This is a genomic window from Paenibacillus sp. FSL W8-1187 (assembly GCF_037965485.1).
Classification (GTDB): Bacteria; Bacillota; Bacilli; order Paenibacillales; family Paenibacillaceae; genus Paenibacillus_O; species Paenibacillus_O pasadenensis.
The window spans coordinates 5505244-5620586 of the sequence record NZ_CP150181.1 but is presented as its reverse complement, the minus strand read 5'-3'; the positions used below and the strand labels follow the sequence as shown (position 1 = coordinate 5620586).

General features: G+C 57.1%; 97 protein-coding genes and 1 pseudogene (2 of these 98 only partly in view). 57 read left to right on the top strand and 41 right to left on the bottom strand.

Features of this window, described 5'->3' with window-relative positions; all coding sequences use genetic code 11:
- The 6 genes from NYE40_RS24180 to NYE40_RS24155 all read left to right on the top strand — a co-directional run.
- Window positions 1–280, top strand: partial view of a M23 family metallopeptidase gene (locus NYE40_RS24180; RefSeq protein WP_052333046.1) — the final stretch only. The gene continues 1187 nt to the left of window position 1, outside the view; only the last 280 of its 1467 coding nucleotides appear in the window; its start codon lies off the left edge, out of view; its stop codon occupies window positions 278–280.
- A gap of 185 nt (window positions 281–465) precedes the next feature.
- Entirely contained in the window at window positions 466–1218 is a 753-nt protein-coding gene (yycF, locus tag NYE40_RS24175) for a response regulator YycF (protein WP_028598030.1), read from the top strand.
- Entirely contained in the window at window positions 1215–3047 is a 1833-nt protein-coding gene (walK, locus tag NYE40_RS24170) for a cell wall metabolism sensor histidine kinase WalK (RefSeq protein WP_028598031.1), read from the top strand. Before yycF ends, walK begins: the two co-directional genes overlap by 4 nt.
- A complete protein-coding gene (yycH, locus tag NYE40_RS24165; protein WP_339279135.1) occupies window positions 3044–4576 on the top strand; it encodes a two-component system activity regulator YycH in 1533 nt (510 codons plus the stop codon). Before walK ends, yycH begins: the two co-directional genes overlap by 4 nt.
- Window positions 4563–5423 (top strand): two-component system regulatory protein YycI, encoded by an 861-nt coding sequence (yycI, locus tag NYE40_RS24160; RefSeq protein WP_339279134.1) that lies wholly within the window; start codon window positions 4563–4565, stop codon window positions 5421–5423. The genes yycH and yycI overlap by 14 nt, the downstream gene beginning before the upstream one ends.
- Window positions 5424–5649: 226 nt before the next feature.
- Complete coding sequence (locus NYE40_RS24155; protein ID WP_339279133.1) at window positions 5650–6462, top strand: MBL fold metallo-hydrolase; 813 nt, start codon at window positions 5650–5652, stop codon at window positions 6460–6462.
- On the opposite strand, the gene NYE40_RS24150 is transcribed toward NYE40_RS24155, so the two are convergent.
- On the bottom strand, window positions 6425–6676 hold the full coding sequence (locus NYE40_RS24150; RefSeq protein WP_339279132.1) for a hypothetical protein: 252 nt from the start codon (window positions 6674–6676) through the stop codon (window positions 6425–6427). The genes NYE40_RS24155 and NYE40_RS24150 overlap by 38 nt on opposite strands.
- Before the next feature lie 265 nt (window positions 6677–6941).
- Between NYE40_RS24150 and NYE40_RS24145 the strand changes: the two genes are divergently transcribed.
- The 6 genes and pseudogenes from NYE40_RS24145 to NYE40_RS24120 all read left to right on the top strand — a co-directional run bounded on the left by NYE40_RS24145 (window position 6942) and on the right by NYE40_RS24120 (window position 11784).
- Window positions 6942–8264 carry a trypsin-like peptidase domain-containing protein gene (locus tag NYE40_RS24145; RefSeq protein ID WP_028598035.1) on the top strand — a complete coding sequence of 441 codons (1323 nt, stop codon included), beginning with the start codon at window positions 6942–6944 and terminating at the stop codon, window positions 8262–8264.
- A 98-nt stretch (window positions 8265–8362) separates the two neighbouring features.
- Entirely contained in the window at window positions 8363–8530 is a 168-nt protein-coding gene (locus NYE40_RS24140; RefSeq protein ID WP_084136798.1) for a CxxH/CxxC protein, read from the top strand.
- Window positions 8531–8791: 261 nt separating this feature from the next.
- The gene (locus tag NYE40_RS24135; protein WP_339279131.1) at window positions 8792–9595 is read left to right on the top strand and encodes an alpha/beta hydrolase; all 804 of its coding nucleotides are present in this window, start codon (window positions 8792–8794) and stop codon (window positions 9593–9595) included.
- A 144-nt stretch (window positions 9596–9739) separates the two neighbouring features.
- Window positions 9740–10174: a YciI family protein gene (locus NYE40_RS24130; protein WP_339279130.1), complete on the top strand. Its 435-nt coding sequence runs from the start codon at window positions 9740–9742 to the stop codon at window positions 10172–10174.
- Window positions 10171–11414, top strand: a pseudogene (locus NYE40_RS24125) (RNA polymerase sigma factor). The gene NYE40_RS24130 and the pseudogene NYE40_RS24125 overlap by 4 nt, the downstream one beginning before the upstream one ends.
- A gap of 25 nt (window positions 11415–11439) precedes the next feature.
- Window positions 11440–11784, top strand: a complete 345-nt coding sequence (locus NYE40_RS24120; protein WP_028598039.1) for a DUF1801 domain-containing protein — start codon at window positions 11440–11442, stop codon at window positions 11782–11784.
- Window positions 11785–12017: 233 nt separating this feature from the next.
- Here the strand turns inward: NYE40_RS24120 and NYE40_RS24115 are convergent, their stop codons facing one another.
- A complete protein-coding gene (locus NYE40_RS24115; RefSeq protein ID WP_339279129.1) occupies window positions 12018–16943 on the bottom strand; it encodes a SpaA isopeptide-forming pilin-related protein in 4926 nt (1641 codons plus the stop codon).
- A 173-nt stretch (window positions 16944–17116) separates the two neighbouring features.
- On the opposite strand from NYE40_RS24115, the gene NYE40_RS24110 reads away from it, so the two are divergent.
- From NYE40_RS24110 to NYE40_RS24090, 5 genes are all read left to right on the top strand, one after another.
- The gene (locus tag NYE40_RS24110; RefSeq protein ID WP_339279128.1) at window positions 17117–18532 is read left to right on the top strand and encodes a cytochrome ubiquinol oxidase subunit I; all 1416 of its coding nucleotides are present in this window, start codon (window positions 17117–17119) and stop codon (window positions 18530–18532) included.
- Window positions 18519–19538, top strand: coding sequence for a cytochrome d ubiquinol oxidase subunit II (gene cydB / locus NYE40_RS24105; RefSeq protein WP_028598042.1), 1020 nt, complete (start codon window positions 18519–18521; stop codon window positions 19536–19538). Before NYE40_RS24110 ends, cydB begins: the two co-directional genes overlap by 14 nt.
- Before the next feature lie 34 nt (window positions 19539–19572).
- The gene (gene cydD / locus NYE40_RS24100) at window positions 19573–21357 is read left to right on the top strand and encodes a thiol reductant ABC exporter subunit CydD (RefSeq protein ID WP_339279127.1); all 1785 of its coding nucleotides are present in this window, start codon (window positions 19573–19575) and stop codon (window positions 21355–21357) included.
- Window positions 21354–23495 (top strand): ATP-binding cassette domain-containing protein, encoded by a 2142-nt coding sequence (locus tag NYE40_RS24095; RefSeq protein WP_339279126.1) that lies wholly within the window; start codon window positions 21354–21356, stop codon window positions 23493–23495. The genes cydD and NYE40_RS24095 overlap by 4 nt, the downstream gene beginning before the upstream one ends.
- A 73-nt stretch (window positions 23496–23568) precedes the next feature.
- The gene (locus NYE40_RS24090; protein ID WP_339279125.1) at window positions 23569–23799 is read left to right on the top strand and encodes a hypothetical protein; all 231 of its coding nucleotides are present in this window, start codon (window positions 23569–23571) and stop codon (window positions 23797–23799) included.
- A gap of 97 nt (window positions 23800–23896) precedes the next feature.
- On the opposite strand, the gene NYE40_RS24085 is transcribed toward NYE40_RS24090, so the two are convergent.
- Window positions 23897–24754 carry a class II fructose-bisphosphate aldolase gene (locus NYE40_RS24085; RefSeq protein ID WP_028598045.1) on the bottom strand — a complete coding sequence of 286 codons (858 nt, stop codon included), beginning with the start codon at window positions 24752–24754 and terminating at the stop codon, window positions 23897–23899.
- Between the two features lie 355 nt (window positions 24755–25109).
- Here NYE40_RS24085 and NYE40_RS24080 point away from each other — a divergent pair, with 355 nt between their 5' ends.
- Together NYE40_RS24080 and NYE40_RS24075 are read left to right on the top strand one after the other, a co-directional pair.
- Window positions 25110–26603, top strand: a complete 1494-nt coding sequence (locus tag NYE40_RS24080) for a YdiU family protein (RefSeq protein WP_028598046.1) — start codon at window positions 25110–25112, stop codon at window positions 26601–26603.
- Between the two features lie 387 nt (window positions 26604–26990).
- Window positions 26991–27899 (top strand): 3-hydroxyacyl-CoA dehydrogenase, encoded by a 909-nt coding sequence (locus tag NYE40_RS24075; protein WP_028598047.1) that lies wholly within the window; start codon window positions 26991–26993, stop codon window positions 27897–27899.
- A 362-nt stretch (window positions 27900–28261) separates the two neighbouring features.
- Here the strand turns inward: NYE40_RS24075 and NYE40_RS24070 are convergent, their stop codons facing one another.
- Complete coding sequence (locus tag NYE40_RS24070) at window positions 28262–29020, bottom strand: SDR family oxidoreductase (RefSeq protein WP_028598048.1); 759 nt, start codon at window positions 29018–29020, stop codon at window positions 28262–28264.
- Window positions 29021–29180: 160 nt separating this feature from the next.
- Here NYE40_RS24070 and NYE40_RS24065 point away from each other — a divergent pair, with 160 nt between their 5' ends.
- Entirely contained in the window at window positions 29181–29768 is a 588-nt protein-coding gene (locus tag NYE40_RS24065) for a TetR/AcrR family transcriptional regulator (RefSeq protein WP_228551773.1), read from the top strand.
- Window positions 29769–29970: 202 nt separating this feature from the next.
- Here the strand turns inward: NYE40_RS24065 and NYE40_RS24060 are convergent, their stop codons facing one another.
- Window positions 29971–30669, bottom strand: a complete 699-nt coding sequence (locus tag NYE40_RS24060; protein WP_153784589.1) for a glycosyltransferase family A protein — start codon at window positions 30667–30669, stop codon at window positions 29971–29973.
- Between the two features lie 136 nt (window positions 30670–30805).
- On the opposite strand from NYE40_RS24060, the gene NYE40_RS24055 reads away from it, so the two are divergent.
- Complete coding sequence (locus NYE40_RS24055; protein ID WP_127464567.1) at window positions 30806–31765, top strand: hypothetical protein; 960 nt, start codon at window positions 30806–30808, stop codon at window positions 31763–31765.
- Between the two features lie 73 nt (window positions 31766–31838).
- Window positions 31839–32081, top strand: a complete 243-nt coding sequence (locus NYE40_RS24050) for an NHLP leader peptide family RiPP precursor (RefSeq protein ID WP_043111058.1) — start codon at window positions 31839–31841, stop codon at window positions 32079–32081.
- On the opposite strand, the gene NYE40_RS24045 is transcribed toward NYE40_RS24050, so the two are convergent.
- Complete coding sequence (locus tag NYE40_RS24045; RefSeq protein WP_153784588.1) at window positions 32070–34031, bottom strand: sensor histidine kinase; 1962 nt, start codon at window positions 34029–34031, stop codon at window positions 32070–32072. The genes NYE40_RS24050 and NYE40_RS24045 overlap by 12 nt on opposite strands.
- Window positions 34032–34402: 371 nt before the next feature.
- Between NYE40_RS24045 and NYE40_RS24040 the strand changes: the two genes are divergently transcribed.
- Window positions 34403–35503, top strand: coding sequence for an MBL fold metallo-hydrolase (locus tag NYE40_RS24040; RefSeq protein ID WP_339279124.1), 1101 nt, complete (start codon window positions 34403–34405; stop codon window positions 35501–35503).
- A 325-nt stretch (window positions 35504–35828) separates the two neighbouring features.
- On the opposite strand, the gene NYE40_RS24035 is transcribed toward NYE40_RS24040, so the two are convergent.
- Window positions 35829–36470: an NAD(P)-dependent oxidoreductase gene (locus NYE40_RS24035; RefSeq protein WP_339279123.1), complete on the bottom strand. Its 642-nt coding sequence runs from the start codon at window positions 36468–36470 to the stop codon at window positions 35829–35831.
- Between the two features lie 142 nt (window positions 36471–36612).
- Here NYE40_RS24035 and NYE40_RS24030 point away from each other — a divergent pair, with 142 nt between their 5' ends.
- Both NYE40_RS24030 and NYE40_RS24025 read left to right on the top strand, forming a co-directional pair.
- Window positions 36613–36975 (top strand): helix-turn-helix domain-containing protein, encoded by a 363-nt coding sequence (locus NYE40_RS24030; RefSeq protein WP_339279122.1) that lies wholly within the window; start codon window positions 36613–36615, stop codon window positions 36973–36975.
- A gap of 154 nt (window positions 36976–37129) precedes the next feature.
- Window positions 37130–37438: a hypothetical protein gene (locus tag NYE40_RS24025; RefSeq protein ID WP_339279121.1), complete on the top strand. Its 309-nt coding sequence runs from the start codon at window positions 37130–37132 to the stop codon at window positions 37436–37438.
- Window positions 37439–37499: 61 nt separating this feature from the next.
- Here the strand turns inward: NYE40_RS24025 and NYE40_RS24020 are convergent, their stop codons facing one another.
- Complete coding sequence (locus NYE40_RS24020) at window positions 37500–38228, bottom strand: YheC/YheD family protein (protein WP_339279120.1); 729 nt, start codon at window positions 38226–38228, stop codon at window positions 37500–37502.
- 140 nt (window positions 38229–38368) lie between these two features.
- Between NYE40_RS24020 and NYE40_RS24015 the strand changes: the two genes are divergently transcribed.
- Window positions 38369–38953 (top strand): 23S rRNA (pseudouridine(1915)-N(3))-methyltransferase RlmH, encoded by a 585-nt coding sequence (locus NYE40_RS24015; RefSeq protein ID WP_339279119.1) that lies wholly within the window; start codon window positions 38369–38371, stop codon window positions 38951–38953.
- Window positions 38954–39089: 136 nt separating this feature from the next.
- On the opposite strand, the gene NYE40_RS24010 is transcribed toward NYE40_RS24015, so the two are convergent.
- Entirely contained in the window at window positions 39090–39737 is a 648-nt protein-coding gene (locus tag NYE40_RS24010) for a YheC/YheD family protein (protein WP_339279118.1), read from the bottom strand.
- A 147-nt stretch (window positions 39738–39884) separates the two neighbouring features.
- Here NYE40_RS24010 and rlmH point away from each other — a divergent pair, with 147 nt between their 5' ends.
- From rlmH to NYE40_RS23995, 3 genes are all read left to right on the top strand, one after another.
- Window positions 39885–40364, top strand: coding sequence for a 23S rRNA (pseudouridine(1915)-N(3))-methyltransferase RlmH (gene rlmH, locus NYE40_RS24005; protein ID WP_339279117.1), 480 nt, complete (start codon window positions 39885–39887; stop codon window positions 40362–40364).
- Window positions 40365–40631: 267 nt separating this feature from the next.
- A complete protein-coding gene (locus NYE40_RS24000) occupies window positions 40632–40979 on the top strand; it encodes a helix-turn-helix transcriptional regulator (RefSeq protein ID WP_339279116.1) in 348 nt (115 codons plus the stop codon).
- 2 nt (window positions 40980–40981) lie between these two features.
- Window positions 40982–41644: an ImmA/IrrE family metallo-endopeptidase gene (locus NYE40_RS23995; RefSeq protein ID WP_339279115.1), complete on the top strand. Its 663-nt coding sequence runs from the start codon at window positions 40982–40984 to the stop codon at window positions 41642–41644.
- A gap of 1103 nt (window positions 41645–42747) precedes the next feature.
- Here NYE40_RS23995 and NYE40_RS23990 read toward each other — a convergent pair.
- The 13 genes from NYE40_RS23990 to NYE40_RS23930 form a co-directional block, all read right to left on the bottom strand.
- Complete coding sequence (locus NYE40_RS23990) at window positions 42748–43236, bottom strand: DUF4365 domain-containing protein (protein WP_339279114.1); 489 nt, start codon at window positions 43234–43236, stop codon at window positions 42748–42750.
- A gap of 25 nt (window positions 43237–43261) precedes the next feature.
- Window positions 43262–43906, bottom strand: coding sequence for a hypothetical protein (locus tag NYE40_RS23985; RefSeq protein ID WP_339279113.1), 645 nt, complete (start codon window positions 43904–43906; stop codon window positions 43262–43264).
- Between the two features lie 511 nt (window positions 43907–44417).
- Window positions 44418–46091, bottom strand: coding sequence for a recombinase family protein (locus NYE40_RS23980; RefSeq protein WP_339279112.1), 1674 nt, complete (start codon window positions 46089–46091; stop codon window positions 44418–44420).
- 119 nt (window positions 46092–46210) lie between these two features.
- Window positions 46211–47782, bottom strand: a complete 1572-nt coding sequence (locus tag NYE40_RS23975; protein WP_339279111.1) for a recombinase family protein — start codon at window positions 47780–47782, stop codon at window positions 46211–46213.
- The gene (locus tag NYE40_RS23970) at window positions 47779–47997 is read right to left on the bottom strand and encodes a hypothetical protein (RefSeq protein ID WP_339279110.1); all 219 of its coding nucleotides are present in this window, start codon (window positions 47995–47997) and stop codon (window positions 47779–47781) included. Before NYE40_RS23970 ends, NYE40_RS23975 begins: the two co-directional genes overlap by 4 nt.
- Before the next feature lie 106 nt (window positions 47998–48103).
- Entirely contained in the window at window positions 48104–48418 is a 315-nt protein-coding gene (locus NYE40_RS23965) for a DUF960 family protein (RefSeq protein WP_339279109.1), read from the bottom strand.
- Window positions 48419–48877 carry a JAB domain-containing protein gene (locus NYE40_RS23960; RefSeq protein WP_339279108.1) on the bottom strand — a complete coding sequence of 153 codons (459 nt, stop codon included), beginning with the start codon at window positions 48875–48877 and terminating at the stop codon, window positions 48419–48421. It lies immediately after the preceding gene.
- Window positions 48870–49247 (bottom strand): hypothetical protein, encoded by a 378-nt coding sequence (locus NYE40_RS23955; RefSeq protein WP_339279107.1) that lies wholly within the window; start codon window positions 49245–49247, stop codon window positions 48870–48872. Before NYE40_RS23955 ends, NYE40_RS23960 begins: the two co-directional genes overlap by 8 nt.
- 32 nt (window positions 49248–49279) lie before the next feature.
- Window positions 49280–52420, bottom strand: a complete 3141-nt coding sequence (locus NYE40_RS23950; RefSeq protein WP_339279106.1) for a bifunctional DNA primase/polymerase — start codon at window positions 52418–52420, stop codon at window positions 49280–49282.
- Between the two features lie 145 nt (window positions 52421–52565).
- Window positions 52566–52946 carry a hypothetical protein gene (locus tag NYE40_RS23945; protein ID WP_339279105.1) on the bottom strand — a complete coding sequence of 127 codons (381 nt, stop codon included), beginning with the start codon at window positions 52944–52946 and terminating at the stop codon, window positions 52566–52568.
- A 40-nt stretch (window positions 52947–52986) separates the two neighbouring features.
- A complete protein-coding gene (locus NYE40_RS23940) occupies window positions 52987–53382 on the bottom strand; it encodes a hypothetical protein (RefSeq protein ID WP_339279104.1) in 396 nt (131 codons plus the stop codon).
- Window positions 53383–53503: 121 nt separating this feature from the next.
- Window positions 53504–54175: a hypothetical protein gene (locus tag NYE40_RS23935; RefSeq protein ID WP_339279103.1), complete on the bottom strand. Its 672-nt coding sequence runs from the start codon at window positions 54173–54175 to the stop codon at window positions 53504–53506.
- Between the two features lie 69 nt (window positions 54176–54244).
- On the bottom strand, window positions 54245–54673 hold the full coding sequence (locus tag NYE40_RS23930) for a hypothetical protein (RefSeq protein ID WP_339279102.1): 429 nt from the start codon (window positions 54671–54673) through the stop codon (window positions 54245–54247).
- Between the two features lie 154 nt (window positions 54674–54827).
- Between NYE40_RS23930 and NYE40_RS23925 the strand changes: the two genes are divergently transcribed.
- Window positions 54828–55244 (top strand): hypothetical protein, encoded by a 417-nt coding sequence (locus NYE40_RS23925; protein WP_339279101.1) that lies wholly within the window; start codon window positions 54828–54830, stop codon window positions 55242–55244.
- 25 nt (window positions 55245–55269) lie between these two features.
- Here the strand turns inward: NYE40_RS23925 and NYE40_RS23920 are convergent, their stop codons facing one another.
- The gene (locus NYE40_RS23920) at window positions 55270–55875 is read right to left on the bottom strand and encodes a hypothetical protein (RefSeq protein ID WP_339279100.1); all 606 of its coding nucleotides are present in this window, start codon (window positions 55873–55875) and stop codon (window positions 55270–55272) included.
- A gap of 48 nt (window positions 55876–55923) precedes the next feature.
- Complete coding sequence (locus NYE40_RS23915) at window positions 55924–57225, bottom strand: hypothetical protein (protein WP_339279099.1); 1302 nt, start codon at window positions 57223–57225, stop codon at window positions 55924–55926.
- 178 nt (window positions 57226–57403) lie between these two features.
- On the opposite strand from NYE40_RS23915, the gene NYE40_RS23910 reads away from it, so the two are divergent.
- Window positions 57404–57793 carry a helix-turn-helix transcriptional regulator gene (locus NYE40_RS23910; protein WP_339279098.1) on the top strand — a complete coding sequence of 130 codons (390 nt, stop codon included), beginning with the start codon at window positions 57404–57406 and terminating at the stop codon, window positions 57791–57793.
- A 37-nt stretch (window positions 57794–57830) separates the two neighbouring features.
- Here the strand turns inward: NYE40_RS23910 and NYE40_RS23905 are convergent, their stop codons facing one another.
- The 3 genes from NYE40_RS23905 to NYE40_RS23895 form a co-directional block, all read right to left on the bottom strand.
- Entirely contained in the window at window positions 57831–58391 is a 561-nt protein-coding gene (locus NYE40_RS23905; RefSeq protein ID WP_339279097.1) for a hypothetical protein, read from the bottom strand.
- A gap of 372 nt (window positions 58392–58763) precedes the next feature.
- Window positions 58764–59798, bottom strand: a complete 1035-nt coding sequence (locus tag NYE40_RS23900) for a hypothetical protein (RefSeq protein WP_339279096.1) — start codon at window positions 59796–59798, stop codon at window positions 58764–58766.
- 31 nt (window positions 59799–59829) lie between these two features.
- Window positions 59830–60252: a hypothetical protein gene (locus NYE40_RS23895; protein ID WP_339279095.1), complete on the bottom strand. Its 423-nt coding sequence runs from the start codon at window positions 60250–60252 to the stop codon at window positions 59830–59832.
- Between the two features lie 151 nt (window positions 60253–60403).
- On the opposite strand from NYE40_RS23895, the gene NYE40_RS23890 reads away from it, so the two are divergent.
- The 4 genes from NYE40_RS23890 to NYE40_RS23875 all read left to right on the top strand — a co-directional run bounded on the left by NYE40_RS23890 (window position 60404) and on the right by NYE40_RS23875 (window position 64472).
- Window positions 60404–61174 (top strand): hypothetical protein, encoded by a 771-nt coding sequence (locus tag NYE40_RS23890; RefSeq protein WP_339279094.1) that lies wholly within the window; start codon window positions 60404–60406, stop codon window positions 61172–61174.
- Complete coding sequence (locus NYE40_RS23885) at window positions 61158–62309, top strand: XRE family transcriptional regulator (RefSeq protein ID WP_339279093.1); 1152 nt, start codon at window positions 61158–61160, stop codon at window positions 62307–62309. The genes NYE40_RS23890 and NYE40_RS23885 overlap by 17 nt, the downstream gene beginning before the upstream one ends.
- A gap of 31 nt (window positions 62310–62340) precedes the next feature.
- Entirely contained in the window at window positions 62341–63243 is a 903-nt protein-coding gene (locus tag NYE40_RS23880; RefSeq protein WP_339279092.1) for a hypothetical protein, read from the top strand.
- A 608-nt stretch (window positions 63244–63851) separates the two neighbouring features.
- Window positions 63852–64472: a BglII/BstYI family type II restriction endonuclease gene (locus NYE40_RS23875; protein WP_339279091.1), complete on the top strand. Its 621-nt coding sequence runs from the start codon at window positions 63852–63854 to the stop codon at window positions 64470–64472.
- Window positions 64473–64538: 66 nt separating this feature from the next.
- Here NYE40_RS23875 and NYE40_RS23870 read toward each other — a convergent pair whose 3' ends face one another.
- Window positions 64539–65732: a DNA adenine methylase gene (locus NYE40_RS23870; protein WP_339279090.1), complete on the bottom strand. Its 1194-nt coding sequence runs from the start codon at window positions 65730–65732 to the stop codon at window positions 64539–64541.
- A gap of 136 nt (window positions 65733–65868) precedes the next feature.
- Here NYE40_RS23870 and NYE40_RS23865 point away from each other — a divergent pair, with 136 nt between their 5' ends.
- From NYE40_RS23865 to NYE40_RS23855, 3 genes are all read left to right on the top strand, one after another.
- Window positions 65869–66483 (top strand): DNA modification methylase, encoded by a 615-nt coding sequence (locus tag NYE40_RS23865; protein ID WP_339279089.1) that lies wholly within the window; start codon window positions 65869–65871, stop codon window positions 66481–66483.
- Between the two features lie 162 nt (window positions 66484–66645).
- Window positions 66646–67098 (top strand): hypothetical protein, encoded by a 453-nt coding sequence (locus tag NYE40_RS23860; protein ID WP_339279088.1) that lies wholly within the window; start codon window positions 66646–66648, stop codon window positions 67096–67098.
- A 27-nt stretch (window positions 67099–67125) separates the two neighbouring features.
- Window positions 67126–68346 (top strand): protein kinase family protein, encoded by a 1221-nt coding sequence (locus NYE40_RS23855; RefSeq protein WP_339279087.1) that lies wholly within the window; start codon window positions 67126–67128, stop codon window positions 68344–68346.
- A 43-nt stretch (window positions 68347–68389) separates the two neighbouring features.
- On the opposite strand, the gene NYE40_RS23850 is transcribed toward NYE40_RS23855, so the two are convergent.
- The 4 genes from NYE40_RS23850 to NYE40_RS23835 form a co-directional block, all read right to left on the bottom strand.
- Window positions 68390–70042: a recombinase family protein gene (locus NYE40_RS23850; RefSeq protein ID WP_339279086.1), complete on the bottom strand. Its 1653-nt coding sequence runs from the start codon at window positions 70040–70042 to the stop codon at window positions 68390–68392.
- A gap of 48 nt (window positions 70043–70090) precedes the next feature.
- Entirely contained in the window at window positions 70091–70591 is a 501-nt protein-coding gene (locus NYE40_RS23845) for a hypothetical protein (RefSeq protein WP_339279085.1), read from the bottom strand.
- A 280-nt stretch (window positions 70592–70871) separates the two neighbouring features.
- A complete protein-coding gene (locus NYE40_RS23840; protein ID WP_339279084.1) occupies window positions 70872–71246 on the bottom strand; it encodes a hypothetical protein in 375 nt (124 codons plus the stop codon).
- Between the two features lie 64 nt (window positions 71247–71310).
- Window positions 71311–71835 (bottom strand): hypothetical protein, encoded by a 525-nt coding sequence (locus NYE40_RS23835; RefSeq protein WP_339279083.1) that lies wholly within the window; start codon window positions 71833–71835, stop codon window positions 71311–71313.
- A 98-nt stretch (window positions 71836–71933) separates the two neighbouring features.
- Between NYE40_RS23835 and NYE40_RS23830 the strand changes: the two genes are divergently transcribed.
- From NYE40_RS23830 to NYE40_RS23815, 4 genes are all read left to right on the top strand, one after another.
- A complete protein-coding gene (locus NYE40_RS23830) occupies window positions 71934–72143 on the top strand; it encodes a helix-turn-helix domain-containing protein (RefSeq protein WP_339279082.1) in 210 nt (69 codons plus the stop codon).
- Window positions 72144–72637: 494 nt separating this feature from the next.
- Entirely contained in the window at window positions 72638–74284 is a 1647-nt protein-coding gene (locus NYE40_RS23825) for a DUF6119 family protein (protein ID WP_339279081.1), read from the top strand.
- Window positions 74285–74390: 106 nt separating this feature from the next.
- On the top strand, window positions 74391–75095 hold the full coding sequence (locus tag NYE40_RS23820) for a hypothetical protein (RefSeq protein ID WP_339279080.1): 705 nt from the start codon (window positions 74391–74393) through the stop codon (window positions 75093–75095).
- 285 nt (window positions 75096–75380) lie between these two features.
- The gene (locus NYE40_RS23815; protein WP_339279079.1) at window positions 75381–77120 is read left to right on the top strand and encodes an ATP-binding cassette domain-containing protein; all 1740 of its coding nucleotides are present in this window, start codon (window positions 75381–75383) and stop codon (window positions 77118–77120) included.
- A 304-nt stretch (window positions 77121–77424) separates the two neighbouring features.
- Here the strand turns inward: NYE40_RS23815 and NYE40_RS23810 are convergent, their stop codons facing one another.
- Window positions 77425–77778 carry a hypothetical protein gene (locus NYE40_RS23810; RefSeq protein WP_339279078.1) on the bottom strand — a complete coding sequence of 118 codons (354 nt, stop codon included), beginning with the start codon at window positions 77776–77778 and terminating at the stop codon, window positions 77425–77427.
- A gap of 450 nt (window positions 77779–78228) precedes the next feature.
- Here NYE40_RS23810 and NYE40_RS23805 point away from each other — a divergent pair, with 450 nt between their 5' ends.
- The gene (locus NYE40_RS23805) at window positions 78229–78924 is read left to right on the top strand and encodes a hypothetical protein (protein WP_339279077.1); all 696 of its coding nucleotides are present in this window, start codon (window positions 78229–78231) and stop codon (window positions 78922–78924) included.
- Window positions 78925–78958: 34 nt separating this feature from the next.
- Here the strand turns inward: NYE40_RS23805 and NYE40_RS23800 are convergent, their stop codons facing one another.
- A complete protein-coding gene (locus tag NYE40_RS23800; RefSeq protein WP_339279076.1) occupies window positions 78959–81004 on the bottom strand; it encodes a LuxR family transcriptional regulator in 2046 nt (681 codons plus the stop codon).
- Between the two features lie 149 nt (window positions 81005–81153).
- On the opposite strand from NYE40_RS23800, the gene NYE40_RS23795 reads away from it, so the two are divergent.
- The 5 genes from NYE40_RS23795 (at window position 81154) to NYE40_RS23775 (ending at window position 100194) form a co-directional block, all read left to right on the top strand.
- Window positions 81154–82677 (top strand): fibronectin type III domain-containing protein, encoded by a 1524-nt coding sequence (locus NYE40_RS23795; protein WP_339279075.1) that lies wholly within the window; start codon window positions 81154–81156, stop codon window positions 82675–82677.
- A 500-nt stretch (window positions 82678–83177) separates the two neighbouring features.
- A complete protein-coding gene (locus NYE40_RS23790) occupies window positions 83178–85721 on the top strand; it encodes a LuxR C-terminal-related transcriptional regulator (RefSeq protein WP_339279074.1) in 2544 nt (847 codons plus the stop codon).
- 204 nt (window positions 85722–85925) lie between these two features.
- Window positions 85926–89222 carry a cadherin-like beta sandwich domain-containing protein gene (locus NYE40_RS23785; protein WP_339279073.1) on the top strand — a complete coding sequence of 1099 codons (3297 nt, stop codon included), beginning with the start codon at window positions 85926–85928 and terminating at the stop codon, window positions 89220–89222.
- 75 nt (window positions 89223–89297) lie between these two features.
- Window positions 89298–98309, top strand: a complete 9012-nt coding sequence (locus NYE40_RS23780) for an S-layer homology domain-containing protein (RefSeq protein WP_339279072.1) — start codon at window positions 89298–89300, stop codon at window positions 98307–98309.
- Between the two features lie 310 nt (window positions 98310–98619).
- Window positions 98620–100194 carry an ABC-F family ATP-binding cassette domain-containing protein gene (locus NYE40_RS23775; protein WP_339279071.1) on the top strand — a complete coding sequence of 525 codons (1575 nt, stop codon included), beginning with the start codon at window positions 98620–98622 and terminating at the stop codon, window positions 100192–100194.
- A 282-nt stretch (window positions 100195–100476) separates the two neighbouring features.
- Here NYE40_RS23775 and NYE40_RS23770 read toward each other — a convergent pair whose 3' ends face one another.
- A complete protein-coding gene (locus NYE40_RS23770) occupies window positions 100477–101856 on the bottom strand; it encodes a PLP-dependent aminotransferase family protein (RefSeq protein WP_339279070.1) in 1380 nt (459 codons plus the stop codon).
- 111 nt (window positions 101857–101967) lie between these two features.
- Between NYE40_RS23770 and NYE40_RS23765 the strand changes: the two genes are divergently transcribed.
- The 3 genes from NYE40_RS23765 (at window position 101968) to NYE40_RS23755 (ending at window position 103584) form a co-directional block, all read left to right on the top strand.
- Window positions 101968–102399: a GNAT family N-acetyltransferase gene (locus NYE40_RS23765; RefSeq protein ID WP_339279069.1), complete on the top strand. Its 432-nt coding sequence runs from the start codon at window positions 101968–101970 to the stop codon at window positions 102397–102399.
- A gap of 145 nt (window positions 102400–102544) precedes the next feature.
- Window positions 102545–102976, top strand: a complete 432-nt coding sequence (locus NYE40_RS23760) for a VOC family protein (RefSeq protein WP_339279068.1) — start codon at window positions 102545–102547, stop codon at window positions 102974–102976.
- Window positions 102977–102993: 17 nt separating this feature from the next.
- The gene (locus tag NYE40_RS23755) at window positions 102994–103584 is read left to right on the top strand and encodes a TetR/AcrR family transcriptional regulator (RefSeq protein ID WP_028600148.1); all 591 of its coding nucleotides are present in this window, start codon (window positions 102994–102996) and stop codon (window positions 103582–103584) included.
- A gap of 11 nt (window positions 103585–103595) precedes the next feature.
- On the opposite strand, the gene NYE40_RS23750 is transcribed toward NYE40_RS23755, so the two are convergent.
- On the bottom strand, window positions 103596–104954 hold the full coding sequence (locus NYE40_RS23750) for an MATE family efflux transporter (RefSeq protein WP_028600149.1): 1359 nt from the start codon (window positions 104952–104954) through the stop codon (window positions 103596–103598).
- Between the two features lie 140 nt (window positions 104955–105094).
- Between NYE40_RS23750 and NYE40_RS23745 the strand changes: the two genes are divergently transcribed.
- The 6 genes from NYE40_RS23745 (at window position 105095) to NYE40_RS23720 (ending at window position 110312) form a co-directional block, all read left to right on the top strand.
- Complete coding sequence (locus NYE40_RS23745; RefSeq protein ID WP_339279067.1) at window positions 105095–105778, top strand: TetR family transcriptional regulator; 684 nt, start codon at window positions 105095–105097, stop codon at window positions 105776–105778.
- Window positions 105775–106764: an alpha/beta hydrolase gene (locus tag NYE40_RS23740; RefSeq protein WP_339279066.1), complete on the top strand. Its 990-nt coding sequence runs from the start codon at window positions 105775–105777 to the stop codon at window positions 106762–106764. The genes NYE40_RS23745 and NYE40_RS23740 overlap by 4 nt, the downstream gene beginning before the upstream one ends.
- An 85-nt stretch (window positions 106765–106849) precedes the next feature.
- Window positions 106850–107746: a helix-turn-helix domain-containing protein gene (locus NYE40_RS23735; protein ID WP_339279065.1), complete on the top strand. Its 897-nt coding sequence runs from the start codon at window positions 106850–106852 to the stop codon at window positions 107744–107746.
- Between the two features lie 57 nt (window positions 107747–107803).
- Window positions 107804–108160 carry a nucleotide excision repair endonuclease gene (locus NYE40_RS23730; RefSeq protein ID WP_028600151.1) on the top strand — a complete coding sequence of 119 codons (357 nt, stop codon included), beginning with the start codon at window positions 107804–107806 and terminating at the stop codon, window positions 108158–108160.
- Between the two features lie 200 nt (window positions 108161–108360).
- Window positions 108361–108693, top strand: coding sequence for a metalloregulator ArsR/SmtB family transcription factor (locus tag NYE40_RS23725; protein WP_101807486.1), 333 nt, complete (start codon window positions 108361–108363; stop codon window positions 108691–108693).
- A gap of 65 nt (window positions 108694–108758) precedes the next feature.
- Complete coding sequence (locus NYE40_RS23720) at window positions 108759–110312, top strand: MFS transporter (protein WP_101807487.1); 1554 nt, start codon at window positions 108759–108761, stop codon at window positions 110310–110312.
- An 87-nt stretch (window positions 110313–110399) separates the two neighbouring features.
- On the opposite strand, the gene NYE40_RS23715 is transcribed toward NYE40_RS23720, so the two are convergent.
- From NYE40_RS23715 to NYE40_RS23695, 5 genes are all read right to left on the bottom strand, one after another.
- Window positions 110400–111212 carry an ABC transporter ATP-binding protein gene (locus NYE40_RS23715; RefSeq protein ID WP_339279064.1) on the bottom strand — a complete coding sequence of 271 codons (813 nt, stop codon included), beginning with the start codon at window positions 111210–111212 and terminating at the stop codon, window positions 110400–110402.
- Between the two features lie 2 nt (window positions 111213–111214).
- The gene (locus NYE40_RS23710; RefSeq protein ID WP_101807489.1) at window positions 111215–112246 is read right to left on the bottom strand and encodes an iron chelate uptake ABC transporter family permease subunit; all 1032 of its coding nucleotides are present in this window, start codon (window positions 112244–112246) and stop codon (window positions 111215–111217) included.
- Window positions 112243–113286 carry an iron ABC transporter permease gene (locus NYE40_RS23705; RefSeq protein ID WP_339279063.1) on the bottom strand — a complete coding sequence of 348 codons (1044 nt, stop codon included), beginning with the start codon at window positions 113284–113286 and terminating at the stop codon, window positions 112243–112245. Before NYE40_RS23705 ends, NYE40_RS23710 begins: the two co-directional genes overlap by 4 nt.
- Window positions 113279–114361: an iron-siderophore ABC transporter substrate-binding protein gene (locus NYE40_RS23700; protein ID WP_101807491.1), complete on the bottom strand. Its 1083-nt coding sequence runs from the start codon at window positions 114359–114361 to the stop codon at window positions 113279–113281. Before NYE40_RS23700 ends, NYE40_RS23705 begins: the two co-directional genes overlap by 8 nt.
- Before the next feature lie 187 nt (window positions 114362–114548).
- Window positions 114549–115343, bottom strand: the 3' portion of a protein-coding gene (locus NYE40_RS23695; RefSeq protein WP_101807492.1) for a Tm-1-like ATP-binding domain-containing protein. 429 nt of this gene lie beyond the right edge of the window; only the last 795 of its 1224 coding nucleotides appear in the window; its start codon lies off the right edge, out of view; the stop codon is at window positions 114549–114551.

Genomic DNA, 115343 nt, shown 5'->3' with positions numbered 1-115343 from the left:
CGACCTGGTCGGCTCGAGCACGATCAAGGCGGCCGACGAGGGCGTCGTCGAATTCGCCGGCACGAAGAGCGGCTACGGCAACGTCGTCATCGTCAACCACCGCAACGGCTACAAGACGCTGTACGGCCATCTGCGAAGCATCTCGGTCGGCGTCGGCGATACGCTCGAGCGCGGCGAGAAGCTCGGCGTCATGGGCAATACGGGACGCTCGACCGGCACGCATCTGCATTTTGAGATCTACAAGAACGGCGCCCTGCAGAATCCGTTGAAATACCTGTAAGCAGCACTCCTTTTTTCTTATCGCGAGCGCGGCCTTCCGAGGCCGCGCTTTTTTGATGCTCGGGGCCTCGAAGGGCCGGACCCGAAGCGGAGCGCCTGCCGGCTGTGGTAAACTAAGGAGAAAGAAGGCGGCGCTCCGCAGGCAGGGGGCAGGGGCTGCAGCGAGGAAGGGAGCGGACGGCAACGATGCAGGGCAAAATTCTCGTGGTCGACGACGAGCGGCCGATAGCGGACATATTGAAGTTCAACCTGGAGAAGGAAGGCTATGAGGTCATCTGCGCCTTCGACGGCGGAGAAGCGGTGAGGGCGGCCTTCGAGGAGGAGCCGGACCTGATCCTGCTCGACCTCATGCTGCCGGTCAAGGACGGCATGGACGTCTGCCGCGAGGTGCGGACCCGGCTGCAGACGCCGATCATCATGCTTACGGCCAAGGACACGGAGATCGACAAGGTGCTCGGCCTGGAGCTTGGCGCCGACGATTACGTGACGAAGCCGTTCGGCACGCGGGAGCTGCTGGCGCGCGTGAAGGCGCATCTGCGCCGCACGCAGAAGACGCGCGAGGCGCTGGCCGCCGGCGCGGCGCAAGGCGCGGCCGAGGCGGAGCCGGACAAGCAGGGGCTGAAGCTGTTCAACCTGTTCATCGATACGGACATGTACGTCGTCTACAAGGACGAGCAGCCGCTCGACCTGACGCATCGCGAGTATGAGCTCGTCTACTACCTCGCCCGCCACAGCGGCAAGGTAATGACCCGCGAGCATCTGCTGCAGGCGGTATGGGGCTTCGAATACTTCGGCGACGTGCGCACGGTCGACGTGACGATCCGCCGGCTGCGGGAGAAGATCGAGGACGACCCGAGCCGACCGGAGTACATCCTGACGAGGCGCGGCCTCGGCTATCTGATGCGCAATCCGAAGCAGGGAGGACTGGGCGGCGGATGAAGGGCAGGCGCTGGTTCAGCACGATCCAAGTCAAGCTGATCGCGATCTACATGCTGCTCATCCTGATTTCGATCCAGCTGATCGCGGTCTATTTTGTCAGCACGGTCAAAAGCTCGCTCACCGACACGTTCACGAACAGCCTCAACGACCAGGCGCGCGCGCTCGCGGTGCTCGCCGCGGACAAGCTGTCCGAGGGCTCGCTCGCCGGCGGCGAAGCCGAGGAAGGCGCGATCTCGCTGTCCGACTACGTGAACAGCCTGTTCAGCCGCACCGGCGCGGAGCTGCAGGTGCTCGACTCGAGCGGGCGCGTGCTGGCGACGTCGGACGCGTACAGCGCCTACATCGGCAAGAAGAACACGTCGCTCATGGTGAGCCAGGCGCTGCAGGGCATCCCGGACAACGAGCAGGACATCCTCGACGAGGACAACGTGCGCAAGAAGATCATCACCCAGCCGATCCAATCGCCGGACAACCGCGTCATCGGAGCGGTCTACATCGTCGCCGGCATGACCGAGGTCAACGCCACGGTCGACCGGGTCAACCAGATCTTCGTCTCCGGCACGCTGATCGCGCTCGGCTTGACCGGCGTGCTCGGCATCGTGCTGGCGCATACGATCACGAGCCCGATCAAGGGGCTGACCCGTCAGGCGGAGGCGGTCGCCGAGGGACGCTTCGACCAGCAGGTGCCGGTGCTCGCGGACGACGAGATCGGACGGCTGAGCGAGGCGTTCAACGAGATGACGCAGCGGCTGCGGGAGGCGCTGTCGGTCAACGAGGAGGAGAACGAGAAGCTGCAGTCGGTCCTCTCCAACATGAGCGACGGCGTCATCGCGGCTGACGAGCGCGGCACGGTGATGGTGTCCAACCGCCGCGCGCTGGAGCTGCTCGGCGTCGACCAGTGCGAGGGCAGCCCGCTGACCGACGTGCTGGAGCTGCCGCAGGAGCGGCTCGAGGCGCTGCGCGCCTCGCGCGGCCTCGCCGCCGTGCTCGTCAAGGAGTCGCCGGACGGCGAGGAGCGCTGGGTGCTGCGCGTCACGCTCAGCCCGATCCACCGCCGCGACCGCGGCATCACCGGCACGATCGCGTTGCTGCAGGACATCACCGAGCAGGAGAAGCTGGACCAGTCGCGGCGCGAGTTCGTGGCCAACGTCTCGCATGAGCTGCGCACGCCGCTGACGACGATCCGCAGCTATGCCGAGGCGCTCGGCGACGGAGCGCTCGCGGAGCCGCAGCTGGCGGACCGCTTCGTCGGCGTCATCCGCAACGAGACCGAGCGGATGATCCGGCTCGTCACCGACCTGCTGCATCTGTCGCGGCTCGACTCCCAGCAGTCGACGCTGCGCCGCCGCGATACCGACATCGCCGAGATGCTCGACGAGGTGGCGGACCGGTTCTCGGTGCAGATGCGCAAAAAAGGCATCCGCGCCGTCGTCCAGGTCGACCGGCGCGTCGGCAAGGCCGTGCTCGACCGGGATCAGATCGATCAGGTGCTGGACAATCTGATGTCCAACGCGATCAAGTACACGCTCGAGGGCGGGCGCATCGAGCTGTCGGCCGGCCTGCAGGATAGCGGGGCGCTGGCCGTCAGCGTCAAGGACTCCGGCATCGGCATTCCGAAGCGCGACCTTGCCCGCATCTTCGACCGCTTCTATCGGGTCGACAAGGCCCGCTCGCGAGAGATGGGCGGCACCGGCCTCGGGCTTTCGATTGCCCGGGAAATGATCAAGGCGCACGGAGGCGCGATTACGCTGGAGTCCGAGCTGGATGTAGGCACGACGGTGACGTTCATCCTGCCGCAGCCGCAGCAGAAGGGGGAGCAGCCGACATGAAGGAAAGGCTCAAGACGATCGCGCTCGCAGCCCTCGTCGCCCTCAGCCTCGTGCAGAGCTACATGCTCGCCTACAGCACGCCGGGCGCGGCCGTGCGCACCGCGCAAAACTACGTCAGCACCGAGCAGATGGGGCAGGCGAGCAAGACGGAGGAGACGCTGTTCCCCGAGCAGCTCGTCCTGCACTTCGGCAACGGCAGCCACACGGTGCTCAATCCCGGCGACCTGCCGTTCTACAACCTCATCATGAGCAAGCTCAAGGGACGGGAGTTCCGCGGCTTCCAGCGGATGGCCGATACGGTCGTGCGCTGGAGCGAGATCCGCGACAACAACCTCGGCCTCGAGCTGCGGCTCGGCAGCGGCTTGCCGGTGACGCTGCTGTCGCGGATGCTGCAACTCGACAGCAGCGACGAGAGCTTCCTCGGCGATACGGTCGACCGCATCTGGATCTTCCGCAGCAGCAGCACGGAGGAGGTGCGGACCTTCTTCTTCAGCGCGGGCGGCGGCGTCGTCTACGAGGCGACTCAGGCCGACTTGACCGTGCGGGACGTCGAGGACGACGTCGGCCTCGGCGAATACTGGACGCCGTACGAGCCGGACGCCTACGGGCTGTACGTGCCCCGGCAGCCGGTGGAGGCGGCGCAAGCGCGGATCGGCTATCAGTCGTACTCGGCCGATCTGCTGCAGCGCAACCTGTTCATCGATCCCGGCACGACACGCATGATCAAGGACCGGGACGGCTCCCAGGTGTACACGGACGGCAAAAGGGCGCTCCAGGTCGAGCAGAACGGCCAATGGATCAGCTACACCGATCCGGCCGCGCCGCTGAGCGGCAGCGGGCAAGCGCGCAGCAACCCGGCCGGCAGCATGAGCAGCGCCATGCAGTTCGTGAACCAGCATGGCGGCTGGGACGGCTTGCATCAGCTCGTCTCGCTGGGCGGCGCGGACGCGGCGGCGGGCGGATCGGCGGGGCAGACGCCCCGGCCGGGCCAGGGAACGGCGGAGGAGCAGCATGCGCTGCTGTTCCGGCAGTATTTCCGCTTCGGCGAAAATCGCGTCCTGCCGGTCGTCCCTTCGGCGGACTTCCGGTTCGGCTTCATCCGGCTTACGGTGCAGCAAGGCTCCGTAACGACCTATGAGCGCTCGCTCATCACGCTCAACCCGTCGCCCGCGCAAAAGTCGGCCCGCTGGCTGCCGGGCGGGCAGCGTCTCGACCAGTCGCTCGCGGCCTATTCGAGGCGCTCCGAAATCGAGGCGCTCTATCCGGCGGTCAAGGCGGAGCAGGCCGAGGACGGCCAGCTGCGCTTCCTGCCGGTGTGGGCGGTGCGTCTGACGGACGGCACGGAGGAGGCGCTGGCCGGGCCGCTTGAGGAAGGCTTCGACGGCTCCGCCTTGCCGCGTGAGAATCTGTCGGCGCTCGGCGAAGCCACGAACGGCGGCGAAGCCGGCGCGGCGCCGACTCCATCGCCGCCGCAAGGCGACGGAGCGGCGCGCGAAGAGGAAGGAGGAGCGGCCCGTGGATTGGGGTAGAGCGAAGAGCGTATTGATCCTGGCGTTTCTGCTGCTCAACCTGCTGCTCGGCTATCAGCTGTGGGGCGATGTGCGGGAGCGCGTGCAGCCGAGAAGCAACTCGGCCGAGCTGTCGCCGGAGACGCTGGCGGCGCTGAAGGCGAAGCGCGTCGCGTTCTCCGGCGTCATCCCGAAGGAGACGCCGGAGCTGCATGACCTGACGTACCGGTACGTCGGACGGGCGGGAGCGCCGGCGTCTGACGCCGAATCGGCTGGCGCAGGGTCGAAGGCTGGCGCTGCGGAAAGCGGCGCAGGCGCGGAGCAGCCGGACGGCGGCGTCGCGGAGCCGGAAGGCATCACGCCGCTCGAGACGCCGGTGGACAGCCGCGTCGTCTTCCGGCGGGAGGAGCTGCTCAAGGCGCTGGGAGGAGTCATCCCGGAGCTGGACCGGTATGAGCTGGACACGCTGGGCCTCGACGACCGCAAGTTCGTGCTGTACCGGATGGAGGCTGGCCGGCCGATGTTCAACGTGCGGCTGGAGCTGTACTACAGCGACCAGCGCATCACCGGCTACCGCCAGGACCGGATCGAGCTGCTGCCGGCGGACGAGGGCCAGCGGCCGCAGCCGGTGCTGCCGGCTTCGCGGGCGATCCGCCCGGAGGTCGTCGAGAAGTACATGCCGGACGGAGCCGCGATCAAGGAGATCCGGCTCGGCTACAAGGAAGGCCAACGGTTCGATTCGGAGACGCAGGTGTCGACGCCGTCCTGGCGCATCCTGATGGAGGACGGCAGCTCGATCTATCTGCAGGCGTCCAGCGGGGAAGTGCTGATCGACAAGCCGGAGCCGTCGCCGGCATCGGGGGGCTAGCGGAACCGCCGGCAGGCGGAGCCTCTTTCCGATTCCAAAGGCGGTTTTGGCTGCTATCCTCAAAACAAAATGGCCGTCCCCTGGTCCGCGAGACGGACCGGTCGGGACGGCTCCTTTTTTCTAGCGAAATTTCCAGCACACTGTAGAGACGCCGGACGGACAATGGTACAATGGGACTTTAAGGGCTTGGATGGCCTTGCGGGCCATGGAAGGGAAGGCAAGGAGAATGGAATTCCGATTTACCGTGCTGGCCAGCGGCTCGACCGGCAATGCGACGGTCGTGCAGAGCGGGGACAAGACGGTGCTCGTCGATGCCGGGCACAGCCTCAAGAAGCTCGAAGAGCTGATGGGCAGCCGGGGCATCGCCGGCCATGACATCGACGCCGTGCTCATCACGCATGAGCATTCCGATCATATCAAGGGCCTCAACGCCCTCGCGCGCAAATACGAGCTGCCCGTGTACGCCAACGAGGCGACATGGGGAGCCCTGGAACGCCATGCCTCCCACGTGCCGCCCGAGCGGCGGATCGTGATGGGCACGGGCGAGGAGATTCGGTTCGGCAGCATGGCGGTCCGCTCGTACCCGATCTCGCATGACGCGGCGGAGCCGGTCGGCTATACGTTCACGGACGACGGCTACAAGCTGAGCCTCGCGACGGACCTCGGGTATGTCAGCGATCTGGTGCGGCGCAGCATCATCGACTCCGACGTGCTCGTGCTGGAGTCCAACCACGACCCCGAGATGCTGCGCATGGGCCGCTACCCTTGGAACATCAAGCGCCGCATCCTCAGCGACATCGGCCATCTGTCCAACGAGGCGGCCGGCGAGGCGCTGTGCGAGCTGATGACCGACCGCACGAGGCGGGTCTACCTCGCGCATCTGAGCCTCAACCACAATCTGATGGATCTGGCGAGGCTGACGGTGAACGGCGTGCTGGAGGACCGCGGGCACTTTTTCCGCAAGGACGAGCATCCGCTGCGGGACACGCATCCGTACGAGCCTACTCCATGGGATCTAATAAAGCGGAAAGCGCTCTGAGCGGCTCGCTGTCGCAGGCCTCGAGCTGAGCGGACTTCTGCTCAAGCTCCTCGCGGGTGAGGATGCCCTTGTCGACGAGCAGCTCCAGCATGGCGCTGAGCGCCAGCAGCGTCCGGTACTGCGTATCGCTCAGATCTCCGAGCTTGCCCATGACCGCGACCTGGTTCCAGGCGCTTGGAGCGGCGTCGGGAGTGGTAATGAGCTTTATATCCATCGGCTTTCTTCCTTTCCCGGTATCGGCTGGATGAGCGGGCAGGCAGCGCTGCATAGTGGTTTTATCGGCGTCACGCTGCAACATTTGAGCTTTCGCCTCCGTCTGGAAGGGGAGCTTAGGCTCGCCCTATCATTATTCTAGACGCATCTTCCGAAATCATTCCAAGAAGAGAAAAAACATCCTGTAGTCGAACCAGAAGCAGCCACGTATGCTTAGAAAATAGAGCAATCGAACGCGTGCGCAAACCACGGGAGGAGCGGGTATCATGGGTTTGTTCGAGGATGAGTTCTATTCGACAAAGATCTCCCGGCGCGCCAGCAAGACCAGCCGCAAGCAGATGTCCGGATTCCCCTTGCGCAGCCGCAAGGACTGGGGAGCCGGCCGGCTCGCCCTCTTGTCCGGGGCCTCGGGAGCCGCGATCGTGCTTGCGCTGGCGCTCGCCCTTGGCGGCGGCAGCCCGGAGGCCGCGGTCGAGACGGCGGGGACGCCGGCGGCGAGCGGACTCGTCGCCCCCGGTGATGCGATCCAGCAGACCGTCGCCGCCTCGTCCAAGGTGCGTCCGGCGGTCGTGAGCGTCGTCAACGAGCAGGCGGCGTTCCAGCCGCAGCCGCAGGACGGCGAGGACGCGCCGCAGGACGCCGAGCTGCACCCGGCGAGCGTCGGGAGCGGAGTCATCTTCGCCAAGAAGGACGGCAAGGCGTATCTGATCACCAACAACCATGTCATTGACGGCGCGGCCGGGCTCAAGGTCGTCCTGATCGACGGCGAGACGCGTCCGGCCAAGCTGGTCGGGGGCGACTACATCACCGATCTGGCCGTGCTGGAAATCGACGGCGAAGGCATCGAGACGATCGCCGAAATGGGCGACTCCGCCAAGCTGCAGTCCGGCGAGATGGTCATGGCGATCGGCAATCCGCTCGGCCTCGGCGACTCGCTGTCGATGGGCATCGTCAGCAAGACGAAGCAGATCATCCCGGTGTCGCTCAGCCAGGACGGCAACTACGACTGGGAGCAGGAGGTCATCCAGACCGACGCCTCGATCAACCAGGGCAACAGCGGCGGGCCGCTGATCGACATGCAGGGCCGGGTAATCGGCATCAACAGCATGAAGATCTCCGACATCGGCGTCGAAGGGGTCGGCTTCGCCATTCCGGTCAACAACGTCATGCCGATCGTCGATCAGCTGATGAAGACCGGCGCGGTTCCTCGCCCTTATCTCGGCGTGTACACGCTCGACCTGGCGTCCTATTACGCCCAGCAGGGGCTCGGCGGCGGCGTGCCGGACGCGGAGGACGGCGATGCCGCGGCGCAGACGCCGACCTCGCCCGGCGGTCCGAAGCTGCCGCCGGAGGTCACCTCGGGCGTCATCGTGCTGGAGTCGGTCGGACCGGCCAGCGAGGCCGGCCTGCAGTTCAACGACGTCATCACCAAGCTCGACGATCAGCCGATCGGCAGCACGATGGAGCTGCGCAAGTACCTGTACGGCAAAAAGCGCATCGGCGACAAGATCAAGGTGACGTTCTATCGCGACGGCAAGCCGGATGCGGTGACGTTCAAGCTACAGGACAAGAGCGAAGAGGAAGAGTAGGAGAAAGCGGGTCGCCGGCGGGATGCCGGCCCCGCTTTTGTGGTATAATGGCGGTAATCGACATCATTTCAGGAATGAGAATAGGGGTAGGTCATCGAATGTATTGCGTGTGCAAGGGACATATTGAGCTGGCATTGGACAAGTTCGTGGATGAGTACGAGGATGCGCCGGACATGGTGGATCTGAACGAGACGCACTTCGCGAATTGGGACCCGCCGGTAAAATGTGACTTGTGCGAGGAGAAGGCGGAATTCCTCATCGTATGAGCCGAGCAAACGTTTCGAGCGCAAAAGTCTTTCCCGAAAGGGAAAGGCTTTTTTTGCTTTTCCGCATGCATGCGCACGCCCGAAGGCCGGCCTGTGGACAGCTGGCGGCGTATCCACGGAGAGCTGTGGAAAAGCGCAATCGCCCCCTTGCGGAGAGCTTATCCACATGGGGATGAAAAAAATCCGGCGTGGCTGTCGATTCGTCCGCTTCCTGTTCGTTGTGTAGATAGAGGCAACCATTCCGCATGAAGGAGAATGATCATGAACATCGCCATTTCGAAGGACGGAACCCGCATCGCGTATGAAAAGACAGGAAAGGGGCCGGCTGTCGTGCTCGTGACGGGAGCGTTCAGCTACCGGAGCTTCCCGGACCAGGTCGAGCTGGCCCGCCTGCTGTCCGACCGCTATACCGTCTACTACTATGACCGCCGGGGAAGAGGAGACAGCGGGGATGCGGCCGTCTACGCCCCGCAGCGCGAGGTCGAGGATCTGGAGGCCGTGCTGGCGGCGGCCGGGGAGCCGGCCCGCGTATGGGCGCTGTCCTCGGGAGCGATGATCGCCCTGCGGGCGGCCGGAGGCGGGGCTGGCATCGCCAAGCTTGCGCTCCACGAGCCGCCCTTCATCGTCGGGGAGCAGGACCGGCGGCCGCCGGCCGACTTCGAGGAGCAGACGCGGAGGATCGCCGCCGCTGGCGAGCGGGCGGAGGCGGTGCGCTACTTCATGACCGAGGGACTGGGCGCTCCGGCGTTCGTCGTGAAGATGATGCGGATGATGCCCGGCGTATGGAAAAAGCTGCTCGCGGTCGCGCACACGCTGCCCTACGACGCGGAGCTGATGTCCGGCTATATGGACGGCAAGCCGCTCCGAGCGGCCGACTGGAGCGCCGTGACGCCGGAGACGCTCGTGCTCGCCGGCACGGAAAGCCCGGCTGGTCTTCGCCGTGGAGCGGAAGCGATCGCGGCCGCGCTTCCCTCGGCGGCGCTATGCAGCGCCAAAGGGCTCGGGCATACGAAAAAGCTCCAGCCGAAACGGATCGCGGCTGAGCTGAAAGCCTTTTTCGGCTAAATGGCCTCGAACTCTCCGCAATTGGAAGGGATAGGAAAGGGTGGGCGCGAAAAAAGAGAGGACGCGATGTCGATTCCTCCGCGCCGTGATCGACGTGTTGATAGGAAGGGAGCCGCGGCTCCCGCAACCAAAGGAGGATGAACGATGAGATTCATGATGATCGTCAAAGGAACGACCGATTCCGAAGCCGGCGTGCTGCCGGCCCCGGAGCTGATCGAGGCGATGCAGCGCTACAACGAGGAGCTGGCGCGCGCGGGCGTGCTGCTGGCGGCGGACGGCTTGCAGGCGAGCGCGAGCGGCATCCGCATCAGCTACCCGGAACCTGGAGGCAAGCCGAAGGTGGTGGACGGACCGTTCACCGAGACGAAGGAAATCATCGCCGGCTACACGCTGATCGAGGTCAAGTCGCGCGAGGAAGCGATCCAATGGGCGATGCGCATGCCGGACCCGCATGGCGGAGGACAGGGGCAGATCGAGCTGCGGCAGGTGTTCGAGCCGGAGGAGCTGACGCCGGATGCCGAGTGGCAGCAGCGGGAGCGGGAGCTGCGGCGGCAGGTGGAGGGCCAGCGCCGGGAATGAGCGAGGTTCGCCAGACGATCGAGGCGGTGTGGCGCATGGAGGCGCCCAGGCTGATCGCCGCGCTTACCCGCCTGACTCGGGATGTCGGCATCGCCGAGGATCTGGCGCAGGACGCGCTCGTCGCAGCGCTGGAAAAATGGCCGCAAACCGGCATCCCCGACAATCCGGGCGCCTGGCTCATGACAACGGCGCGGCGGCGCGGCATCGACCTCATCCGCCGCAGCCAGCTGCGGGAGCGCAAGTACGAGCAGCTGGCGGGCCATATGCCGCTCTATGCGGAGGATGAGCCGGAGCTTGACGGAGGCGTCGGCGACGACCTGCTGCGGCTGATCTTCCTGACCTGCCATCCCGTGCTGGCTCAGGAAGCCCGCGTCGCGCTGGCGCTGCGGCTGCTGTGCGGCCTGACGACGGAGCAGATCGCCCGCTCCTATCTCGCCGCCGAGCCGGCGATCGCCCAGCGGATCGTGCGCGCCAAGCGGACGCTGGCAGCGAAGCAGGTCGCGTTCGAACTGCCGGAGGGGCGGGAGCTGCAGGAGCGGCTGTCCGCCGTGCTTGAGGCGCTGTATCTGATGTTCAATGAAGGGTACGCGGCGACGTCCGGCGACGACCTGCTGCGGCCGCTGCTGTGCCGGGAGGCGCTGCGGCTGAGCCGCGTGCTTGCGGAGCTGATGCCCGGCGAGCCTGAGGTCCACGGACTCGCGCGCTGCTCGAGCTCCAGTCGTCGCGGCTCGGCCAGCGGGTGGCGCCGGACGGCCGGCTCGTCCGGCTGCGCGACCAGAACCGCGCCCGCTGGGACCGGCTGCATCTGCGGCGCGGACTGGCGGCGCTGGAGCGGGGGCGCTCGCTCGGCCGGCGCTACGGGCCGTATCTGCTGCAGGCGGCGATCGCCGCCTGCCATGCGGAGGCTCCGTCCGAGGTGGAGACGGACTGGGTGCGCATCTCGGCGCTGTACGAGGCGCTGATGCAATGCCAGCCGTCACCGGTCGTCGAGCTGAACCGCGCGGTCGCCGTGGCGATGGCGTTCGGGCCGGCGATCGGCCTGGCGATCGCCGACGAGCTGGAGCGGCGCGGCGAGCTCGCCGGCTACCACCTGCTGCCGAGCGTGCGCGGCGAGCTGCTGCTGCGGCTCGGTCGGTCCGCAGAGGCTCGCGCCGAATTCGAGCGTGCGGCCGGTCTTACCCGCAATGGCCGCGAGCGCGAGCTGCTGCTGGAGCAGGCGGCGGGCTGCGAAGCGATCTAAATCTATCACGTCGAGGAGAGATTCTATGAATCCCGAAGTAACCGCATTCCTGGAAGCCCTGAACGAGCCGTGGCAAGCGGAGCGGTCCGCCGAGCTGCGGCAGCTCGTGCACGATACGATCCCGGACGTGCAGGAGCGCATCCAGTACAAGAAGCCTCATTTCTTGAAAAACGGCAAGTATGCGGCCGTCATCTCGACGTCCAAGGACGCCGTCAGCTTTACGATCTTCAACGCCGAAGGGCTGGAGCTGCCGGAGGGCCGCTTCGACGGCCCTCCGGAGCGCAAGACGATCAAGCTGCGCAAAGGCGACGCCGTGGAGACGGAGCTGCTGGCGCCGCTGCTCGCGCAGGCGAGCGCCGGGCTGGGCTGAACGAAGAGGAAGCCGGCGGGCGCGCAGCTCGCACCGGCAAGCGCGGGGCTGGGCCGAGAACGGACAAGAATCCGGCGGCCGCTCTCCCGGAGACGTGGAGCGTCCTCGTTGCTGTGCCCGAAGCTGCCGCAAGCAAAGCTCGACGACTCTCATGCCGCATGTTTTGAAAAAGGCTGTGCCCGACATCCGCTTCGGCGGACCGGGCACAGCCTTTTTGACGTCGAGGCTTATTCTTATTCTTCTTCCTCTGTCACCGTCAGCTCGACCGTATTGGAGCGCGCCGAGGCCCGCTCCAGGCTGCCGGACACGCGGACAAAGGAGTAGCGCACCGAAGCGAAATTGGCGATGCGATGCGCCTGCAGCGAGGCAGGCACGCGCGCCTGGAACGAAGCCTCGACCGCCGCGCCTGGCGCGAGGTCGCCGAGCGACGCGCCTTCGAGCGTTTGGCGCGGAGCCTTGACGCCGGCGATGACGAGGCTGTCCGGCACGAGCTGCAGGCCCGATTGCAGCCGGTCGAATAGCGCGAGATTCGCCAGCGGCCGGTCGCTGACGTTGCGCGCCTCGATCCGGAACCGCACGACATCGCCCGGGTAGGTCGTCTGGCGGTCGGCGCTTTTGCGCACCTGCAGCAGCGACGGCAGCACGAGCACGGCCGCTTCCGCCGACTGCGGATCGGTCTGCGGCGAATGAGCGCGCACCGTGTTGACGATCGTGGAGCCGGGCACCGCCGTCTCGGGAATCGTGTACGGAACGGAGACGGTGCCTCCGGCGCCGACGATGGAGGTCGGCGAGCCGCTGGAGAACACCGACACGACCGTATCGATGCCGAGCAGGGGGTCGGTCAAGCGCAGCGGGCTGAGCGGCACGTTGCCGATGTTGCGCAGCCGAATCTGAAAGGCGATCGTCTGCCCCGGCCGTCCCTGGGCCGGAACGGCCGTCTTGGCCAGCAGCAGCAGCGGCAGCGCGCGCACGGAGATGCTGGCGGCTGCCTGGAGCGGCGGCGTCTGGTCGCTGACTACGGTCGTACGGTTGACGATCGCAGAGCCGCCGGCTGCGGTGCGGGGCACGCGGTAGTCGGCGAACAGTACGACGCTGCGGCCTGCCGGAATTTCCGTGATGAGCTGGGAGAAGCCGATGAACTGGTCGACGAGCCGGACGTTCGTGACCGGCGCATTGGAGGCGTTGCGCACGGCGATGGCGAAGCGCACCGTCTCTCCCGGCAGCGCGGACGACGGCTCGACGGACTTTTCCACGGTCAGGCTGAAGCCTGAGCGCACCGTGAGCGAGACGCTGGACAATACCGGAGCCGTCTGGTCGGAGACGGCGGCAGCCGTGTTGTCGATGACGGAGCCGGCGACGGCATCTTCGGGAATCTCGTACGGCTGGCGGAACGACTCCGACGCTCCCGGCTCCAGCACTGCCAGCCGAGCTTCCAGTCCGATGCGGGAGTCGGTCAGCACGACGTTCGTGAGCGTCGTATTGCCGGTATTGAGTACGGTCGCCGAGTAGACGACGGTCTCTCCGGGGAACGCCGCCGGGACGCTCACCGCCTTGAACACGGCCAGCTGCGGCGCCGCCGACACCGCGACCTGCGCCGTCGCCGAGACGGTAGCGGTCTGGTCGGAAAGGGCATAGGCCGTATTGTCCAGCACGGTTCCGGCCGCCAGGCCGGGAGGCACGATGCGCGCCGCCGGGACGACGATCGACTCGCCCGGCTCGAGCAGCGGCACGCGCAGCTGAACGCCGGCCTCGTCGTCTTCGATGAGCACGTTCGTCACGCGGACCGGTCCGGCATTGGTCACGACGATCGTATAGGCGATCGCCTCCAGCGGAGCCGCTTCCGCACGGTCCGCCGTCTTGACGATCGTCAGCGCGGAGGCCGGAGCGATAGCGACGCGCGCCGAAGCCTCGAGCGGTGCGGTCTGGTCGGAGGCGGCGACGGCGGTGTTGACCAGCACCGTCTGCGGCGGCGCGTCGGCCGGCACGACGAACGTCGCGGTCAGGCTGATCTCGCCGCCCGGCGCTAGCGTCGGCACGACGCTGTCGAGCCCGCTCAGCGGATCGGTGACGCGCACGTTCGTAAGCAGGACGTTGCCGATGTTCAGCAGCGTGAACGTGTAGAGGATCGTGTCGCCGGGCAATGCGGTCGGCACGCTCGCCGTCTTTTGGAAGGCGAGGGCGGGCAGAGGACCGACCGTCACCGTGGCGTCCGCGCTCTGAAGCGGCGTCTGATCGGAAGCGGCCGTCGCCACGTTGGCGATGACCGTACCTTCCGGAGTGAACGGCGGCACGGTCGTCTCCCCGGCCAGAACGACCTGCTCGCCCGGCACAAGCCGGTCGATCGACTCGGAGATCGACAGCAGCGCGTCTTGGATGAATACGGCCGTCAGATCGGCCCCGCCTGCGTTGGTCACGACGATGCGGTACTGGATCGTCTCGCCCGGCAGCGCGACCGTCCGGTCGGCGAGCTTCTCGAGCTCAAGGCGGTAGAACGGCAGCACGAGCACCTCGGCCGTATCCTCCTGCAGCCCGGTCTGGGTCGAGAGAGCCGTCGCCGTATTGATGAGCAGCGTGCCGGGCGGCACGGAAAGCGGCACGGTCAAGATGCGGGTGAACGACACTTCTTGCCCGGAAGGAAGCGACAGGATCGTCTCGTTCAGCCCCAGCTGCACGTCGGCGATGCGCACGTTCGTCAGCGGCACGTCGCCGACGTTGACGACGCTGATCGCATACTCGACCGTGCCGCCCTGGATGACCTCGGAGCGGTCGGCCGTCTTGGACAGCACGAGCGCCGGCACGGCGATGATCTGGAGCGACGCGCTTGCCTCGTTGCTGGTGACCTCTCCCTCCGGTCCCAAGGATATCGCCGCCGCGAGGTTGGTGAGCACCCCGCCGGGCGGCACGGCGTCCGGCGTGTAGGGCTGCTGGTAGAGCACCGATTCTCCGGGCAGAATCTGATCGAACGTCAGCGTCAGGCCGAGCACGGAGTCGCGGAGCGTGACGTTTGTCAAGGTGATGCTGCCGGTATTGATCAGCTCGAATTCGATTACGGCCGTCTCCCCGAGGCGGACCGAGGCGGGCGAGACGCTTTTGACCAGACGCAGGCTTTCCGGTCCAGCCAGCACAAGCACGACGGCGGAGTCCTGCACAGGCGCCGTCTGGTCGCTCGTCGCCGTCACGACGTTGGTGATGCGGCCGTCCACGATGAACGGAGGGCCGGCCGTAATCGACAGGACCACCTCCTGCGTCTCCCCGATCGCGAGCGACACGGGGCCGCTAGGCACAGGCAGCAGGGAGTCGGAGAACTGCACGTTCGTCAGCGGGACGTTGCCGGCGTTGGTCAGCTCGATCGTATAGATGACCTCTCCGCCTTCGACGACGGCCGGCCGGTCGGCCCGCTTGGCCAGCAGCAGCTCCGGCACCGGCACGATCTCCACCGCAGCCTCGGTCTCGGCGGAGGCTTCCTCGCTGACGGCCGTCGCTACGTTGACGAGCAGGCCGGCCGGCGTGCCCGGCTGGACGAGATAGGGGACGGAGAAGAACAGGCTCTCGCCCGGATTGAGCTGATCGACGAGCTCCTCGAAGCCAAGCATCGGATCGGAGATGACCAGGCTGTGGAGCACGGTGTTGCCGGTGTTGATGACCTCGATCGTGTACGGGATCAAGTCGCCGGGCCGCGCGGAGGAAACGCCTCCGCTGCTCTTGATGATGGCCACGCTCGGCTCGAAGCGCCGCTGGTCCAGCACTTCGCGGTAGTTTTCGTAATACGTGTCGACGTAGAACGGCTCGACCGGCTCATAGCCTTCCGGCGCCTGCGTTTCTTCGACCAGGTAGATTCCCGGCTGCAGGATGGCGACCGCCTGGCCGTTGGCGTCGGTGACGACGTACAGGACGTCCGGGCCGGAGAAGCGGAATTCGGCTCCGGCAATCGGGACTCCCGTCTCGGCATCGAGCTTGCGCAGGAAGAACTCGACGATCGCGCGGAAATTCACGATCTCGATGACCTGGTATTCGCCCGGCTTGAGAATCGAGAACCGGTACGGGTAATAAACCGGCTCGTAGCCGGGAGGGGGGATGATTTCCGCGATCTCGTATTCGCCGAGCGGCAGGTCGCCGAGGAAGATGCGGCCGGCGTAGTCGGTCAGATTGAAGGAGTCGTAGGGAACGGTGAGGCCGACGACCCGGATGCCGGCTCCCGGCAGCGGGTTGCCGAACTCGTCGCGCTTGAACAGCTCGACCGCCCCAGTCGCGTTGAAGTTTTCCAGGATGGCGATGCCCTCGGGAGCGGGACCGACCGGGGTCCGACCGAACTCGTACTGGGCGTTGGAGTCAAGGAAGACAGCTTCGTCGAAGCCCTGCAGCGTCGCATACACCTCGCCGTAGGACGACGCGACGATATCCTGCGGAACCGAGCCGCTGCCGAAGACGACCGAGCCGACGATCGTGCCCGAGTCGGGATCGATGCCGTAGACCGTGCCCTCCGTGCCGGTCGCATAGAGCCGCGAGCCGTAGGGCTGCGTCGCCAGGTTGTTCACGGGCTCGGGAACGGCTATCGTGGCGATGATCGTGTTGGACAGCGCATCGATGACGCGGATGCCCTCGGCGCTGCCCGCATAGACGCGGCTGCTGCCGTAGTCGACGGCGACGGCGTATCCTCCCGCCGGATCGCCGAGATCGATCGTCGCCAGCACCGACTGTGTCGGCACGTCGATGACGGTGACGTAGCCGCCGGTCGTCGTGACATACACGCGCTGGCCGCTGTTCGCGGCGGCGACCTTCTGAGGCGCTCCGAACGCCGGGTCGATCGCGATCGTGGCGACAAGATTGCCGTTCAGCGCGCTCAGCACCGATACGTCGGCGCTGCCGGAGTTGGCGACGTACAGCAGCTGGCTGTCCGGCGTCAGATCGATGCCGACCGGAGCCGTGCCGACCGGAGCGCTGTAGAACGGATAAAATCCTTCCGCTTCGATGAAGGCGACCGCATTATCTCCTTCCAGCGTCACGAAGACGCGTCGTATATCCTCGCTGGCTGCGACGTAACGCGGCGTCTGGCCGACCGGAAATCGAGCGATCTCCACCCGGCTGAACACCGAGACGACCGACATGTCGTTGCCTTGCGTGTTGGCGATGAACAAGACCGTGGATTCGGGTCCGGGCAACGGAGCCACCTGCCTTTGCAAAAGATGACCATCCGTTCAGCTTATGACGGCGAGGCTGGGCTCATGCCCCTTGCGTCGGCCTTGTGATTTCCATCACAACCCCGGCGTGCGATTGCTGGCACAATAGACCCAGCTAGAAGCCTCACCCATTTAGGTCGAAAGAAGGGGAAAGCATGGATGTGGTTGAGCTGTCGCGGCTTCAGTTCGCGTCGACGACGATTTTTCACTTTTTCTTCGTGCCGGTCAGCATCGGGCTCGCGCTGCTGCTCGCGATCATGGAGACTCTCTACGTGCGCCGGGGAGACGAGACGTACAAGCGCATGGCCCAATTCTGGGGCAAGCTGTTCCTGATCAACTTCGCGATCGGCGTCGTGACGGGCATCCTGCAGGAATTCCAGTTCGGCATGAACTGGTCGGACTACTCGCGCTTCGTCGGGGACGTGTTCGGCGCGCCGCTCGCGGTTGAGGCGCTGCTGGCGTTTTTCCTGGAGTCGACGTTCATCGGCATCTGGATCTTCGGCTGGGATAAAGTGTCCAAGAAGGTCCATCTGCTGTCCATCTGGATGGTCGCGCTCGGCACGACGATGTCCGCCTTCTGGATCCTCACGGCGAACTCGTTCATGCAGCATCCGGTCGGCTTCGCGATCACGAACGGCCGGGCGGAGATGAACGACTTCTGGGCGCTCGTCACGAACGGCCAGGTGCTCGTCGAGTTCCCGCATACGGTGTTCGGCGCGTTCGCCACCGGGGCGTTCCTCGTGCTCGGCATCAGCGCCTGGAAGCTGCTGCGGCGGCAGGACGCGGACTTTTTCCTCCGGTCGTTCAAGATCGCCGCGCTCGTCGCTGTCAGCTCCTCGATCCTCATCGCCTTCGCCGGCCACTGGCAGGCGCAGTACCTCGTGCACACGCAGCCGATGAAGATGGCCGCCGCCGAAGGGCTGTGGGGCGAGAGCGGCGATCCGGCCGCGTGGACGGTCGTCGCCAGCATCGATCCCGACAACAAGGTGAGCAAGCATGAGCTGCAGATTCCATATCTGCTCAGCTTCCTCTCCTACAGCCGCTTCAGCGGCGAGGTGAAAGGGATGAACGAGCTGCAGGCCGAGTACGAGCAGCAGTACGGCCCGGGCGATTACATCCCGCCGGTGCGCACGACGTTCTGGAGCTTCCGCATCATGGTCGCCGCCGGCATGGCGATGATCTTCATCGGCATGTACGCCTCGTGGCTCATCTGGCGCCAAAAGCTCGCCGGCATGGGGCGCGGGTTCCTGCGGCTCTGCTTCGCCGGCCTGCTGCTGCCGCCGATCGCCAATACGGCCGGCTGGTGCATGACGGAGTTCGGCCGCCAGCCGTGGACGGTGTTCGGCCTGATGACGACGGCGGACAGCGTGAGCCCCGGCGTCACCGCCGGCGAGGTGCTGTTCTCGCTGATCGTATTCAACGGCATTTACGCGGCGCTGGCCGCCGTGCTCGTGTACCTGTTCGTGAAGGTCATCCAGAAAGGGCCTTACGCGTCGGCGGAAGAAGAGGCGGATTCGGGGCCGCTGCCGCCGCGCCGCCCGGGAAAGGAGGCGCCTCATGCTCACGCTTAGCGATCTGTGGTTCATCCTGATCGGCGTCCTGTTCGTCGGCTTCTTCTTCCTCGAAGGGTTCGACTTCGGCGTCGGCATGCAGTCGCAGCTGCTCGCCCGCACGGAATCCGAGCGGCGCGTCATGATCAACTCGATCGGCCCATTCTGGGACGCCAACGAGGTCTGGCTGCTGACGGGAGCGGGTGCGATGTTCGCGGCGTTCCCGCACTGGTACGCGACGCTGTTCAGCGGCTTCTACGTGCCGTTCGTGCTCGCTCTCCTCGGCCTCATCCTGCGCGGCGTGGCGTTCGAGTTCCGCGGCAAGGCGCAGAGCCTGGGCTGGAAAAGGACATGGGACGCCGCGATTCTGACCGGCAGCTTCCTGCCGCCGTTCCTGCTGGCCGTCGTGTTCGCCTGCTTCATCCGCGGCCTGCCGATCGATGCCGACATGGAGATGCATGCCTCGCTGCTGGGCGACATCGTGAACGGCTATACGGTGCTCGCCGGCATCGCCGTCGTGCTGCTGTGCAATGTGCACGGCCTGCTGTTCACGGCGCTGCGCGTCACGGGCGAGCTGCAGGAGCGGGCGCGGCGGCGCGCCCGGCTGCTGCTGCTCCCGACCGGCGTGGCGCTCGCCGGCCTCGTCGCCGCGACCGCATTCGAGACGGACATCTTCGACGTCCGCGGGCCGCTCCTCTACGCGCTCTGCGCCGTCGGCGCGGCGGCGCTCGCGCTCGCCTGGCGGCTGGCCGGCGCCGGCCGCGACGGCTGGGCGTTCGGCATGACGGGGCTGACGCTCGCGGCGATGGTGTCGTCCGTCTTTGTCGGCCTGTTCCCCCGGGTCATGGTCAGCAGCCTCGACGCCGCCTACAGCATGACGGTCGCCGGCTCGGCATCGGGCGCCTACTCGCTCAAGGTGATGACGATCGTGGCGCTGACGCTGCTGCCGTTCGTGCTCGGCTATCAGGCGTGGAGCTACTTCATCTTCCACAAGCGCCTCCATGCCAAGGATCATCTGGAATACTAGAACGAGATCAAGACGAAGGAGACGGTGAGCGCGGATGGACCGGAACTTGCTGACGTACAAAGGAATCCACAAGGCGCTGGGCCTCATCGGCGCGCTTGCCGTCCTGCAGACCGCCTGCATCGCGCTCGCGGCGGCGGGACTGGCGGAGGCCGTCTCCTCGCTGTTCGCGGGACAACCGGCGAAGGAGCAATGGCGCCCGGCGCTGTTGTTCCTTCTTGCTTTCATGGGAAGGCATGGCTGCGCGGCGCTGTCCGCCCGCATCGCCTGGCGGTTCGCCGAAACGACGGCCGCCGCGCTGCGGCGGGCGATGCTGGAGCGGCTGCTGCGGCTCGGCTCCCGAGCTGCCGGCGACCTAGGCGTCGGCGGCTGGGTGACGCTCGCGCTGGAGGGGACGGGCAAGTTCCGCGCCTACCTCGAGCTGATCCTGCCGCGGATGGCCGGCATGGCGGCGACGCCGGCGCTGCTGCTCGTCTGCGTGCTGGCGCTCGACCGGCTGAGCGCCTTCATCCTGCTCGTGACGCTGCCGATCCTGATCGTGTTCCTCATCCTGATCGGCATGACCGCGCGCGGGCAGATGGACCGCCAGCTGGCGACGTACCGGCGGCTCGCGGGCCACTTCGTCGACTCGCTGCGGGGGCTGGAGACGCTGTTCGTGCTCGGCCGCAGCCGCTCGCATCGCCGCAGCATCGAGGACGTCAGCGAGCGGTACCGGGCGGCGACGATGAAGACGCTGCGCGTGGCGTTCCTCAGCTCGTTTGCGCTCGATTTCTTCACGATGCTGTCGGTCGCCTCGGTGGCGGTGAGCCTCGGCGTGCGGCTGGTGAACGGCCAGATGGAGCTCGTCACCGCGCTCACGGTGCTGATCCTCGCGCCGGAGTATTTCCTGCCGGTGCGCCAGGTCGGCGCGGACTTCCACGCCACGCTCGACGGCAAGGAGGCCGGCGAGGCGATGCGCGCCGTCATCGAGATGCCGGCGCCGGAGGCGAGGCTGCTCGGCATGGCGGCGGAGCGGACGGAAGCAGAGGGAGCAGAGGCGGAAGGCGGGGCTTTTCCCCCGTATCGCGATCCGTTCGCCTGGGGGCCGCACAGCCGCCTGCGGCTGGAGGGCGTCGGCGTCCGGCATGGCGACGGTCCGGCCTCGCTGGAGAGCGTCAGCCTGGAGCTGCGCGCCGGCGAGCGCGTCGGCATCGTCGGAGCGAGCGGCGCGGGCAAGTCGACGCTGCTGGGCGTGCTGGGCGGCTTCCTCGCTCCGACGGAAGGCTCGGCCGTGCTGGAGAGCCGTCGCTGGAGCGGCTTGACGGCGGACGGCTGGCGTTCGCAGATCTCCTACATTCCGCAGCGGCCGCATCTGTTCGGCGGCACGCTCGGCGACAACATCCGGCTGTACCAGCCGGAGGCGACGGATGAGGCGACGGCCGCCGCTGCTCGGGCCGCCGGCCTCGGGCCGCTGCTGCGCTCGCTGCCGCTCGGCCTGCAGGAGCCGATCGGCGAGGGCGGCCGACAGCTGAGCGGCGGCCAGCGGCAGCGCGTGGCGCTCGCGCGGGCGCTGCTCGGACAGCGGCCGATCGTGCTGCTCGACGAGCCGACGGCTCATTTGGACATCGAGACGGAGTATGAGCTCAAGCCGTCGATGCTCCCTCTTTTTGAAGGGCGGCTCGTCGTGCTCGCGACCCATCGGCTGCACTGGATGGAGCAGATGGACCGCATCGTCGTGCTGGACGGCGGCCGGATCGTCGAGTCCGGCACTCCGGAGGAGCTGATGGCGCTTCGCGGCGCCTACTATGACCTGGCCACGGCCGGATGGGAGGAGAGCGCATGAGCCGGCCGCGCTGGATTGCACCGTATCTGTCCCTCTACCGGTGGCGGATGCTGCTGTCGCTGCTGCTCGGCACGCTGACCGTCTTCGCCGCCGCGGCGCTGATGTTCACGTCCGGCTTCCTCATCTCCAAGTCGTCCACTCCGATCGAGAACATCCTCATGGTCTACGTCCCGATCGTCGGCGTGCGCGCCTTCGGCACGAGCCGGGCCGTGCTGAGCTATGTCGAAAAGCTGTGCAGCCACGACACGGTGCTGCGCATCCTGTCGAGCATGCGCGTGCGGCTGTATCGAATTCTGGCGCCGCAGGCGATGGAGCTGGCGGCGCGCTGCCGCACGGGCGACCTGCTCGGGCTGCTCGCCGAGGACATCGAGCAGCTGCAGCAGGTATTCCTGCGCGTCGTATTCCCGGTCGCTGCGGCGCTGGCGCTGTACGCCGCCGTCGTCGCGGGACTCGGCCGCTTCGATGCCGGCTTCGCTCTGTTGGCCGGCCTGTACCTGCTGCTGCTGATCGCCGTGCTGCCGCTCGTCTCGCTGCTGCGGACGCGCCGCGCCCAGCGGCAGGTCAAGGAGCGTCGGGCCCGCTTGTACCGGTCGCTGACCGACGCCGTGCTCGGACTCGACGACTGGATGCTGAGCGGGCAGCAGGCGCGCTTCCTCGTCGGCTACGAGGACGACGAGCGTTTCGTCGCGGCGGCCGACGGCGAGCTGCGCCAGTGGGCGCGCCGCCGCCAGCTGCTCGGCCAGGCGCTCGTCGGCTTCGCCGTCGTCGCCGTCGTCGCCTGGGCGGGCGGCGAGGCGGGAGCCGGGCGGCTTGAGCCGACGCTCATCGCCGCGTTCGCGTTGGCGGTGTTTCCGCTGGCGGACGCCTGGCTGCCGCTGTCCGAGGCGGCGGAGCGCATCCCCGCTTATCGCCGCTCGCTGGAGCGGCTGAGAGGCTTGCAGCAGGCGGGAATGAACGGAGAGGATTACTCGGTCATACAAAATGTTACCGAGGAAATAAGAGAATTCGAGATAAAGAAGGAGAATAGAGAAGGAGATGCAGTTAAGCATGCTAGAGAGCTTGCGGCAGCGGGGTCGGTACGGAACGGGCTGACGGGCGGAGTATCCGGCGGCGCATTCGGCCTGGCGGGGGGAGGCGGATGGAGCGGGACGGCCGCTGCGGCGGAGCGAGGACTGGGGAGCGAGAGCTTCCAGAAGGCTGACGTATCGGGGCGGGGACCGGGCATCGACCGCTTGCAGAAGGCTGAAGGATCGGAGCGGAGATTGGGGATCGAGCGCTTGCAGAAGGCTGACGCATCGGAGCGGCGGCGCAGGGATAGAAGCTTCCGAGGGACGGCTGACGAAGGGAGCGCTCTGCATCTGCGCCGCCCGTCGGCGGTGACGGTCGAGCTTCGGGACGCCGGCTATCGCTACGGCGGCGAAGCGGCCTGCGCGCTGAAGCATGTCGATCTCTGTCTGCCGCAGGGCGCGAAAATCGCCGTGCTCGGCCCGAGCGGCGCGGGCAAGTCGACGCTGCTCAAGCTGCTGTTCGGCGCGCTGAGGCCGACCGCCGGGAGCGCGCGCATCGGCTCGCGGGCGGCGGCCGACTACGGCGAGCGGATCTCGGAGCTGGTCGCCGTGCTGAACCAGGCTCCGCATCTGTTCGACGACACGATCGCGGCGAACATCCGGCTCGGCCGTCCGGAAGCGACGGACGCCGAGGTGGCGCGCGCCGCCTCGCTGGCGCGGCTGGACGCGGTGACGGAGTCGCTGCCGTTGGGCCTTGCCACGCGAGTGGAGGAGGCGGGCAAGCGCTTCTCCGGTGGCGAGCGGCAGCGCATCGCGCTGGCCCGCATCCTGCTGCAGGACGCGCCGGTCGTGCTGCTCGACGAGCCGGCCGCCGGGCTCGACCCGCGCACCGAGCGCGAGTTGCTGGCGACGATCTTCGCCGCGCTGGAGGGGCGGACGATCGTCTGGGTGACGCATCATCTCGCCGGCGTCGAGCGCATGGACGAGATCGTGTTCCTGGACCGCGGCGAGATCACGATGCGCGGCACCCACGCCGAGCTGCTGGCGCGCGAGGAGCGGTATCGGCGGCTGCGGGAGCTGGACCGGGGCGATTTCCGTCGTGAAGCGGCCATCTTCAAGCGAAGGGATTGAAAGAGGAGAATCGGCCTATTTTTTATTATGAATTTTTTTAATAAAATGGATGTCATTGGGGGGTGCTAGAAAATTGAATGAAGAAGATGTGCAACAAATCATTCAAAGTCTAACTAATTCTGCTGGCTCCAACCAAGAGATAGCGGGCAAGCTTCAATTCATGGGAATGTCCGTTTCTTCCATGGCTGATCAGCTTGAAGAAGCGAATCGGAATCTGGAGATTCTTCTCTACCTGATAGGTGCGATGATCGTCTTGATCGCGATCGGTCTGGCATTCCTGATTTTCAAAAAAGCCAAGTCTTGATCTGCGCGGGTTCGTGCCGAGACAAGCGTCGCTAGAGTTGCCAAAAAAGCCCCTGCGCCGCCGAAGCGGAAGCAGGGGCTTGCTTTTGTTGGGAGCCTTACGCTTTGCCGGAAGAACCGAACTCGCGCATTTTGCCTTGAACCGTCGCCTTGATGGCGTCGCGGCCTGGGGCGAGGAATTTGCGCGGATCGTAGACTTCGAGGTCCTTCGTCACGATTTCGCGGACTTTTTTGGTGAACTCGATCTGGTTCTCGGTGTTGACGTTGATCTTCGCCGTGCCGAGGCCGATGGAGCGCTTGATGTGCTCGGTCGGGATGCCCGTGCCGCCGTGCAGGACGAGCGGCAGCTTGATCGTCTGGCAGATCTCTTCCATCTCTTTGAAGCCGAGGTTCGGCTCGCCTTTGTAAGGGCCGTGCACGGAGCCGAGGGCCGGAGCGAGGCAGTCGATGCCGGTGCGCTGCACGAGCTCGAAGCATTCCTTCGGATCGGCGTAGATGACGCCGTCTGCAACGACGTCGTCCTCTTGGCCGCCGACGGTGCCGAGCTCGGCTTCGACGGACACGCCTTTGCTATGCGCGTACTCGACGACTTGCTTGGTCGTCGCCACGTTTTCTTCGAACGGATGATGCGAAGCGTCGATCATGACGGACGTGAAGCCGGCGTCGATCGCAGCCTTACACTTCTCGAAGCTGGAGCCGTGGTCGAGGTGGATCGCTACCGGTACCGTGATCTTCATCTCTTCGATCAGGGCGCTGACGATGTTCGTCACGACCTTGAAGCCGCCCATGTAGCGGGCTGCGCCTTCGGAGACGCCGAGGATGACCGGGGACTTCTCTTCTTCGGCGGCCGCGAGGATCGCTTGCGTCCACTCCAGGTTGTTGATGTTGAACTGGCCGACCGCGTAGTGCTCCTCGAGCGCCTTGTTGAGCATGTCCTTCATGGAAACGAGTGCCATTGTAACTCCTCCTAATGTCTGATGTCTGCAGCAGGTTTCTCCTCATGCCGGGGCATGAGAATGGCAAAGTAGGGCCTCGGCCCGTGCTTGTCTTTCGTTATTTTAACATAAATGAGGGGCTTTGAACCTGCAATTTCAGACAGGAATCGCGCGCAATTCGTTACGAAAAGAAGGCATTGGGCTTAAAATTCCGCTAAAGCGTGGCAATTATGCGCGATATGGAACAAGCTTCCTTCGGAATCCGGGCAGGCGGCAAGGCGGTTCCAGGGGTGCCGCCGGAGGCGGATTCGCTTGCGCCGTCCGGCAAGGGGTATACTGGAGGAAACGTTGGCTAGGCCAAGGAGGTCATCCAAGCATGAGCGAAACGAAGGCAAGCGCCGCGGCGGCAGGCTGGCAGCTGGAGAACGGCTACGCCGAGCTGCCCGAAACGCTGTTCACCAGGCAGCATCCGCTGCCGGTCCGCGCGCCCGCGCTGGCCGTGCTGAACCGCCCGCTGGCAAAGGAGCTCGGACTCGATGCCGACGCGCTGGCAGGCGCGGACGGAGCGGAGGTGTTCGCCGGGAACCGGCTGCCCGAGGGCGCCGAGCCGCTGGCGCAGGCTTACGCGGGGCATCAGTTCGGCTACTTCAACCGGCTCGGCGACGGGCGCGCGGTGCTGCTCGGCGAGCAGCGGACGCCTTCCGGAGGGCTGCGCGACATCCAGCTCAAGGGCTCCGGGCGCACGCCGTACTCGCGCGGAGGCGACGGGCGCGCCGCGCTCGGCCCGATGCTGCGCGAATACATCATCAGCGAAGCGATGCACGGGCTCGGCATCCCGACGACGCGCAGCCTCGCGGTCGCGACGACCGGCGAGCAGATCGTGCGCGAGTCGCTGGAGACCGGCGCGGTGCTGACCCGCGTCGCGGCGAGCCATCTGCGCGTCGGCACGTTCCAGTTCGCTGCCCAGTGGGGCTCGCCGGACGAGCTGCGGCAGCTCGTCGACTACGCGCTGCGCCGCCACGATCCGCAAGGGTGGAGCGAGGCCGAGGCGGCGGGAGCGGACGGCTCCGCCCGCGCGCTGCGGCTGCTGCAGGGTACGGTCGCGCGTCAAGCGCCGCTGATCGCGTCGTGGCAGCTCGTCGGCTTCGTGCACGGCGTCATGAATACCGACAACATGACGATCAGCGGCGAGACGATCGACTACGGCCCGTGCGCTTTTCTCGACCGGTTCGATCCGGCGACGGTGTTCAGCTCGATCGACTCGCAGGGACGCTATGCCTACGGCAACCAGCCATATATCGCGGCCTGGAACCTCGCGCGCCTCGCGGAGTCGCTGCTGCCGCTGCTGCATGAAGACCAGGAGCAGGCTCTGGAGCTGGCGGAAAGCGCGCTCGCGGCGTTCGAGGGCGCCTATCACGGGCACTGGCTGGCGGGGATGAGAAACAAGCTCGGCTTGCTCGGCACGGAAGAAGGCGACGAGGAGCTCGCCGCCGGGCTGCTGCGGCTCATGCAGGAGCAGGGCGCGGATTATACGAACGCGTTCCGCGCCTTGACGCTCGGGCAGGCTGAGGCGGCCGGGCTGGGCGGCGACGGGTATGCGGACTGGCTCCGAAGCTGGCGCGAGCGCCGCGGACGTCATGGCGACGCCGCCGCATCGGAGGCGCTCATGCGCCGCAGCAACCCGAGCGTCATCCCGCGCAACCATCGCGTCGAGGAGGCTTTGGCGGCGGCCGAAACGGGCGATTTCGGCGTCATGGAGCGGCTGCTGGCCGCTCTGGCCGACCCGTACGCCTATACGCCTGAGCAAGAGGAATACGCCGGGGCCGCCCCGGCTAGCGATCGTCCGTATCGGACGTTCTGCGGGACGTAAGGGCCGGACCCGAGGCCACGGGCTCGAACCAAGGCACAAACCTGCCTTGGATCGGGCGGACCCGGGCTCGAAAGCCAAAACCAAGGCACAAACCTGCCTTGGATCGGGCGAACCCGGGCCCGAAAGCCAAAACCAAGGCACAAATCTGCCTTGGATCGGGCGGACCCGGGCCCGAAAGCCGAAACCAAGGCACAAACCTGCCTTGGATCGGCGAACCCGGGCCCGAAAGCCGAAACCAAGGCACAAACCTGCCTTGGATGGGCGAACCCGGGCCCGAAAGCCAAAACCAAGGCACAAACCTGCCCTGGATGGGCGGCTCATCTGCGGATGAGCCGCTCTTTTTTGGACATCTTACTCCTATATTCCAGATAAGGGAGACGATGAACGATGAGCTTCAGCCGCATCACCGTCGCGGGCAGCGGCGTGCTGGGCAGCCAGATCGCGTTCCAGGCCGCGTTCAAGCGGTTCGACGTGACCGTATACGACATCAACGACGAGGCGCTGGCCAAGGCGAAGGAGCGCATTGAGGCGCTGAAGCCGCGCTACATGGCGGATCTCGGCGCTTCGCAGCAGGAGCTCGACGACGCCTACAGGCGCATGGCGTTCGAGAGCGACCTGGCCAAGGCGGTCGAGCATGCCGACCTCGTCATCGAGGCGGTGCCGGAAGTCGTCGACATCAAGACGGACTTCTACCGCCGGCTCGGGGCGGTCGCACCGCTGCACACCGTGTTCGCGACGAACTCGTCGACGCTGCTGCCGAGCCAGTTCGCCGAGGCGACGGGGCGGCCGGAGAAGTTTCTTGCGCTTCATTTTGCCAATGAGATCTGGAAAAACAACACCGCCGAGATCATGCGCCATCCCGGCACGGACGAGGGCGTGTTCGGCGCGGTCGTCGGCTTCGCCAAGAAGATCGGCATGATCGCGCTGCCGCTGCGCAAGGAGCAGCCTGGCTACATCCTCAACTCGCTGCTCGTGCCGCTGCTGGACGCCGCGCAGCTGCTGCTCGTCAAGGAGGTCGCCGACGTCGAGACGATCGACAAGACGTGGATGGCGGCGACCGGCGCGCCGCTCGGCCCGTTCGCGATCCTCGACGTCGTCGGCATCAACACTGCCTACAACATCGGCCTCGCCAAGGCGAAGGCGACCGGCGACCCGCTGTACCAGGCCGTCGCGGACAAGCTCAAGCGCGACTACATTGACCAGAACCGGCTCGGCCGCGAGACCGGCGCCGGGTTCTACACCTATCCCGACCCGAGCTTCGCGCGGCCGGACTTTCTGAGCGCAGAGGTCAACTGATACCGCAACTCCATTCCTCTTTCGCGCGTCCATGTTAGGGAAAGAACTCGCATCTGCGAGTGCGAGCGAAAGGGAGGACGACTTCGTGAACGTACGTGCCGCTGCGCCTGATCGAAGAGGTGCGTCAACGGTGTTTGTTATGCTCATCATCCTGCTTTTTTGCTTCGCTTGCACAAACCATACAGATGGTGATGGGAGTAAAAAGGAAAGCATTTCAGTGCATCATTTAAAAGGTTTAATCCAAAGCGGGACGACGTTGAATTGGGAAAGGTGCTGCCTGCTCACATTTGTGAGAAGCAGCACCTTTTTCACAGAAGGCCACTTTCAACGAACTCATTCAGCTCTTGGAACAATTGCCTTCCTTAGTAAGCCGTCCAGCCGGCATCGGCCGCGATGACCGTGCCGTTGACGAAGCTGGAGTCGTCGGAAGCGAGGAACAGCGCGACCTTGGCGATCTCCTCGGCCGTGCCGACGCGCGGGTTGACGCCCATGCCGGCCATCGCGCGGCTCATGCCGAACTCGTTCGGCTGGCCCATCGTGGCGCTGATGTTCGTCTGCACGCCGCCCGGAGCGATGCCGTTGCAGCGGATGCCCTTCGTCGCGTACTGGAAGCCGACGTTTTTGGTGAAGCCGACGACGGCATGCTTGGATGCCGTGTACGCCGCGCCTGCGCGCGAGCCGTTCAGGCCGCCGGCCGAGGCGATGTTGACGATGACGCCGCTCTCCTTCTCCAGGAAGATCGGCAGCACTTTGCGCACGGTGCGCATCGGACCGGTCGTATTGACCGCGAAGACGCGCTCCCACAGCTCGTCCGTCAGATCGCCTGCCGGCACGAAGCCGTCCATGATGCCGGCGTTGTTGACGAGGATGTCGACGGTGCCGAATTTCTCGACTGCGGCGTCGATCAGCGCCTGCACGTCCTCTTCCTTGGCGACGTTGGCGGCGACGGCGAGCGCTTGTCCGCCTTTGCCCTCGATCTCGGTGACGACCGTCTGCGCGGCCTCCAGGCGCAGGTCGCTGACGACGACCTTCGCTCCCTCGGCGGCGTACAGCTCGGCGATCGCCTTGCCCATGCCCGATGCGGCTCCCGTGACGACGGCTACTTTTCCATTCAGCTTCATTCCGAAGTCCTCCTTCGCATTTATGAATAAATGTTGACTAACTATACAGGTGACGCCTTCAGTATAATACGGAAGAAGGGACCTGGATATCCGTAAAACAGGCGGTTTTGTCCATTAATGAACAAGATGAAAGCGCTTGTTGACGAAAGCGAGGATGGAGATGGCTGGAAAAGTGGATCCGCGCGTCGCGCGCAGCAAAACGGCGCTCAAGCAGGCGCTGCTCGGGCTGCTCGAGGACAAGGAATTCGAGGCGGTCACGATCACGGAGATCGTGCTGACGTCCGGGTACAACCGGGGGACGTTCTACAAGCATTACGACAACAAGGAAGCGCTGCTCGAGGACATCCTGAACGATCTGATCGAGGGACTGCTGGAGGCGTTCCGCTATCCGTACGAGCAGACGGAGGTGTTCCGCGTGCATCAGCTGCCGCCGGGCTCGGTGAAGATCTTCGACCACTTCATGGAGCATGCGCCGACATACCGCATCCTGAGCCGCAGCCAGGTCATGCCCGCGCTGCGCGAAAAGATGTTCCGGGCTCTGAAGGACATCTCCTCCCGCGAGCTGCTGCCGGAGCTGGACGGCATCGACGCCGAGCTGCTGGCGGACTATTCCATCTCCGGCCTGCTCGGCATCCTGTTCCACTGGATCGAGAGCGGCTTCGCGCGCTCGCCGGCCTACATGCAGGAGCAGCTGGTCAAGATCATCCGCTTCCGTCCCGACGAGCTGCAGACGCGGCCATCGACGTAGGCGGTCAGGGTTTCAAATAAAGGCGCGCGTCGTCGTCCGAGCTTTCGGCACCGGCTTGCAAGCGTTTTGGAAGGCTAGAGACGTCGATACATCTCTGTGCTGATCTATAACCATGTGGCAATATAGAAGCACGAATTCCGATATATAGCTTGAAGTGCTCGCCGAGCCAAGCCGGCGGTCCAAGCCCGCGCGCCCTCCGGCGTCACGCCTTGCGGTCGGCGAAGCGACGGTAGTCGCGGGTAACGGCGAGCAGCCGGCTTCCTTTCCGATAGAACCCGTCGTCGACGCGCCAGGTGTGCGTGCTCTTGTTCCGGCGCCTCATATAGACGTAGTTGTACGGCGACGTCGCGCGGATGCGGTAGCCCTTGCGCTTGCAGCTGCGCAGGAAGCGGACGTCCTCGCCGAGGGAGCGGTCCGGGAAGCGGACGCCCTTCAGCACGCGCCGGTGGAACAGGATCGTGCCGCCTTGCACGAAGTCGGCCTCCTTGTCCCTCTCCTTGGGCGAGCGGATGAGCAGCTGCCGGCTGGCTTCCAGATAGACGAGGCAGGAATGCTTGCCGACGACGGAGCTGCGGGTGCGGCGGAGCTCCTTCACCTGCTCGCTCAAGTAATCGGGAGCATAATAGTCGTCGTGGTCGAGCTTCGCGATGAGCTCGTGCTTGGCGCGGGAGATGCCGCAGTTCAGGCACTGGCCGAGCGAGACGCGCTCCGGCACCCGGTACACCGAGACATGGGGCAGCTGCCGGGCTTGGCGGCGCAGCTGGCGGATGTCGGCCGAATCGAGGTTGACGATGACGATCAGCTCTTTGCGGGCATAGCGCTGGCGCTTGTAGTTGGCCAGGATGTTCGCGAAGAACTCGGGCCGGTTCGTGCAGGCGATGATCGAGACGCCGAGAGGCATGGCAGCAGGCTCCTTCGTAGCTTTTCTGTCACTATATGTAGCGCGGCGGGCTTGAGTCCGCCGGGCGTGCGCCTCTTTTGATGCCCGGGGCCATGAGGCGCCCGTCCCACAATGAAAGCGGAGAGGGGAACTCGACATGTCGATTGAATGGAATTTGGAAATGGCGCGCAAAGAAGCGGCGGCGATCTTCGCCGATGCGCGGGAGGGTGCGTCGGCTTGTCCGGAGCCTCTGCGAGGCGTCCTGCGGCAGCTGATCGACCGCGCGGATCCGTCTGCGCGCGAGGGAGGGTCGAACTTCATCGCCTACCTGCTGCCCGCATGGACGGGAGAGCAGGCGGGCCTTCCTCCAGCCGTGGGCCGCGAGCTGGCCGTAGGCAGCGTCTATATGATGCTGCATTATCTCCTGCTGGACGACGTGATGGACGGGGACGAGATCGGGCTCGGGCCAAAGGAGGCGCTGGCGGCGGGACAGCTGCTGCATAGCCTGTTCCTGGAACGGTACGAGCGCGCCGTGCCCGGCTCGGCGGAGCTGTGGAGCCGCTACCGGGCCTATGCCGGCGAGTGGGCGCAGGCCGTGTCGCAGGAAGGACGGCAGCGAGCCGAGCCGCAGGATGCGGCCGCTCTGGCGGCCAAGTCGGCGCCGGTGAAGATCGGAGCGGCCGCCGTCTGGCTGGCGGCGGGCCGGCCGGAGCGCATCGCCGACGCGGAGCAGGCGACGGAGCTGGCGCTCGCCTCGCTGCAGCTCGCCGACGACTGGGCCGATTGGCGGGACGATCTGGCCGCGGGCGAGGAGCGGTCGAACGCGTTTTTGACGCTGGTCCGGCGGATGCTGGACCAGCCGGAGGAGCAGCCGCTGGCGGAGCGGCTCGTACGCCGGGCGGTCTACCAGGAGGACGCGGTGGAGCGGCTGGCCGAGCTCGTCCGAGGCCATCGGCGGGAGCTGTCGGATCGGCACGAGGCGCCTTCGGGACTCGCCGGATTCCACCGGGCGGTGCTCGCCGGCATCGAAGCCGACGTTATGTCGATACGGCAAACGGCAGATGGTCTGGCGTTGAATGGAGGGTTCTTTCATTATTTGTCACATCTTGAAAATTGATAGGGACTTTTTCCTAGCCATGTGTTAATCTGTAGGAAGATTTACCCATACCACTTTGAGAGGCTGTGATTTCATGACCGTTGCCGTAGAATCGTTGAGAGTTCAGATCATTCGTAAAGCTTGGAAGGATGAAATCTTTAAGCAGCAGTTGCTCGCTGATCCCAAAAAAGCCATCAAAGAAGCCTTTGATTACGAGGTAGCGGCTGATATCCAGGTCACGGCTGTTGCCGAAACAGAAAAGCACTTCTATCTCGTTCTTCCTCCTAGCCCTGAAAATGTGGCAAACGGCCAAGGCGAGGTCGAGCTAGTCTGGTAATGATATAGCATCGGTCATCTCGGAGACGATCTGACCGGTTAGAGGGAACCGAATTGTTACTTCGGTTCCCTTTCCTTTTTCGCTGCGGAAGTCGATGCTGCCGTTCATCACCTCGATGATCCGCATCGTCACCATCGTGCCGAGGCCGGTCCCCTTCGTCTTGGTCGAGAAATAAGGCACGCCGAGCTTGGCGAGCTGCTCCTCATCCATCCCCTCTCCGTTGTCCTTCAGCCGCAGCACGGCTTCTCCGCCCTCGGCGCGCGCGGTCAGCTCAATGATTCCCTCCTGGCCGAACGCCTCTACGCTGTTCTTGATGAGATTGATCAGAGCCTGCTTGAGCTTGGAAGGGCTGCCCATGATCTCCAAGCCTTCCTCTGAAATGATGACCAAGCGGCCGCCATGCATGGCGGCATGAGGCCCCATGATGAGATCTAATTGCTCCAGCAATTCATGGAGATCTATCTTTACAATCATCTCAAGATCGGGCTTGGCGAAGGTGAGGAAGTCCGTGATGATCTCGGCCGCGCGGTCCAGCTCGCTGACGGCGATCGTGATGTAGTCCTGGCTTTGGGGATCCTCCTTTTTGGAGAGGAGCTGGAGAAAGCCGCGCGTCACCTGCAGCGGGTTGCGCACCTCATGCGCCACGGATGCGGCGAGATCGCTGATGATCTTGAGCTTCTCCGTGCGCTCGAGCGACAGGTTGAACTGCTCCAGCTGCTTGGAGTAGGACACCAGCGTCTTGTAGTCGGACGAGACGCGCCGCGCGAGGATGACGACGAGCGAGAAGATGAGGGCGACGATGCCGAGCTTCCAGAGGAAGAGGACGTAGCTTTTGCCGCTTCCGTAAAACAAAATCAGGTCGATGGCGCTCGACACGGCAAAGGCCAGCAGTCCCAGCGACAGGATGCGTGCCTGCCGATCACCCTGAAAGGTGTGTGCGATGGAGAGAATCGAAATCCACACCATCTGTACCAGGATCAAGAAGCCGACGGCGACAACAGAGACGAGATCATAGAAGGCATGCAACTGACCGTCCGACAACCGGTAGGCGACGAAGCAGAGCACCCCGAACGCCGAGTAGTACGTCTGCCAGCGCGTGAAGCGCTGGAACGGCGGCGATTTGCGCTCCAGCGCCTCGTTCACGAAGTAGCCGAGCGCGGGGAACATCGTGAACAGCGACAGCTCGAAGCAGGCCAGGAACACCTGGGCCGCATCGGGGAAATAGAGGTAGAGAAGCGGCGAATAGGCGCTGATCAGCAGTCCGGCCGAGAGCGCGATCAGGCAGAGCGAGATCCAGAAGCCGCGCTGGCGGCGGCTGAGGAAGCTCGAGCAGATGAACATGATTGCCGCGAGGAAGACGAGCGAGACGCCGAGCAGCAGGCTGGGCAGCTCTTTGCGGATGTAGGTGCGGTCCAGCTCGTCGAACTCGCCGAGCTGCGGAGGCGTCAGGAAGCCGGCTCGTTCGCCCTTGTTCAGGATGCGCACGTCGAGCACGGTCTCTTGGGGCTTCGCGTCCAGCGGCACGAGCAGGCGGCCCTGGTCAAAATCGAACCCGCGGCTCGACTCGTAAAGCAGCACTCCGCGCTCGTACACCTGTACGTGCCGGCTGTACATCCGTCCGGCCAGCAGGCCGGGACGATGCCACTGCTCCGTCGCCGGCACGCGGAGCCGGATCCAGATGCCTTGGGCGTCCTTCGGCAGCTCGACGCGCGGCTCCCTCAGCTCGGCGTCCAGCCAGTCGGCGTCCGCAGGCGGCGCGGTGCCGGGCGTTGCATCGGCGGGGATAGGCAGCACCTGCCAGCGGTCCAGGGAGGATCTGGCGGCGGGAGCGGCAGAGGCGGCGACATCGCCCGGCTCGGCTGCCGATAGAAGAGAAGGCCAGTGGAGCCATCCCGCCAGCAGGGCGAGAACGGCCAGAGCCGGGAAGAGACATAGACGAAGCGTTCTCATAGATTCCTCCGAGGATTGATTGTACTCGAATTATACCTCGTCTCTCGGTATTCGTCCGCAGAATTCGACATTTTCCGCGTTGAAATCTGTAGGAATTTTCCAATATGGGAGAACTAGCTATAGGTGGGAAATTCGGCTAGGCAATCTTGAGGAAAAGGATTCGCTGCAGGCATCGAGAACGGCTAGTTGAACAAGCTCGTCCAATGGCGTACGAATGCCGGTCCTCTGCCGGTCGGCGGAGCAAGGAACGCCGTCGATGGAATCGAAGAACGTCCGGCCGCGCCTGCGTCCGGGCGTTTTTTTGCTATCGAGGCGGGGGATCGGATAAGCTGGTGGGAGAAGAATTTTCATCGAAAAGAGGCTCGCTCGACATGGGAGTATGGATCGGAATCGCCGCCGCGCTCGCCGCCGCATTGACCTTGGCTTACCTCTACATCCGCCCCGCCCTGGGCGGGAAGCCGTCTCCCGAATCGCGGGAGCGCATCCGCCGCTCGAAGCAATACCGCGACGGCGAATTTGCCTACCCTCTGCCGACGCCGATGCTGAGCGGCTGGAAGGACCAGGTCTCGATCCTGGGCGAGTTCCTGAAGGGCACGCCGCAAGCCGTTCCCGACCGGCCGCTGGACGTGGAGCGGTACTCGCCTGCGTCCGCCGCAGAGCGGGAGAACGCGGTGCGAGTCACTTGGTTCGGGCATTCGGCGGTGCTGCTGGAGCTCGGGGACATGACGGTTTTCCTGGATCCGATGCTGGGGCGGGCGCCTTCGCCGGTTCCGATGATCGGGGGGCAGCGGTTCAAGGGCTCGTCGCCGGTCGACTTGGAGCGTCTGCCGCGGCTGGATGCGGTCGTGCTCTCGCATGATCACTACGATCATCTCGATTACCCGACGATCCTCCGGCTGAAGGAGAAGACCGGGATGTTCATCGTGCCGCTCGGCGTCGCCGCGCATCTGGAGCGGTGGGGCGTCGCGCGCGAGGCGATCCGCGAGTGCGACTGGTCGGAAGCGGTGAAGCTCAATGGCTTGACGCTGACCTGCGCCGCGGCTCGCCATTTCTCCGGAAGAGGCTTGCTCAGCCGGAATTCGACGCTGTGGTGCTCCTGGGTGATCGAGGGGCAGGGGCGGCGGATCTTCTTCAGCGGCGACAGCGGGTACGGCCCGCACTTCCGCGAGATCGGGGAGACGTACGGCCCGTTCGACCTGACCTTGATGGAATGCGGCCAGTACGACAGGCGGTGGGCGAGCATCCACATGCTGCCGGAGGAGACGGTGCAGGCGCATCGGGATGTCCGAGGCGGCTTGCTCCTGCCAATCCACTGGGGCGCGTTCCGCCTGGCGCTGCATGCCTGGACCGATCCGGTCGAGCGCCTGCTCCGCGCCGCGAGCGCCGACGGCGTCGCCGTCTGCACGCCGCGGATCGGGGAAACGGTGACGCTCGGGCAGGGCGAGCCGCCGGCCACGCCCTGGTGGCGCTGAACGGGCCACGCCCTGGTGGCGCTGAACGGGCCACGCCCTGGTGGCTGAACGCTGCCGTACCCTGGTGGCTGAACGCGGCCATGCCGTGGTGGCGCTGAACGCGGTCACGCCCTGGTGGCGCTGAATGCGCCAACGGGGTTGGCTCCAGCGACGGGCGCTCAAGCCGAGGAGCCTTCTGCGAAGCAACGCGCCTGCCCTGCCTTTTAGGGGCGGCAAGCGCGCGCCGAACGAGCAAACGGGACGAAGCGGAGATGGCTCCGTTTCGTCCCGTTTGTGTTTTTCTGCCGCAGCGTGCGATGGAATTCCGTCGCCAGCCGCGCCTCTGCTACTTTTTGTCGCTGACGACCGTGAACCGCTCGTTCACATGCTGCGGATGCTCGATCTCGTCCAGCACGGCGATGGCGAAGTCGGCGTAGCTGACGTAGCTGTCGCCTTGAGCGTTCGGGATGACATGGTCCTTGCCCTTGCGGTAAGAGCCGGTGCGAGGGCCTTCCGGATCGAAGAACGCGGCCGGGCTGATGTACGTCCAGGTCAGCGAGTCGGTCTGGCGCAGATGCTCCAGCTGCTTGCCCGCATTGAAGGCAGTCGGATAGACGAAGTCCGGGAAGTCCGGCGTATCCATCAGCAGCGACGTGCTGTCGGCGTCGACGAACAGGCTGCCCGCGCCGCCTACGACGATCAGCTTCGTGTCCGGCGCGTCCTGGAGCGCGGCCGCCAGCGCGACGCTGGAGTCGAGGTACAGCGTCTCTTGGCCGATCGGCGCCTTGAAGGCGCTGACGACGACGTCGAACGGACGGAGGTCGGCTCCCGTCAGGTCGAACAGGTCTTTCTCGATCACGGCGACGTTCGCGGCGGAGATTTTGGACGCATCCCTCACGATGGCGGTGACGTCGTGGCCGCGGTCGACCGCTTCCTTCAGGATGAGGCTTCCGGATACTCCGTTAGCCCCGATGATGGCGATGTTCATGGTGGTTCCTCCTCTATCGTCAGTCAGGAATAGGTTGTGGACAAGGCTCTAATCCTATACTATGGCAATAGTCCAAAAAGGAACAGTAGGCACATTTAAGATACCTAGTCACATTTTTAAGACCATGAAGAGGAGAGATCGTATGGCGAGAGCCAACTTCAAAGGCGAAATCCCGGAGGAGAAGCGGGAGCTCTGTCTCGTGTCGGATGCGCTGAACGTCATCGCGGGCAAGTGGAAGCTCATTATTCTGTGGCAGCTGAAGGAAACGAGAAGGTTCGGGGAGCTCCAGCGGCTGCTGCCGGGCATCTCCAAAAGCATCCTGACGAGCCAGCTTCGCGAGCTGGAACGGGACGGAATGGTGCATCGCGAGGTGTATCACGAGGTGCCGCCCAAGGTGGAGTATTCGCTGACGGGCATGGGGCGAGGCTTCCTTCCGATCCTGGACAGCATGGGGGAATGGAGAAAGAAGCATGCCGCGGGCAAAGGGGGAGACGCGGACCGCTAGGACGGGGCATCGCCGGACGGTCGGCGGAGATCGGGAGAAGGGCTTCCGAGACCGCCGGACAAACGTCCGGTTTTCCGCCTTCGTCCGCATCTGACCCGCACCAAACCGACTCTATCGCATCTACTAAGTCTATCACCACTAGGGAGGCTTTTGGATGGGACTTCGAGAGGTTCAAGGGTATGATCCGGTTCAGATCACCAACTCCACATCGTTCAATGCGTATGGGGCGGTGGAGTATTCGTCCATCTTTTGCTCGGATGACCTTTATTCGGTGCAGCGCGACGAGACGTGGCGAGCTTCGGGCCGCGGCGTCTGCCTGCTCACTCGGATTACGGCTACGGTGCGGACGCCCAGCGGCAATATTGCAGCGGAGCCGTATACTTCATCCGGCACCTCCTACAGCCGGTTCGCCATCATCCAGGTCGGAGAGAACCGGTTCCAGGTGACGCGCATCGTCAGCTGAGTCCAGATGCCAAGCGAAAAAGACGACTTGCCCGAACATCGGGCAGGTCGTCCTTTGCGTTCTAATGGTTTCGGTACCAATGGATTCGGCGCAGCATCGTGGAGTCCTTCAAGAGCCGGAAAGGGCGCAACGCCGGCTGGTAGTTGCCCTCGATGATCCAGATCCGGCGCTCCCTGTCGATGCCGATGTCGAATCCGACTTGTCGAAGGTCGGGGTAACGCTCTCCGAGCCGTTCGGCAGCCTCCAGCGCGGCCCGCGCCACTTTGGCCGGCAGGCTTCGGTCTTCGATGCGGGCGGATTTCAGCGCCCGAAGCAAGGGAATCGGGCGGCTGGCCACATTCGTGACCAGATAGCCCTTGGCCGCAACTTTTGCATAAGAGCCGGTCACGGTCCAAGGGGACGAGGCTGCTTTTTTGCGCTGGACCATGACCCGGATGTCGAACGGCCTGCGCCCGATGCGAGCCAGCCGGATCCGCTCCTGGACGATGTAGCCTCTTCCTTTGCTTTCGATCCACAGCCACTCCAGAACCTCGTCGGTGCCGCTCATCGTGATGGCGTTGTTCTCGTGCTGCATCCGGTAGGCGCCCGTTTCGGTCCGTTGGATGAAGATGATGTTCGTGCCGAAGCTCCCGTCGCGCGGCTTCAGGACGACGCTGGGATGGCGCTGCAGCATGTTGGACAGGGCGTCCTTCTCCAGCAGCCGCGTCTCCGGCAGCCGCGCGTCCAGCGGAGGGCCGGCTCGCAGGACGCCGTATTGCTCCCATTTATCTTTTTGGACCGCCACTGTCATCCCTGCCTTTTTCATCGGATACGGTCATTTTAAGGGGAATCCGCGCGCCGCATAAGCGAGCATTCGTCTTTCTTTTGCTACGGGGGGCTGGAATCGGATAAGCTGGGAGGAGCAGATCAATCGTTCGGGGGATCGTGGACATGCAGATTCAGATCGTATGCGTGGGAAAGCTGAAAGAGAAGTATTGGACGGGCGGTGTGGAGGAGTATGCGAAGCGGCTGGGCGCCTATGCCAAGCTCGACATCCGCGAGCTGCCGGATGAGAAGACGCCGGACTCCATGAGCCCGGCGGAGGAGGATCAGGTGCGTGCGCGCGAGGGCGAGCGCATCCTGGGGGCGCTGTGGGACGGCGCGCATGTCGTCGCGCTGGCGATCGACGGCGAGACGTGGTCGAGCGAGCAGCTGGCCGCGCATCTGGACAAGCAGGCCGTCTACGGCGGCGGCTCCGTCAGCTTCGTCATCGGCGGCTCGCTCGGCCTGTCGCCGGCTGTCTTGAAGCGCGCGTCCATCTTTTGCTCGGATGACCTTTATTCGGTGCAGCGCGACGAGACGTGGCGAGCTTCAGGCCGCGGCGTCTGCCTGCTCACTCGAATTACGGCTACGGTGCGGACGCCCAGCGGCAATATTGCAGCGGAGCCGTATACTTCATCCGGCACCTCCTACAGCCGGTTCGCCATCATCCAGGTCGGAGAGAACCGGTTCCAGGTGACGCGCATCGTCAGCTGAGTCCAGATGCCAAGCGAAAAAGACGACTTGCCCAAACATCGGGCAGGTCGTCTTTTGCGTTCTAATGGTTTCGGTACCAATGGATTCGGCGCAGCATCGAGGAGTCCTTCAAGAGCCGGAAAGGGCGCAACGCCGGCTAGTAGTTGCCCTCGATGATCCAGATCCGGCGGTCCCTGTCGATGCCGATGTCGAATCCGACTTGCCGGAGATCGGGATAACGATCGCCAAGCCGTTTGGCAGCCGCCAGCGCGGCCCGCGCCACTTTGGCCGGCAGGCTCCGGTCCTCGATGCGGGCGGATTTCAGTGCCTGAAGCAAGGGAATCGGGCGGCTGGCCACATTCGTGACCAGATAGCCCTTGGCCGCAACTTTTGCATAAGAGCCGGTCACGGTCCAAGGGGACGAGGCTGCTTTTTGGCGCTGGACCATGACCCGGATGTCGAACGGCCTGTGCCCGATGCGAGCCAGCCGGATCCGCTCCTGGACGATGTAGCCTCTTCCTTTGCTTTCGATCCACAGCCACTCGAGAACCTCATCGGTGCCGCTCATCGTGATGGCGTTGTTCTCGTGCTGCATCCGGTAGGCGCCCGTTTCGGTCCGTTGGATGAAGATGATGTTCGTGCCGAAGCTCCCGTCGCGCGGCTTCAGGACGACGCTGGGATGGCGCTGCAGCATGTTGGACAGGGCGTCCTTCTCCAGCAGCCGCGTCTCCGGCAGCCGCGCGTCCAGCGGGGGGCCGGCACGCAGGACGTTGTATTGCTCCCATTTGTCTTTTTGGACCGCCACTGTCATCCCTGCCTTTTTCGATCGGTTACGGTCATTTTAAGGGGAATTCGCGTGCCGCATAAGCGAGCATTCGTCTATCTTTTGCTACGGGAGGCTGGAATCGGATAAGCTGGGAGGAGTAGATCAATCGTTCGGAGGACCGTGGACATGCAGATTCAGATCGTATGCGTGGGAAAGCTGAAAGAGAAGTATTGGACCGGCGGCGTGGACGAGTATGCGAAGCGGCTGGGCGCCTATGCCAAGCTCGACATCCGCGAGCTGCCGGACGACAAGACGCCGGACTCCATGAGCCCGGCGGAGGAGGAGCAGGTGCGCGCGCGCGAGGGCGAGCGCATCCTGGGCGCGCTGCGGGACGGCGCGCATGTCGTCGCGCTGGCGATCGACGGCGAGACGTGGTCGAGCGAGCAGCTGGCCGCGCATCTGGACAAGCAGGCCGTCTACGGCGGCGGCGCCGTCAGCTTCGTTATCGGCGGCTCGCTCGGCCTGTCGCCCGCCGTCCTGAAGCGCGCCGACAAGAAGCTGTCTTTCGGGCGGATGACCTATCCGCATCAGATGATGCGCGTGATGCTGCTCGAGCAGATTTATCGCGGGTTCCGGATTAATCGGGGAGAACCGTATCACAAATGAGGCGAAATTTTTGGCATTAACCGCGCACGGGGCGCGGAAAGTTGCCCCAAGGGGCAGGGTGGGGGATGGGCCACCCTGGGGGAAGATCGTTGCGCAGGCGGGCTCGTGCTGGATGCTTGAGGGACGTGGACTCGGAGCGACGGGAATGGGGGAGATTCAAAATAGTTAGAGTTCCCCGTATCTTCTAGTTTACTATGATTCCCGTATTTAGTGTGTTGACAAAATAATCAACACGATATATAGTAAACAAAGAAAGGTAGTGATATTATGAGCGAGTTTGGGGATTTGCTCAAATCGCTACGTCAGGAGCACAAAATTAGTCAGCGAAAGCTAGCTGAGTTGGTGGGTATTGATTTTACTTACATTAGCAAAATTGAAAGCGGCACAATGGACCCGCCAGCCGAAGATAAAATCATTAAAATGGCAGAGGTATTTAAAGTAGACCCGGACCAACTTTTGATTTCCGCTAAAAAGGTGCCAAGTGAATTGCAGAAAATTATTACTGAGCATCAAGACGTACCTGTTTTTCTTAGGAAAGCTTCAAGTTTCTCTCCTCATCAATGGGAGCGAATCCGGGGGATCATGAATGAGACTCCAGAAGATGGTGAGAAATAAAAGTGAGTAAATATCCGTTTATAACGCATGATGAAATGGAACGAATAACCCAAGGGATTTTGCGAGATTACGGGTTCGACTTTGAAAATAAGGATTTCCCTGAAGCAGTTCCAATTGATGAGATTATTGAATTTCATTATGGCTTAGACATTCACTGGGAACCAATTGACCACTTTGATCCATCGGGGTTAGTTATGGCAGCAATCATTCCTAGCGACAAGCGAATTATTATGAACGAGTCATGTAAGGAACTCTTTGAAGAAAAGATTGGAACAATGCATTTCACAATGGCACACGAATTGGGTCATTGGGTACTTCATGTTAGTGACAGAGAGAACCTGCAAACATCAGTAGACTTCAATGACTCGTCCCAGACATTTTTTTGCCGAAGTCGGTCAAAGAAACCACCAGAAGAATATCAGGCTGATATGTTTGCTGGGTCTCTATTAATTCCCAAACCAATCATTCAAAAAGTAGTGGGTAATATGAAGGCTCAAGGAAAAATACAGATGAAGCAGTTATACTGGTTAGCACCAATGTTCAAGGTTTCCATTAGCGCTTTAATAGTTAGACTCAAACAATTGGATTTATTGTACATAGATGATGACGGAACGATTTATGATTCCAAAAGTGAAAGCCAAGGGCAGATTATTTTCGATTTTTAATCTGCCTTTTCTTTTAAACTAAATGTTGAGTTGATAATCAACACAATAAAAATCCATGCATTTCAGCATGTTCACATAAATAACTTATTTTATCCGGGGTGACGAATCAATGGCGACTAATGGTGCAAAGGGAAATGGACGTATTGGAGCAGTTAAAGGAAGAAGCCAGGTGAAGACTCAAAGTGGTCATTGGGTCAAGAGAAATACTGAAACTGGAAGGTTCATGGATCAGAAAACAAGTAGCAAAGCTCCGTTCAAGGGAGTTCGCAGGGAAGGCTAATATTACGATAAAAGGAGAATGATCAAAGATGGCAAGCAGACATCAGGTTTTATGTGTAAACAAAAGTGATCGATACAATCCTCACGAACGAATTACTCATATCGGTGGTAAAAATGATAACGGGTCAAGGTGGAAGCTAACCCAACAAGATGCTATCGCCGGTATTGAGGGAGGTAAGTGGTCGTTCTACGTAAACAGAGCTGGTCATACCGTCAATGTAATTGTATCCACGAGCCGATACGGGAATAAGTATTTGAAAACTGAAGCTGATGGAGATCAGCCTGACAATTTGTTGAGTCTTTCAGAGTGTCCTCTGTAGACTTTTAACAAAATAGAACACTTGTTCCTATGTTTCCGGTGTGCTATTATTAATGAATCAAATATCCATTGATAGATATTTGATTCATAAGGGAGGTGAGACGATGGCAGTGAAACATACACCAACAGGTATCGTACACAGTGGAACAAAGGGTGGTACAACCGGATGTGGATTCAACACTAACGAGAACCCAAGCCATTGGGTGGGGACTTACTCCAATATCACTTGTGACAAAAACGGTTGCAAAAACTAGCTTCACATAGAAGGAGTCCGTTCATCTACTACGAGAACGGACTCCTTCTATTCTTAATGTGACTCCTTGCCGACCGAGGATCCAAGCAGATTTAGCCTTCAAAGAATATGTTGAGAATTCTTCATTAGCCACTTGCTGTGCGCGGAAAGTTGCCCCAAGGGGCAGGGTGGGGGATGGGCCACCCTGGGGGAAGATCGCTTGGCAGGCGGGCTCGTGTGGGCTGTTTCGGCCTGCCCCAGAGGCGGGGGCTCTCAAGCGCCTTCGGATTCGGTGGAGACTAACAAAAAGTCTTTTATTGACTCTTCAAATTTGAAGATCTCCAAGATGTCATAGTTTTTGATTGAAATATTAATCCCGTACTCGGGCTTGCTAGTCTGCCCAGGCTTGTCATAGTTCCGGTCAACGAAAACCTCGTTCGGAACTTTCCATGATTCAGAGGGGATTAAGAAGATGTCAGGCATTTGACCTTCTTTGAAGGTTAGGAGTGCCATGTACAAGTTATGATTGCCAATATTGAACTTACTCTTTTGAGCAAAAACGTACCCGGTTCCCCTTAGAGATTTAACTTGGATTTCCATGAATCTGCCCGTTTTGTCTTTTACAATGAAATCAATGCCTCGATCATCTACCTTGGACGAAAACACCTCGAGACCGTAAGATGCAAACTCCATCTTTGCAAAATATTCAGCGTAACGGCCCAGTTGCAATGAATTAAGGGCCCCCCAATTTTTATTCGGCACGATCAAACCCTCCAAGTTAACGATTTTATTCCACCCGGACAAGCTCTTCCTCATTGATCCAGTAGATTTGAAAGTCCACAGTCTCTTTAAGCCATTTGATTCGTGGAAGCAAGTTCCTATATGTTGCAAACCCATCCGGTAAAGCTATACCGAGCTTAACATCGGGGTTTTCTCCACGATACAACACAAGGTCGAAAACTGCTCCAGAAAACCAATGACGAGCCTGTGTGTTTTGGCTCTTTTCGGGGTACCCTTTAACGCTTATCCATAGTTCATCACCAGCGGGACTAAGAGCGATGATGTCCTTGCCGGATGTACGGGATGCCGTATCCGCGACACTACGGATTGTGTAATTGTGTGTAACAAGGTAGCTGACAACCTTGCTTTGGACATTACCCTCCCAAAACCATGGTCGAATATAATCAATTGAGGATTTTTCGGCCTTCGGATCTTCTTTTTCAGCATTCCAGTCTAGCAGGCTATTGGTTAATTTGGGTTTATGACAATGATCGCATTCGCCATGATGGCGATTAATAGTTGAAGTTTCGGAGAGTGAACGGCAAATCGAGTAGACCGTTTGTCTCGGGACTACACCGGAAGAAACGGACAAACAGTCATCGCACAGCTTCGCATTATATAAAGAAGCAATTATTTTATCTTTATTTGCCATGGCCAACCTCCATATCGTGTTTACTGAAACTAGCTTCATTGTATCATAAATGACTGTGAAATTTGCCCATAAACGGTCGCATTGTCTTTAAAGCAATGTTTATTCAAATATGATTAGACGCCATGTTTAGCTAAGAAAATGCTAAATCAAGGCTGCACATTTATGTGATATTATTATTGTAAAAGGACTGGGGGATGTTGGGAATGATAACTTTTGATCGTGCAAGAACATCTGTTGGTCTCTCAAATTTTGTAGAGTTTTACGAGGATTATCGCCAATACTATGAACATCAATCATCAGGGAATAAGAAGCGACTTGCGGCGAAGTTGCTTGAGTCAAACCCGAGAGCGTCGTCAATCTCTGGCCAAAACACGAGAATCAGCTACACAGTCGCAATTTTTTCGAATCGGTGGGAAAAGGAAATGCTAAGAGCTGCTATCGAGTCCGGTCATCCGAGTATTAACAATGAGATTAAAGCAAGGGCAAAATATCTATTAAGTCAGGAGTAACGTCAAATAATCACTTGCAGTCTGTGATTGAGCTTAGGAGCTTTCCCTTCAAAAGGGAAAGCCCCTTCCGCCATTAAATCAGCAGAAGGGGCTGCGCTTAAAAAATGCTGGTCCGTCATTTTGTCGAAGATCATCTCGATCTTGTCGATTTTCTTGTCGCTCGATACCGTGATCTTGCTGATAATGAGATGTAGCAATGTCTTACGTTGGTCGAAAGATGAACTCATGAGCAAGTGGTCGAAGCGTTCAATGATGGACCGTACCGTTTCGTAAGGGACGGGGTGCGCTTGGTCGCCGTCAAGCTCACACTCGAGTTCGGAGCTGCGTGCGTGGAGCCGATCGAGGTCGGCTTCCAGTTCGGCCAACCGGTTGGCAAACAACTTCCGGTCGAACTGGTCCGATTCGTAAAGTTGAAGGTACTTGAGCTTCGTGGCTTGAACTTCGTCAAGGCGGCCTCGGATCGCTTCGAGCTCTTCCTGAAGCGGCTTGATGCGGTTGATTTTCCGGTCGTTGATCCCCTTAACAATCCCCTGAAGAATTTGGGGCTTCAAGAGAACCTGCCTGATCCGGTCAAACACGTATCGCTCAGCATCTTGCTTTCGAACACTGTTCGCGCTGCAAACCGAACTGCCCTTGCTCCTGAAGTTTCCGCAAGAGTAGTACATGCGGACAACTGGATTGCCTTCCTTATCCTTGTTATTCGTCCGGCTGGCGGTCATGGCGGCACCGCATTTCGGGCATCGTAGTAATCCCGTCAGTAGATATTCGCCGTGAAACCGCTTTGTCGAAGTATGAGCTTTACGATCGCGTAAGAACTGAACCTTATTCCACAACTGCTCGTCAATGATCGCGGGGTGTTGCCCATCTGCAATGACTGGTGACGGGTTCTTGCCCTTCCTTCGTTTCTCACTCCAGTTGGTATACCGGCAATATCGCACCTTTGCTATGTAAAAAGGATTCTCGATAATATCCCGGATCGCACAAATCGAGAACGAGTTCCCAGCCTTTGTGACGAGACCGTCATGATTCAATTCGTTAGCGATGGACTTCAACCCTCGACCAGAGGCGAATTGGTCGAATATCCGTTTCACGATCGCGGCCTCTTCTGGTACAATATCAATTCGAGTTACGCGCTTCCGGCCACTACTTGAAAGCACGACAACTTTATAACCCAAGGGTGCTCTTGCAATATGACCGCCTGTCGAGACTCTTTGGTGTGACCCCATTTTTGAGTTGCCGAGAATGGTGTCGCGTTCGAGTTCACCGACCGCGCCCATCATCGAAAGAGCGAACTTTCCCATCGGCGTATCCGTTTCGAAATTCTCCGCGAACGAACGGAACGAGATGTTGTGCTTCCGGAGATGTTCAACGATCTGCAAGAGATCTACCGTGTTGCGGGCAAGGCGGTTGAAGCGAAGTACCAGCACCTCATCGTACAAACCTTCCTCGGCATCGCGAAGCATTTTTTGAAGTTCAAACCGCTTGGCAATGCTTTTGCCGCTCACACCGCGTTCGACATACTCCCTAAAGACGATATTGCCGTACAGTTCACAGTATTTGCGAAGCTGATTAAGTTGGGCATCAATGGAATACCCATGCTCCGCCTGTTCTTCCGTACTGACCCGGACATAGATGGCGACTCTCTTTGGAGAATTGGATTCCGGCAAATGCATCATCCGGCACCATTCTTGGCTTTTACGTCAAAGGTTAACTGATGGTGGATTTCAACATGAACTATCGTTTCTTCCGATTCATTACGAATGTATAAGGCCGCACAAGTAGGCTGTTTCATTTTCTACGCCTCCATTTGATTGGTTATTTTGATAGGCAACAGAGCCGCATTCCCGTGAATGACAGCGCCGTTTAAGTTGCGATCTGGCGGAACAGTTATTTTGTCGACAAGCAGGCGGATAAGCTGTTTTCGCTTTAGATCAGGTTCAAGTCCAATCATTCGCTGCAGCTGCTGTAAGCTTTCTCTAACGGCTTCAGCAGGATATTCCTGTACTTGGTGAGCAGCCAGTTCCCTCTCGATCTGGTCGCATTCGCGTTCAAGCTGCTGCTGACGGTATTTGATGCTCTCCAGCGTTTGTAGCAAGTCTTCTTGCGTTGTGGTGCCTTTTTCGAACGACAGAAAGGCTTGTTTCTGTTGGCTCTCCAAGTGGTTCGTTTCAGTTTTGCAATTTTGAAGGCGCTCCAACAGCGGTTTGCGTGCGCTGTCCTGCTTCCTGGTTGCGAAGGCAGAAATGTCGTTGATTACTTCGGGAGCAGACAGCAAGCGTTCAAGCTTTTTGTAGAACCATTGCTCAATCCGGTCGGCATTTAAGCCATTCGCTTTACATGCGCTAGAGCCTTTAGAATTAAAGCTACCGCAAACGTAATAGTAATTTATGCGCTTGCTGCCGTTTTTACGAATGTGCCTCGTGTGACCGGCGACCATTCCCTTACCGCACTGTGGACATCTCAATAGTCCGGTAAGCGGAAATTTGCGTTGAATGACTCGTTTGGGCTTTATTGACCGTTGTGCGTAAACGCTCTGGACCTGCTCCCAAAGGTCTTTTGCTATTATCGGCTCGTGCTCGCCGTTAGCCAACTCGATAGGGATGCTACCTTTGGAGCGGCGATGCTCAGAAACGTTTAAGCGTACGAGGCCAATATAGTTGCAGTTAAGTAAAATGCCTCTAATGGACAGGATACTGAATGGCTTGTCGTTTTTCGTTCGATGGGCCTCTTTGTTCATCCGATTGGTGATCGCCTTAAGTCCAAAACGTCCTGACGCATAAAGCTCGAATATCCGATGAACGAGTTTTGCTTCTTCGGCGACGATCTCCACGCGCCCAGGCTGGGAGTCGTTGCCTTGAATCCAGCGGTAACCGAGCACATTGTTCCCACAGTTCCACTTGCCTTGTCTGCTTCTTTCAATAGAAGCCAACCGTACGTTATCTGAGATGTAATCACGTTCCAACTGCGCGGCGGCTCCCATGATCTGAAGAACGAAGTTGCCGTGTATTGTTTCCGTATCGAATCGTTCCATAAAACTGTGAAGCCGAATGTCCATTTCCTTGAACAAGTCTACGATTTTGAGCAAGTCAACGAGATTTCTTGATAAACGGCTAATCCGCCAAATAACTACCAAATCATAGCGCTGCAACTTGCCGTCTTCAAGCATGCGCTTCAGTTCTGGACGTCCGGTTATCGCTTTTCCTGACGCACCTGCATCGATGTAGATGTCGTAAATATCGAGATGGTGCATCTCACAGTAGCTTCGAAGAGCGTTAATTTGGCCTTCTATGCTATAACCGTGTTTTGCCTGCTCGTCCAGGCTGACTCTAACGTAGAGGGCCGCCCGGCTGTTCTTGGATGGCATCATGCGATCATCCGGTAGTCCGTCGTTTGAAGCAGTTCGGCAGTCATCTCCTCATTCATCTGCTGCTCAAACTCACTTTCGGTTATCGAAAAGACGACATCACGGACTTCCGACGGCGCGTGTCGGCGCTGCTGTTTGTTATGGTAAGAAACAATCATATCCGCCAGCATCTCAAAGGCGAGTAGAAGTTGGGGATTGCCTGCAAGGGAGAGTTCCATCGGTCATTTCCTTCCTTTGTTTTTCTTGCGATACTCTATGATTTCAAGTACAAGCTGGGTAGTAGCCATGACTAATGCGACAATTGCCTTCTTCATCGCAACGGCCTCAATAATCTTCCGGCAACAGCATCGTGCAGTAATCGCCGCTGTCGATGACCCAGACCGTGAGAGCCGAAACGGGTTCACGAATGCCAGCAATGTCGTAGATCTGTTGGCCATCTGGCTGCTCTTGCTTATGTCGAACTCGTTGATACATGACATCCCCGGCATGAACAATAGACAAAGAGAACACTTGCAAGTAGTCCAGCTCCTTGCCGTCGCTCAGGTTCTGATCAATGATAGACCAGAGGACTAACTGAATCTCGGGGCTAATGGTTTCCTGAATGCGCCTTGTCATGTATCGCGATTGTTTGGGGAACATCTACATCAGCCCCCGTTCCTTCATGCTCACGTATGTGCCGTCACCGAGTACGATGTGGTCCAGCAGTTCAATGCCGATCAGAGCGCCCGTATCGCGTAGTCGCTCGGTCAGCTCCACATCTTCCTGGCTAGGGGAAGGATTGCCCGACGGATGATTGTGGCAAGCGATAATGGATGCCGAGTTGGCGAGTATCGCGAGCTTGAACGTCTCCCTCGGGTGAACGAGGGAAGCGTTCAAGGTGCCGCTGGATACTTGGTGCAGAGCGGTGGGTTCGTTCTTCGTGTTTAAGCACAGAATGCAAAACGACTCGCGATCGCAGTCGCCGATGAACTGGCGGAAAATCTCGGCGGCGTTGCCCGGCTGGTTGATTTTTCGTTGCGCGTAGAACATGGCCGTCCGCTCCCGAACCATGCGCAGCGTCACGATCTCAATCCGCTTCGCAGCGCATTTCTTACTCAAGACCCTTCACCGCCTCGCCGCTTTGTTCCCTGAGCCAAGCTTCCGTATCCTGGTCCTGCGAGTTGACGGGTATGAGGTATTGCGCGATCCAATTGTTGTCTAGTAAAATGCCGACACGATAAAAATGGAAGCCGGGCATGTCAACGAGCTCGACGTACTCGGGACCATAAGGAACGGCCCTGATGCGATCAAGCAATTTGTCGCCAGCCTCGCAAACAAAGACAGGGTGATGGAGGAAGACGTCGGAACCGTCTTCCCCCGCCTCAGCCTGAAGTCCGGCGAAAAGTTCCCCTGCATAAGCGATAAGCGGCTCAGGCAAGCGAGCTTCGGCCAGTAATTGTAAATCTTCAATCGTTCGAATCTGGATCATAGATATTGCCCCTTTCAGCGATTTTGATAGGTTCAATATCCATAATTTATGTTTTCATTTTTAGTCGTCACGGTTGACTTCGAGGCCCAGGTCTGTGGTGTCGGCCCCCGTCTCCCCCTCCGCTTCGGCGGCGGGGAGGATCTTGTCGTCAGGGGGGGGGGATTTTCTTTTTTCTCTGCTCCCTTGTCCGGGGGTTTTGGGGGTCGACGGGAACGAAAGCTTTCGCCTCTTGGCTTTTTGTCGGCCCCCGCGCCGCCTTCTGAGGGGGCGGTTTCCCGGTCTTCGGGGGAAAACGGGCTCTCGGTCGCCGCTCCTCCCTTGGGGTTTGGCCGGACTCGCGACGTTGGCTCCGTGGCCTCCGTGTCGTCAACGCCCTTCAAGACCGCTGCCGGAACCCGAAGCTTTCTGCCAGTCGTTCCGTCCAGGTTCCGCTTGACAAGGTTGTGCTTGCGCTCCTTGCCGTCCTCCAGCGACGTTTCCGGGACGGAGAGGCCTTCCTCCGCAAGCTGCTTCCACAGGATCGTTTCGGAGATGGGAAACTGCTTGCCCTGACCACCCAGGAAACGGCTTACGGCGGTGTACAGGACGTCCGGGAGAAAGAAAAAATGATCCTTGTCGTGCCAGCCCACCTTCGTGCCCTGACCGGGTTCAGGTGCCCGGGTATGCTTCTTCGTGCTCACGGTGTAAATCGTACCGCTGGCCAGCAGTTCGGAGACGATATTAATGAACCTTGTCGTAGCTTTGACCTCGGTCACCTGTTCGCCCTGCTCTTTTGCGGCGAGCAGGAACAGCTTCCACGCGTCAGCCAGGTGATTCTCCTTTTGCGAAGGCTCGACCGCGCCAACGCTTGCAGCGTACTCCAATCCCATCTCCAGTCCAAGGTAAAGGAAGGCGCACGCGTCCACGAGTCTGCCGTGGATGTTCAGCTTCAGAGCCTCGGCGCGTTTCCGGTCGAAGGTACTGGCCAGTAAATGGTCTTCCCGGTGCTGCATCTTAGAAGAAAGCCATTCCAAATATCCGACCATGGCCTCGGCAAGCTTGTGCGATTGAGCCTGAGCCGACGTAAGCAAATCCAGGTTGACGTCATTCGGCAGCAGCTCGGCAGAAAAAAGTCGGGCAATGCTGGAGCCCCCGGTGATGAGATCTTCAGCAGTCGCCACCGCCATACCTTGCGGAGGGCTATCTTGTCTGAAGCGGATATCCCTTGTCATTCGGCCTTTCCCGACGCGTTCACCGTAGCCGCGTAGCACCTGCTGTGCGTTGCCGGACATCATTTTACCCTCCTGCGGATTGTTCGTTGGATGAAAATCGTCAATCAGCAGAAGAGAGTCCTTGGTCACAAACCCTTTCATCTCCAGCGTGTTTGCTGTGTCCTTGAAGCTCGCGGGAGGCGAGTTCAGGAACGTACCGAAATGGCACAGGAACAGTGAAGTCAAGGACGTTTTGCGTGAGCCGGTATAGCCGTAGATCCAGAGCAGAAACTTCGGCTCTTGCTTGAGCCAGCGTAGCCATTCGCAAAGCGGCGACAAGAAAGTTAATCCCCACAGGGCGTACGTGACAAGCGGAGGAGCCAGATTCAGAAGCGAGAGGCTAGCTTTCATGGCCCCTGTTTGATCATCAACCGTTGCCGGTAGCCAGTAGCTCGCGAATTTCGAATCCAGCTCTACCGTAATGTTGCTGGAGCCGACAGCGCCACCCGCATGGAGGTACCTCCATGCGCCATCGAACTTTACCCAACCGAGATGGGAAAAAACGTACTCTTGCTCGGCGCTTTCGGCGGTTGACTGGATAATGTGCCGAACGTAATCCTTCGTTTTGATTCCTGGCTCGATGTTCGGTTCAGGTCCCCACTTCGAAATCCATTTCATGGCCTCAAAGTCGTCGGCGGGTACGACAATGGGCGAAAGTTTCTTCTGATTCGAGAGGATGACCCCTTCGATTTCGTACAGCCGCTGCTTCTCCAATCCGTCATCCCTGATGATCGTCTTGTTGAGCCAGGCGAAAAAGTTGGCGAGCGGAGTAGCCTCGCGTTCTCCGTCCCGGTTGAAGGAAATGAGGCAAATGCCGGAGGCCTCAAGTGCGTACTTTGCCGGTAACAGGGCTGCTTTATCGCTTACCTCTTGAGGCAAATTGGAGGCGTCCGTTACTTCCGACAAGAAATAAGCAGGTGAATTGCTAATCTCGCCCTTACTTTTACGGATTTTACCGAAGCAAGACCGAATTTGCGTGCTGTCGCAGCCGAAAGTTGTACATCGGGTCGGCCCATAAGGAGAACCGGCCTTCTCCAACAGTTGCACGATCCTCTCTTCGCTGCGATCGGCGTATTTCACGCTCATTGCCGAAAATTCGTAGGCTGCTTTGGCAAACCCTGCCTTGACCAACATGGTCACGACGTTAAACCATGTATTTTCATCGCATCCGAATTCCTGCTGGGTTGCGATGAACCTTCGACAGGCTGGACAATGCCTGTCAAGAATGGCTAGCGCTGGGTCGATACGGTCATTGTCGATGTAAACAGTACCTTTCTTACGTTGTAAATCCATATTTTCGCTCCGGGATGCGACTGGGACAGCTTCTGGCGTTGTAGTCTCCTTTATCAGCATCCAGTCCGGAGCGGCGGCAAGCTCGACCTCACCTGGGCTCCGGCCCGGCAGCCACGAGTAAACCCCGCCGTTTTGGTGCACTGAGGGCGGAAGGACGGTCATCTGGCCGTCACTTAGAACCGCCAGTTCTTCGTGACCGCCGCTCGGGCAAGCTTCTTTTATCTTTCGCAGCGCGGCTCCATTGGGAGGTTTATACAAGTATCTCAACCCGCCGCCGGGCGTGCTAAACTGCAGCGTAATGGGGAGATCGCCTCCCGACAGTTCCGCTAGCTTTTGCCTGCCGTACTCGCCGTCAACGTCGATGGCAATAATGCCTTCAGCGCTGCCGAGCACCATGCCGAGATTGCTGTTCTCCCACCACTCGAACCACGAGGAGACAACAGCAGGATCGCTGCTGGCTTGACTGCGCCAGTCGGAGAGACGGGGGACCTTGCCGGGGTTGTGGCATTGTGCAAGGTGGTGTTCGGTCACTCCGCTGTGGTCGGGCGGGCAGAGCGGCAAGACTCGCCAGCCAAGCCCGGAGTAAGCCGTCGCTGCTTGCTTTGTAGTCATTTCGTTTAGACGGTCCATGTTTCACCAACTCTAGAATGGATTTTATGATGCATTACGCTTTGATGTTCATTGAGGTAAAATATGTTGGGGCGGCGATTTCGAGACGACCGCCCCTGAAATGATGCATACTGCGATTGGTCAGGCTTCCGCTTGGTTCATTTTTTTATCGTTCATGAAATGGAGCGAAGGTGAACCGCTGGTCGCCATGGCTTACTACAAGCGCGATCCGCACATTTTCCGGAACGACTTCCCCAGCGGCTTCTTGCAGCTTCGCCACGATTTCGGCATGGCGATTCAGTAGGTTGCTAATTACGGAAATCTCATCCTCCCAAGGATCCCGCGCAGTAACGTTTAAGGATAAGATGCGTATGCCGTCGTAGTCGTGTTCTCTGGCCGATTCCTCGTAAGATGCCGTACATTCACGGATGGCTTCAAGCACCGCCTTACATGGAAGGGCCGACGCCGGTATCTTCACTTCGATCCCCACCAGAACCAGATCCGAGTCGCCACAAGCCCAGGGGAACTCCTGTTTCGCTTCCGACATTTTTTTCACCTTCCTTCTCGCGCCCCTCTTTAATGTAGCCTTATACGTGAAGCAGCAAGGAAGCACGTAGGCGCTCTTGATTGGATTCCTGAACGGACAGGGGGTGGATCTCCAATTGGAGCCGCTCGAAAGCGAGCGGAAATTCCAGCGGAGCCTCCAGCAGTAGCGCGTACGCGTTCCAAACCACTTCGGTCAGCTTTGCGTGGCAGCGAAGTCGAACCGGGTTCGCCAGGTCCCAGAAGAGCTGGAAGCCTGCGTCAGTCTCCTTGACTCGATCCGGCGCAGGCAACTTCTCCGGCCAGTTCGACAGCGGGTCGTGAGAAGAATAGGGCGTGCGGAAGTAGCTGCATTGGAAGCCGTGTAGCGTGATCTTCTGCTGATTAAAATCTTCCTCCGAAAATGATCGGAGTTGGGGGTCGTTATACCAAAACTTCATGATTTATACCTCCGTTGGCGGTATTTGATAATACTGAGTAGAAAACACGAAGATTGCTTCGTATTTTCCAGACATAGGAGAAGGGACTTGGAGTGCATGGCTCCAAGTCCCCTTGTTTAGCTTAGGCCCCGGAAGCTTCTTCCGGTGGGCTGGAATCGTCGTCCGAACTGGTTGCCTCAAACGATTCGGCAGAGCCTTCTAGATCATCCGTATCCGGACTGCCTGTGCAATCAGGAGCGAGGCGTTTACCCGAAAGATCGTTTTCTGCATCGGGACTTGCCGAACCGTCAAGGCCACTGTTGCGGTTTTCTTCTTGCATTACCGGGAAGAAAGCTACCGTCGCGTCGCCCGAATTCAGGTAGACAACATCTTGGAACGAGATGGTTGATTTCCCGGTGAAATCTAGCGAAAATCGCTTGATAGCTTCCAACGCGAGGTCTTTAGAATACACGATCCACATGTTCCTGTTCTTTCTGAGAGGGAAGTCGTGTTTGCATCCGGGGAGCTTCGTTCCGACCACGAAACCGTTGTCGTTGAATGCGAATTGGAGTGTGTCTCCCGCGTCAATTGCAGCGATTACTTCGTCGATGAATTCGAACCGCTTCCCGTTTTCGTGATACACAAGGGAACCTTTTCTCGGCTCGGTCATTCCCTTTGGATTCGGCAGACTGCCCGCCGGGACGAAATTGAATTGCGAGTAATCGCTACTGGTAGTTACGATGCTCGGTTGATTACTTGCGAGCGGCTGCTCCGAAGACTGCATCACTGGCTTACTCTTTCTTACTGGTGGCATAGATGAACACTCCATTCTTTTGGATGGAAGCGGGGAAGGACGGATGATCCTGAACCTCCCCGCAACTATTTACCATTTTTGTTTAGCTTTGCGGCAGAGAAGGTTTCTCGATTCGCTAGGATCGACAGTTACAACGTACTCACCGCTGTCGCAGCAGATCAAAACCTCCATCTGCGCCTGATGTGAGTAAAACCGCTTGTCGACCATTTCGGAAAAGCGATGCTGCAAGTTTGAAAACGTTAGCGGCAGGTCGTTTAGGATTAAGACGTCGATGATGCCTAATGTGCACGTGCAGCCGATTACCAGATTTCCGTCATGCTCCAGTTTCGTGGAATGTTCCAGGCTGGTGTCTGGCAATTTGCAGGTTTCCAAGAACTTACGAACGGCAGCGACATGATCCGGGTTGGTTGCAATCGATGGCGGCAACAGGAAACGGACACCCGTAACCATGCCGACCGGGTCATTCTCCTCATCGTCATTCCATAATAGTTCATCCATACAATCACCTCCTCATCGCAAATTGAAAATGGTATCGAAAATCGATTACGCATCCTCTATGGATATGTTGGTTGTGATATTTCTAAAAAAGTGTACCATTATAGATGAGATGGTTTATTCAACATGCCATCACGACAAACTGTGAGGGAAAGCCATGTTAAGCGAAGAGCTGCAATTTGAGATTTTGCACCTGCATTTTGAAGAGGCAGCGTCGATCCGGGAGATTTCGAGCCGGCTAAAACTACATAGGAATACCGTGCGCAAATACTTGGATAAGCTGGAGTCGTGCGATCATCCAGATCAATACTTTGTGCGGCCGGTTAGTAAGGGGAAGTGGGACGCTTTGCTAATCGAAGCTGAAAAAAACGTTCGAGCGAACAAACGGACGGGGAAAATCAAGATTAAGGATGTGCTGGATGAAATCAGAGAGCATCCAAGCTCTTATTGGCATTTGGGTTGGACTGAAGGTGAGGTGATGAGCGTTTCGACATTTTATCTCGCTTGGAAGCATCTGAAGCAGAAAAGTCCGGGGCATCCGGAGAAGAACAACGAGGAGCATAGAAAAAAATAGCGCTCGCAGCGCTATTTTTAAATACTTATTCAGCGTAATCGTCAGCCTTCACGCCGCCGCCCTCAGGAACGACGGTTTCGACGGACTCTGGTTCGGTAACAATTTGGCCGCTCTTATCTACTGCGACAAGTTCGGGGAAGTCCTGCACCGGGATTTCGACAAAGATATCCTCTGCTTGCTTGCCGAACACGAAGGAGCGAATGTTTTCAGGCGCATCCACTTCGAACGCAACCTTGAAGCCTTCTGTTCTGCCGCCAGAAATGAGTGTGCGCCCATCGCTGTTGTGCCCCGACAAGCTGGTCTCTAATACTTCCCCGGTCTGCGTAATGAGGTAACAGTCTAAAACGGAAATGCGGAGCGATTCGTCAGTATTGTTTTCAAGAATAACTTCGAAAACGATTGGCTGAGTAAGATCATCGACCATGAACTTTGCACTAACCAGTTGAACCGAAACTTCCTGTTCATCAACAGGTTCTTCCGCTTCGTGTTCTACGGTAGCCGCCGGAACGGTGGGTTCAGGGGTGGCGCTTTGCAACGCTGGTGGAACTTCATCCGTACGGTTTTGTGCACCGCAACCGGCAGCAAGTATTAATGCTGCAGCAGCCAGCAAAACAATCATGTATTTTCGCATGAATAACATTCTCCTTCAGGTTAGATTGGATGATGGGGGAGGCATGGCCTAATCGCCGATAAACGTTCCTTCGTCCCATTTTCCTTTTTGAATGACTTCGCCGGAGTCGTTGTACAACGTTCCTTGGCCGTGGTATTGATTGTTCTTAAATCCGCCCTTGTACTTCAATTTGCCGTTTTCGTGATAAAGGACGCCGTCGCCCTGCACGCCGTAGGATTTCAGAAATCCATCGTCGTAAGTACCCTCGAACGCCAACTGACCATTCTCATGATAAAGCTTGGCTTTTCCCATGAGTCTGCCCTCCTCGAACGTGCCTTCGGACTCAAGATTTCCGCTCTCATAGTACGATTTGCCCTTGCCGTGCAGCCGTCCGTTCTTGAAAGTGCCCTCGAGATAAATTGAACCGTTCTCGAAGTACGTTTTTCCCTTCCCATTCAGTTGTCCGTCCTCAAAGTCACCTGACTGTTCGTGATTGCCGTTGCGGTAGAACGTGGTGCCTTCTCCATGCAGCAGGCCGTTGCGGAACGTGCCCGTTGCGAGCTGGCGCTGCGGGTAGATGTCGTAAAAGGTCGTGCCTTTCCCGTTCGGCTGGGCGTTCTTCCAGCCGCCCGAGTAATACACATTACCGCCGGTATAGTAAACGGTCATCGTATCTCCGGTTTTCTGCTTGTCTGTGTCGCCGAAAAACGTAATGGAACCTTTGTTGGAATAGAACTCGTTCTCAAGCGGGTAATGTACCGGCTCGCCATTTCGAAAAACCCCGCTAAACTCGATTTCAGTATCACCATTGTAGTAAGTAGTTCCCATGCCGTCGTAGACACCGTTGTTGAACTGCCCTTCATACAGAATGTAGGCAACATCATCGAATGTGTAGGTAATGATCCCCTCGCCGTGCGGATTGCCCATTTCATTTACTTCTCCTTCGTAAATCGTGCGAACGCCAAGATATTCGCTGGTTGGCGTGTTGATGACCATTTGAGCCGTTTCCTTCTCGACCTTAGATTCAGGAGAAGTTTCCGAAACGGTTGGTGTGGTTGACACTTCGACTTCTTTTACTTGCGATTCGGGTTCAGCCTGAGCTGTGTTTGTTTCGTCAGTTGGAGCCGTTGCAAGAGGGGAGTTCGTGCTTGCCGATTCAGCGGAACTGGCTTGTGTTGCGCCAGGATCTTCTGTATCGGGCGTGGTCGCGATCATCGCGGCGGTAAACGCCACAATCAGCAGACCGTACAGAAGAGTCGAGCGTCCCCGCGTGCGGCGCTCGCCCCATCGGTAAACAATGGACGGCTTAATGAGGCCGATCAGCAGCAGCAGAATGGACAAACAGAATCCGGCAAAATAGAGCAATATCATATTTTTGATCCCCCGAACGTTTGTATTTTGACATCATTGAACATAGCGTGTAAGAAATAAGTCCCATTCTGATTATACAGGACTAATAAGTTCAAAAACAATATTTACTAGCCTTATACTATCCTTCTAGCAAGCGAACACCTTCTTTACCATTAGAGGTAGGAAGAAGGGTGATCGAATGGACAATCAAAAAACAGATGAAATAGATTTGAAGGTTTTGGTAGGGAAAAGAGTCCGGCAGTTAAGAAAGCGTCAGGGCTTGACTCAGAGTGAGTTGGCCGAAAGGGCCAGCATGCAAGAGAGCTATCTCGCAGGCATAGAACGGGCAGTTCGTAACGTATCTCTTGACTCGTTGGCCCGCGTGCTGGCTGCGTTGGAAGTAGAGCCGATCGAGGTTTTCCGCTTCGGAGGACTGGAACCAGGAGAGGGATTGGAGGGAAAGCAAGCCGCTATTCGGCTGCTTGCCGCATTCCTGAATGAGCGCAGCCTAGAGGAGGTCGAGCTCATTCGAAGAATGGCTATGGACGTTATGGCAACGATCGATTCGGAAAAGAATAGGCAGGAATGAAAATGCCCGATTCCAAGAGGAATCGGGACGTTTGTTTTTATGCGGGAAAATGACGGTCCAGATATTCACGGACGGCGGCGTTGAGCAGGCTCGCAATCTTGGTGAACTCGCCGCGCTGATGCAAGTCGTGAACGCGCCGGAACAGCGGCTTCTCCAGGTACGTCGTGATTCGCGCGTACCGTTCGTCGAAAGGCGGCGACTTTCGCTCGAGCGGCTTGTGTCCCGGATCTGGTCTGTCGCTCTTGTCGGCGGGGCCAGCCGGTGGCCTTTCGGCTGCCGGTCCGGCTGGCGCTTGTGGTGTGGGGACAGGAGTCGACTTGGGGCGTAGCACGGACTTGGGCTTCGAAGCAGCGTTCGGCTTGCTGACCGGCCTAGCCTTTCTAGGTTTGGCGGTTTCGGCAAGGACGTTGACCGGGTCGACTCCGCTTGGCGGCTCCGTATTTGCGGGTTCTTCGTTATTGGCCAAATCTTTCTTAAGCGTTGGTTCGTCCACACTTTTCTCTTCTTGAACAGCGGCATCCTGGTATTCGCTCGACCACATGTTGCGTTGCTCTTTCGCTCTGCTTGCAGACTCGGAAAGCCGGAATGATCGATTCATGGTCACAACACTCCTCGCAAAGTTTCGGGCAACCGATTCGGCTACGTCGACATCTGCACCGCCATCAATATCTACGTAGACGTCTACGTCTGCCCTAATGGTTTGTTTGCGAGGGAGGGGCGGTTTTACGGGAAATGGAAAACGGGAGAAGGGCTAACCGGACATCCAGCAATTCATTCTCGATGCTTCGTTCGACGTCGTAAAGCGAATATGAGACGCCGAACGGTCGGTATGTCGATTGGCTCGTCAGAAGTATGAAGAAACCGCCAAGTCACGGCCAGCAGTTGCTGGCAAGTATCGACCTGTTCGAGCAACGCTTCCTCCCGCTCGATCAGTTCCGTATGTTTCCTTACGTGTTCATTGCCCATGCGGTCAATCGCTCACTTTCACGTACTTGGGGTTGACGGACAACTTCTCCGAAGCGTGTGCAAGATAATATCGCATATTTCGTGTCGATTGATTGGCTTGCTCCGTAAAGCCGTGAAGCAGTTCGGGCTTCTCGAAAATCCAGAAATCGCGCTGTCGTTGCCCGCCAAAGAGCGCGACCAGCGCGTAGTTGAAGCTCGCCGGATTGCAGAGCCCTCCGGTGCCGAGCGGCAACCGGCTAATGACGTCGCCGATCGTTAATTGTTCGGGTGAGCGGTTCTCGGATTCCAGCGTCAGCAAAAAGCAGGCAAACAGCCTGTCGGCGTTCGCTCTTAAGGTAATCTGATCGAGCAGGAACCGCTTGGAAGTGGCCCTATCCCATGAGAATGTACTTATGAGAGGTTCTCGGGTTTGGTAGTCGGGGGCGATATGTTTATAAGCGTGTCGGTTACCGTAGATTTTCATAAAGCGGTCAAGCTTTGTGTGCGATGTCTTACCGTAAGGTAATTTGGGAGCGATGGCGCGGAAGAACGTCGTGTAATCCTGGATGTCATCCAGTGATAGTGTGATGGAGCGATCTTTTTCGACATGGTCAATTATATTAAGTAGTTCCATCATAGTGTCGAGCCGGTGAAGGTCAGCAAGCTCGAACGTGTCCGGCTGTTGCAGGTGAAGAAGGAGGGCCACCGCGCTAAAGCCGTTGTGCCAGTCGGGGAGCTTTTGTTGCCAGAGCGCGAACGCTTGAAGGGGATCTTGCGCGGCGATTTCCAGAACGTCAGGCCAAGCGTTGACAACGGTGGAGATCGTCTTGCGATGGGCGAGAGCGAGGTCTTTCCGCTGCCAGCCGCCGAACTGCCAGCCAAGAGCCTGTCTGAGCGTCTCCGTTGTCACGGCTTCCGGATCGCAGAAAATTTTCTGCCACTCTTCAAGGGGCTCGACCGGGTAACGGGCGTAAGGGAATCGGTTTAAGTATTCGTCGATCCGTTCGGTGATCGCTGTTGCGATGGCTTTCTTTTCTTTTTCATTCATACTTATTGTCATTGGAATGATCGCCTCCAAGAATAGATGCAATTTAAAAAGGTTCTTCAGAGTTCCCGTCAACCTGACCAGTTTCATTATTGGGTTGATAGAACTTGTGCGTGGCAGCTGCGCGGGCCTCCGCAGAAATATAGAATGGCTCAGCCAACTCAGAAACCCAGCTTAACGCGAGCTCATTTGGGCTACCTTCGACGAGTGGTGGCCCATCGGCCCATTCTTCTTCTCGCGTAAAAGAAATGTCGTCTCCGTCTACAACCACAAAAACGTCGGTACCGTCAAAGTACGGAGTGATTTCGTCTCCTTCCTTATAAGTAAGAGCGACCCGCACTTTATGTATAGGTCGCCCTTTGACTGCTGATTCTGTTTCAACTTCAGAGATGGCAAGAAAGTGAATGTCGCCCTCGGGGTTGAAGGCTGAGCTAAGAAACTTGTGCAGCTTTTCCTGGTTGGTTGTCATGTCAACGACTCCTTTTCAAATATATTACAGAATCATAATATATGAGACAATTATCAGTAGATACGAAAAAGAGTTCTTTCACTTGACAAAAACAAGTATAAAGTAATATATTTATTGATAATGAAATTGAAAATTGAAGGCGGCGATGCTCATGAAACTAGCTTCATTTTATAAGAATAGTTTGGTTCCCTCATATGAACGAATTAATATTATAAGCAGCTCGGTAATTGAAGTGGTGAATACGAGTCAGCAGACCATTCCTGATCCAGATCTTGTTGATGATGCGAGACCATTCACACGCAGACAAGCTGTAATGAACTCAATACTTAAAAAAGTTAATTCCTTGCCTAAAAAGTGGAGGATGTCGGCCAAAAAGAGAAAGGCGGGCGGTAATTTTGACTATGTGGTAGTTCACTTTGAAGACCTCAATCTTAATCTCGTACCTGTGCATCTCTTATCACATTCAAAATTACCCAAGCCAAATCGGTATAGGGGAGATATTTCAGCTTTTAATTTTGCAGTTATGAAGGAGCGTGGCATGCTATCTGAAATTGAATTTCAATCATTTATGGATTTCGATCAAGAGCCCGCGTTGGTTACTGAGCCTCGTATTCCATCTAATTTAAAGGACATACCCTTTGGGTTGCTGCTCGTATATGATGGAACTAACCCCAAGGCCCCAGTACGCTTAGCGGCATTGACTCCTGACCAAGATCAATACATCTTTTGTGACAATGTGGAATTGTTAAAAGAGTATAGTAGCCAGACACAACAAAAAGTTAAGGATATTACGGAAGTTAAAAAGAAACGGAAGTTAAAGCTTGATACCACACAAGTAAAGGACTATCAGGACAGCCCGGATATTGTCGTCCGGAAGGATATTACAGAGGGTAGAAGTGATAATAATGCAGACACAGTTTAATCCCAAGAAATTAACCTCTGCTCGTCTAGCGCGGGGACTTACAATAAAGGAGCTAGGAGAAGCAATTGGTGTTAGTAAGCAAGCCGTATCGCAGTATGAACTGGGACAGGCTGTTCCAAAAGCAGAAACCATGATGGCACTTGTAAACACCCTTGATTTTCCCAAGGGTTATTTTTTTGAGTACGAAGAAGATCAATATGTCGGCAACACATTTTTTCGGGCTTCGACTACGATAACGAAGCGAGTAAGAGAAATGCAGAAGGAACGCGCTAGCTGGGTTTCAAAAGTTTATAAGGTTTTAAATCAGTATGTTGAGTTTCCGAGGCTGAATTTACCTGATCTTACAATGTTCTCAGACGGTGATTGGGACAATGAGAAGATAGAGGATTTGGCGATTGTTTTAAGGAACCATTGGCAACTCGGAGATCGACCAATAAACAATTTGGTAAGTGTATTAGAGAATAATGGAATTATTGTGGCTTCGATTGAACTGGGAGAAGTGAAGGTAGATGCTTTCTGCCAACCACGATCTGAAAGATCCTTTATCATTCTCGGTGAAGACAAAAAATCGGCTGCAAGAAGACACTTTGATGCCGCCCACGAGCTAGGACATTTACTTATGCATATTGATGTTGATAATCAAGATAGCCTAACTAAAGAAGAATTTAAGAAGATGGAGGCTCAGGCGAATCAATTTGCGTCGGCCTTTCTCCTACCTGAAGAAGCGTTTACCTCGATGGTATCGAGTGATACAACACTGGATGGCTATGCGGAGCTTAAAAAATATTGGCGAGTATCAATAGGTGCGATGATTCACCGTGCAAAGGATTTAGGTATTATTTCGTTAAGCCGATACACATCACTGCAAAAACAGATTTCTATGCGTAAAATGAGGCAGAGGGAACCACTAGATGATGTTTTACCTATACCACATCCCTCGATGCTTAAGAAAGCGTTTGAAGCTTTGATACAATCTAATATTGATGTTCATGAACTGGTGCATAAGCAAGTCTTACTTAGTAGCCAAGATGTAGAAATGCTATGTAGTCTACAACCCAATTTATTGAGTCATAAGCGTCAAAGTACTATTATAAAGTTGAGAAATTTGTTTGAATACGAACAGGATTCAGTTTAGGTAGTGATTATTTTAGGGATGAGGGGTTGTCTTGAGTACTCAGAACAGAAAGGTTGGTTTTTACAATTTTATTTTTAAGAAGCACGGATCCTCTGAAGAGTATTTTGACAGAGCATTTTTTAAGGATTTTCTAGAATACGTACTACAGTTGCCGTCCGATCAACAAATTATTGATATACCGAGATTCAACAAAGCTATTACAGTTGATAAATACGCGATCACGGATTTTCATGCTGATCATGTTGTTAGAATTGTATTTAAATCCTGTAAGTATAATCATAGCCCTGATTATATGTCTAGTCGAGACGGTACAGAAAGAAATAGTGATAAGCGTCCCCATGAAGGGGAAAAAGAAAAAACGCATTTATGCATTAGAATTTCTACGTTCGAGTCCAGCTTGTTACTGGAGGAACGGCGGAATGGGGTTTCCATTAATGAGATTACCAGTTATTTGAATACTAAATTGAAAGAATACCTGAAAGTAAAAGGTTTGAAGAGAAACTTTAAAATCATTTATGGAGCGGAACCTTCTCGAGATTTTCTCTCTTTGCTAGAAATGGCCAAGAACATAAAGGTGGCTGAACTTCACACAAGTAAAATATTTCTTGGGAGTGAGGCTATGGGCGTGATTCAAGAAGAGGACAATTCTATGAGAGAAGATGTTGTAATTACTGTAAAAGCAGAGCCCAAAGAGTCGTTGTTGAAAAGGACATTTAGCCAACTATATAGAAGCTTAACATCAACAGAAAGCAGTATTAGTCGAATTCGTCTATATGGATATGATGAAAATGATAACCAATTAAGAATTGACAGTGAGCCACTGAAAAAAGTGGATTATGTGACTGCGGATTTGGATGAGAAAGGAATTGTTAAGACTGATTCTATATTTGAAAAAATGTATGAGGTTCTCGAAATAACGGGTGAAACACCATGATAGGTGCTAAGTTTTACGGAGAGTGGTTAATTCCAGTTGTAGATTATTATACAACGGTTAAAAAGAATGAAAGAAATTACGAAATAATTTTCCCGTGTCTCATAGCAATTGGTGTAATTGTTGTGTACTATTTTCTTGGAGATTCTCTCCGAGCCTTAATTAAGCTGAGAGACATTCTACCTAATGCATTGGCGATATTAATTGGATTTACAATTTCTTGTATAACGATACTTGTCTCAAGTGATAATGTCACTATTCGATATTTAAAAGAAACTAGCACGGATGGCAGAATTGTAAGAGAAAAGCTAATCTCGATGTACCAATGGATGTTAATAACCTTTGTATATATACTGATTGTTCAAGTTTTTCTGTTGGCGTTTATTTTTTTTGTAGCGTTTATTTTACATATCTTTAAAAATAGCGTGTTCATTTCTATTAGTCTCTTTATTGAAGTTTATTTCATCCTTCACATATTGCTGCTGCTTATTCGAAACATAACCAATTTCTATTTTGTTTTTTTTGTGAGGCGTACCTAGCCAGCCTCTTCATATGAAGGACCTAATTTGAAGAGGGGAATAAAAATAATTCAGAATTTGAAGGGACTAGTTATGACAATAAAACTTTTGCCAAAGGATATAAGAAATCGTTATGAGGTTCATGAATATAAACATGCGTGTGCAATCCTTAAAGAGGACTTCCCGGAAGAATGGGAGGATATTATTAATGTATTAGACACTTTCGAACTAAAGAAAAGTGACATCTCTGCCGGAGGCGGGAGAAAATCCAATATTTCTGATAAGATTGATAATTTCTTGTATGACAGAGGGTGGCAGGAAAAGTCCTTTCATACTCAGACGGTTATTGATGGAAGTATTCATGATACACCCACGCATAAGATTGACTGTTTGAAAAGTAGAGTTGCACTAGAAATTGAGTGGAATAACAAGGATCCTTTTTTCGATCGAGACTTAAATAACTTTAGGCTACTACATCAGTTGGATGCTATTAGTGTTGGAGTGATTATTACACGAAGTACCGAACTGCAGGGAATATTTAAATCAATGGGCAAAAAAATAGCTGATAAGTATGGATCATCAACTACTCATATCAATAAACTACTCCCTAGAATAGAGGGTGGTGGGGCTGGCGGATGCCCCATATTAGTATTTGGTATAACAGAAAAGCTTTTTGTTAATGATAGTTTTCTCTATGCTGATTTTGAAGATTGATAACGATTGTTGTGAATATTGAAAGGACAGATCGCCTTCTTCTTCATAAGCAGGCGATCTGAAGTTTTATAGGCGTCTTGCGGTAATTAATGCTTCTTGAACGTTTCTGCTTTTGTCATCCCTTCTTCCCATTGTACTGTGGACGTAATCAATCGTATTAACTTCAATTTTGTATCTTTTTCCCAATGTTGAATTAGCAAGAGCGATGAGGTCATCTAGGTCAATCATCCCTGTGTTACTGTAACTGAGAACTAGGTTGGCGTCTCTATTACTGATTTTGCAAAACAATTCATGGAATGCGTTGTGAACCTGCGTTTTAATACAAAATGGCGATTGATGTCTGTCATTTCTATATCTACCTTTGTGACGAACATCCGGATAGTCATATCGTACAAGAGTTTCGATAGCATGATAGAACCTTGAGTAATGTACAAAGGCATATGGCGGATCAGCGTAAACAACAGTGTTCTTTGGAAGCAGATCAAGACAGTCTCGGTAATCAAGTGAATGGGTATCAAACGAATAACGATTTTCCCCTAAGGTTTCTCGCAGTTCTTCCATCTTTCGCACAAAGTAAGGGGTAATTTCTTTTCTTCTGTATATTAGAATATCTTCCATAGACGATTGATTAGTCGCGTCCCTATATTGAGCGTAATGCCCTGTACTTTGGGAATTATATGACATTGCAAACATCAATGAAGCCAGAATGGCATTGTAGAAAGGTGTTTCCCTATACTCTTCAGCCGTTGCTCTAAAAGCATCTATCCATACGCACTGATTATATGACCAGTAGGTGCCTGAATAATTTTTAACGAATAGGTGATAGTCGAACAAACTGAAATCATGGTGAATGAGTTGCTGCTGCCCTTCTTCTAGGCTCACAAATTCTTCAACTGTAAATTCCCTTTCATAGTCAAACTGTAGCTTGGGAAAAGTCTTAAGAAACTTGTTGGCCTTTTTACTAGCTGAGGAAATGATATCTTGGATTAGTGATGGGTGCGAGTTCCAGTTATAATTAGTGAGATATGCCTTGGCCAGCACGGCAGAATAGGCTTGAATATCATTACTTATCATATTCGTCTGGTTTCTCAGAACACCTGAGAGCACACTGGACCCTGCAAATAAATCGCAAACAGGTCCACTGGTGTTGACTTCGTTGATAGCTTCGACTACAAAGTTGATAATTTTTTTCTTCGATCCCATGTATTTTATAAAATGAGGGACTTCTACATTCGAGTTAAGCATCATGATGTTCTCCATATTTATTTACCGCCTCAAATCTGATCTTTAATTTCGGGGACAAGAGTGATATAGTTAGATATAATTATAATGTATCGGAGCAAAGCATGCCCGCTTTTTTTGTGGGTGTGCTTTTTTGCGTACAAAGGAGGGTATAATGAAGAGCGTATTATCTTATCCAGCGAGAGGAAGATGGGGCAACTCCAGCTATAGAGGGAACTGTTCAGGGTACGTGATTTTGGATTTGTTGAAGTTCTATAGGCCGAAAACGTTCCTGGAGGTATTTGCCGGCGGGGGGACTGGTTACGAGGTTGCTAAAGAGTTGGGATATACCAATTCTATTCACCTTGATTTGCACCCTCGCTGGGGTGGATGGAATGCCTTGAAAGATGAAGTACCTGTAAGTACGGATTTTATTTTTAGTCACCCACCTTACTTTGATATGGTTGTCTACTCTGGTCAAGTGTGGGGGGAGGCTCATGCCGATGATCTTTCCAGATCAGTGAGCTACCAGGACTATATCCGCAAGTTGGATCTGGTGAATGAAAAACTTATGAGTAGCTTACGCGTAGACGGTCGGTTGGCGCTCTTGATAGGCGATTGTAGAAGACATGGCAAGTATTATTCCATCATAAAAGACATAAGATACCCAGGGCAATTGGAATCCCACATTATAAAGGTTCAACATAACGTGACTTCTGAACGAAAAGAGTACAAAGGTCAGTTTGTGCCAATAGTCCATGAGCACTTGCTGATCTTCAGAAAGGAATAGTTTTAACGATGTGACGAAATCTCGCGCGGCGCAAGAAATTTCGCCTTTGAGATGATACGCTGAACCGTATCACAAGTAGGGCGAAATTTTGGTCAAGTCAGGCTTAATAGGAGATATGAATGATAAAATATTCCTATATAATCTTGTCCAGGAGGTATTGCTGTGGATGAAAATTTTAGAGAGGTTTACAAGCAACTCCAGACAAGTCAGGACAAATATGTTTACTTTATTTTAGCCGCTACTTTGGCTTCAATAGCTTTCGCTATCAAGCAATCGCAAGCATTACCGCTAAAAATGAGTCAGATTCCATTAGCTCTGAGCGTAGTCTGTTGGGGGATTAGCTTTTTTCTAGGATGCCGAAATCGAGAATATTATAATTCAACATTATATGCTAACAGTGAACTGCTAAGGATACAGTCAGGAAAATTGCCGCATCCGGAGTACGGAAACCATCCAAATTACATACTCGCGGCATCTGAGGGGATTCTCGCTGCTATCCAGAAAAACTCAAACAAAGTAAGTAATCTTGGGCGTAATCAAATGAGGATGTTTTTGTTAGGGGCACTGTTCTATACTTCATGGCACATTATTGAAATGTACATGAGGAGCAAGTAAGTATAAATTCATTGTGGGGTCGATAGTATGGCTGTTCTAGCGCATGAGATTGATGAGTATACACGTGTACAAGCTCGCAAGATTAGCACTCAGTTCTCAAATATGAAAGATGCTTCTGCCCTTTTCGAGGATTATTATGAGGGTATTGAAAGTGAGAGCCTCAAGCAAGTATTCCCCCTGTTTCATGCCTTATTTAATAATTTATTCGCCTTCATGAATCAAAAGCTTACACCTGGCTACGGCGGACATTTCAATGCAGACCCTAGTAGGGAGCTAATTGATGTAATTGAAGCCTTTCAGAAGCTTCAAGCTAATTTGAAGAAATCAACAGCGGCCTTTGAATTGGATCCCTACTATATGGATCTCGTATCTAGGTGTACTTCCTTTTTGAGTAAGAGCGGTGGCAGTACCATACCTGCAGATTTTCCAATAATTGAACTGATCGAGCATCGAGCTATTTTTCATATGATGAATGTCGTAGAGGTCAAGCGTTCACCAAGTAAAGAAGCTTTTCAAACCAAGCTAATCGGTGGTGGATCATACGCCCAGGTTTTTAAATATAAAGATCCACATTATAATCGTTGGTTTGCCTTAAAGCGCGCAAAGGCTGAGTTAACGGCTAAGGAGTTGCTGCGGTTTAAAAATGAATACGAGATTACACGAAAGTTGAACTCGCCTTATATCATTGAAGCCTACAACTTCAATGATGAAAAGAACGAGTATACCCTTGAGTACGCTAATGGGGGAACGTTAGCAGATTACATTCGTGCTAATAACACTAAGTTGGATATGCAGGACAGAGTTAAGCTTATTGGGCAGCTTTTTAATGCTTTCGTGTATATCCATGAAAAGAAAATATTACACCGGGATATAAGTTATCATAATATTTTAATACATCACTTTGATGAACCGTGGACGGTGCTCAAAATATCAGACTTTGGTCTCGTAAAAATCCCGGACAGCTCTTTAACAAGCAAAGATTCGAGTGTGAAGGGCTCACTCAATGATCCCGATCTAACAAAGGTAGGATTCGCAAATTACGAAGTACGTCATGAAATCTATGCCCTGACTCAAGTTGTAAACTTTATTCTTTGTGGGAAGAAGCATGGTAATGGAATTTATAGTAAGAGTCAAGGAGTTAAGGATTTTCTTTTGAGAGGCTTAGCAGCGGATATAGATGCACGTTTTACTTCTGTTGTGGAGATGGCTGCTGCATTCGGACGAGTTCGGCATGAGTTGTTTAATTGATTTAGAAGAGAATGACAGTTTGCCAATTTTCTATAGCTGATAATCATATAAAGAATTGGAGCGTATGCTTGAATAGAGGGGCTTTTCCGGACAAGGGAAAAGCCCCTTCCACCATGTCGGCAGAAGGGGCTACGCTTAAAAAATGCTTCTCAGTCTCCTCATTGAAGGCTAGCTCGACGCTGCCAACGCGCTTCCTGTCGTCCAGCGTGATCCGCTTCACGATCAGGTGCAGCAGGGTCTTGCGCTGCTGGAACGGCGAGCGGCGGAGGAGGGCGTCGAAACTGCCCACCAGGGAGCGCACGAGCTCATAGGAGACGGGCTCGACCTGGTCGTCCCGGAGCTCTAGCTGCAGTTTGGACCGGCGTGTGAGCTCGGCGTCGAGCTCCCGGTTCAGGTCGTTTAGTCGTCCTGCGAACAGGTCGCGGTCGATCTCTTCCATCTCGTACAGCCCGAGGTACTTGCGCTTCTTCTCTTCCAGTTTGTCGATCCGGGCCTGCACCGCCGCCAGTTCATCGCGGAGGGGCTTGATCCGGCCTGAGCGCCGCTCGTTGACGCTCTGGACCACTTTCTTGAGGATATCGGGCTGGGCGACTGCCTGCCGGATGCGCTCCGTCACGGCTTGCTCGGCCTCGTCCTTGCGGACGCTGTTGGCGTGGCAGACTGCACTGCCCTGGCTTCGGAAGCGCCCGCAGGAGTAATACATGCGGACGATTTTCGTCCCGTCCTTCGCTCGGTTAACCGTACGGCTCGCGGTCATCGCCGCGCCGCATTCGGGGCATCGGATAATTCCGGTCAGTAGGTATTCGCCTTGGAAGCGCTTCTTCGGCATTGCGCTCTTCTTGCCACGAAGGAGCTGCACCTTCTCCCAGAGTTCTTCCGAGACGATCGCTGGGTGATGGCCCTCAACAAGAATTGGTTCGGTGCTTTTCCCCTGGCGTCTTCTCTCCGACCAGTTTTCATAGCGGTTGTAGCGGATCTTCCCAACGAACATTGAATTATCGAGAATGTCGCGGATGGCGCAGATGGAGAAGGGATTGCCGGTTTTGGTTTTGTGGCCCCGATGGTTGAGGTCATTGGCGATCGCCTTCAAGCCATGACCGGAAGCGTACTGCTCGTAAATGTTGCGGACGATTGCAGCTTCCTCCTCGACAACGACAATTTCGGAATCCCTCAATTTTCCCTCAAGCTGAGCTTCTGTTATTCGGAAGCCGAACGGCACTTTGCCGTTATGCTTACCGGTTCTTGCTCTTTGTCTGTGCCCCATCTTCACGTTATCGACGATCGTGTCTCGCTCTAATTCACCGACAGCACCCATCATGGATAACGCGAACTTTCCCATCGAAGTGCTTGTATCGAAATTTTCGGAGAAAGAGCGAAAAATAATGTTATTCTTATTCAGAATCTCAACGATATTGAGCAGATCGAGATTTTTGCGAGCCATTCGATTGAACTTCCAAACGATAACCTCGTCGAACTTTCCTTCATTTGCATCTTGGAGAAGTCGCTGCAGCTCGTAGCGGCCTTTCATACTCTTACCGCTAACGCCTCTGTCTACGTATTCACCGGCTATTTCCTTGCCGTACAGTTCACAGTATTTACGCAGCGTATCGAGCTGTGCATCAATAGAGTAGCCTTGCTCTGCCTGCTCTTCCGTGCTGACCCTACAATATATAGCAACCCTTGTGGTTTCGTCCATTTTTATCCCCCTCTTCTTATCTCAGTTACATCTCCGTAAGGGATCACCTCATGCTTGTTTCTCTCCTTTTATCTGCATTGGTGGAATCTCCAAGTTCAGCAAAGCTGTCGTGCCCTGGATGACCGCCTTCGTAATGTCCCGGTCTTGCGGGATGATAATCCTGTCAATCAGGCTCCGAAAGAGCTTCTTCTGTTGCTCGGGTGACGCACTCCGCAGCAGCGGACGGAAATTGTCCAGCGCCTGTCGGATGCCTGCCGCAGGAACGGTGCGCTCAGGATGGGCATGTAAGGTACACGAGAAGAAGTCTCGCCCCTTCTGTCCGCCGAAAAGGGCGATCATGGCGTAGTGATAGCTGCCGGGATTGCAAATGCCACCACTGCCAAGCGGGACGGGCTCGGCTACCTGCCCTACCGTGAGCCTTTCCCTGTGTTCCGGTTGGTCGTCCAGTGCAAGGAGAAGACAGGCGAAGAGTACGTCGGCGTTCGACCTGTCCGCGATTTGCTCGAGGGCGAAGACTTGCAGGGCATGGATTCCCAGTCCAGAGTGCAAACGGCGGGCTCGATGGTAGGCGGTATTTTGCCCGCGATTTTGGCCAAGACATGGCGGTTGCCATACGCCTTCAGGAAGCGGTCAAGCTGCACTTGCGATCGGTCACCATGCTTAGCCTGCATCTTGGGAAACAGCATTCGGAAAAAGTCGGTATATTGAAGGAGCCCGTCCAAGGTAAGGTCAGACTCCTGTACTCCGTCTTCATGCCCTACTTCCCGGAGAAGATCCCGCATTGCTTCCAGCCGCTGAGTGTCCGCGAGTTCCAGCACGTCGGGTCGGATCAAATGGGCGAGGAAAGCGGCGGTATCGAAAGCAAGCGGCCTTCGCCGAGCCTGTCCGTCCAAAAGTCGAGCATCTGAGTGGGCTCGAAGGCATTCGTGTCAGCAAACTCAGCCCAGGATTTGACCACGGACAGGGAGGCTTGCCGCTGGGCAAAGGGAGCGTCTTTCCGCTGCCAGAAGCCGCCTCGCCAGGACAGTGCGGTGCGAACCGTCTCCGGCTTGACTGCCTTCGGTTTGGTGAACTGCTCTCGCCATCCGGTGAGTGGCTCCGTCGGGTACTTGGCGTAGGGGAAATGGGACATGCGCTTGTCAAAATGATCGTTGATGTAGGCTACAATGGCTTTCTTCTTGTTCTCGCTTATGGTCAGGAGCATTTAGGTGATTCCTCCTTGTTTTGGTTGCGGACGGGATCGACGGGAATGACGCATTTCGGTGTAGCTAGAGGAGGCCGCCGAAGTCGTCTCCGGTCAGTTGCTTGGTCTCGTTCAATTCGTCTCGCTGTTCTGGTGCCGGTTCCAAGTAATTCTCGTCGTGACCGTTCAAGGCGATCCGTTGCTCGGGCGTGAGGAACGGGTCTTCGAGCTGGAGGTAGAACGGTTCGGCGAGCTCGCGTACCCAGCGGAGAGAGTCGGAGACAGGGCCGCCATGAAAAATGGGAGAACCCTCTTCCCAGAGGTCCTCCCGCACGAGTTCTGCCGTCTCGGTAGTATTGTCCATTCTCACGTAAAGGTCTGTACCATCGACGTACACGTTGGTTCCTGCTTCATCGGTTGTTCGGAGCACGAGACGGACGGTGTGGGTCGGCATGTACTTTCTCGTTGGAGGGGAATCGAGATGTTTCTCTGAAAATGGGACGGCTGCAACAGCCATGACCCAAACGTTTTGTTGCAGTGGTCCTTGCAATTCAGAGATGGAAAACGTCTCATGGAGTAGATTGATTAGGTTTTTGGTTAATGTGTTCATATAGATCTCCTTTGGGTTTGGGTAAAATACTTTGCCAAGAATACTTGCCAAAAATAGGACGAGCGTGCTACTATTTCATTAGCAAGGAGTGGTAGGAAATGGATTCAAAATTCATCTCAAATCTTGCGCAGGCAAGAGCAGAGAAGGGGTACTCGCAGGAAGAGTTAGCACGTCGTGCAAACGTAAGCAGAGAAACAATTCGGAACATTGAGAACGGAAAGTCGGTTCCGAACGTTTTGCTAGCTGTGGCAATTGCAGGGCTTGTAGGCTGGCTCGTAACGGAACTATTTAAGCAAAAGGAGGGATAACATTTGGACAAGGCATTGAAAGTAGCGGGGTTAGTGCTTGGCATCGTCTTGGCGGCACGTACGATCGCTAACAACGTGCAGGAACTGAGACGCGTGTAGACCAACTAAAGCAAAGAGAGCGGGGGTTAACATTGACTAGAAAAACAAGAAGTGACTGTACAGTAGGTACGTTTGAGAAGAAGCATGGCTTGCCAGCTGGCACGATTCGTAACGTTGACGGTAGAGACACACGTAGTGACAAGTTAATTGGGACTATTCGCAAAGAAGCAGATAAGAAGCGGTAGGACTAGATCAAACCAAAAGGCACCCAACTGGGTGCCTTTTGGTTTTCGCGCAAAAGAAAGGGCTACGGGAATCAAGGCTAGCTGAGCAGGTGTCTAGATGAATCTAGTATAGCTAGGGAAAACACATGTAGGAAAATATACCCAAATATAGTAAGATGGTTAGAGAACAGCTAGAGAGGGTTGCCTATAGGTTAAATAGGAGGGTGTTCCGTGGCTGGAATTAACATATACAAAATACTTGATAATAAGCATGAAGAACTGTCGGAGTATCTAAAAGGTAGCTACCGTACCTTGGGTCAACAAGTAATTCAACTTACTGTTGGGGTTAATGAAGAGACAGGAGAAATCTTGGGAGTTACCTTTCAGATGGAATTGTTTTTCGGATCAGGTGCTGATGGAAAGGCCTTATCTTGGAATTGGCTACTAAACGCTTTTGGACATCAAGACATACTTATTGACGGATCACCCAGATCTGTAATTTTAATTCAAGCAGAAGACTGCATGTATGCGGTAACCTTTGGCCATTCATACTTTAAGATCGACCAGTTTTCAGATAAAGAATGGGCGTTTGAGTTTGCACGGCGATTAAAATATAAAAATGTAAGAACTACGGCTGTCACCAATCCTAACTCACAGAGAAATAGAACAATAAATACTTATTTAGAGTATGAAAACTTAGACTTAAGTAGTGGTGAAGCCTTGACAAAGCTAAAGGCAAACATTGAGCTTCCGAATGGATTTTCGTTGTTTTCAGAAGTTATTGAAATAGGCAACTCCATTCGTGTAAATATAGAAGGTCCAACTCTACAAGGGATTGCCGAAGTGATTAACTTTGCTGAAAACGTTATAAACAACGAAGAAGTGAAAGTGAAAATACCTTTCTTTAAGTCAGTGAAGGAGCCGGAAGAAATTCTTGCTTTAAAGGAAATGATGGTACGGGATTTTGAAAACGATCTTATGTCTATTGATTTCTCAGAATATCAAATATACGCAACCAGAGTTGTCTTTCGGGATAATCATGAGTATGAGTTTAGACACAGATATAAAAGTACTCGATCGGATAAAGTAACACTTGAATCCATAGAAGCTTTTATGCGGGAGCATGAGTTTAATACAAAAGAGGATTTGTTAGAAATTCGGGTAGCAGTTTTTGAAGATGGTAAGAGCATATTCTCCACGAACATAGAAAAGTTAATCTATTACACTAATGAAGAAAGCCATGCATTACTCGCTGACGGTTCTTGGTACATTTACAATGAGGATTATTTACAGTACCTCAAAGATTCACTATACGAAATCCCCACAGAATTTGAAGAAATATATGATTATAGTGAATTAGCGCATGATAAGTATCTTGAGCAAGTATTTCAAGTAGAACGAGCAAATGATAATAATAAGGGACTTGATGATAGTAAATTAAGAAAATCAATTGCCCAGAAACACTATACAGAGAGATATTATAATGATTGGCTTGTCGAATTAGGATTTACTAATTTCGACCGCGAATTAGAGGCGATCGGCAAGCATAAATTAGAAGCTATGGATTTGTTTAAAGACAACTCAATGTATGCTGTGAAATTTGGAAAGAGCTCCGGGAAGCTATGCTATGCTGTCGATCAATCCCTCGAAGCAATTAAAGCTTTTCATAGGGGAGATATTAAGATAGACGTCAAAATAGAAAACGTTTATCTGTGGTTAGTCCTTGAGAGAAAAAGTGAGTTGCCTCTAATCAATGGCAATCCAGATATTACTGAATTGAACATGCTGATTTTAAAAAACAAGTTAGATCAATGGAAGAAGGAAGTCCGGCTGCTTGGATATCGGCCAAAAATCAAAATTAATTATGCTCGAGACTGAGCGTTAAGAAGGCTAAGTACATTTGAGGGTAATTCTGTTGGATTCAGTGCAGAAAATGCGCCGGGTTTAAGCTGAAGTGAAAATATTAATAAGGAGAGGAACATTGTTGAAAGACTCATATATTGAATTCATGAATGAGTTCGCCATTAGTGAAGATAAGTTTATTCAATTCGGTATTGAAAAAACAATTTATGCCGAAATAATAGAGGAAAGAAAGAGAATAGAGTTTGAAAGGCATTGGAACGAACTTAAGCGGAGTATTGAAGATCCAAATTTCGGTCAATTAGTTTACATTAGAGGATATGGAAGAGATGCCGCAGGCACTGATCTTTATCTCTCGATGTATGAAGATATTTTTAAGCATAGTAACTTTTTAAAGGATGCAACTAATAACGACATTCCTTCAAGAAAAATAAAGCTTCTAACTGGAAAAGCAAAAGGTGTTAAGACTGAAAACAAATACGAGCGGATTCAAAATTATCAGGTTTCCCATGTTTTTGAAAGGACTAAAAACCCATATGCATTCTCTGCCCCTTGGAATATAGTTTACATACCCAAAATAGTTGATCCTTTTACTGGGCATGAAAGCAAAGGAGATTTAACCCGTAAATTTACAAGGAAATTTCAACAACATGTATACAGTAAATATCAGATCTACATAGAAGAGTTCAATACCATAGTTAATAACCTAAAACCAACGTTGGAAAGTTACTTAGAGGGAGTCGAAAATGAACAGTTCAAGGTTGATGTGCTTAAGCAATTCACACCAATAACTCTGGAAGAAGAGGGACTAATGAATCCAGTTGAGTAATAAGGGAACCTTGTCAAATTCAAATGACAAGGTCTTTTTTTAGTTCGGGGATTTCGCTGTATAGATGTTACGGTGAACCATATCATAAGTAAAAACTCAGAGCCTTGAGGTTTTAGCAATTTCAGCTCGAATAGTTAGCGAAAAAAATTCCAAAGCAAGAGTAAAACCTGCAAATCATTGTACTCCCCACTAAACAGTGTTAATCTGAAAATCGCAACCTTAAGTTTACACGCTGCCACACACCCCACAATACCTGCCGTTATGGCGATTCAGAGAGGTAACACCATGATTAAAATAGATAATCTATCCTTTTCTTTCCCACAAAAAGAACTGTATCAAAACATTTCCTTCACGCTCGAAGAAGGCCAACACTGCGCCTTTATCGGCACGAGCGGCAGCGGGAAAAGTACACTGATCGAGATGCTGCTGGATCCGGAAAGACATTTGTTCGAGGGCAAGCTGGAGATCGACCCGGATTGCAGAATCGGGTACGTCAGTCAGTTCTCGCAGGTGGACAAAACGAAAGAAATGACCGTTTTTGAATATATCGGGGAAGATTTTATCAAGATCCAGGACGAACTCACCTCGATTTATGCTGAGATGGAAACCACGTCGGATATGGATTCGCTGATGGAAAAGTATCAATCGGCGTTGGACGAACTCGAGGCCATAGGCGGGGATGATTTCGAAAGCACGATGAATAAGCAGCTGAATCTCGCCAATCTGATGAAGCTGAAAGACGCCAGAGTATCTTCCTTGAGCGGCGGGGAATTCAAGCTGATTCAAGTTATGAAGGAAATGCTCGGCAGCCCGGACTTAATGATCATGGACGAACCGGACGTATTTTTGGACTTTGAAAACCTCAATGCGCTCAAAAAATTGATCAATTCCCATAAAGGCATGCTGCTGGTCGTTACGCACAACCGCTATCTGTTGAATCATTGCTTCGATAAAATCATCCACCTCGAAAACATGGAGATCCAGGAGTTTAATGGGCGGTATATCGATTATAACTTCTCGCTGCTTCAGACAAAGATCGAGCTGCAAGAAATCGCGATCGCCGAAGCCGAAGAAATTGAGCGATACGATCACATCATCGATAATCTTAGAGAGATCGCAACGAATGTTGCAGACGCGTCTAGAGGAAGGGCGTTAAAAGCCAAAGTTAAGTTTCAGGAAAGATTGGAAGCACGCCGAATCAAAGCGCCGTTTGTCGAGATCAAACAGCCGAATATCCGGTTTGATCTGGATCTTGAAGTGAAAGACGTCACTATGATAAAGGTTGCCAATTACAGCGTCGCCTTCGACGAGCTGCTTCTGCACAATGTTAATTTCGAGATCCAATCTACAGATAAAGTCGCGATCATCGGCCCGAACGGCACAGGGAAAACGACTTTGCTCCGCGAAATCTTCAAAAACAACCATGACTCCATCGAAATCAATGCAGATGTGAAAGTGGCTTATTTATCACAGCTTCAAGATGAAACGCTAAAAGACTCGAATACGATTTTTAATGAATTCATCGACGCAGGGTTCAACACGTATGACGAGATTAGAGCGTATCTTGCAAACTACGGCTTTGAAGGCGAAATCCTGGATCAGAAGATCCAATCATTATCCGGTGGAGAAAAAAATATGCTTCAACTGGCTAAAGCCGCTAGTAGTCAAGCCGACCTGCTGCTGCTTGACGAACCGACCAGCCATTTGGACCTCTATGCGCAGATTGCGTTGGAGAAAGCCATCGAAGACTACAAAGGCGCGATTTTGATGATTTCCCACGATTTCTATTCCGTCGTAAACGGCATGGATTATGTGCTAATCATTGACGATAAGACGATTAGAAAAATGAGTATGCGCAAATTCAGACAGATGATCTACGCCAGTCATTTTGATAGAGACTATTTAGAAGCTGAACAAAATAAAAAATCAGTTGAATTGAAAATAGAATTGGCTTTAAAAGATACTAATTTTGAACTTGCAAAAGTATTGCTTGATGAGCTAGAAGAGCTGATTAAGTCGCTTTAAGTGAAGCCAGTTACGGCGAATATTGCTAAAGTGAAGTGAATTAATCCGAGTCCAACGATGAAACATGATGCTGGTGGAAAAGTATCAGTAAAAAGACACTGATGGATAGAATCTCAGTGTCTTTTTACTGCATTGATTTCTGGATAGCTCTTGTCGCGACGCAAGATTAGTGAGATATGGCTTCTTGAGAAGTGTTTGGGAGGTTCCGCAGCTTTTATTCATACCGGCTCAGTTAGAGGATGCTCTTTTCGCGTCAGTTGATTCATCATGTCTCACCCGGATCGGCCGGTTCCCCGCTCTTGAGTCAAGGAGCGACATCCTGCCGCTCGATATTGCGGAACGAAGCATAAGCGATGATCGCTCCGATCCAGAACAAGGCGATCGGGATCGCGATGATCGAATTCAGAGAGAAGCCGCCCGGACTGCCGCTGCAGACGATGAAGACGATCAGGATGGACGAGGCGACGGTCGTCGTCGTCGAATATTTCCTCATGCCGAAATACAGCGGAATCATGTCCATGAAGCTGGCGGCGACAGCGTTCATGAGAAGGGCGGTCGCTTGCCGGCCGACCGCGCCGATCGTGAGCGTCGCTTCCATGAATTCGCTGGAGAGGTTCACGGCCGGCATGAGGAGGCTGACGAGCAGGCTGGTCAGCACGATGGAGCAATGCGAGGGCCATCCTCACGACATCCACCAGAACTTTCGGCATGTGGACAGCTTCCGCGATTCGCCCGAAAACGAAGCTCTCGACCAAGGTGGTCCGGACGGGATTGGAACTGCAAACGTGCGCCCGCCGTCCCGGACTTCACCGGCTTCCCGAATTTCCTCATCCGCATCGCCTCCGCTGCCCTTTGCGTTGAGGGCACAGCCGTTCGGCGCTGATCGCATCGCTGCTGCCGATCGTGCAGGGAAGCCGCTGTCCTCCCTCGGGTTCGACACGGAAGCTTCGGTGGTCCTCACGTATATGACCCATAATGCCGGAAATACATCTTTTGGATAATAGTCGCCCTTCCACCACAGTGATAGGATGAGAGCAATTATTACGGGAATAACCGGACAATATCCTCTCGGCATCGGTTGCTCCCGTCTCAGGAGGTCTGGAATCAGATGAAGAAACGATCGCTCGTGGCATTGCTCGGCGCAGTCTCGCTTGTATCCGCAACGACCGGCGCGTTTGGCGCGACGACCTCGACCAAAATTCAAGCTTTTCTCGAAAGCGGCATTCAGTTGAAAATGAACGGAGCGGCGTGGAAGCCGATGGATGCAAGCGGAAAGGCAGTGCTGCCAATTTCCTATAAAGGCACCACATACTTGCCGGTGCGCGCCTTGTCCGAAGCCTTCCATACGCCGATTAAATATGACGGCCGGACGCGGACGATCAGCATCGGAGAAGTCGACAAGATCGGCTTCGCCTCTTCCGCCATAACGCCGAAATTTAAGCCGTGGAATTTCGCCGACGTGGTCGATAAATCCCAATTGACGTATGGCAACGTCGCTTACACAGGCGCCTACAGCATGGACGCCTGGTCCGGCACGAGTCCGAACGATTATATGAGCTTCCAGTTCGACGGCAAATACGAAAAGCTGCATATCGTCGTCTCCGGCACGACCGAGCTGAAGTTTCAGGTAGCCAACTTGGAGCAGCAGGTGCTCGCTACGGATCTGAAGGTGTCCAAAGGGCAAATCTCGGAATACGACATCGATCTTCACGGCAGCGACGGCATTATCGTGTACCCTTATGCGGGTCCGGCTACGGGTGACGCGAAGTTCTATCTCATTAAAGACGCCAGTTATGTAAAGTAGGCGTCGAGCGGAGGACGTGTCGCTGCCGTCTGCGTCAGTCTCCGGGATGCGCGGCGTTCTCTGCCGACACCTTGCGAATCAGTTGGGCTCTGCTTTTGACCTCAAGCTTGCGAAAAATATTGGCGAGGTGCTTCTTGACCGTACCTTCGCTCAGGTACAGGTCTCTTGCGAGCTCCATATTGGAGCGGCCCTGCATCACGCGCTCAACCACCTCGCGCTCGCGTCTGGATAACCGGGAGAGGGCCGCTTCCCCGTCGCGCTCCTCCTCCCCGCCGAAGGAGACGACCATTCTTTCAACATAATCGTGCACCCGATTGCCCCGCGTATCCATCACGAAATAGGCTGCCGACGTCACGCCGTCGTAATCGAGGTTGCGCACCTCCGTCACCTCGTCCATTCCCAGGCTGCTGCAGATTGCGTTCGAAACCGGATTGCCGATCGGCGCGGCGACAATATAACCGGTTGACAAAATATGACTGATCAACGTCGAAAGGGAGGCGTGCATCATCGTAAAGTCGGAGAAGTCGTATACATCGAGCGTCCTGACAAAGTAGCCGGACTTGCCTGGCGCCGCAACCGCCAGCTCCTGCCGGAGCTTGCCGGGCAACGCATTAAAATACGCGCGCGAGAGCGGCGCAGTCAGCAAGTAGTCCATCGTATGCGCGTTAATCGGGATAATCTCGATCAATCCGCATACTTCTCCTTGCCCGTTGCGGATCAGCTTCACGCAGCCATGGCCCAGCTCGTACAGCTCTTGCAAACGAATCTGGCCGAGCACGAGCAGACTCTCGCGGCGGGAGATCAAAAATGTCGTCATAGAGCCGTCCTGATTGTGGAACGGCACGACTCCGTCCTTGGCCGTCTGCTTCCTGCGCGCAACATAGCGCTCCGCCTCTTCCCGATTGGAGGGACCGAGCGGCTCCACGCTGCTGGATACCCATTGCTTGTACATGATGTAATGGATAAACTGGTTGCCGATATAGTAGAGAAAATCCGCATTATCCAAAGATACCGAGCGGCTCCTGGCCGAGCGCTTTAATTTATTCGTGTAGTAGCGCATGCAGCGCCGCCAGAGCCGATTGTAGCGATCCGGCTTGCGCATGCGCAAATCGTACGCTATTGCTTCCCGGAGAAGCTCGTGCAGCAGCCAGCCCCGATCGATTCGTTGAATAAAGGAGTGCGAGATCATGGAACGGAATTGATCTGTCGGAACCGGCCTGGCCATTAATTGTTCCAGCATTTCTTGATTAAAGTAACGGGCGACCGCAGCCGATTCAATTATTTCCCGCGTGGCCGGGTCGGGCACCTCCCGCAGCCAGGTCTGCACAACATGGCCGAACATCGCTTCTTCGTCGACAGACCGGCTTTCCTGCTCCAGAGAGGCAAGCGACGTAGAAATGAGCAGTGTGAGGGTCAACGGATGACCTCGGGTTCGTGTCCAGAGCGCATGAACGGCAGCCTCGTCGTCTATGCCGCATCGATGCAAGTAAGCTCGTGTAGCTTCGTAGTCCAGGTCTCCGATTGGCAGTCGATAGATCATGCGCTCCCAGGGAGGCGCCGCATGCCAGGCTGGCTTCAAGGCAAAGCGGCCGCTCAAAATCAGGATCAGCCCCTCCGGCATACAGTTCAGGAAATCGTCCCGCAGCCACTGCTCCAGCTCCCCGCATTCTTCGAACGTGTCAATAGCCAGCACGAACGCGCCCCGATCGCTCGCTTTGGCAATCGCGCTCCCGCAAGCTTGCGCCAATGCCGTCTGGCCGGCGAGCGTTCGTTTCGGCGTCGGCGCGTTCAGCGACCGCAGCAGGGAATTGCAAAATTCTGCCGGCGAATGCGAGAATAGCCTGCTGTCGAGCATCGCGTATGGAATGCCGGACTGCCTCGTCATGCGACCGAATTCGGCCAGCAGCGCTGTTTTTCCGATGCCGCCTGTGCCGTGCACGTTCACAATACGCAATGAAGAAGATGGTGTCGTCAGCAATTGCGCGAACAGCCGCATCTCCTTCTCTCTGCCGACGAGCCCCGCTTCGTCTGGTGCCTGCTGCTGGTAGGCTGATCGCAAATGACGGTGTTCCGTTGTCATGGAAATAGTCACCTCGCGCCGCGTTTTAATCGAATGCGGTATCGAATGCCTAGACTCGAACGGGTGTATTGTAGCTCTTGAATCATGCGATAGCTGACGAGTCTGAAGGACAAACAGGAATAAATCTGCACGATAAGGAGGGGTGGAGCATGAAACGAAAGCTTATGCATTCTTGGGCATTTCGGCTAACGGCGTTCGTTCTGGCGGCGACGATTGCAGGGCTAGCGATACCGTCGCCTCGCGCCCATGCTATTGTAAATATCGACCTGCTGAAAGTATTCAGCAGTGTATTCGACAATACGATCGAGACCTGGCGAGATGGAGGACCGATTCTGGGCGGAGAGACCGCCACTTTTGCGGTTCGGGACGACTCCGCCGCGGGAACCAAGCTCGAAACGTTCACGCTCTCTTACTCCACCGACAATGGCCAGACCTGGACCTCGCTCCCGGATGCCCGGATTACGGAGAAGCATGATTTCTTTCTCGACGGAACCGATACCTTTGGCGCTTTTACGGTACCGCTCGACCCGCGTTTCACATCCGCCATCTTCAAATTTTCAGCGACGTACAATCCGGTCATCGGCGCACGAAGCTATCCGAAAGTCGTATCGATGGGCATCCCGATCCTGCAGCCCGGCTCTCCGAGCGATCTCGTCATCACGGCCGACACGAACACCTCCATCAGCCTCGCCTGGAACGATAATTCCAATATGGAGTCGTATTATCAAATCGAGCGGGCGGGCGGAACCGGGAGCAACCGCGTCTTCTATGTCAAAAATACGAAGGAGCATGTCGGACAACTCAACTATGTCGATCGAGAAACGGAGCCCGACACGTATTATGTGTATACGATTAAAGCGATCATTGATAAGTATAGCATACCGGATCAGTTGAAGCCCGGCGCGCTTGTTCGGCTCGGCAAAAGCGCAAAGAAATCCTCCAGCTTGTTCCCGCTGAAGGATATCATCATCATGAAGGACGTGCCTGCGAATCTTCTGGACATTCTGAAAAATAATCCGGCGCTGCCCGCGACTCCGACGGCATCCGCCACGCCCGCGCCGGTTGCGACGCCGACGCCAACCCCGGTCGAGACGCCGCCCCCCGGTCAGTCCCCGATTCCGACGATAGCCGAAGAACGGCTGACCGGCGCGAGCGGCTGGGCCAGGGCGGAAATCTCGGAGGCCTATCGTTTGCAACTGACGACCGACGCGGTGCTCGGCAATTATTCGTCGGCTATTACGCGCGAGGAATTTGCCTCAATCGCAGTCAGGCTGTATGAGCGGCTGAGCGGCAATCCGGCGACCGGAAGCGACACGAATCCATTTCAGGATACGACTAACGGCGACGTGCTCAAGGCCAGCGCGCTCGGCATCGTCAACGGGGTTTCGGCCAATCGATTCTCTCCGGAGGCTGGCATCTCCCGTCAGCAAATCTGCGTCATGCTCATGCGCGCCATCCGTGCCGCCAGGCCCGAAGCATCACTCGACACACGCGCAGACGCTCCGTTCGCCGACGACGGGCTGATCGCCGATTGGGCGAAGGACGCCGTATATTTCGCTGCGAACGCCAAGATTATGGGCGGCGTCGGCAGCAATCGCGCAGACCCGCTCGGCAGCACGACGCGCGAGCAGGCGATTGCCCTGGTAAAGCGCGCCTACGATAGGATGAAATGAAATCCGGTGAAACACAGCGTCGCATATCGGTCCGTTACGGACTGTACGCCGTTAGGGAGATGGACGGTATTTTGGGCTACGACTTCATGGGGCTGTCCCCATAGGTCAGCATGATAGGAGAACGTCCCGATCTTCACCTCAAAAGGATCTCAATTTCCACCGTGAAGTGGAGACTGAGGTCCTTTTTCTCGGAAAAATTTAGTTCTAGGCGGGGGGCTTGACTATCACGAATCGACTTTTGAAATAGCCTCTCTCCCATCCGCGCTCGCCCCCCTCTGCTTCCGTCCCAGTCGCCATAGCATCACTACGGCCAGGTATATAGGACTTATGTAGGACTATGGTTGTTTTTGTCGAAATAGTCATCATTCGAAATCAATGGCCGATGCCTTCGAGTCGGTCGATGGGATTTAGAATTTATCGTGGAGGGGTTCCAGTTGATTGTTCAAACGAAATTATACATCCCCCATGTACGGAACGCTTTAGTCCCTCGGCCAAGGTTGATGCACAAGCTCGACGAGGGTCTTCGAGCCAAGCTGACGCTGATCTCCGCTCCGGCCGGCTATGGGAAGACGACGGCGTTAAGCGAATGGGCGAGGCAATGCGGCATCCTGGTGGCTTGGCTGTCGCTGGATATACAGGATGACGAGTGGTTTTCGTTCTGGAGCTGCGTAACCGCTTCGATCCAGGAGAGGGTCCCCGGCTACGCCCGGAGGATCTGGCCGCTGCTGGAGAAGGGGCCGTCGGCGTCATCCGTGTCCTCGGAGCCTGCGATCTCCGCCATGTTGAACGAGCTGAATTTAGTACCCGAAGAGCTCGCCATCGTGCTCGACGATTATCATGCGATCGAGCATCCCGCGATTCAGAAGTCTCTTGGCTATATGTTGGAGCACTTGCCCCCGCACATTCATCTTTATATAGCGAGTCGTACCGAGCTAGCTTTCCCTACCGCTAGGCTGATGACCAAAGGAGAAATGCAGAGAATCTCGGTACGGGATATGCGGTTTCGTCCTGAGGAGGGGTTGGTCTTCTTCCGGAATACGGAGGGTTTGTCGTTGTCCAAGGAGCAAGTCGCGGAGCTGTACGATCAGACGGAAGGATGGGTCAGCGGACTGCAGCTCGCGGCGCTTACACTGAAGAGCAGCGACAACATCGCAGAATCCATCAGGCAGTTTAGCGGCCATCAGCATCATATCTCGGATTATTTATTCGAAGAAGTATTTTCGCATCTATCGGAGGAGATGCGCGCCTTTTTGCTCCAGACGTCTATTCTAAGCCGTATGGATCACTCCCTATGTCAAGCCGTTACGGGACAATCGAACAGCCAGGAGTACTTGGAGAGGTTAGAGCAGTTGAATTTGTTTGCGTTCCCGCTGGACGATCAAAGAAAATGGTATCGTTATCACCACTTGCTGTCCGATTTTTTGCAGCAGCTGTTTGCCCGAACGGACCCCAAATTATGGGGGCAATCGCATGTTCATGCGGCGCAGTGGCTGGAGTCGCATGGCTTTGAGGAGGAGGCCGCCGAGCATTATTTGGAAGCGAAGCAATACGATGATGCCGTACGGGTGATCGAAAAAAATCTGCATGCTTTTTTGCATAAAAAGGTGGAAAAGCTAAGCAGGTGGGTTTTGCAATTGCCGGAAAGCTTCCTTTCAAAGAGGCCCTTGGTCGAAATGTTTTATTTATCCCTCTTGATCGGCATCAGGCAATGGGAGACTGCGATTCAAAAAATAGAGCAAGCAAAAATCCGCTATGAAGCTATGCAGGGGAGCATGGACGAGGCGGAATGGAAGCCGTTGATGGGCAATATGTACTTTTTGTGCGCAAGCGCCTGTTATTTTCAGAAAGATTTGAATCGTATATCGGAATACTTCGAGCTCTCGGAGCGCGTCGCGCCGGAAGGCAGTTTCTTTGAAGCTCTGGGGGACAACAAATATTACGGTTACGACGAATTCGACGATCATATGTCCTACATTAACGATTACCATGCCGCTGCCGCATTTATGTTCAAGTGGATCGAACATTGGGGACGCCATCAAGTTCATCCGTCTGCCGCCATCTTTCATGCTTCATACAGCATGGTGCTGTATGAATGGAACCGCGTGGAGGAAGCCGAGGCTTGCATTGAACGGGCGCTGAAACCCAATGCCAGACAACCCAATCCGCGGAGCTTGCTGCAAATTTACGTGAACGCTTCGCGCATTCGGCAATCGCTGGGCAATCCGACCCTAGCCGTAGAACTGCTGGAGCAGCTGAAATTACGGATCGAATCTCCGGATTATGAACGCTTTGTGCGGAAGATCGAAGCAGAGCAAGCCTGTTTGGCCTTGCGGCAAGGGAATATGCGATATGCTTTGGAATGGCTGGATCGGTGCGGGATGGCTTCGACGGACGAGGTGTCGCTGAACGGCGCGGCGGAGCGGATGGCTCTCGCCAGAGTGCTCGCCGCATGCGGGCGGACGGAGGAAGCGATGTCTCTATCCGAACGATTGCAGCAGTTGTTCTGGAGAGAGGATCGTCTCCGGGATCGAATCAAAATGGTTGTCCTGCAAAGCGTGACGCTGCATCGCACCGGTCAAATGCAGGAGGCGATCGACCTTCTGGAGACCGCTCTTCGCCTGGCGGAGCCGCAAGGGTTTATTCGCAGCTTCGTGGACGAAGGCCAAGCGATGGCGGAACTGCTGAACGCTTATGGGAGAGCGCATCAAGACCACCGTTCAAGGGAGACGCCTTTCGTTCTAGTGGATTATGCCAATAGATTGCTTCGGGTGTTGAATAGCTTGCCAGATGAATGGGAAGCGCCGATTAAGGCAGGAGCAGGGGCACGCGGCTTGACGGCATTCCCGGTTGAATGGCTGACGAATCGCGAGAGGGAGATTGTCGGTCTGATGGCCGAAGGGATGTCCAATAAGCAGATCGCGTCGCATTTGGGAATTACGGAAGGAACGGTCAAGAGTCACACAAACAATATTTATGGCAAGTTGGAGGTCCGTACGAGAGTGCAGGCGATCAAGAAGGCAAGAGAGCTTCTGCTATTAGGCTAGACGATCCATTTCACGCTAGCGGACCATAGACGATCCCATTCGGGACATCGGCTATGGTCTATTTTTGTTGGGGTGCGCGCAAGCTGTCGACTTCTTTTGACAAAAAGAGAGTCTTTTCATGGTGTCTATAACTTTCTCTAGATGCGTCTTTGTCGTTTTTCTTATAATTTTGAATTTGGCACCGTTTCTTAAGGAGGAACAGAAATGCGCAACCCCTACAAAGTAAAACCGATGATAGCGTTTGTTATGGTTCTCTTATTGACGGCGTTCCCATGGATCGATGGGTTCGGGAGCAAGGCCTATGCCGCTAACCAGAAGATTATTGTCACGGTGGCGGGCACAGGAGCGAGGGGGGCCTCGGGAGACGGAGGACCGGCAACGTCGGCCCAGTTGAATTCTCCTCACAACGTCGTTTTCGACAGCACCGGGAACATGTACATCTCCGATCAGAACGAGAACCGGGTTCGCAAGGTTGATGCCCTGACCGGAGAGATCAGCACGTTTGCGGGTACGGGAGCCAGCGGCGATTCAGGCGACGGAGGGCAGGCGGCAGCGGCGCGATTGTCTTCGCCTTACGCCCTTGCTTTCCACGACGGCGGGTTGTACATCGGGGGATTTGGAACGGTCAGAAAGGTCGATCTCTCCTCTGAAACGATCCGCACTGTGGCGGGCAACGGATCTTGCAATCCGGGTGCCGACATTGGAGATGGGGGGCCGGCCATATCGGCCGACCTATGCTGGATCCGGGGCCTTGCGTTTGACAGCCATGGCAATATGTATATCTCGAGCACGAACGATGCCCGTATTCGGAAGGTTGATGCGTCGACAGGAATCATCAGTACGGTGGCAGGTACGGGAGAACAAGGCTATTCAGCGGTCGAGACGACCGCGGCGTTGGCGCCCTTAAGCGCGGTGGCCGGATTGGCCGTGGACGACGAAGACAATCTGTATATTGCCGAGGAAGACTCCATAAGCGCGGGCGGATTTATTCGCAAAGTAGATCCGTCAGGCACCATCAGCATTGTGGCTGGAGGAGGCAACCTGGAGACGGGACCGGCTACTTCCGTTAATTTAAACGGTCCGAGCGGACTGGCCTTCGACAACGGCGAGCTCTTTATCTCAACGTACGCTCAGATAATCAAATTAGACCTGACTGCAGGCACGATCAGCCACGTCGCGGGATCAGGGCATACCGGCTATTCGGGCGACGGAGGGCCCGCCTCCACGGCCAATTTATTTTCACCCAGCGGCGTTGCGTTTGACGGCAATCATGTTCTGCATATTGCGGATACGAGTAACCATGTCGTCCGGAGAGTCGGCCTGTCCAATGACGCCGGCTTAAGCGGCCTAACCTTGTCCAGCGGCAGCCTGAGTCCGGGGTTCTCTTCGGGAACCACGGACTACACGGCCGTCATACCAAGCAGCGTGAGCAGCATCGCGGTCACGCCGACGGCAAGCGACAGCAACGCGACGGTGAAGGTGAACGGCACGCCCGTGACGAGCGGATCGGCGTCGGGAGCGATCAGCCTGAGCGTGGGGGACAACCCGATAACGGTCAAGGTGACGGCGCAGGACGGCACGACGACGAAGACGTACGCCGTAACGGTGACTAGAGCGCCAAGCGGCAATGCGAGCCTGAGCAGCTTGACGTTGTCGAGCGGAGATCTAAGCCCGACGTTCGCGCCGGGCACGACGAGCTACACGTCAAGCGTGGCGAACGGCGAGAGCAGCATCGCGGTCACGCCGACGGCAAGCGACAGCAACGCGACGGTGAAGGTGAACGGCACGCCGGTGACGAGCGGATCGGCATCCGACGCCATCAGCCTGAGCGTGGGGCACAACCCGATCACGGTTGAGGTGACGGCACAGGACGGCACGACGACGAAGACGTACGCCGTGACGGTGACTAGAGCGCCAAGCAGCAATGCGAGTCTGAGCAGCTTGACGTTGTCGAGCGGCGACCTAAGCCCGACGTTCGCGCCGGGCACGACGAGCTACACGTCAAGCGTGGCGAACGGCGAGAGCAGCATCGCGGTCACGCCGACGGCAAGCGACAGCAACGCGACGGTGAAGGTGAACGGCACGCCCGTGACGAGCGGATCGGCGTCGGGAGCGATCAGCCTAAACGTGGGGGACAACCCGATATCGGTCGAGGTGACGGCACAGGACGGCACGACGACGAAGACGTACACCGTAACGGTGACTAGAGCGCCAAGCGGCAATGCGAGCCTGAGCAGCTTGACGTTGTCGAGCGGCGACCTGAGCCCCACGTTCGCGCCGGGCACGACGAGCTACACGTCAAGCGTGGCGAACGGCGTGAGCAGCATCGCGGTCACGCCGACGGCAAGCGACAGCAACGCGACGGTGAAGGTGAACGGCACGCCGGTGACGAGCGGATCGGCGTCGGGAGCGATCAGCCTAAACGTGGGGGACAACCCGATCACGGTCGAGGTGACGGCGCAGGACGGCACGACGACGAAGACGTACACCGTGATGGTGACTAGAGCGCCTTCGATTGCTGGCGGCAGCGGCAGCAGGAGCAATAATGCGAGCTTGGGCGGCTTGACGTTGTCCAGCGGCAGCTTGAGTCCGGCCTTCTCATCGGGCACGACGAGCTACGCGGCAAGCGTGGCGAACAGCGTGAGCAGCATCATGGTATCTCCGACAGTAAGCGATAGCACGGCGACGGTGAAGGTGAACGGCACACCTGTGACGAGCGGTTCGGCATCCGACGCCATCAGCCTGAGCGTGGGGGACAACCCGATTGCGGTCACGGTGACGGCGCAGGACGGTACGATGAAGACGTACACCGTGACCGTGACGAGAGCAAGCGGGAACGGCTCGCCGCTTGCATCGTCGGGGCCTATTCTCAACGATGCCATCGCGAACGTGAAGAAAGTGAAAGAAGCCTCTCTGGCTGCTCTTAACCAGCCAGCTCCTGAGCCGTTCCCTGATGTCTCAACGAACAACTGGAGCTCTCAGTCGATCGGAGTCGCCCGGCAGCTTGGCATCGTCCAAGGAAGACCGGACGGCAGCTTCCACGGCAGCGATTCGATTACCCGTGCAGAGTTTGTCACGATGGTGGCAAAGGCTTTGTACCTGGACACGACAAGCGAGCGGGGCGTTACGTTCTCCGATACGCAAGGTCACTGGGCTGCGCCGGCCATCGAGACGTTGAGAGCCGCCGGCGTGATCGAAGGCGTAGGCGCGGGTTCGTTCAAGCCTGACCAGCCGATTTCCCGTGCCGAGATTTCAGCGGTCCTGGCACGGTTGATGGTTTTCGACCAGACGACTGGCAACGCCTATTTCTCGGACACGAGCGACAGCTGGGCGCGTTCCTATATCGCACAAATGGCGGATGCGAATATTGTCAGAGGTGCAGGCGATGGCAAGTTTTATCCGAACGCTTATACGACTCGCGAACAGGCGGCAGCTATGATGATTCGAATGCTGACCGTATGCCGCAATGTCGATTTGCAGTTGATAGACCTTTCCAGATAGCTCGTCATCGAAAGGCACAGCTTCTCGCATCCGAGAGCTGTGCCATTGGCCTAGCTCTATCAACAGGAGGACGCTATGAATCGATTGCAATTGTACCTGAGAACAAGAATCGCTACGAAGCTGGTATCGGCGACCCTATCGATTGTACTCCTATTCGCGATGCTTCCGCTCACCGCATCAGCGGAGGCAGCTGTTGCCGCGGCCGATATCTCGATCCAGACGGCTGCGCCGGAGAATGGAGCGAGCATTGCCAACGGAGCGATTGCGTTCGGCGGCGGAGAAATAACAGACGTTAAATGGTCCGCAGACGGAACGAATTATGCTGCGGCCAGCGGCAGCTTCGCGCAAAGCACGGTCTATCGGACCCGCTATGTGTTCTCGGCGGATTCGAACCATGTATTCGAACCGGTGCCCGGCGCGTATGAGAAGGGCGGAGCGCAAGACTTGTCGAGCCGGATCGCGAATCTCGGTTCGGGGACGTTCACCGCAACCGTGAGCCAGTCGTTCACGCTGAACGATACGCTGACCGTCGTGGTCACGTGGCCGAATGCGACGATCGAGCCTGCAGACATCTCGATCGGGACGATCGCCCCGGTCAGAGATGCGACGATCGCGGATGGCGCGAATACGTTCAATCATGCCTCCGCCGTCATTACCTGGTCTGCTACCGGCGGCTCCTTCAGTCCGGCGAGCGGTACGTTTGCGCCCAGCACGCATTACTACACCAAATACGTCATAACGGCCGACGCAGGGTACGCGTTCAACAACACGAGCCGAATCTACCAGGACGGGGCGAAGTCTCTGGCGAGCCGGATTGCCAATCTGGGTACGGGCCTTTTGGCCGGGGCGTCCGTCTCGACGCAAGTACGCGCCAATGACACCTTGACTCTCGTCGTGATGTGGGAATCGACAGCGAACGCATCGGGGCAGACCCTCATCGGAGCCGACGACATCCTGATCGGAACCGCCGCGCCGGCACCGAATGCTCAAGTGGCGGATGGAACGAACGTATTCAGCCGCGGAACGTTCGATTATGTGGAGTGGAGTCAGACCAGTCCCTTCACGTACCTGGATGTCGGGGATCCATTCGTCTCCCTGAAGACCTATAAAACGGGATACTATCTTCTCGCGGCGAACGGTTATGCATTTGACACGCCAAGCGCTTACAGCAAAGGCGGAGCAAGAGACTTATCGAGTCGGATTGCGAACCTCGGCACGGGCACGTTTTACGTCTATAGTCCTGCCGGAGATGATTTGTACATCGAAGTGACCTGGCCGAAGACCGGAGTCCTCGTACCGGACGATATTTCGATCGGCACGCTAGCACCGGTTGCGGAAGCGAGCATGGCGAACGGAGCAAATACGTTCCGTCATGCATCATCCATCGTCACGTGGTCCGCCGACAACGGCGCAACCTACAATTCGGCCAGCGGCGCCTATGCCTATGAGACCACTTACAAGACGAAATACGTCATCGAGGCGGAAACCGGCTACTCCTTTGACCCCGCTGCAGGCGCATACGGAGCAAGCGGCGCGAATTCGTTGACGAGCCGCATCGCCAATCTCGGTTCGGGCTCCTATACGGCGGTCGTATCCGGTGCGGCGAATAACACGCTAACGATTGAAGTCACCTGGCCGAAGACGACCGCGGCTGCGCTGACAACCATCGCCGCTGCGGAGCTGTCGATCGGAACGGCTGCGCCGGCAACGGGGGACAGTATTGCGAACGGCACGAATTCATTCGTGCATGCAAGCGCAAGCGTGACGTGGTCGAATGACAATGGCGTTACTTACGCTGCGGCTAGCGGCGCGTTCGCGCCTGGGAAGACGTATAAGTCGAAGTACGTACTGACTGCGGACGCGGGCTATATCTTCGATCCGGCGGCTGGCGCGTACGACGCGATTGACGTCGTGAATAGGGGAGTCGGTACGTTCACGGCTCAAGTATCGACTTCGAGCACAGCCAACGACACCTTGACGATTACGGTGACTTGGCCGGCAACAGCCGCCTCTGCGATAGTCGTTGCCGATCTTGGCATCGGGACTATGGCCCCTGTGGCCGGACAGGCAATGGCGGATGGCGCGAACACATTCGCTCATGCGTCCGCCAACGTCACATGGTCAAGCAATGGCGGCGCGAATTATGCGGCAGCCGGCGGCCTTTTCGCGCCCAATACGGCCTATAAGACGAAGTATGTGCTGACTGCGGCAGCCGGCTATATTTTCGATCCGGCGGTTGATGCCTACCATTCCGTTGCCATTGCGAATCTCGGCACGGGCTCCTTCAGCGCGGACGTGACTTCGGGCGCGGCGACGAGCGACACGTTGACGATTATTGTGACCTGGCCGACGACGGGCGCGGCAACGATCTTGTCTTCGGACATCGCGATCGGCACGGTCGCTCCGGCGACAGGCGCGGCGCAGACGAACGGCACGATTGCTTTGACGCATGCAGACGCGAACGTAGTCTGGTCTGGAGATGGCGGCACGACTTACGCGGCAGCCAGCGGCACATTCGCCGCGGTGACGAGCTATAAGACCAAATACGTGCTGACAGCCTCGGCGGGCTACGCCTTCGATTCGGCTGCGGGCGCATACGACCAGAACGGAGCGAGAGATCTGACGGGTCGAATCGCCAATCTGGGCGCAGGCACGTTCGCCGCGACCGTATCGACGGCAAGCTCGTCCAACGATACGCTGACGGTCATTGTCACGTGGCCGGCTACGGCCCCCGCCACGATCGTGCCAGCGGACATCTCCATCGGAACGGCTGCTCCGCTGGCGGGAGCCGCTCAAGCGGATGGAAGCAGCGTCTTCAATCATGCGATCGCGAGCATCGCGTGGTCAGCCGACAATGGAAGCTCCTATCAGCCTGCGAGCGGAACATTCTCCATCGGGACGAGCTATAAGACCAGGTATGTGCTCACTGCCCTGACCGGCTATCAATTTAATGCGACAGCGGGGGCATACAATACGATCGGCATTGCCAGCCTGGGCGCGGGCGCATTCACGGCCCAAGTGTCGACGACAAGCCTGGCTAACGATACGCTGACGATTATCGTCGCCTGGCCGGCAACGGCCAGTAGCGATAAGGTGAAGATCAGCTTGAACAATACGGCTGACTTCCAGGCCTATTCGGGCGATACGCTCATTCCCGCGCAGGGTTTAACCGTCGCAGCGGCAGATGATTACAGCATTACGCTGGTGAACGGTTCAATCGATACGACGAATCCGTCCGCGCCGCTGACTGCGGCAATGGTCAAGAGCATCAGGGTCGTAGACGGTCAAGGCAACAATGCGCTGAAGAACGTACAAGTCGTGTCGAGCGGCGTTGCCCAGAATCATCCGTGGAGCCTGACCATCACGATCGGCAAAAATACGACCTCAGCCGCCAGAACGATCACCGTGACGGTAGATACCGCCACCGCCCAGCGAATCGATATTCGCAATCTGGCCGGCTTCACGAGTCCGACGATCGATTATGCGAACCAGCCGAATCCAAGAAGAGCGTATCCTTATGAATACGGTAACTATTATTACTTCCTGCCAGGCGACCTGCTGTCCATGCAGACGTCGTCGATGGGGCTGATTCCGGCTGGCGTTCAGCTCGTGGGCAAAAGCTCGTCAAAAACGTCGCCATTGACGAATACGCTGTTCAATACGTCGACCTATCAATTCCGCTATACCTTTACGATGCCGAGCGAGCCTGTCTTCATGTCGGTGACTTCCACGGACGGCAAGGCCGCGCATAGCATCCTGGCGCGAGCCACGATTCCGGGCGTCGTATCGCCGAAGCTGTCCGGAGGCGCGACCTTCGTGCAGGCGACCGCGAGGGCGCTTGCGACGGATCATTCGGGCGGCATTGTGACCGTCAATCCAGGCAGCTACGATCATCGGATGTACAAGGTCACCGGGATTGAAGTGCGATCCGAGCTGCTGAATGTCGTATTGCCCTCAACGGCGAACGGGGATGGCACCTATTCGTTCGCGATGCCGTTCACGGATGCGGTCGTGACGGTGCTCGTCGAGCGGATCGTCTCGAATCCGATCGAAGTAAAGGTTACGAATCATAGCGGGGCGCAAGTGACCCAGGATCTCGAGGCTTATTATGCGGGCGATACGATTAATTTGCATATCGTCAACACGGATCCGACGAAATATGTATCGAACGTTCAGATCTGGCGCGTGATCGAAAACACGAGATCGCTTTTCAAGCAGGGGAAACCGTCTGATCCCTACGCTTCAAGGATCGATTTCGGCATCAAGCCCGTATCCTCAAGCACGGAGTTAGCGGCTGGGGCTACGATAGAAGCGATCGTCAACTTCGAAGATATCGCGATACCTGTGACGACGAATAGCAACGCACAATTTTCGAATTATCCGGTCAAGGTAAAAATCAATGAAGCGATTCCGCTCACCTTTGCGCCGCCGGAGGATCCGAGCAAGATCTACAAGCCGCAGGTCAAGTTCCGGGATGCGCTTAATCCGAGCCTCACATCCGTATATCCGTGCACGTTTGTGAGGACAGACGCGCAAGACCAGACGAAGAGCGTGTATACATGCCCGGCTGTCACGAAGAGCTCCACCCAATCCGTCGAATTGCTGTACGACTCGACGAATATAGAATCCATTCCAGGCGCAGTCAAAACCAAAACGATGGCATCCATCGCGCCGAACTCCAAGCTGGCGGGCATATTCAAATCGATTGTGGTGTACGGAACGAATATGAATGGCCGAGGAGAGGTGCTGCTGGGCACGTCGCCTAATCCGACCGTGCCGGCGATCGTATCCCAAACGACATCGGCATCGCTGGTCGTCAGCGTACCTGCCGGCATGCTGTCCAACAGTACGGATGTTACTTATTATATTTCCATTAACGGGGTACAACGATCAGTCACGATCGCAACGGCTCAGAACTTGAGTCATACCGCGTTCGGGAGTATGGCCGTCGTATCCGACAATCAATTCAAGCATTCCGTCATCGTGGCGCAAAGCGAGAAGGAATTGACCCAGCAGCTAGGGGGGCGCAATCCGATCGTCAAATTGAAGGGCAGCTTCACGGCAAGCGCGGCCGTGACGGGCGAGTATGTGTTCAGCGGAACGACCATCATCAACGGCGGGCTGACGAGCTACCTGCGAACCGGTCAGAGCAAGCTGCGAGTTCGCGACGATGCCGGCGGCAGTGTCACGATCACGATGGACAAGGTCACCCTGGTCGCAGGCGCGTTCAACCTTCTGTCCGAATCCGACGCTTCGATCGAGCTTAAGAAGGGCGTCCAGTACGTGACCGAGTATGCCAAGGATTCGGATGGTGAGCTGCTGGACCCTGACAAGCAGAATATCGAGATCGCATTTGATAACCGGAACCAACTGACCGTTCTGGGCAGCGGAATGACAGCCAAAATTACCGGAGCTGCGCTGCTTGGCAATGCGATGATGTTCGACGGCAAGGTGTACTTCGGAATGGCGCTGCCGGGCAGCAGCAACGTGGGGTTCGGTCTCAATATCGACCGGCTTCAATACGGCGCTGACGGTCAGGGAAGCTTGAGCTTCCAAGGGGTCAAGGCGGACGGTTACTTCACCCCCGGCAACGATATGTCCAAAAAGCTGCTCGGCGGCTTCGGCGTGGGCGCAACGGCCGAGGGCTCGATCGATACATTCGAGAACGAGCACTCCGTTGCCCTTGACGTGGACGCGAAGCTGGCGAATTTCGCGGCGGACATGAGCCTGAAGAAGAACGGCGCGACCGGTCAGTTTATTCCGGACACGATCAAGATCATCGTCGGATTAGGCGACGGCATTCCGGTTACGCCCGCGCTGCCGATCGCGAAGCTGACCCGATTCGGCGGCGGTGTATCGGGTCTGGCGGACACGATCACCGGCAACTATAAGGGCGTCGCCCCGATCTTGATTCTGATCAATGGCGATCTGGAGGTCGGGAGTCTGATTCCCGGCAATGGCCTGCTCGAATTCAATGATGTAGAGTTGGCGATCGGACCTTCCCAGATCAGCCTGTCCGGGAACCCGACGTTGCTCAAGATGGAGATCTTCGACAAGTTCAAGGCAGGCATCTACGTGACCAATACGTCTGTATCGTATCAAATGCAAGTCGCTGCCAATATTCTGAAGAACTTCTCGGTTATTCTGGCAGGCGGCAATGCCAACCTCACCTATTACAGAGGCGGCAGCTACAATTTGAACGGTCAGCTGTATGGTCGCCTCCAGATACCGGAGGTCGAAGTCGGGCTGTTCTCCATCGGTCCGTATACGTTGCTCAACAACAACATCGGCCTGAGCAATACGGACGCCTATGCGACGTTCAGCGTGCTCGGCTTCGGGCTCAAGGTGAACTATGCGTATGGAAGCGGCTCTGTCAGCGTGGGGCGGCGGGCCCTGCGTTCGATACAGTCGGAGCAGACAGGGCAAACTGTGTTCGATGAGAACGGCAACGCGGCCGGGCAGATTCATGTCTTCTCCAACATGAGATTGATCGCATCGAGCGACTCGCCTAGCCGATTGCGGACGCTTGACCTTACGCCTGCGATATCGACGAACGACTCGGATACGGTTCATACGGTGACGCTCCCGGAGGGCCTGACGGGTGATTATGCGTTGCTCGTATCCGCAGCCCCGGACGATCTTAGCATCCTGGATCCGGACGGCAATCCTTACGGCTTGACGTATCCCGGAACCTTGCAGGACGGGACGCCTTTCTATGACGATCCGAACGCGAATGCCGCAGTCGTTTCCGACAACACGATTATGATTCGCTTGGGCAGGCAACCCGGAGATTGGACGATCTCTTCGAGCCAGTCTTTTGACAGTTCGGTTATCGCCATCGCGCCTGTTCCGGAGATCGCCGGCACGACGTACGATGCGGGCACCCGCACGGCAAGCTGGGATCTGACAGGTCTCGATACGGAGACGGAAGACTATCGGGTCGAAGTTCGGTTGTCGACAGACAACGGCGACGATCCGACGCAGACTGGCGCGGGCGTGCTTGTTCATACGGTCGATATCGTTGCCGGGCAAGTGACGGACGGAGTCGCAGGGGGCAGCTACGCCTTCACGGCGCAAGACTTAAGCTACTTGCAGAGCGGGCAGTATTACCCGAGGGTGACGCTGATCGGAACGCCGAAGAGCGATGCATCCAGGACGATCCCGTATGCAAGCTTGAACGCGAAGCAAGCCATGGACGTCGTCAATCCGCTTGCGCCCGACTCGGTAAGCGCGGTATCGGTATCGGCGGGCGGCGGCGGCACGATCCATGCAGCCTGGAGCGCCGTCTCCAATGCGCACGGTTATCTGATTCGCTTGCTTGATGCCGATGGCAACGCGGTCATGTCGCCTCTGAATTATACGGATGAGATCGGCAGCGACGGCAATCCGACGGGCGACCAAATCGCGCACGCAGGCAGACCAATCGAGTATCAAATCTCCGCCGACGAAGCGGTTGGCGGCGCATTCGCTATTGACTTCGGCGGGATGGAGCCGGGCAACAGCTACAAGCTTGCGGTGACGCCATATGCCAGCGTGGACCCCTCGGATTCCAACGCGTCTTCTATTTATGGCGCTTCGACGGTTACAGCCGTCGTCGACGTGCCGCTGGTCAAGACTCCCGTTATTCATGTGGCACCGAGCTTGGGCGCGATCTCGAGCGATTCGCTGCTGGGCAACGTGCTTACGGTGAACGGCGACTTCAAGCTGGATGTGGCGACCACTTACGTGGGCGCCGAGGACGGACAGTCCAGGGACCTGAACGCGAAGTTCACCGTGTGGCAGAGCGACGGGACGATCGACGCAGTCACGAATATGCCGAATTTCAATCGAATCTACATCAGCTCCGATTATGAGCCTCGAATATCCGTGCCGATCTCTGTCGATGGCGATGCAGGATCAAGCTTGATACGGATCGTGGCCGAAAATGATCAGGGCGACGTATCCGAGTATGGTCTGGCCGTCCATTACAATCATCTTCCGCCTGCTTTGTTCGTCGAAACGGGGCCGGACGGCAAGATTGTGACCGATTCGGAAGGTCACTATCAGATTCAAGGCAGTACGGTGCCGTATGCTACCGTGTTGGACAGTCGGGGAAGTCGTACGACGGCGGACAATATGGGCAAGTTCAGCATGAGCGGTACATTAGACGAGGACAAGAAAGCTTATATCACGCTAACGGCGATCGATTATGTGGGCAACCTTTCCCAAGACGATGTCACGATTGTGAAAGGCAACGAGCCTGGCGATCCAGGCACGAATCCAGGCACGAATCCAGGCACGGACCCAGGCACGGACCCAGGCACGGATCCAGGCACGAATCCGGGCACGGATCCAGGAACGGATCCAGGAACGGACCCAGGCATAGATCCAGGCACGAATCCAGGAACGGACCCAGGCACGAATCCAGGCACGGATCCGGGCACGAATCCAGGAGTGCCTGCATCGGGTGGCGGGCAGACAAGCGGCGGGCAAGCGGGTACCGGACAAACCGATGGCTCGACGGACAATGGCGGCAATCCGCCCAAGTCCACATTCAAGGATGTGCATGCCGAAGCGCCTTGGGCTGAAGCGGCCATTGAAAAAGCGTACAAGATGGGTCTCGTTGCCGGCCGGGCGCCTGAGGTATTCGCTCCGAACAGCGATACGCGAAGAGCCGAAGTGATCGCGATGCTTGTACGAGCGAGGCAGCTGACCATCGGCAATCAGGCCGATCTGGACGCGGCGGCGGCGTACTTTGCTGATTGGAATGAACTGGCGGTATGGAGCAAGCCTTATATTGCCGCCGCTTACGCGAACGGGCTAGTGACCGGCATAGCGCATAATGGCAAACATTATGTCAAAGGCAGTTCGTTCGTTACGCGAGCGGAAGTTGCGGTGTTATTCCAGAATGCTTATCGGTTGAAATCGGATGCGGGCAACCGCAAGTCATTCGAGGATCAGATTCCGTCATGGGCTGCGAACAGTGTGGAAGTGTTGTCGTCCAATCGAATAATCAACGGTTACCCGAATGCAACATTCATGCCCGGGTCAAACGCGACGCGAGCAGAGGTCGTGGTTATGTTAATGCGTTTGATCGAGCGGGAATAAACCATGCCATTTCCCGATGCGCTGACGGTTTTTGGGCGATGGCGAGTGCGATGCTGAGCAATGAACAGATATAAAACTTTTTTTAACATATTAGGAAGAGACTGCGAGCTTTACGCAGTCTCTTTTTTCTATTCGCTCGTGATGCGCGCGGAATTTGCGGTCATGCATGGTCAATCCTTCGAGGCCGAAATATATTCAAACGGTTCGCGGCTTTTGCTACAAGTTTTGTTGGGTGGAAGATGACTAATCTGGAAATAAGACCAGGATGGTATAATCCCTCTAGAGTGTTGGAACCAGAAGGGTGAGAGCCATGAGCGTCATACGGTTGGAGAACGTTACGAAGAAGTATGAGGAGTCCGTAATTTTTCGCGATATCTATTTTAGGGTCATGCAAGGGGAACGCATCGGCCTGATCGGACGGAACGGCGCAGGCAAGTCTACGGTGTTCAAGCTCATTATGGGCAAGGAAGAGCCGACGTCCGGCAGAGTAGAGATCGATCCTAAGGTGAAAATCGGATATTTCTCGCAATTCTCGGAATTAAGCGGAAGCCTGTCCGTTCAACAAGAACTGGAAATGTGCTTCGAGCAGGTTGCATGTATCGAACGAGAGCTGCAAGAGGTCGGAGAGAAGCTGGGTTTGTCTCCGGACGATAACGAAATGGAGGAGCTGCTGGCGAGGCAGGCGGAGCTGTTCGAGCAAATGGATCATCTCGACGGCTGGAACGTGTCGATCGAGATCAACACCGTGCTCACGAAGCTGGGATTCAATGACCGATCCCGCAATCAGCCGATCGATGAGCTGTCCGGGGGATGGCGCAACCGCGCGGCGCTCGCCAAGATGCTCATTGAGCTGCCCGATGTCGTTCTGCTCGACGAGCCTACCAATTATTTGGATATAGAAGGCATCACATGGCTGGAGCAGTGGCTGTACCGGTTCAAGGGAGCCATGATTCTGGTGTCGCATGATCGGCAATTCATCGACAAGGTCGTCACGCGTACCATCGAGATTGAAAATTACCATTTTCAGCAATACGAAGGCAACTACACCGAATACGTCCGCAAGAAGAAGATGCGCAAGAAGGAGCTGGACCGCCAGTTCGAATGGGAGGAACAGCTGCTGCTCCTGGAGTCCGAGGAGATCGACAACCGCGCGAATAGGAAAGCGGCTTCCAAGGATCGTCTTTCGCGCAAGCTGGCGGACAACAAGAAGCGGATCGAGCCGCATCCCGTCAACGTGCTGATTACCGATATCTACGAGAAACTGCGCTTCCCGGACAAGCTATGCGAAGTGAAGAAGATCGGGCAGACCTACGAAGGCAGGCAGATCTTCGAGAACGTCAGCTTCGATATTCAGAAGGAGGATCGCCTGGTCATCACCGGACCGAACGGAAGCGGGAAGTCCACGCTCATCAAGGTGCTCACGGGGACGGAGAAGCCGGAGTCAGGAGAGGTCATCTGGGAGAAGGGCGTCAGCTACGCCTACTTCAACCGAATGTGGGAGGAACTTCACCCTAAGGATACTGTCAGTCACGCGGTGAATACGTATGGATTGGGACTGGACGCCCCTCGCAAAAAAGTGGCCAAATTCTTAGCGATGCTGCAATTCTCGGAGGCGGATCTGAGCAAAGCGATCGGCCATCTGTCCGGCGGGCAGAAGGCTCGAGTGGCGCTTGCCAAGTGCCTTCTGTCGGGTGCGGCGGTTATCGTCTTGGACGAGCCGACCAACCATCTGGATCTCATGAGCATTCAGGTCATGGAGCAGGCGCTGATCCATTTTCCCGGGGCCGTCATTACGGTAAGCCATGATCGCTTCTTCATCGATAAGATCGGGACGAAAATGCTGACCTTCGATCCGGCAGCGGGAGTGACGGAGCAGAGGTTGTAGAGGCGGCGAGCCTTGTCATAAGTAACGGCAATGACGGATGCAATAGGGATAGGCTACGCGTACGCCATCACGCGGAACCAGGAGCAGGCCAAGGATAGTGCGCAGGAGGTCTTTCTCAAAGCCTTCCATCATGTGGGCTCGTTCAAGGGAGCCGGACTCGTTGGTCCGGGTGAGCTAGCGGAGGCGGGCCGCGATGCGCAGCGCATGGTCGTTCACTTCGCTGACCATCCAGTTTTGTATTCCGACACGCCTCTCGTAAGCTCAAGTATCCTTCCCAAGGAGTCAGATCCAGGCAATCGCCGATCGGCCCGGCTCAGCAGGCCTTCCCCGGCCCGCAAGCTCGTCCGCCGTCTGGCTGATGATGCGGATGCCTTGCTCGATCTGGTGCTCGTTCGTGCGGATGATGCTGAGGCGCCAGCTGTTCGAGCTCCGCGTACCGGGCAGGTAGCAGGGCGTCGTAGGGAAGACGAGCACGTCCTTCTGGCGAAGAGCCGCGGCCAGCTCCTCTGCACCGAGATGCTCGGGCAGCTCGAGGCAGGCGAAGATGCCTCCGGCGGATGGGCTCAGCCGGAAGCCTCCGCGCAAGTGCCGGCCGCATGCCTCCTCCAGCGCCTGCATCCGCTTGCGATAGCGGTCCTTCGTCCTATCGGCGTGGCGCTGGAACAGCCCGCTGCCCAGGTGGATCTCCAATGCGGCCTGGGACAGGGCGGCCGTGCTCAGGTCGCTCATCGACTTGTACCTTCGGAACATGGGGACGAATGCCTCCGGCAGCACGGCGGCGCCGAGCCGCAGGCCGGGAAACATCGTCTTGGAGAAGCTGCGGATGTAGATGACGCGGCCCGACCGGTCGTAGCTGAAGATCGGATCGGACTTGCGGTCCGTCTCCAGGTCGGCGAGGTAGTCGTCCTCCACGATGTACACGTCATGCCTGTCCGCCAGGTCGGCGAGGGCCTCTTTTTCGCGGCGGGACAGGCTGGTGCCGAGCGGGTTGTGGTAGCGGGGAACCGTGTAGAAAAAGCGGATAGAATTGCTCCGGAAATGCCGCTCCACTTCCTCCAGGTCAAGGCCGGATTCCGTTCGGGGAATTCCGATCGCGGTCGCCCCGAGGAGATCCAGCGCCTTCAGCATCCCGGCATAGCAGGGCTGCTCGACCAATATCGTCGATTTCCCGTTCGGAAACGGCATGGACGCAAGCAAGTGCAGAGCCTGCTGGGAGCCGGAGACGACGCAGATCCGCTCAGGCCCGGCAAAAACTTGGGCGGCGGCCAGATGGCGGGACAGCGCTTCGCGCAGCGAGGGGAATCCAAACGGATCTCCGTAGGCGAACAGCTGGTCGCCGTACAGCTGCACCGCCCGATTCAGCCCATGCTGCAGCTCCTCGTACGGGATGAGGCCCGGATCGGGAGCGGCCGCGGCAAAATCGATCCGTCCTTGCGGCGGATCGTCGGACGGGGAGGAGCGGACGAGGACGTAGTGGCCGCTTTTGGGGACCGAGTAGATCAGATGCTCCTTCTCCAATTCGTCGACGGCCCGGATGACGGTGTTCTTGCTGCATGCCCACTGCAGGCTGAGCTCCCGGATGGACGGCAGCTTGGCTCCCGGCTTGATCGCTCCGCTGTTGATCTGCTGCTTCAGCCCGTCCCTTACCTTCGCATACTTCATGATCCTCCGCCCCGATCTGTATGGGTATAGAACTGTCCTAATTCCGTATTCGGCTTCAACTGGAACCATTATACTGAACCCATCTCGATCTTGAACAGGAGGAACTTGTCGATGGAATGGATTCCGGGCGATCTGCCTTACCGAATGAGCGACCGTACTGAGGAGCTGCAGCCGGACGTGGTTGTCGGCTTGCTGCAGGGCAGCTACTGGGCTGCGGATAGGTCGAAGGAGACGATCCTGAACAGCTGGCGGGACTCGCTTTGCTTCGGGGTTTACGGCGAGGACGGAGTCCAAGTCGCGTTCATGCGCGTCGTGACCGACGGAGCGACCTTTGCCTGGCTGTGCGATGTCATCGTCGTCCCGGAGCATCGGGGAAAAGGGCTCGGCAAATGGATGATGTCGGTTCTGATCGGCCATCCTCGCCTTCGCGGCACGGCGATTCATCTCGGCACGCGGGACGCGCATGGATTGTATGAGCAATACGGCTTTGAGCGAAGGGAAACGATGGTCCGCCGCGCGGCAGCAGTGGGAAGGGCAATTTGAGATGATTCAAAAAAGACACCTCTAGTCGGGTTCCTCCTCGCGAGGAGAACATGCTGGAGGTGTCTTATGATTTAATCAATCTATTTACATACATACAGTATGTATGTTATTGTAAAAGCATTCCAAGCCGAAAGGGGCATTTCGCATGAAAGCATCCAGTTTCTATCCGGTCCTGTTGACGGATCAGGTTCGTTCTACGGCGTCGTTTTACGAGGAGCACTTCGGCTTCCAAAAAGTGTTCGAGGCAGACTGGTACGTCAGCCTAAAACTGTCCGGCGAGAAAGTTTCGTACGAGCTGGCCGTCCTGGACGCGGCGCATCCCACGATTCCAGAGCCGTACCGGACCCGTACGAACGGACTCATTCTGAACTTCGAAGTGGAGGATGTCGATGCCCAGTACGATCGCCTCATCCGCGATGCCGGGCTGCCGCTGGCGCTCGAGCTCCGGAGCGAGGACTTCGGCCAGCGGCACTTCATCACATCCGATCCGAACGGCGTGCTGATCGATGTCATCACCGTCATCCCTCCTTCGGACGGATACAGCGAGCAGTATTCCGAACAAATTTGGAACGAATAATAGAAAGAGGACTGCCTGTGAAAAGAAGCAAGGAAGAAGCGGCGGAAACGATCCGCAAGCTGATGGAGGTCGCCCGGAGCCATTTTGCCGAACATGGCTATGCGGAGGCGGCATTGGAGTCGATCGTGCAAGAGGCGGGCCTGACGCGCGGGGCGGTCTATCATCATTTTCGCAGCAAGAAGGATCTGTTCCGGGCGGTGCTCGCCGATGTCCAGCAAGACGTCGCGGAGAGGGTGGAGAGCGAGGCGGCGACCAGCGAGGAGATGGGGGAGCAGCTCTACTTGGGCTGCCGCGCGTTCATCCTGGCGGCGATCGAGGATCGCAACCGGCGCATCCTGCTGATCGACGGCCCGGCGATCGTGGGCTGGGAAGCATGGAGAGAGATGGACCGCCATCATTCCATGCGGCTGCTGAGAGAGCAGCTCGGCCTGATGCAGGAGCACGGCTATGTTCGGCCCATGCCCCTCGACGCTTTGGTCCACTTCATTTCGGGCGGCCTGAACGAGACGGCGCTGTGGCTTGCCGGTGCGTCGGTGGAGCCCGACGCCCAGGAGGAGACGATGAAGATGCTCGCATTCCTGCTGGATGGACTGAAAAAGCAAAGCTAGCGCCGATAGGACTACCCTCCCTGCACGAGACCTTCCAGATCCGGCTGCAGCTTTTTGCGCAGCGCATACAGCAGGATGGCTCCGACCAGGAATGCGGCCGCATCCGCGAAGACGAGCGACCAGACCACGCCATGGAAGCCATGCAGTCGGTCGGCGAAGTACAGCACGGGAATCAGGGTAATCCCCTGGATCACGGACATAATAAACGCTGCGGTTCCTTGCGCGGTCGCCTGGAAGATGCCGACGAACAGCGTGGTCAGGCCGGTGATGAACAGCGACAGGAACGTCACATGCAGGATGTAGCTGCCCATCTCGATCAGGTGCGGATCGTTCGTGAACCATCCGATCAGGTGGTCGGACACGAGGTAGACGATGACGCCGAACGAGGCGGCCAGCGCCAGGATCGTCTTGATCGTGAAGCCGATCGTCTGCTTCATGCGCCCTTTGTTCGCGGCGAATGAGAAGGCGATGAGCGGCACGACTCCTTCGCATAACCCCATCAGGATGAACTCGGGAAATTGCAGCAGCCGGGAGGAGATTCCGTAAGCGGCAACGGCCGGGTCGCCGTACTCCACGAGGTAATGGTTCAGGATGAGCGACATCGCCCCGAGGAAGACGCTCATGATGAAGACGGGAACGCCGATTTTGAATACGTTGGCCAGAATCTTTCGGCTCGCCTTGAACCAGCGGGCCGAGACGGTGAGGAACCGGCTCTTGACTCCGATATGATAGGCGTAGAACGCGCTCGCGACCCCGTTGGAAACGACGGTGGCGGACGCGACGCCGACTACGCCCCAGTCGAGCACGAAGACGGCGATCGCATCGAGCGCGATGTTGACGGCTACGCTCAGCATCATGCCGGCCATCGAGGTGACGGCCGCCCCCTCGGCGCGCACGATGTTCTCCAGCGTGAAGAACAGGACGACCAGCGGCGAGCCGATCAGCATGACCGTCACATAATCCTTGGTGAATCCGAAGGAATCCGGCGTCGCCCCGAGGCTATGGACGATCGGATCGATCAGCGGGAGGCCGATCGCCATGACGATCAGACCGAGGACGAGGCTGCTGTAAAAGGCGAAGGACGAGACCTGCTTCGCCTCGTCATAGCTCCTCTCGCCCAGCAGGCGGGAGATGAAGGTGCCGCTGCCCATCCCGATCAGGTTGCCCAGCGCCATGATGATCGCGAACAGCGGCAGCGTCAGCGCGAGCGCGGTCAGCATGGCCGTGTCGCGGAGCGTCCCGAGGAAGTAGGCGTTCAAGATGGAATAGATGACGCTCATCGACGTGCCGAGCATCATCGGGACGGCGAAGTGGGCGACGGCTTTGGCGATCGGGGCTTTCTCGAAATAGTGAAGGTTTTCTGCATCCATGCGGATCCCGGCTTTCTAGGTTTATTTTTTTGAGATCAATCTAACGGCGTTAGGTTGTGCCTTACAGTGTTAGATGATATCATGGCCTTATGAACCTGTAAAGCATAAACTTACACCGTTAGATAAAAGGCGGGTGCCAGATGAAAAAGCAGCAGCCTTCGATTTCGGAGGACAAGATTCTCGGGGCTTCTTGGGAGCTTCTCGGCGAGGAGGGCATCGAGAAGTTCAGCATGAGGCGGCTGGCCGAGCGGCTGGGCATTCAGGCGCCCTCGCTCTACTGGCATTTCAAGAGCAAGCAGCAGCTGTACCAGCGCCTGGCCAACCAGGTGTCGAAACGGATTCTGGAGGAGTTCCGCTCGGCCGGGGACTGGAAGGAGCAGCTGGCGGCGCTGGCCGCCACGGTGCGGAGCGTGCTCGGCCGCTATCCTTGCTCGACGCAGCTCATGATGATGACGCTGCCCCACGAGCCGGACATCATCCGGTTCACCAACCGCATGCTGCTCTGCGTGGAAGAGACGCCGCTGGAGCAGGAGCAGAAGATGCAGGTCGTCACGACGCTGGTGAACTACGTCTTCTACTTCGTCCTGGACGACTATCAGCATGAGCGCAACGTCTCCGCCATCCTGAAGGACAAGGGAGCCGCTCCGGGCGACGAGATGGTCCGCCTGCTCGACTCCATGAACGATGCGGAAGCGGGACTGTTCCGACGGATGTTCACGAACGGGCTGTTCGAGCTGATGGGGACCGACCGCGCGTTCGAGTTCGGGGTCAGGCTGATTGTGCTGGGGATCGAACAAATCATTGAAGAGCAGGTGAAGCCATGAACGTGACTTCCGGCAGGATCGACAAGCAGCTGCGGTTTCGGGGCAAGCTGGTGGATTTTCTCCTGAGATCGAAAAGCGAAGCCAAGTGGATCGAGGCGATGCGCAAGTCGAAGAGGCGGTCGGACAAGTCCATCGGCAAAAATATCGAAGGCCTGTCGTGCAGCGAGGAGTGGATCCCGCGCCCGGACGGGTCGAAGCTGCGGATCCGCATCTATAAGCCGCTTCATTCGGAAGGCCGGCTGCCCGGCGTGCTGTGGCTTCACGGCGGCGGCTACGCGATGGGCAACCCGGAGCTGTTCGGGGATGCCTACAAGCGGCTGATCCGGGCGAGTCCGTGCGTAGTCGTCGCCCCCGACTACCGGCTGTCGATCGAGGCGCCATATCCGGCCGCTCTCGATGACGGCTATGAGGCGCTGCTGTGGCTGAAGGGCCATGCCGGAGATCTCGGCGTCCGAGACGACCAGCTCATGGTCGGCGGCGAGAGCGCGGGAGGCGGACTGGCCGCTGCCATCGCCCTGTACGCCAGAGATCGGGGAGAAGTGAGCCTTGCCTTCCAGATGCCGCTCTATCCGATGCTCGATGACCGGATGAGGACGGACTCGGCCAAGGACAACGACGCGCCGATCTGGAACTCCCGCTACAACGAGTGGGCTTGGAAGCTGTATCTCGGCGATCGGTACGGAGGAGAGGTGCCGGCTTACGCGGCTGCAGCGCGAGCGGACGATTACCGCGGCCTGCCGCCCGCAGTCACCTTCGTCGGCGATATCGAGCCGTTCCGGGACGAGACGATTGAATATGTCGAGAACCTGCGCCAAGCCGGCGTGCCGGTCAAGTTCGAGCTGTTCCAAGGCTGCTATCACGGCTTCGACATCTTGAATCCGCATGCCGAGGTCAGTCGCAGGGCCACTGCTTTTTACCTCGAGGCGTTCAAGCATGCCGTGAGCCATTGCTATGCCGAGCAGCCCGATAAGGGCGCCGGCGGCTGAGGCCGGACGACAGGATGAAGCACGTCTGCACAGGCAGCGGGGGAGCGTTTCCTTTACTCTGATAGCAGAAAGGAGAGGAGAGCGGATGGAGTCGCTTCGAATGCTGCGGCTGGCGATCGATTATGTGGAGGACCATCTGCATGAGCCGATGGATATCGACGGCATCTCGAGGGCGGCGCTGTCCTCGAAGTACCATTTCCAGCGGATGTTCCATGCCGTGACGGGCTTTACGATCTCGGAATATGTGCGCAATCGCCGGCTTACGCTCGCCGCGGAAGAGCTGGCCGGAACGGACCGGAAGGTCGTCGATATCGCCCTGGGCTACGGATATGAGAGTCCGGAGGCGTTCGCCAAAGCCTTCCAGCGGCTTCACGGCGTGACGCCGTCTGCGGCCCGGCATAGGAATGTGAAGCTCAAAGCTTATCCTCGAATCTCCTTTCAAATCCAGATCAAAGGGGAGAGCGAGATGAACTATCGCCTTGCGGAGGATAAGGCTGCAACCGTCATCGGAAAGGAAATCGTGCTGAGCGGAGATCCGTTCGTGGACATTCCGGCATTTGTGGAGACGATCTGGAGGGACGGCACGCATGATGCCATCAACGAGGCCGCCGGCAGGCCGGCGGGATCGCTGTTGAACGGCTATCACTTCGACTTTCGCGAGGATGGGAGCAGGCGCTACCTGATGGGAGCCGAGGCGCCGGCAGGAGCGGCCGCTCCTGAGGGGCTGGCGATCCTTCCTCTTCCGGCTCAGACGTATGCGGTCTTTGAAAGCCGGGAGCCGATGGAGGGGGAGGGAGAGATCGGATTGGAGATCCTGAATGTCTGGAGGCGCGTCTACTCGGAGTGGTTCCCGTCCACGCAGTTTGAGCAAGTCGAGGGACCGTGCGTGGAGAAGTACGCCTGGACGGATGAGAGCCGCACCGAATCCGCATGCGAGGTCTGGATTCCGGTCCGCAGGCGCAGCGGGACATGCGGAGTATAAGCAGGTATAATAATAGAAATACCAATGAGACAGGCCCAGCAGAAGGAGCGAACGCGCATGATTCAGATCACCATTCCAAAACCGGACGTCACCCTATACAAGGAAAAGGATCCTCAGTCCAGCCATATTTACGGGTTTACGGATTTCCATCGGATCACAAGGGAAGAAGGCGGAATCTTCCTGTTCTACAACGACAAGGACGAGCTGCTGTTCGTCGGCAAGGCGCGCAAGCTGCGGCCCCGCATCAAGAAGCATTTCGAGGATGCGTCGTCCGTCATGAAGAACCATCGCAGCGAGGTCGCCAAGATCGAGGTGTGCCTGATCGAGGAGCCCATGCACCGGGAAATCTACGAAACCTATCTCATCAATCAGCTCAAGGCCAAGTACAACATCGAAAAGGTGTTTTATAAATAAGGACGGCAAGAAGGAAGGAGCCCCTTGGAGGGGCGCCTTCCTTTTTTGGCGGGCTGTCCTCGCAGGCGGCTCCGTTGCGGATGGATTTGGCAAAGAAGACCTGGATCTCCCGTTCAGCCCGCTGTCCGGCTGGATGCTCTCGAAGATTTTTGTTTACATGTGCACACAAATGCATATAATAAAAGGCAGGCGGTGAGAGGATGGGACTTGGTCACGATCCGAACAAGTGCAAGAAGCTGATCGAAGACAACATCGACATTGAATACTACCGAGCCATTTTTGACCCGGTCCGAAGCGAGCTGCTGGTCTTCCTCTCCATCTATGGGGAAATGACCATCGGGCAGATCGCCGAGCACTTCCCCCAGAACCGATCCGTGATCTCTCGCCATCTGGACTACATGAATCGATTCGATATCGTGCAGAGAAGGAAAGAAGGCCGGGAAATCTACTACAAAGCCAACCAGCACGGTGTCGTAGACCGGTTCGAAAAGACGGCGAGCAACATGAAAGCACTCTTGAACCTGCAGCCCTAGAGTGCTTTTCTTTTCCGCCAATAAGTGCATTTGTGTGCACAAAAACATGAAAAGAGGGACATCAAATGGAAAGCCATTCTAGAAAGTGGTGGGTTCTGATCATCGTCAGCTTAGGCGTGTTCATGGCCATGCTGGATCTCACCATCGTCAATGTCGCGCTGCCCGATATCCAACGAAGCTTCGCTTCCGACTTTTCGAATTTGCAATGGGTGCTGAATGCTTACACGCTGGTTTATGCGGCCCTGCTGTTGCCGATCTCCAAGCTGGGGGATGTCGTCGGACGCAAAAAAGTCTTTTTGACGGGGCTCGGCTTGTTCGTCATCGGCTCCTTGGCCTGCGGGCTCGCGGCCAGCGATGTGTGGCTGAACCTGTTCCGAGCCTTGCAAGGCATCGGCGGCGCGGCCATGATGTCCCTGTCGTTGACGATCGTCACTGCTTCTTTTCCCGACAGGCAAAGGGGACTTGCGCTGGGCATCTGGAGCAGCGTGGTCGGTCTGGCGATCTCAGCCGGTCCGCTTATCGGCGGGGCATTGGTGGACAGCTGGGGCTGGCGATCCATCTTCCTGGTCAATCTTCCTTTCGGCATCGCGGCTATTCTGTCAGGAATGCATTTCATCCGGGAGAGCGCTCGGAACAGCAAGGGGAGAATCGATTATCCAGGCTTCGCATTCAGCACGGCGATGATCTTCACGATGGTGCTCGCCTTGATCCAGAAGGAGATGCACCCGGATTATTCCTGGACGGACGGGCATGTTCTGGGCTTGTTCGGCGCATCGCTGCTCTTCTTCATCGCGTTTATCGTGACCGAGAGCAAGGTCGACCAGCCGATGATGGAATTGTCGATGTTCAAAAGCGCGGCGTTCAACGGCGCCAACATCGCGGCTTTCGTTCTGGGAGCGGGACTGTACGGGGGGTTCACTTACCTCACGATTCTGATGCAGAATTATATGGGCTACTCCGCTTTTGAAACGGGAGAGAGGATGCTCTTGATCAGCGGATTTACCCTTGTGCTAGGGCCGATGGCCGGGTTCTTATCCGGAAAAATCAGCGATCGGTGGCTGATCGGCGGAGCGCTGCTGATCGGGGCGATCGGAATCCTTGTCCTGCGCCATCGGATTCAAGTTCCCCTGGAATGGAGCCATCTGCTGGCGGGATTCATCCTTCTCGGCATCAGCAACGCGCTCGTGAATCCTCCCATCGCCAATGCCGCGATGAGTGCCGTCGACAAGAGCCAGGTCGGTATGGCTTCGGGAATGTTGAACGTCTTTCGGCAAGTCGGACTGTCCTTCGGCGTGGTCCTGCTCGGGATCAAGCTGACGGAAGGATATGACGAGTCGCTGGGCAAGCAAGTCGCGGCTCTTTCGAGCATGGACGTCGAATCGAAGAACAAGCTGCTCGAGCTGCTCCAGGAAGCGGGGGCTTTTGCCGGCTCGCAGCTTTTCGGCCGCGGGCAAGCGGAGGCGTTCCGGGCCCTCCCTGCTTTTCAGGACGCGAAGCCGATCGTGTTCCATGCGTTCAACGCCGGGATGAAAGAAGCGAGCCTGCTCATGGCCGTCTTCCTCCTGATCGGAACGGCGGCGAGCGCGGTCTTGATCCGCAAGCCTTCGCAGCGCGAGTAGGGGGCTGAGAGATAAAAAGCGCCCCCGCAGGGGCGCTTTTTTGGTGTCGCGGCGTTGCATCCGCCGCGGCCTCGGCCGCGGCTTCGTTCAGCTTCGTCCGGCCGACACGTGATGCCGGCCTCTCGGCACGACGAGCGGCGTGCGGGACACAGGGTCCTCGATGACGGTGCAGTCGAGGCCGAAGATGTCTTTGACCAGCGAGCCGGTGACGACGTCCGCCGGCGGGCCTTCGGCGACGAGCTTGCCTTCGTGCAGCGCGAAGATGTAGTCCGCGTACCGGGCGGACAGGTTGATGTCATGGAGCACCATGACGATCGTCGTGCCGTGGTTGCGGTTGAGGTCGGTGAGCAGGTCGAGGATCTCGACCTGATACGTGATGTCCAGGTACGTCGTCGGCTCGTCGAGGAACAGGATGTCGGTCTGCTGCGCGAGCGCCATGGCGATCCAGACACGCTGCCGCTGGCCGCCGGACAGCTCGTCGATCGGCTTGTCCGCGAACTCGGTCACCTGCATCAGGTCCATCGCCTCGGCGACGGCCGCCGTGTCCTTCTTGGACCAGCCGCCGAGCAGCGGCTGATGGGGGTAGCGTCCGCGTCCGACCAGATCGGCGACGGAGATGCCTTCCGGCACGATGGGCGACTGCGGCAGGATGCCGACCGTCCGCGCGAGCTGCTTGGGAGCGATCGAGCCGATGGACCGTCCGTCCAGCGTCACCTGGCCGGCGGACGGCTTGATGAGCCGCGCCAGCGTCTTGAGCAGCGTCGACTTGCCGCAGCCGTTGGCTCCGATGATGACGCTGATCCGGCCGGCCGGCACGACGAGGCTGACGCCGTCGACGACCGTCTTATGGTCATAGCCGGCTTCCAGCCGCTCGGCTTGGAACACAGGAGTCGGTTTCATGGTTACAATTCTCCCCTTCGATTCATGCGGACAAGCAGGAAGATCAGATACGGCGCGCCGAGCAGGCCGGTGACGATGCCGACCGGGAACCGGTACGCGAAGGCGAACTGGCCGATCAGATCGGCGGCCAGCACGAGGTTGACCCCGACCAGCCCGGCCGGCACGACGTTCGAGAAGCCGGCTCCGGCGAGCCGCTTGGCGATCGGTCCCGCCAGGAAGGAGACGAAGGCGATCGGCCCCGTCGTCGCCGTGGCGAGCGCGATCATGCAGACGGAGCCGAGGAACAGGGCGATCCGCGTCCGGTCGGCGCTGACGCCGAGCGAGGTGGCGGAGGATTCGCCGAGCTCCAGCACATGCAGCGGCTTGCCGAGCACGATGAGGAGCGGCGCGCAGATGAGCACGGACAGCGCCAGCGGCGGCAGCTCGTCCATCTGGGAGCCGTTGAGGCTGCCGGTCAGCCAGCGGACCGCCGCCGGCACGTCCTGCTCCGCGCTGACGAGCAGCAGGTACGAGATGACCGCGTCCAGCATCGCCTGGATGCCGATGCCGACGAGGATCAGCCGCCCGATGGAGAAGGACTTGCCCCGCGACAGCAGGTAGATGACGGCTACGGTCGCCAGGCCGGCGATGACCGAGGCGACGTAGATGACGGCGCCGCTCGCCTGCAGGATGACGATGCCGAACACGGCCGCCGCGCTCGAGCCGGAGGTGATGCCGATGACGTTGGGATTCGCCAGCGGATTGCGCAGCAGCGTCTGGAAGATGTAGCCGCCCATGCCGAAGGCGAGTCCCGCCAGCAGGCCGGCCAGCATCCTCGGAAGCCGGATCGTGTTGACGGCGAAGGAGACGCCTTTGAGCGGCTCGCCCGTGAGCGCCCGAATGACGTCCTGCACCGGATAGATCGTGCTGCCGAGCAGCAGCATGGCGCAGCAGAGCGCGAGCGCCAGCAGGGCGAGCAGCGACGTGACGGCGATCCAGCGGCGGCGCCGGACCCGGCGTCCCGCCGTGATGAGGGAGATCGAGGCCGCGCTCATAAGGAACGCACCCGCGCTCTCATCGCCAGCACGATCAGCAGCGGAGCGCCGATGAACGCGGTGACGACGCCGACCTCCAGCTCGCCGGGGCTGCCGGCCAGCCGGCCGACGATGTCGGACAGCGTCAGGATGGCGGCGCCCGCGATCGCGGACATCGGGATGACGTACCGCAGGTCAGGCCCCAGCACGAGCCGCATGAGATGGGTAGCCAGCAGCCCGATGAACCCGATCGGTCCCGCCAGCGCCGTCGTCGCTCCGCAGAGCAGCACGCCGGCCAGGGCCGCGACGAGCCGCAGGAACCCGGTACGGACGCCGAGGCCGGTCGCCGCGTCGTCCCCGAGCGCCAGCGCGTTGAGCGCCGGCGCGCACAGGATGGCGATCGCGATGCCGGCGAGCAGGAACGGCAGGAACGTTCCGATGCCGCTCCACGTCGCTGAGCCGACGCTGCCCACTTGCCAGAACCGGAACTGGTCCATGACGTAGGAGCGCGGGATCATGATGGCGGTGACGAGCGAGGACAGGGCGGCGCTTGTCGCCGCTCCCGCCAGAACGAGCTTAAGGGGCGTGGCGCCGCCACGTCCCATAGACCCGATGCCGAAGACGAACACGGCGGTGATCGCCGCTCCCGCCAAAGCCAGCCAGATGTACTGGCCCGCGGTGCTGATGTTCAGGAAAGCCAGTCCGCAGACGACGAACAGAGCGGCGCCGGTGTTGACGCCCAGGATGCTCGGATCGGCGATCGGATTGCGGGTGACCGCCTGCATGAGAGCCCCGGACACGCCGAGCGCTCCGCCGCAGCAGAGGGAGAAGACGGTCCGGGAGATCCGCTTGCGGACGACGTTCGCTCCGTACGTGTCCACCTGCGGATGGAACAAGCCGTCCATCAGCTCGTTCCACCGCACGAAGCGGGCGCCGAAGGCGAGGGAGGCGGCCACGCACAGCGCGAGCAGCACCAGGCCGACGATCAGCACCGCCGCGAAATGCTTCGGCGCCGGAGAGCCCGCTTGCGCATCCGGAATGGCCGCTGCCGGACTAGCCATTGCTCTTGCTGACGGCGTCTCCGATCAATTTCAGGTAGTCGTCGATCGTGTACGCGATGGAGAGCGGGTTCGGGTTGCCGGCTGCCGCCAGCGGCGTGCCGTTGCCGATGAAGACGACGGATCCGCGCTGGATCGCCGGAATCTTGCCCAGCACCGGATCGGCCTTGACCGCCTCATAGAGCGCTTCGTCGCCATAGCCGACCAGGATGTCGGCGTCGCTCAGCGCATCCGCGTTCTCCGCGCTCAGCTTGAGGGAGTAGGCCGTCGGATCGGTGATCTGGCTCGTGACGCTTTCCGGATAGTCCATGCCGAGCGAGATGAGGAACTCGCCGCGCGGGTCGGCCGGCGTGTACAGATGCAGCTGCGACATGTCCTTCGCGGAGAAGTTGACCCAGACGACCTTCTTGCCTTTGAACTGCGGGTACGCCGCGGCTTTTTCCTGGATGAGGGCTTCCGTGTCCTTGATGAGCTGCTCGCCTTCGGCCTTCATGCCCATGCCGGTCGCGTTGAGCAGCACTTGCTCGCGCCACGTCGTGGCCCAGGGAGCCTTTTCGTACGGCACGACCGGAGCGATCTGGCTCAGCGTGTCGTAATCTTCCTGCGTGATGCCGGAGTACGAGGCGAGGATGACGTCCGGATCGGAATCCGAGATCGCCTCGAAGTCAAGGCCGTCCGTATCCTGGTACACGTTGGGCTTGTCCACGCCGAGCTCCTTGAGCTTGGCGGCGGTCCAAGGGAGCAGGCCGCTGTCGTCCTGCACGCCGTAGTTGGCCGCGGAGAAGCCGACCGGCACGACGCCGAGCGCGAGGACGACGTCGTGGTTCGCCCACTGGACCGTCGCGACGCGCTCCGGCTTGCTGTCGATGGTCGTTTCTCCGAAGGCGTGCTTGATGACGATCGGATAGTCGGAAGCCGGCGTCGCGGTCGCCGCCGCGGTAGGCGCGGCGCTCGGAGACGGGCTCGGCGAGGAGGCCGGGGCGTTGTTGGACGTGCTGGAGCAGCCGGCGAGCGCGAGCGTCAGCGCGGCGGCCAGGAGCGGGAGGCGGAGGGAGAAGCGGCGGTTCAAGGCATTCATGGTGGATGACCCTTCCTTGTCTGTATTGGATTTAGATGCTGATAATGATTATCAACGTCAATGATAGCCCCCTTTTGAAAGGCTTGTCAATAAAAGCAACCGAAAAAGGCTGCCCGCAGGGGCAGCCTCTTGGACTGAATCATCCGATGCCATTTCGCTAGGGGGGACCGGAAGCGGCCTATTCCGTTCAGTGGACGGCAGCCTGGCGCATCAGCTCGACGAGCCGCTCGGCCATGGCGAGCGCGAACGCTTCGTCGTTGAGGTTGTTCTCCATCTCGATGATCTCGACGCGCGTCGGGTCGAGATGCTGCTTGAGGGAGAAGAAGAGGGCGGCGTCCTCGTCGGGCCCATGGAACGGCTGGCCCTCGGCGTCGAGCAGGGAGACGCCATGGAGCGGCAGGAACATCGCGCACGAAGCTCGGCTCCGGTTCAGCTTGGCGGCGATGATCTCGCCCAGGCGCAGGTTTTCCTCCGCATCGGTGCGCATGAGGGTGATCGTCGCGTTGTGGCGGTACAGGTTGCGCCCGGCGAACTTCTCGGGAACGGTATCCCATGGGCCGAAATTGACCATGTCCAGTGCGCCGGTCGAGACGACTTGCGGAATGCCGGCGCGGGCGGCCGCCTCCAGGCGCTGCGGCCCGGCGGAGAGCTCGCCGCCGACGAGCTCGTCGCACCATTCGGTCGTCGTGACGTCCAGCACGCCGGCGATGAAGCCGCTGTCGATGAGCGCCTCCATCGCCCTCCCTCCGCTGCCGGTCGCATGGAACACCAGCACCTCGTAGCCGCTGCGCTCCAGGTATTCCCGTGCCGCCGTGACGCAGGGCGTCGTGACGCCGAACATCGTCGCCGCCACGAGCGGCTTGTCCTCCAGCCGTGGAGGCGAGCCTGCCGCCATGCCCGCGATGGCATGGGCGGCGTTGGACAGGATGCTCGCCGACAGGCGGTTGATGCCGGACACGTCCACGACCGAATACATCATCGC

Bases quoted from the DNA above. Each gene is read 5' to 3' on its own strand.
- yycF (WP_028598030.1), top strand. From the start codon at position 466: ATGCAGGGCAAAATTCTCGTGGTCGACGACGAGCGGCCGATAGCGGAC.
- walK (WP_028598031.1), top strand. From the start codon at position 1,215: ATGAAGGGCAGGCGCTGGTTCAGCACGATCCAAGTCAAGCTGATCGCG.
- yycH (WP_339279135.1), top strand. From the start codon at position 3,044: ATGAAGGAAAGGCTCAAGACGATCGCGCTCGCAGCCCTCGTCGCCCTC.
- NYE40_RS24155 (WP_339279133.1), top strand. From the start codon at position 5,650: ATGGAATTCCGATTTACCGTGCTGGCCAGCGGCTCGACCGGCAATGCG.
- NYE40_RS24150 (WP_339279132.1), bottom strand. From the start codon at position 6,676: ATGGATATAAAGCTCATTACCACTCCCGACGCCGCTCCAAGCGCCTGG.
- NYE40_RS24145 (WP_028598035.1), top strand. From the start codon at position 6,942: ATGGGTTTGTTCGAGGATGAGTTCTATTCGACAAAGATCTCCCGGCGC.
- NYE40_RS24140 (WP_084136798.1), top strand. From the start codon at position 8,363: ATGTATTGCGTGTGCAAGGGACATATTGAGCTGGCATTGGACAAGTTC.
- NYE40_RS24135 (WP_339279131.1), top strand. From the start codon at position 8,792: ATGAACATCGCCATTTCGAAGGACGGAACCCGCATCGCGTATGAAAAG.
- NYE40_RS24130 (WP_339279130.1), top strand. From the start codon at position 9,740: ATGAGATTCATGATGATCGTCAAAGGAACGACCGATTCCGAAGCCGGC.
- NYE40_RS24120 (WP_028598039.1), top strand. From the start codon at position 11,440: ATGAATCCCGAAGTAACCGCATTCCTGGAAGCCCTGAACGAGCCGTGG.
- NYE40_RS24110 (WP_339279128.1), top strand. From the start codon at position 17,117: ATGGATGTGGTTGAGCTGTCGCGGCTTCAGTTCGCGTCGACGACGATT.
- cydB (WP_028598042.1), top strand. From the start codon at position 18,519: ATGCTCACGCTTAGCGATCTGTGGTTCATCCTGATCGGCGTCCTGTTC.
- cydD (WP_339279127.1), top strand. From the start codon at position 19,573: ATGGACCGGAACTTGCTGACGTACAAAGGAATCCACAAGGCGCTGGGC.
- NYE40_RS24095 (WP_339279126.1), top strand. From the start codon at position 21,354: ATGAGCCGGCCGCGCTGGATTGCACCGTATCTGTCCCTCTACCGGTGG.
- NYE40_RS24085 (WP_028598045.1), bottom strand. From the start codon at position 24,754: ATGGCACTCGTTTCCATGAAGGACATGCTCAACAAGGCGCTCGAGGAG.
- NYE40_RS24080 (WP_028598046.1), top strand. From the start codon at position 25,110: ATGAGCGAAACGAAGGCAAGCGCCGCGGCGGCAGGCTGGCAGCTGGAG.
- NYE40_RS24075 (WP_028598047.1), top strand. From the start codon at position 26,991: ATGAGCTTCAGCCGCATCACCGTCGCGGGCAGCGGCGTGCTGGGCAGC.
- NYE40_RS24070 (WP_028598048.1), bottom strand. From the start codon at position 29,020: ATGAAGCTGAATGGAAAAGTAGCCGTCGTCACGGGAGCCGCATCGGGC.
- NYE40_RS24065 (WP_228551773.1), top strand. From the start codon at position 29,181: ATGGCTGGAAAAGTGGATCCGCGCGTCGCGCGCAGCAAAACGGCGCTC.
- NYE40_RS24060 (WP_153784589.1), bottom strand. From the start codon at position 30,669: ATGCCTCTCGGCGTCTCGATCATCGCCTGCACGAACCGGCCCGAGTTC.
- NYE40_RS24055 (WP_127464567.1), top strand. From the start codon at position 30,806: ATGTCGATTGAATGGAATTTGGAAATGGCGCGCAAAGAAGCGGCGGCG.
- NYE40_RS24050 (WP_043111058.1), top strand. From the start codon at position 31,839: ATGACCGTTGCCGTAGAATCGTTGAGAGTTCAGATCATTCGTAAAGCT.
- NYE40_RS24045 (WP_153784588.1), bottom strand. From the start codon at position 34,031: ATGAGAACGCTTCGTCTATGTCTCTTCCCGGCTCTGGCCGTTCTCGCC.
- NYE40_RS24040 (WP_339279124.1), top strand. From the start codon at position 34,403: ATGGGAGTATGGATCGGAATCGCCGCCGCGCTCGCCGCCGCATTGACC.
- NYE40_RS24035 (WP_339279123.1), bottom strand. From the start codon at position 36,470: ATGAACATCGCCATCATCGGGGCTAACGGAGTATCCGGAAGCCTCATC.
- NYE40_RS24030 (WP_339279122.1), top strand. From the start codon at position 36,613: ATGGCGAGAGCCAACTTCAAAGGCGAAATCCCGGAGGAGAAGCGGGAG.
- NYE40_RS24025 (WP_339279121.1), top strand. From the start codon at position 37,130: ATGGGACTTCGAGAGGTTCAAGGGTATGATCCGGTTCAGATCACCAAC.
- NYE40_RS24020 (WP_339279120.1), bottom strand. From the start codon at position 38,228: ATGACAGTGGCGGTCCAAAAAGATAAATGGGAGCAATACGGCGTCCTG.
- NYE40_RS24015 (WP_339279119.1), top strand. From the start codon at position 38,369: ATGCAGATTCAGATCGTATGCGTGGGAAAGCTGAAAGAGAAGTATTGG.
- rlmH (WP_339279117.1), top strand. From the start codon at position 39,885: ATGCAGATTCAGATCGTATGCGTGGGAAAGCTGAAAGAGAAGTATTGG.
- NYE40_RS24000 (WP_339279116.1), top strand. From the start codon at position 40,632: ATGAGCGAGTTTGGGGATTTGCTCAAATCGCTACGTCAGGAGCACAAA.
- NYE40_RS23985 (WP_339279113.1), bottom strand. From the start codon at position 43,906: ATGGCAAATAAAGATAAAATAATTGCTTCTTTATATAATGCGAAGCTG.
- NYE40_RS23980 (WP_339279112.1), bottom strand. From the start codon at position 46,091: ATGATGCATTTGCCGGAATCCAATTCTCCAAAGAGAGTCGCCATCTAT.
- NYE40_RS23975 (WP_339279111.1), bottom strand. From the start codon at position 47,782: ATGATGCCATCCAAGAACAGCCGGGCGGCCCTCTACGTTAGAGTCAGC.
- NYE40_RS23970 (WP_339279110.1), bottom strand. From the start codon at position 47,997: ATGGAACTCTCCCTTGCAGGCAATCCCCAACTTCTACTCGCCTTTGAG.
- NYE40_RS23965 (WP_339279109.1), bottom strand. From the start codon at position 48,418: ATGTTCCCCAAACAATCGCGATACATGACAAGGCGCATTCAGGAAACC.
- NYE40_RS23955 (WP_339279107.1), bottom strand. From the start codon at position 49,247: ATGATCCAGATTCGAACGATTGAAGATTTACAATTACTGGCCGAAGCT.
- NYE40_RS23950 (WP_339279106.1), bottom strand. From the start codon at position 52,420: ATGGACCGTCTAAACGAAATGACTACAAAGCAAGCAGCGACGGCTTAC.
- NYE40_RS23945 (WP_339279105.1), bottom strand. From the start codon at position 52,946: ATGTCGGAAGCGAAACAGGAGTTCCCCTGGGCTTGTGGCGACTCGGAT.
- NYE40_RS23940 (WP_339279104.1), bottom strand. From the start codon at position 53,382: ATGAAGTTTTGGTATAACGACCCCCAACTCCGATCATTTTCGGAGGAA.
- NYE40_RS23935 (WP_339279103.1), bottom strand. From the start codon at position 54,175: ATGCCACCAGTAAGAAAGAGTAAGCCAGTGATGCAGTCTTCGGAGCAG.
- NYE40_RS23930 (WP_339279102.1), bottom strand. From the start codon at position 54,673: ATGGATGAACTATTATGGAATGACGATGAGGAGAATGACCCGGTCGGC.
- NYE40_RS23925 (WP_339279101.1), top strand. From the start codon at position 54,828: ATGTTAAGCGAAGAGCTGCAATTTGAGATTTTGCACCTGCATTTTGAA.
- NYE40_RS23920 (WP_339279100.1), bottom strand. From the start codon at position 55,875: ATGCGAAAATACATGATTGTTTTGCTGGCTGCTGCAGCATTAATACTT.
- NYE40_RS23915 (WP_339279099.1), bottom strand. From the start codon at position 57,225: ATGATATTGCTCTATTTTGCCGGATTCTGTTTGTCCATTCTGCTGCTG.
- NYE40_RS23910 (WP_339279098.1), top strand. From the start codon at position 57,404: ATGGACAATCAAAAAACAGATGAAATAGATTTGAAGGTTTTGGTAGGG.
- NYE40_RS23905 (WP_339279097.1), bottom strand. From the start codon at position 58,391: ATGAATCGATCATTCCGGCTTTCCGAGTCTGCAAGCAGAGCGAAAGAG.
- NYE40_RS23900 (WP_339279096.1), bottom strand. From the start codon at position 59,798: ATGACAATAAGTATGAATGAAAAAGAAAAGAAAGCCATCGCAACAGCG.
- NYE40_RS23895 (WP_339279095.1), bottom strand. From the start codon at position 60,252: ATGACAACCAACCAGGAAAAGCTGCACAAGTTTCTTAGCTCAGCCTTC.
- NYE40_RS23890 (WP_339279094.1), top strand. From the start codon at position 60,404: ATGAAACTAGCTTCATTTTATAAGAATAGTTTGGTTCCCTCATATGAA.
- NYE40_RS23885 (WP_339279093.1), top strand. From the start codon at position 61,158: ATGCAGACACAGTTTAATCCCAAGAAATTAACCTCTGCTCGTCTAGCG.
- NYE40_RS23875 (WP_339279091.1), top strand. From the start codon at position 63,852: ATGACAATAAAACTTTTGCCAAAGGATATAAGAAATCGTTATGAGGTT.
- NYE40_RS23870 (WP_339279090.1), bottom strand. From the start codon at position 65,732: ATGGAGAACATCATGATGCTTAACTCGAATGTAGAAGTCCCTCATTTT.
- NYE40_RS23865 (WP_339279089.1), top strand. From the start codon at position 65,869: ATGAAGAGCGTATTATCTTATCCAGCGAGAGGAAGATGGGGCAACTCC.
- NYE40_RS23855 (WP_339279087.1), top strand. From the start codon at position 67,126: ATGGCTGTTCTAGCGCATGAGATTGATGAGTATACACGTGTACAAGCT.
- NYE40_RS23850 (WP_339279086.1), bottom strand. From the start codon at position 70,042: ATGGACGAAACCACAAGGGTTGCTATATATTGTAGGGTCAGCACGGAA.
- NYE40_RS23840 (WP_339279084.1), bottom strand. From the start codon at position 71,246: ATGCTCCTGACCATAAGCGAGAACAAGAAGAAAGCCATTGTAGCCTAC.
- NYE40_RS23835 (WP_339279083.1), bottom strand. From the start codon at position 71,835: ATGAACACATTAACCAAAAACCTAATCAATCTACTCCATGAGACGTTT.
- NYE40_RS23830 (WP_339279082.1), top strand. From the start codon at position 71,934: ATGGATTCAAAATTCATCTCAAATCTTGCGCAGGCAAGAGCAGAGAAG.
- NYE40_RS23815 (WP_339279079.1), top strand. From the start codon at position 75,381: ATGATTAAAATAGATAATCTATCCTTTTCTTTCCCACAAAAAGAACTG.
- NYE40_RS23805 (WP_339279077.1), top strand. From the start codon at position 78,229: ATGAAGAAACGATCGCTCGTGGCATTGCTCGGCGCAGTCTCGCTTGTA.
- NYE40_RS23800 (WP_339279076.1), bottom strand. From the start codon at position 81,004: ATGACAACGGAACACCGTCATTTGCGATCAGCCTACCAGCAGCAGGCA.
- NYE40_RS23795 (WP_339279075.1), top strand. From the start codon at position 81,154: ATGAAACGAAAGCTTATGCATTCTTGGGCATTTCGGCTAACGGCGTTC.
- NYE40_RS23790 (WP_339279074.1), top strand. From the start codon at position 83,178: ATGCACAAGCTCGACGAGGGTCTTCGAGCCAAGCTGACGCTGATCTCC.
- NYE40_RS23785 (WP_339279073.1), top strand. From the start codon at position 85,926: ATGCGCAACCCCTACAAAGTAAAACCGATGATAGCGTTTGTTATGGTT.
- NYE40_RS23780 (WP_339279072.1), top strand. From the start codon at position 89,298: ATGAATCGATTGCAATTGTACCTGAGAACAAGAATCGCTACGAAGCTG.
- NYE40_RS23775 (WP_339279071.1), top strand. From the start codon at position 98,620: ATGAGCGTCATACGGTTGGAGAACGTTACGAAGAAGTATGAGGAGTCC.
- NYE40_RS23770 (WP_339279070.1), bottom strand. From the start codon at position 101,856: ATGAAGTATGCGAAGGTAAGGGACGGGCTGAAGCAGCAGATCAACAGC.
- NYE40_RS23765 (WP_339279069.1), top strand. From the start codon at position 101,968: ATGGAATGGATTCCGGGCGATCTGCCTTACCGAATGAGCGACCGTACT.
- NYE40_RS23760 (WP_339279068.1), top strand. From the start codon at position 102,545: ATGAAAGCATCCAGTTTCTATCCGGTCCTGTTGACGGATCAGGTTCGT.
- NYE40_RS23750 (WP_028600149.1), bottom strand. From the start codon at position 104,954: ATGGATGCAGAAAACCTTCACTATTTCGAGAAAGCCCCGATCGCCAAA.
- NYE40_RS23745 (WP_339279067.1), top strand. From the start codon at position 105,095: ATGAAAAAGCAGCAGCCTTCGATTTCGGAGGACAAGATTCTCGGGGCT.
- NYE40_RS23740 (WP_339279066.1), top strand. From the start codon at position 105,775: ATGAACGTGACTTCCGGCAGGATCGACAAGCAGCTGCGGTTTCGGGGC.
- NYE40_RS23735 (WP_339279065.1), top strand. From the start codon at position 106,850: ATGGAGTCGCTTCGAATGCTGCGGCTGGCGATCGATTATGTGGAGGAC.
- NYE40_RS23730 (WP_028600151.1), top strand. From the start codon at position 107,804: ATGATTCAGATCACCATTCCAAAACCGGACGTCACCCTATACAAGGAA.
- NYE40_RS23725 (WP_101807486.1), top strand. From the start codon at position 108,361: ATGGGACTTGGTCACGATCCGAACAAGTGCAAGAAGCTGATCGAAGAC.
- NYE40_RS23720 (WP_101807487.1), top strand. From the start codon at position 108,759: ATGGAAAGCCATTCTAGAAAGTGGTGGGTTCTGATCATCGTCAGCTTA.
- NYE40_RS23715 (WP_339279064.1), bottom strand. From the start codon at position 111,212: ATGAAACCGACTCCTGTGTTCCAAGCCGAGCGGCTGGAAGCCGGCTAT.
- NYE40_RS23710 (WP_101807489.1), bottom strand. From the start codon at position 112,246: ATGAGCGCGGCCTCGATCTCCCTCATCACGGCGGGACGCCGGGTCCGG.
- NYE40_RS23705 (WP_339279063.1), bottom strand. From the start codon at position 113,286: ATGGCTAGTCCGGCAGCGGCCATTCCGGATGCGCAAGCGGGCTCTCCG.
- NYE40_RS23700 (WP_101807491.1), bottom strand. From the start codon at position 114,361: ATGAATGCCTTGAACCGCCGCTTCTCCCTCCGCCTCCCGCTCCTGGCC.